Source organism: Haladaptatus rarus (genome assembly GCF_054177585.1).
In genome coordinates this window covers 1-115,343 of record NZ_JBPEHG010000006.1, presented here as the reverse complement: position 1 = coordinate 115,343, position 115,343 = coordinate 1, and the positions used below count along the sequence as shown (strand labels likewise).

Below are 115,343 nucleotides of genomic sequence, written 5' to 3'. Positions count from 1 at the left end.
GATCGGGTGTTTCGTCTCGCCAGCTTTCCAGTTCCCGTTGCCGTCAGTCTGCCCAACTCCGTACGCGAACGCACGCGTGTTGACGGCGTACACCTCGTTGTCGCCGTCGAAATTGGTGTCGAAGCCGTTCATCACCATCACCATCTCGTTGACAGCGTCGTTCTCGGGATACTCGTGGTTCCGGCTCTTTGCCTCTGCGACGAGCTCCGCACGAAGTTCGTCGGTGATCTGTGACCGGTGGAACTCGCAGTACTCCTGTGGTTTCTTTGCGACGCGCTCAGGGTCGGGGTCGATGATGACCGCACCGTACAGTCCCCGATGGATGTGTTCTTTCAGCGGGAGTGAATGGCAGTGATAGAAGTGACAGCCTGCCGGTTGGGCTATCCATTCGTACGTGAACGATTCGCCCGTGTCGAGGACACCCGGCCCGTTCGTCGGGATGCCATCCATCCGCGGGTCGAGATTTCGCAGGTGCGGGTGGATGGTGTGGGCGTGCCGTCCGAAGTTCTCGAACTGTATGCGGATGAGATCTCCCTCGACGGCTCGAATCGTCGGTCCAGGAACCTGCCCGTTGTACGACCACGCCGAGAACTCGATTCCGGGAGCGATGGTGACCGTCGAATCGACCGCCGTGAACGTGAACTCACGAACCGTTCGTCCGTTCTCCTCGTACGTTTGCTGTGGGACGTTCTCCTGCTCGCCGCGCCCAGTATTGAACTGGGACAGGTACTCGTGTGGGTCGAAATCCAGATCACGGTACTCGCCGACAGCCCCGAAGTTTCCGTGAGAATCGCCGCCGTGGCCGCCTGTTTCGTGGGATTCGCCGTCGCTACGACTCATCCCCGCTAGCGCCGCACTGCCAGCCAGACCGATTCCGCCGAGAACCGACCGACGTGTGGTCGTGATGTCCGATTCGAGTGACGCGACTAATCTATGCTCCAGTTCTTCCGAGAGCGCCGTTGCTCGTGAATAATCTATCGATGGCATTCGACACACCCCGCTGAATCGCCGTCGCGGGTGGATGTTCGACCCCTGTTGCAGTCGTAACTGTGGATGACGCAACTCGCACGACGCCATCCTGACTTTCGAAGATCGTCTTCGGAGGTTCTACGACTTCTGGGGTCTCCATGAGTGGAGTTTAGGCTTATCTAATTAAAAGCTTTGTTACTATCTATTCTATTATTTGGTTAGTCAAACCAACTCTGTTTAGCATGCTTTGACTTACCGAGGCCCCTCCTGGTCGCTCCGCCAGATGACCGTCCGCTTTCCGAGTCGTAAAACTGAGTATGGCGCTTATCCTACGAACGACCTACGGTCGGAGGCCGTACCTACCACCTACCGATGATCTCTGTCGATTCCCAGAAAGAGCAGTCTACCGAATGGTATTCCGAACCGATCGAAGCCGTCTTCGAGCGGTTGGATTCGAACGAGCGCGGTTTGACCACCGACGAAGCGACCGACCGGCGAGACGAGTACGGCCCCAACGAGATCCGACAAGAAGAAGAGATCTCGCCGTACGAGATCCTCCTCGCACAGTTTCAAGATTTCCTGATCTATCTGCTAATCTTCGCGGCGCTTCTTTCGCTCGGCGTCGGACTGCTTCCGGGAACCGAACCTAGATACGAGGAAGCGACCCTGATCCTGTTGATATTGCTGGCCAACGGTATCTTCGGATTCGTCCAGGACTATCGCGCCGAGATGTCGATTCAATCCCTCCGGGAACTCTCCACGCCGGACGCGACCGTGCTCCGAGATGGAGAGAAGATGATCGTCGACGCCGCGGATGTCGTACCGGGCGATGTCGTGGTCATTGAGCAGGGCGACGTCGTCCCTGCTGATGCTCGACTCGTGGAAGCGACGTCCATGGAAACCGACGAGGCGGCACTCACTGGCGAAAGTGCCACCGTCACGAAGGAGACGGGAACCGTCGATTCGGAGACGCCCCTGGCCGAGCGAGACAATATGATATTCATGAACACGACGGCGATCAAAGGCCGAGGGCGGGCCGTCGTCGTGGAGACCGGGATGGAGACCGAAGTAGGGGATATCGCAACCGAGATTCAGGCGGCAGAAACGCGGGAAACTCCCTTTCAGAAGGAGATCGACGCTCTCGGGAAACGGATCGGCGTCGGCGTCGTTGGATTGATCTTCGTCATCGCAGCAACCCAGTTCGTCTTCACCGCAGCGGGATGGCTCTCGATCCTGTTGACCGGTATCACGTTGGCTGTTGCAGCGGTACCCGAGGGGCTCCCGGCAGTCGTGACGCTGACGCTTGCGCTGGGGTCACGCAATATCCTCGACCGGAATGCGCTCGTTCGTCGGCTTCCAGTGGTCGAGAGTCTCGGATCGGTCGACGTCATCGTGAGCGACAAGACGGGGACGCTCACCGAGAGTCAGATGACCGTCAAGCAGGTGTATTTCGCCGGAGCCTCCTACGAGGTAACTGGTACGGGTCTTTCGACGGACGGCAAATTCGAACACGAGGGCGAAACCATTGACTCCGAGAAGCTCGAACCGCTTCTCACTTGTGGAGCGTACTGCAACGACGCCGAACGGGCACCGGAATCCGCGGACGAGGAGTACTACGGTGACCCAACCGAAGTTGCCCTTCTCGTCTCGGCAGCGAAACAAAAAATCGATCCCGACCACGACCGTCTCCGCGAGATACCGTTCACGTCTGAGCGCAAGCGGATGACGGTCATCGCCCGCGAAACGTCATCGGTGCTGTCGGAAGCTGCTGCCGCTGAGGCGGAGACAGAAAGTACTGCGTACATGAAAGGAGCACCGGAAGTGGTGCTCGACCGGTGTGACCGTATCCTGGAGGATGGTGCGATTCGAGAACTCACGGAGTCGAAGCGTGAGGAGGTTCTCGAACGGAATCGGCAGTTCGCCTCGGACGCACTTCGAGTGCTCGGTTTCGCCGCCCGGCCAGTTGCAGACCCAGAAGCCGACCCCGAGGAGATCGAACAGAACATGATATTTCTCGGTCTTCAGGGGATGATCGACCCTCCGCGTGACGAGGTTCTGGAGGCGATCGAAGACTGCCGAGACGCTGGAATCCAGGTCATCATGGCGACCGGAGACAACATCGAGACGGCCAAAGCTATCGGCGAGGACATCGGCTTCGATGCGGAAAGGGCGCTCGAAGGAGCAGACATCGAAACACTCTCAGATGGCGAACTACGCGACGTCGTGAAGGACATCGAGATCTTCGCTCGCGTTTCACCCCAGCATAAGGTTCGAATCCTGAAGGCACTGCAAGAGAACGGGCACAACGTCGCGATGACTGGTGATGGGGTCAACGATGCCCCTGCACTCCGGAACGCCGACGTCGGAATCTCGATGGGAATCCGCGGCACCGACGTCGCCCAGCAGGCCTCGGATATGGTACTACTCGACGACAATTTCGTCACCATCCGCGACGCGATCGCAGAGGGACGTGCGATCTTCGACAACATCCGAAAGTTCGTGAACTTGCTGTTGTCCGCGAACGCGGGCGAAGTGCTCACCGTCTTTCTCGGCGTCTTCGTCGGGAGTTTCTTCTTCCCGCAACTGTTCGCGTCCAGATCTGAAGCCCTCATCTTAACCCCCGTGATGCTACTGTGGGTCAACGTCGTGACCGATGGTCTTCCGGCGCTCGCACTCGGAACCGACCCGAAGGCTCCGAACATCCTCGACCGACCGCCACGCTCTAACGATGAAGCAGTCATCGACCGACCGATGATCGGTTCCATCCTCACTATCGGACTAACGATGACGGTCATCGGACTGGTCATCTTCTTCTATGGACTGCAAGCCATCCAGGATATCATCACGGCACAGACCCTCCTATTCACGTTCATCGTCACGGTGGAGATGTTGGTGATCCAGGTCATTCGATCGCGGTTCGACCAACCCTTACTCTCGAATCGCTGGTTGGTCGCCGCCGTCGCGGTGTCGTTCGGTCTCCAACTGGTCGTGCTCTACACGCCACTGAACTCCCTCTTTGACGTCAGCTCCCTTTCGATGACTGGCTGGGGATGGATCGGACTCGGTTCGATCGTGTTCCTCATCGTCACGGTGTTCGCTGAGCGCAATTTAGAATGAACCTCGTTTGGACTGGATTGTAGAGCCCATTCTCGCTATCGCTTATCGAGGTAGACGTCGTACCACACGTATGGGCAAACGAGTCCTCGTTCCGATCGATGGCTCCCCACTGTCGTTGAAGGCGCTGGAGGTCGCACTCTCGGATTATCCGGATGCCGAGGTCACGGTGTTGTACGTCATGGATCCGGTCGGATCCGGATTCAACATCGTCGAGGTGATGCGCCCGAGATTCCAGGACGGTGCCCCACCAGGATCTGTCTCGATAGAATACTGGAAGGAGTGGTACGAATCCGCTCGAGAACAGGCCTCAGAACTGTTCGACGTGGCGCGAGAAGTCGCCGATGAATCCAGGAGCACACTGAAGACCGAGATCGAATTCGGCGAACCCAGACACGTCATCGTCGAATACGCCGAGGAACAGCAGATTGACCGTATCGTTCTCGGGAGTCATGGACGGTCAGGGGCCAGTCGTCTCGTACTCGGAAGTGTTGCTGAAACAGTTACTCGAAGAGCACCAGTACCAGTCTTGGTCGTCAAGTGACCGCTCACTACTCGATACGTCGAAACATCCGGCTGGTCGACGCCATCGATCGATACTACAAGCGAGCAAGCGCCATCGTACTAATCAAGAAGTAGCACCATGTCGTATACTGCCCCATGGGAGATGAGAGGGCGTGGTGGAAGGAAGATGTCGTTTACCAGATATATCCGCGAAGCTTCTACAATTCGGACACCGATGGCATCGGCGATTTGCCCGGCATCTGTGAGAAGGTCGATTACCTCGACGATCTCGGTGTCGACGTAGTCTGGCTGAATCCCGTGTACGATTCACCACTCGTCGATGGCGGCTATGACGTTCGTGATTATCGTTCGATCCACGACGATTACGGGACGATGGAGGACTGGGAGACGCTGCGCGACGAACTCCACGAACGGGACATCCGCCTGATCATGGACATGGTCACCAACCACACGTCCGATGAACACGAGTGGTTTCACAAGTCACGGCGAGAGGAAGGAAAGTATCGAGAGTACTACTGGTGGGTCGACGGAGACCCTGACAGGCCGCCGAACAACTGGGAATCTTTCTTCGGCGGGCCAGCGTGGAGTTACGACGACCGGCGTGGTGCGTGGTATCTCCATCTGTTCGACCAGAAGCAGCCCGACCTCGACTGGCGAAATCCAGCCGTCAGGGAAGACCTCTTCGAGATGATACGCTGGTGGCTCAAAAAGGATTGTGACGGATTCAGGTTCGACGTCATCAACCTCATCTCCAAACCGTCGGCTCTCCCGGACGGCGACCCCGAGTCGAACCAGAGAGGGCGTGAACACTTCATCAACGGCCCACGAGTGCACGAGTACATCCAGGAGATGTACGAGCAGGTGCTCAGCAACTACGACATCGTGACCGTCGGAGAGACGTCCAACATCACCATCGAGGAGGCACGACGGTTCTACGAGGACGGACTCGATATGGTGTTCACGTTTCAGCATCTTCACATCGACAAGGGTGACCAGGGGCCGTGGGATTTCGACGAGTGGGATCTCGACGAACTCCGTGACGCGACGACGACGTGGCAGTGTGACCTGGGCGAACAGGCGTGGAACAGCATCTTCCTCAGCAATCACGACCAACCACGGATGGTCTCTCGATTCGGCGACGACGGCACGTATCGAATCGAATCGGCAAAGATGCTTGCAACCTACCTGTTCACCCTTCGAGGAACGCCGTTCGTCTACCAGGGCGACGAAATCGGGATGACGAATCCGACATTCCACACCCTGGACGAGTACCGGGACGAGGCGACCATCCAGCGAGTCATGCTCGCGTTACAGACTGGCGATATCTCGACCTTCGACAAGATTCGGGATGCGGTCGACTTCTGGAGCAGAGACAACGCTCGCACGCCGATGCAGTGGTCTGCCGACGAGAACGCGGGATTCACGGATGGTGAGCCGTGGCTCAAGATCAACGAGAACTATCCAGAGGTCAACGTCGAACGAGAACGACGTGACGAAGACTCGGTTCTGCACTACTACCGCCGCCTCGTCGAACTCCGCCATTCCCACCCGGTTCTGGTGTACGGCCGCTACGTACAGCTCCTCGACGACCACCCGGAGATCTATGCGTATCTTCGGACGCCGACCGATGCATCGACTCGACTACTGGTCGTCTTGAACTTCTTCGAACGAGAACCGACGTTTCGACTTCCCGATGACGTAACATACGACCGAAGCGAGCGACTCATCGGCAACTACAGCGACTCCGCCACCGATTCGATCGACGATATCGACGGGATCGAACTCCGACCATACGAAGCACTGGTGTATCGATTAGAGTGAGGATGTGCGTGCCACCACGACTTCTAATATCGTCGCTCCCGTCCCCGCGTTATGCGGTTAGTCGAGATCGCCATCCCGGTCGGGGAACAGAAAGCAGTGGTCAACACGCTCGAAGACGAGTCGATCGATTACTACCTGACCGATGAAACGAGCGCCCGGCGGGGGACGGACGATTATGCTGCGATCGTCACGTTTCCACTCCCCCGAAATGCCGTCGAACCGGTCATCGACGACCTTCGTGACGCCGGACTGAGTCGGGATGCACACGTCGTCATCAGCGACGTCGAGGTCGACCTTTCTCGGCGGTTCCAGCAATTGATGAAACGGTACGCCAAAGAGACGAGTTGGCAGGTTCGTATCGCCCGAGAGGAGATCCTCATCCGGGCGCGTGAACTCTCGCCTGGCATCCAGACGTTCCTCGTATTGACGGTGGTCAGTGCTATCGTCGCCACGGCGGGACTGCTCCTCGATTCCGCCGCAGTCGTCGTCGGAGCGATGGTCATCGCCCCACTCGTCGGACCGGCGTTGTCCGCCAGCGTCGGTACCATCCTCGACGACCCTGCGATGTTCCGACGTGGCATCTGGCTGCAGACGGTAGGCGTCGTCCTCTCGATTCTGAGTGCCGCTGCGTTCGCACTACTTGTTCGGTCGATACCGTTGTTTCCACCGGGAACGAACATCACCCAAATCGCGGAGATAAGCGGTCGTATCTCGCCGGATTTCCTCTCACTCATCATCGCACTCGGAGCTGGTGCAGCCGGCATCCTCAGTCTCTCCTCGGGAGTCTCTGCCGCACTGGTCGGCGTGATGATCGCCGCCGCCCTCATCCCACCTGCTGCGGCGGCAGGTATCAGCATCGCGTGGGGAGAACCGTTCGCTGCGATAAGCGCAGGCGTGCTCGTCCTCGTCAACGTGCTTGCGATCAATCTCTCGGCACTCGTGACGCTCCGGTACATCGGCTATCGTCCGAAAAACTGGCTCAAACTCGAACGCTCGCGGAGTGCGACCACCAAGCGTGTCGTCGTGCTTCTCGTCCTGATTGCACTGTTGTCGGTCTTTCTTGGTGGCATCACCCTCTCGTCGGTTCAGGATGCACGGTTCGAGCGAACTGTTCGAAATAATACCGACCAGATACTCGACCAGCCACGGTACGAAGGCAACGAACGCATCGAGATCAACTTCTTCTACGAGGGAACCTCGCTCTTGCTCCCGCAGGAGATTCGTCCGTCGAATTTCCCGGCGCATCGACCGAGCAGTGTCGTCGTTACCGTCGGGACGCCATCCGACCGGACGTATCCGGCCCTCGCCGAACGGCTTCGTACCCGAATTCGGGAGACGACCGGATACGATATCTCAGTAGAGGTTCGATACGTCGAGATCGACGAATCTAGAGCAGGGACGTGAACGCCGCCGGTCTCCATTCACTCGTCGGAATCGGACATTCGAGCCGTCAGAACAGGGACGTCGGCCGTGCGGACGACCTTCTCGGTGACGCTGCCGAGGAGATAGCGGTCGAGTCCCGTCCGACCGTGTGTCCCCATGACGATGATCTCGATATCGTGATCGTCGGCGTAGTCGAGGATCGCTTTGTGCGGGATACCGCGAGCGAAGTACGCCTCGGTCGTCCTGACACCCCCTTCTTCGGCCATCTCGACCACCTCGTCTATCGCGTTCTGTGCGGATTCTTCGAGTGACGAAATCACGGACCCGAACTCGTCTCCCGACGAGAGCGTGTTTGCGTCGATGACGTAGAGCGTGTGCAATGCGGCGTCGTACGTCTTCGCAAGGTCGATGGCCAACTCGATGGCTCGGTCAGAGCCCTCGCTCCCATCGGTCGGCACGAGAACGTTCTCGTACATGCAGGCCACGGTTCGGTCACCTCACATAAATCAGTTCGTCCCAGTTCCATCGTCCGAACCAGCACGATGAAATCGTCCACCTTGCCAGACTACAGCCACGTCGGCAGATGCCCGAACCAGAGTCGGTATCGAAGCCGACCGTTCCCACCCCAAAATCCAATTGTCCACCCCTCGTCTCATCGGTAGATGGCTTCACTACGACGGATCGTCCTCGACTTACTGAAACCGCACGAGCCGACGATTCTCGAATTCGCACGGCTCGTCGGGGAGAGTGATGGTGTGGAAGGCGTCGATGCTACCCTTCTGGAGACCGACAAGAAAGTCGAGAACGTCAAACTCACGATAGAGGGAGATGGCATCGCTTACGACGATGTTAGCGACGTGATCGAAGAACTCGGTGGAACGGTTCACTCGATCGACAAGGTCGCCTACGGGGAGTACATCGTCGAAGAGCGCAAGACACCACAGGATTGAATCGTGCGGCTGAGTCGACTCCGACGACTGTTGAAGAAAGACGATGTTCGCTCCATCTCACGCCGATACTTCATCTCGAACGGTTTCGACGGCACGTTGACGAGCGTCGGTATCGCAATCGGGTCGTTTCTGTCGGGCGTGCCGGATGGAATCACCGTCTTCAAGATCGGTGTCGGGGCTGCGATCGGCCTCGGTACGTCGGGTGTGTGGAGCGTTTGGGAGATCGAACGTGCCGAGAAACGTGCTGAACGACGGCAGATAGAACGGGCCATGCTGACGGAGTTGGACGATACGCGGATGCACCGAGAACAGGAAGGGGCTCGCATCATCAACGCTACACTCAGCGGATTCGGCCCACTCATCGGGATACTCCTCCCGGTGAGCCCATACCTCCTCGTGGGAACGTCACTGACGCTTTTTCTGGCGACCGTGCTGGCGGTGGGGATCGGCGTCGCGTTGCTCTTCGTCTTCGGTGCCTACATGGGGTCGATATCAGATCAACGCTGGTACGTAGCCGGTGTTCGGATGGCGCTCGCTGGGCTCGTCGTCGCGGGGCTGAACATCGTCTTGCCAGGGTAGTTCGTGACGGTCACTCGGCATCGACGCGGGGGTCGAGGCTCGAATACGCGAGATCCTGTACCAGGTTCCCGACGATACCTGCGAAGGCGATGGTCAGTGCGATGCCGATGATGAGCGGCAGGTCGCGTTGTTCCATCGCAAACAGTCCTGCACGTCCGATGCCGGGGATGCGGAGCACGTGTTCGAGGACGAATACGTTCACGATCAACACACCGATGAGATCCGCGAAGAACAGCGAAAGCAGTGGGATCGCGGCATTTCGCAGGATATGTCGAGCGACTCGCAAGTTAGACGCTCCTTTCGCCCGCAGGAGTTTGACGAACTCGCTGTAGACGTACTCGTGCGATTCGGCCCGAGCGTACCGCAGTTGTCCGGCGAGCAGGGACGTGCCCAAGATGGCCGCAGGGAGAACGACGCTCATTATCGTTCCGTTAGAGATGAAAGGGACGACGAGCGTTCTCGCGCCCAGGAACGTGGCGACCGTGGCGAGCCAGTAGTTCGGGATACTGAACCCGAGGTAGGAACCGCCAGTCACCAATCGCTCCATCGCAGTTCCCGGATTCAACGCCGAGTAGACGCCGAGTCCGATCCCTCCGAGAAGCGCGAACATCATCGCCGGAATAACGTAGGCAAGTGTCGTCGGTATCGTTCGACTGAGAACAGCCATCACTGGCGCGCGATGTGAGTACGATGTCCCCCAGTCGAACGTCGTGATGTCGATAAGCCAGCGGGTGTAGCTCTGTAACAGTGGCTCGTCCAGATTGTGTTCTTCCTTGTACTCGTCGATGACTTCCTGTACCATCTGCTTTCGTTCGGTCTCGTTCGCTCGTTCGTTTCTGGCCTGCTGTGCGGCCCCGTGGGCTACACGAGCGACCATCGGGTTGGCAGTCAACATGATGAACCCGAACGTAACCGACATCACGAGATAGAGGGCGAAGATGGTGAACACGATCCGTTTCGTGACGTAAGTGCGGCGACTCATTCCTCAGTCGTTCTATCATCATCCGTCACTCATTTATTATTTTCGGAGCTAGAATTTTTCTCATCCAACAATTTTTAATATGGTAGTGTAAAACAAGGGTGTAGATGATGTTCGCGCCCCGAATACACCTCCTCGCAGCAGTACGCCCTCCCGTTTGCAAGTCGAGGTGACTGGTCGGATGGGTACCGATACGCCTCCAGCAGACCCCCCTCTGGATCCGATCGATTGGGACGTACTCGATAGCAGTGACCGGACGATCCCGAGAAGGATTCTCGTGTTCGTTGCCGGACTCGTCACGCTGGCCATCCTTTACCGGTACACGAACGACCACTCCGTCGGCGTCTTCATCTCGTGGGAGCCGACGCTCCTCACCTGGTTGTATCGGGTGAGCCTTCTCGCGGTCATCTGTTTCGGGTTCCCACCGCTCGTCCGGAACCGAGAACAGGTTCGCCAGTACTGGCGACGATTCCGGTCGAACACACTTGCGACGATCTCTCTGGGCTATCTCGCGGTCGTTTCAGTGCTCGCTATCTTCAGCCCCATGGTATTCGGCCACCCTGAGACGAACATCGGCCACTTCCGTCAGCCACCGCTGTTCTTCTCCGTTCGGCAGGGATTGGTCACGAGTACCTGTGTCGGCCCAGTCATCGATGGGTACTGTCACGGAACGTTACAGCACCTATTGGGTACGAGTACCGTGGGTCAGGACATGGTCGAGCTCGTTCTCTCCGGCCTCCACGTGAGTTTTCAGGTAGCCGTTATCACGACCGTGCTCATGATCCCGCTCGCGACGACGGTCGGTCTCCTTTCGGGATACGTCGGTGGGCTCGTCGACGAAGTCCTTATGCGCTACGTCGATTTCCAGCAGGCAGTCCCCGCGTTCTTCGTCTACATCATCGCCGTCTTCGTCTTCGGGTCGAGTCTCTTTCTCTTCGTCGTCGTCTTCGGCCTGTTGAACTGGGGAAGCACCGCCCGGCTCGTTCGAAGCGAAGTTCTCCAGCGTCGACAGGAACAGTACATCGAGGTGGCGAACAGTGCCGGAGTGAGTCGACTGACGATCCTTCGGCGACACGTCTTACCGAACGTCTCGAACACGGTCATCATCGGTGCAGCACAGAAGATTCCACAACTCGTCCTCCTCGAAACTGCACTCACGTACATCGGTCTCGGTGACATCGGTCGGTGGTCGCAGTCGTTTGGCGATACGATCGCCAGTGGATTCTCTCCCGGCTACACCGTGCCGACCAACCTCTGGTGGATATGGACCATTCCCGTCGTCGTCCTCGCAGTGACCGTCATCGCGATGAGCATCGTCGGCGATACGCTCCGCGACGTGCTCGATCCACGGGGGGACGTGTAGATGGCACCCCTTCTTTCCGTGGACGACCTCCGCGTGACTTTCGATACCGAGCGCGGTCTCGTTCGGGCACTGGACGGCGTCTCGTTCGACATCGACCGTGGTGAAACCGTCTGTCTCGTCGGCGAGAGCGGGTCGGGGAAGACCGTCGCCTGTGAGTCGCTCACACGCTTGCTTCCGCCTCCGTCCACGCGATTGGAGGGCAAAGTTCGATTCGACGGGCACGACCTGCTTTCGGTGGGGCGTCGAACACTCGATTCGATCCGCGGTGATCGCATCGCCTACGTCTTCCAGAATCCACAGGGGGCACTCGACCCCGTCTATACGATCGGTGACCAGATCGTCGAAGCGATCGGACTTCACCGCGACGTGTCACGGACTCGTGCGAGAAAGCGTGCGATAGAACTCCTCGACAGGGTCGGGATTCCAGACCCTGTCGAACGATTCGACGACTATCCACACGAGTTCTCCGGTGGGATGAAACAGCGCGTCGTCATCGCGATGGCGCTCTCCTGTGACCCGGATCTCCTCGTGGCTGACGAACCGACGACGGCACTCGACGTCACCACGCAAGCCAGCATCCTCGAACTGCTGCAAACACTCCAAGAGGAACGCGAGATGGCCGTCCTGTTCGTTACCCACGACCTCGGCGTCGTCGCCCAGATCGCCGACCGCGTCGTCGTCCTCTACGCCGGGAAAGTCATGGAACGAGGGGACGTCTTCGACATCTTCGACCGACCGGCCCATCCCTACACCCGCGCACTGCTCGAAAGCGTTCCCCGGCGGGGACGCGACCCGGAACCCATCGGCGGGTCGCTTCCCGACCCCACCGATCCGCCATCGGGGTGCCGATTCCACCCACGCTGTCCGCACGCGACGACCGACTGTCGGAGGGATGCACAACCTCCCATTCGGGCAGTCACGGACGACGACCATCGAGCATCGTGCGTCTACTACGGCGACGACCACGATGCCACTCGCCTCGACCCAGATACAGCGACCGATTTCGTGGGGGAGAACCGATGAGTCACGATACTGATAAAAGGAGAGAGTCCGTCCTCTCCGTTCGGGAGGTCGAGAAACAGTATCCGATAACGGAGGGATTGTTGCGACGAGAGACAGGTCGTGTTCGTGCAGTCCACGGAATCTCGTTCGATCTGCGACGAGGTGAGACGCTGGGTCTCGTCGGCGAGTCCGGTTGTGGCAAATCGACGGTCGCTCGCATGATACTATCGCTCGAATCGCCGACGGACGGCCAGATACGATTCCGGGGTCGAGACGTGACGACGCTTCAGCGAGACGAGCGCAAACGGTATCGCCGACAGGTGCAGATGGTGTTCCAAGACCCCACGTCCAGTTTCGACCCACGGATGACCATCGGCGAGTCCGTCGCCGAACCGATGGTCACACACGGTCTCACCGACGCGGAACGCCGAACGAAGCGCGTCGAGACGCTGCTCGAACTCGTCGGCCTATCGGCCTCAGACCGGACTCGCTACCCACACGAACTGTCCGGCGGGGAACGACAACGTGCAGCATTGGCACGAGTGCTCTCGTTGAATCCCGATATCCTCGTCCTCGACGAACCGGTAAGCGCACTCGACGTCTCCGTACAGGCGGAGATCCTCGCGCTCATCGGTCGGTTGCAGGATGCGTTCGATCTCTCTATCCTGCTCATCAGTCACGACATGAGCGTCGTCCAGCAGCTCTGTGACCGCGTCATGGTCATGTACCTCGGTGAACTCGTCGAACGCGGTCGAACGAATCACCTGTTCGACGACCCGAAACATCCGTACACACGGGCCCTTCTCGACGCGATTCCACGACCTGACCCGCACGACCGAAGAAAGCCAGCCCCACTTTCCGGCGACGTGCCGGATCCAGCCTCACCGCCACCGGGATGTCGCTTTCACACTCGCTGTCCGAAGGTCATCCAACCGGTCGATCGGTCGCTTCCACGCCCGATGTGGCAGGGTATCGTTTCGCTCCGTATCGCACTCCGTGACGAGGAGTTCGGTCTCGAATCCATCCGAGAGCGACTCACGTCCGATATGGAGCCTGAGGATGGTGCCGAGTCGGTCGACACATCCGCCCTTCGAACGGAGATTCGTCGCGAGTACGGCCTCCCGTCGGAACTCGACGACGCGGATGCAGAGCGCGTTCTCTCGAACATCCTCAAACTCGTCGTCGACGAACAGTTCACCGCCGCCGCGGCCCTGCTCGCCGACACGTTTTCGACGGTCTGTGAGACGAAGAATCCAGAACAGCGGAACGTCGAGGGGCGGTCTGTGGCGTGTCACCTGCACGAGACAGGACGGCAGATGGAGGACTCCGCCGTCGCCGAAACCGGTTCACACGAACGCCCACGTGACCTCGACTGAGTTCTCCCGCCTCGGATATCTGAGTCTCCTTCACCGGATATCGCTGGAATTCACCTCTAGCCATCTCTGGAACTACTCTATAGTATTACAGCAAGAGTGCCTCGGGGCTTGCCCCCGTGGTACTTCACTCCAGGTATAGCTGAGGGCTGATTCACGCTGAGCGATGCGTCGAAAAATACGGTCGAAATCCGCTCGTCCTGAGTTCGTGCCGGTCAGTTCACCCGCTACCGTTCGAACGAGCTTTGTCGGACGGATGAGGTGGGAGCCTGAGTTCGTCGAGGTCCGGCAGGTGTTTGACGTTGTAGACGATCTTCAGTTCGTCCGTCGTCGGAATACCGTTACACGAGAGCCGGATGTTTCGATCCATCATCTCCGGTGGGAGGATGTGGTCGACGGGCATCGACAGCTTGCCTTCCATCACCGCGACAGCACAGTTCGCGCACGCTCCACCGCGACAGGAGTACGGCCAGGTGAATCCTTGCTCTTCTACGGCTTCGAGCAGGCATTCGTGGGGCTGAACCGATATCTGACCGTAATCGGCCGGGTCAAGTCCCTCGGCAGATGCTTTCTCGAACAGGTCGTCGTCGTCGAGATCCCACTGGAAGTCGTCGAGAACCTCGTAGTTGAGATATTCGACCTGCGATGTCTCTGGTTGCGACTGCTCCCCGACGCTTTCAGGCTCGGTTTCCCATTGCTCGCCATCGTAGCCCGCCTGTATCTGTTCGTACGCCAAGCGCACGACCTGAAACTCGCTCATCGAGCCGTCGTGGTCGGGATGGGCCTCCTTGACTCGTTGTCGATAGGCTTGCACGATCTCCGTGTCGTCTGCATCCGAATCGATCCCGAGGATCTCGAACGGGGAATCCACATCACTCGGTAGGGGCATCAGGCCAATAAATCCTCTCCCAACGCTCGAAAATGACTGCTTCCACCACGGAGAGCTGTCTCGATTGCTCTATCGAAATACACCATTCTTCAGATACTTATTCTCGTGGAGCTGCTGTTCACTACAGCTGCGTATCTTTCGTCTATACTTTCCGACTACGGTCACAGCAACCCCGATTTCCATGATAAAAATTGAAGGAAGCACCGATACGGAGAACCCCTGAGTTGTCGCTACTAAGCCACCAGTGACACCTTCCACTCTCGGGCGACGAGAATCATCACGTTTCGGTAGGTCGTCGATGATATCACGTCGGTACGCAACCGAATCGATTCCATCTTCGGGCGTCGTTCTGCGTATTATTCCCAGTATCAAAGAATTGGAGGCGCAAATTACGCTCTTTCCCAACTAATGGTAGTAGTGATGACTAAATTTCCAATGGATGATGTGGACATGGGTTCGATCGTCCCGACGAACCTGTTGGTGGCCGTCCCTACCCTTCTCGATAACAGGAATAGATTCCAGTTAGAGGGTGACCAATCGACGGAGCGGGGTGACCGATGACCCGAAAAGTCGAACGTCGACGACTCGACGCATTCCAGCAGCGTATCGAGATCCCACGTTCCTGGGCGCTCACCATCTCCGCGGTGGTCATTATCGGTGTCTTCGCCGCAACCTGGCTCGCGGGCAGTTCACTCTGGCTCGTCGCGATCTATACGCTCGTGGCGGCACTGGTCACACCTGTCGGGTTGGCTATCCTCGGGACAGCCTTCAGATTCCGCACGTTCGATATCCTCGCACACGTCCTGCTCGGACTGTTCGTATCGGCAGTCGCCCTCATCATCACGTTACTTAGCGTCGCCGAAGGAGCTCTCGGGGCATCACTGTATTCTGTTGTACTCGGTAGCTTCTGGGCTATCGGGATAGCACTGGTAGTTGCCGGTATCTTGGTGTTCGCTGAGGCCCACCGACGACTCCGTCTGGTCGCGATCTTCGGACTCACGGTCGCGGTCATCTGGGGGCTTATGCTTGCCGTGTTCCTCGGGGGACTGGTCATCGACATCGCTCTCGGGGGTATCGGCGATGCACTCGGACACGATCTCCGTGATGACCTGATTCCGTTCCTCGTCATCTTCGGATCTCTCGTCATCTTGCCATCATTCGTCTTCTTCCGAGATCTCCGGGAGACGCGGGGGCAAAGACAGAACGACGACTGAATCACCAACTACCCGACAGCCGACTATGAAATCTGACTCTGCGAACGTGGGGCGTCTGATCGGTCTTCCCGTCGGATGGTACCGATGTCAGAGACGCAGGCACGACTTGCCGTTACGTCAACAGCGAAGCTCCGCCATGTCATAGCATACCATATGGCAGAAGCTCCTCAGGAGACGGAAGCCGAAGAAGGACAGGTCTACGAGTGGGTCGAAGCTCGAATCGATGAACGCGATGACTGGGCGCGGCGGCGACGCAAAGAGATTCCGACGGACAAGCAACTGATGGTCGTCGCCTGCATGGACGAACGCATTCCGGTCGAGTCCGCACTCGGGCTCGACCTCGGCGATGCTCACATCTTTCGGAACGCTGGCGGAAAAGTGACCGCCGACGTGATTCGAAGTGCTGCGTTGAGCACGAACTTCTTCGATACGACGGAGATCATCGTCGTCAATCACACCGACTGCGGGATGATGAGCGCGCCCGATGATGCAGTGGTCGAAGGGCTCGAAACCGCCGCCGGTCAGAGCCTCGACGATGTCGATATCGATCCCGCGCTTCCCGAGTTGGATCTCGGCGATGCGTCGATCGCCGACTGGGTTCGGATGACAGACGACATCGACGAGGCATGCCAGGCGCAGATCGAGTATCTGAAAGCCCACCCGCTCATTCCAGATTCGGTCACCGTTCACGGCTACGTCTACGAAGTCGAAAGCGGCACACTTCGGCGACCCGGCGAGCGCATCGGCGAACGAATCAGCAGGCGAGTTTCTCAGTGAGTTCTCGCTATGGAAGAATCGGTTCGATTCTTACGGCTGTGCTATATCCACTCATCATCCCGGAAAGCATGACAGGAAAAGGGTGGCGCCAGCCTTTTGCGGTCGGTGTCGACAGCACCGACAGTGCACTTCCCCCTTTCCCAGAGCTATATTCACGCTCCTTCGATAAAACTGATTTTGCCGGTCGAGTAGACATATTGCCTCGATTCGAGTTCAAGACACCGAACAACTCGATAAATGGAAATTGCCCGGATGATATGAAAATATTCACAACTTCTCTTCCACTCAAGTAGACAGAGGTGTCTGTCAGACCACGTCCGTTGATGTGCTCCCATCGACCACTACCCGGTGGTAACGCATGACCGGTGACCGATTTATTCGGGGGTTCCCCGAATACAACCACAGCGTTTGAGACTGCAGACGTACAGCTTCTCGATACGACACTCCGAGATGGCGAGCAAGCACCAGGTGTGTCGCTTTCACCCGACGAGAAAGCAGCCGTGGCGACCGCGCTCGACGCAGCGGACGTCTCGGTGATTGAAGCAGGAAGCGCATGCACGAGTGCAGGTGAGCGCGATGCGATTCGCCGAGTGACGGATCTCGGTCTCGACGCTCGTATCACGAGTTTCACACGTGGTATCCAGGCGGATATCGATCGAGCACTCGACTGTAACGTCGATGGCATCAACCTCGTCGTTCCCGCGAGCGACAGGCATATCGAACGAAAAGTCGGGGCGACACGGGACGACATCGTCGAAACGACGGTCGGACTCGTCGAGTACGCGAACGCTCACGGGTTGTGGGTCGAAGTCCTCGGCGAAGACGGAAGCCGCGCAGACGCTGACTTTCTCGAACGACTGCTCGGTACTGCACTGGACGCTGGTGCCGACCGCATCTGCTACTGTGATACGGTCGGCCACGCAGATCCGACCCGAACGAAGGAGATCGTCAGCCGTCTCACGGCCCTCGGGCCGACGAGCACGCACACGCACGACGATATCGGACTGGCCCTCACGAACGTGCTCGCAGGCATCGCCGCCGGTGCGGACTTGGTTCACGCGACGGTCAACGGTGTCGGTGAACGCGCTGGAAACGTCGCATTGGAGGAGGTAGCGATCGCACTCGACCACGCCTACGATATCGAGACCGTCGATATGACCGAACTCTACTCACTCGCACAGACCGTGGAGAGGGCGACCGGAATCCCGCTCTCGCCCAATAAGGCCGTCGTCGGAACCAATGCATTCGCCCACGAGAGCGGGATCCACACGGACGGAACGCTCAAAGACGAGGCGATGTACGAACCGTATCCGCCGGAGAAGGTCGGTCGGGAGCGACGGCTCGTACTCGGCAAGCATTCGGGTCGAGCAGGGGTTCGAGCGGTACTCGATGACCACGATATCGAACTCGACGATGACGATCTCGCGTCCGTCGTCACGCGGATTCAAGAACGCGCTGAGCGAAAGACTCCCATCACCGACACGGACGTCCTCGCGATCACAGCAGACGTGCGAACCGAGTAGGTCACGACGAATTCGTCTGCGAAGACGGAAACATCGTGAAATTTCGTTTCGACCATTGGGTCGTTCCGAATGAGCGGAAAGTCAGACAGGGCGGCGATGGCACGCCATTCCTTGCTGAAAATACAGGAGTGTTCACCGCCAGCGGCGCGGGCTCTCCCGGCCTGCTGACGGTGAGTATGACGGACACACACGAGGACGCACAACGCGTCCTGGTTGGAGCGTCACAGGTCGGTTCCAGGCGGCCGTTCGGTGTGACGCTCCGTCTTCGTCGAGGGGAGCATCGCCCATTGTTATACACTGCCTGGATGTGAAACAAATGTGGTGACTCTAACTCGATGACGATTTCGATCGTATCATCCGACACACGTCAGTAGTTGAGTGATCGAAATCGGCCTCACTAGAACTGGCTATCTCGATCGCTTGGTCAGTTCGAACGTGTAGAGTCCCGTGAACGTATCACTTGCAACGACGAATTCGCGCTCACCTGTTGAAGTGTGTGCCGTCTTCCACGCCATCGGCGGCGAGCCCAGTCGCGCAACTTTGTCGTTCGGTGTCATCGTATCCGCACCGTCATCGGTCTGGTATCGATCTGTCGGCTGCGGCTCTGTCGGGTCGGTGATGTCGTACACCACGACGCCATCGTGCCAGTCGGCGCTGACGATGAGTGTGGTCTTCCCTTGCGGAACGATATTGAAGTGATGACCAGTCCAATCGAAGCGGTCTGCGTAGTCGCCTTTGTCCATTCGCTGTGCATTCGGCGAGACGGTGAACCCGACCGGAATGGGGTTCGACAGTGAACCATCCTCCCATCCGATGTCGAAGACGTGCTTTCCGCCTGGGATTCCTTGCGGACGTTCGTCACCGATGACGAGCAACTCGCGCCGCGGGTCGAAGTGGCCATGATGTGCACTCCCGAACGCTTCTTCGCCGACTCTTGCTTGTGAGTAGGATTTTTGCTCTGAGTAGTCGAAGCGCCCGATTTCGATTGGATCGCGTGGCTCGCTGATGTCGTAGATTATGAAGCCAATGAACTCCCCTGACTGATAGGCACAACAGAGCAACTCTCGTTCGGGATCAACGGAGATATCGTGACCCGCCCCCTGTGGGCCGTGCTCGCTCAGTTTACGGGGGGCCGTCGGGTCGCTGGTGTCGTACACGTCGAAGCCATTCTTCTTCAGGCCGTAATTTACCGTATAGAGGACGGGCTTCCTCGGGTGCGGTGTCACGTTATGCGACTTCCCCTCGGCGACTGTACTCATAACAGTCGGAGAAGTCGGCGTCCCGGTCGCGTAGCCGTAGTCGATGATTTCGAAGTTACCCGGCCATGTCTCTTCTATCGCTCGATAGTACAGCCCGTTCCGATGGTCGAACTTGACGTCCAGGTTCGGTGCGTCGTTCGAACTGTCCAGATAGTGAACCTGCTTCAGAGTATCGGGGTCACTGATATCGACGAGATAGGTGCCGTCGATGCCCCACTTGGTTCCGACGACGGCATAGCGGCCATCGGCTCGGACTGCCACTTCCGAGTAGCCGCCAGTGGGTGAGGACTGCGCTGCGGGTCGTATCTGGCCCAGCTTTCGCAGCGATTGCTGTCCAGAGTCGACCGTCTTCTTGTCGGTGGTCGTCGTTCCTTTCTCGTTGTCTTCATTCGGTGAACTGGAGCAGCCAGCGAGCAGCGTCCCTGCAAGGACGGCGCCGGTACGTCCGATTACCTGTCGGCGGGTCTGTTTTTCACGAGGAGGAGCCATCGATGTTACTCGGGTATCGACACACGAACAGCAGTCCATTTGTTATAGCCTGCCTGAAAAGCTGGAATTCGGTAGTAATCATCAGCTACTCACCTTTCGAGGTGTTTACATTGGGGGTATTCGAACGAGACGAATATGGCTCCCGATCCTCCAACGAGCGTCATTCTCCCCACTGTCGAGTGGACGGTTGCCTGTGATGAGATCGCCGACCAGCTTGCTCCCGAAGACGAACTCCTCATCGTCTGTGACGATGACACCGACCCGGTCACAGAGCACGTCGAAGCGCTCCCTGACGGGGTTCAGATCGTCGTTGCAGGCGAGCCACGAGGGTGCTCGGGGAAGGCGAACGCTATCGTCACTGGGATGGAAGCAGCTCGGCACGACCGTCTCATCTGGACGGACGACGATTTCTACCATCCATCCGATTGGCTCACTGGACTGCACGCCGACTACGACCAGCATGGTCCCGTTTCGGAGCTTCCGTTCTTCGTCGGACGCGACCCGCTTTCGATTCTGTTAGAGCCGGTCTATGCGTTGGGCGGTACGCTCGGTGCCTATACGAGCGAGAAGGCGTGGGGTGGCGCAGTGATGTTCGAACGCGACGACCTCGATTTCGATGCGTTTCTCCGAAACCTTCACCGCACGGTGAGCGACGACGGCCTCCTTTCCGAGTATCTCGACGTGACGCCTCTCAAACGAACGCGGACGGTCGAGGTTGGCGGTACCATCCGTGAGACGGTCGAGCGACACGTCCGATTCACGCAGATTGTCTGGCGACACGAACCACGTGATATCGCAGTCATGAGTGTCGTCGCCTCCGTGATCGCTATCCTCTGCCTCCTCTTTCCCCTTCCCTCATTGGTCGTATCGACACTCTTCATGACCGGACTCTATGCAGCGTTCGGTGTTTATCGGTGGACAGTACTGCTCGCGTACCCGGCACTACTGGTTCAGGTTCCGCTCCTCGGCTACGGACTCGCACGGCGTACCTTCGTCTGGGGCGGTCGACGCTACCGCTGGCGTGCGAAGTTTGACGTGCAGGTCGTCGAGTAACCTTCGAAGTCGTATCCGCGATTACTCGGTTGCCTGTTCTTTGCCCGAATCCATCGCCATCTTCGCATCGAGCCATCCCGCCAACTGATGGCGGAGACCGAAGATACGAAGCCCCATCGTGCGATGTCCTGCTGGATACCGAGTCGAAGAGACGCCCGACCACTCCGCGAGCAGTTCCTCGATCGCATCTGCAGGGGCCTGTCGATCCCACTGCCCGTAGATCACGTGGATATCGGACGAATCCGGAACGGGTGGCCCGAGCAATCGTGGTGTGATCGGTCGTATCGCCGCTCGAATATCCGATTCTTCGAATCCGGCGCGTATCGCTTCCCGTCGGATACCCTTCGCTATCGGTGCTCGCTCTATCGTTTCGAACAAGTCGACTGCTGGAATCGCAAGGACTGCACCATCCACGTTCGTCATCGTGACCGTCTGGGCGGCGATATTCCCACCCAAGCTGATGCCGAAGAGATAGATGGGGTCGTATCCCTCCTCTCGAAGCGTGGCCACGAGCGTTCGGATATCTGCCACTGCCTGGATCATTCCCTCGATGAAACGCGGGACATCACCCGAAAGAAGATACTGCCCGGAGTATTTGGATTCCGGGGGTGCTCGCTCCATGTGATACGGCGTCGCGGGGGCGAAGAGATGGATATCCCGGCGGAGTAATGGAACCGAAAGGAAGCGTTCGGCGGTGAAGTCAGGTGCGAACGCTCCATGAAGCATGATTGCTGCGGCAGATGCGGACTCACGTTCCTCGCCGTGCCATCTGACACCGGTTACGATGTCGTTCGCTATCCGTGAGGACTGAACCGGTGACGGAAACTCGAACGAACGCTCGATTCGAGGAACACGGCTCGGAGGGAGGAAGCCAAACACGGAACGCGACCGTTCTGGTAGTCCGAAAGAAAGACTTGTGGGTTCGACGTTCGGATGGGGTTCTCGTGGCTCGATATTCGTGAACCGTTCGAGATCCTCCATCGTGGAATCGACGGGTGCTTGGTCCTGTCGTGACCGAATCCATCCTTCGAACCCATCGATAATCTCGTGACTATTCATACCGGTACTCCACCCCGACATCTGATAAAATAGCGGGCGACCCCTCGCCATGTCGTCTGGTAGACCGACTACGTCAAGTGTTCACAGAGATGGACAACTCGCGTCCTATTCGGCGTCTTCCGTGATGGTCAGTGTCCCATCACCACCGATTCGAACCGTGTACCCTTCGATCGAAAATTCGACCTGAAGCCCGGCAGATTCCGCCGTCGAATCCGTGAGCAACGCATCGAGTGCATCTGGCTCGGTGTGATCGAAGATTCGAAGTTCCAGTTGCTCTGGCGGCAACGCTGCCACGGTTGCGAGCGCCGTGACGATACTGGTGCTCGGTGGTTCATCGTCGACGAGGGGCCAACGGAAGGCGTAGGAGAACGTCGAGCTTTCTCGTGGTCGTGCGACGCTCTCGCTCATCGGTTTCGACTCCGCGTTCGCCGAGGAACTGGTCATACTGCATATCGCAACTGTAAACCAATAAGTAATGACAAATTATAACCTTAATATGAATGTAAATGAGAGAAGAGATGCGCGCTCTGGGAAGTCCTTCGGTCTTTTCGTAGTGTGAATTCCACCATTTCACTGGTGGTCGATGGCACAAATAGTAATCCTTACTCACGTGGCCGGGAGATTGAAAACTGAACTCAATTCCATTTCAGGATTCGATCGACTCGATTCGAACGCTCGTCACTTTATATGCCGGAATGTAGGAGGTTGGGTCGAGGTCATGGTGTGTGAGTTCGTTCACAGCGCCGTGGATAAAGTGCATCGGGATGAACACTACACCTGGACTAGACGTTTCTTCGATGTTGGCTTTCACCACGATTTCGCCCTGCTTCGACTCGACGCGAACATACTCGTCGTCTTCTACACCGAGCCGATCGGCCATATCCGGGTGAATCGTCACGAAACTTTCCGGCACGTGATCCATTGACGTCCGCCCTCTACGAGTCATCGTTCCAGTATGCCAGTGATAGAGCACTCGCCCAGTGGTGAGCATGAGTGGATGCTCATCATCGGGTAAATCTGGCGGTTCAGCGAAGTCGGCAGGAACAAATCGTGCCAGACCGTCGTCGAAATTGAATTCGTCCTCGTAGAGGTATGACGTACCAGGATCGTCCGTGTCCTCACAGGGCCACTGAAGGCCCTCCGGCGTGGTTTCGAGACGGTCGTAGGTGACACCACCGTAGATGGGAACGAGGTCGTTGATCTCGTCCATTACATCTGCTGGCCCGTCGTAGTCCCAGTCGAACCCAAATCGGCCTGCAAGATCGACGAGAATATCCATATCTGTCCGAGCTTTACCCGGTGGTTCGACGGCCGGGCGAACCATCTGGATACGTCGCTCGGTATTCGTCTGTGTCCCATATTTTTCCGCTCCGGATGCAGCAGGGAGAACCACGTCGGCGAGTTTTGCAGTTTCAGTGAGGAACATATCTTGTACCGCGAGAAAATCGAGTTCGTCAAGGGCTTGCTCAGCATCATTGATATCCGGCTCCGAGAGAACTGGGTTTTCGCCCATGATGAACATTCCCTTGAGATGTCCATCATGGATTGCTGTAAACTGTTCAGGGAGACGAAGCCCGACCTCACCAGGTGGTCTGACACCCCACTTCGATTCGAATTTATCGAGGACGTCGTCATCTTCGGGGTCTTGATATCCTGGCAAATTGTGAGGGGCGGGCCCCATGTCACCACCGCCGCCTTGAACGTTGTTCTGACCCCGGAACGGTGCTAGCCCTGCACGAGGTTTGCCGATATGCCCTGTGACGAGCGCCAAGTTCGACATCGCAAGGACGTTCCGAGTCCCGTGTGCGTGTTGTGAGAGTCCCATCGCCCAACCGAAGATGCAGGTGTCAGCGTTCGCGATCGTTTCGGCAGCATGTGTCAACTCGTCTGGCGCAACGTCCGCGAGTTCTTCGACCTTTTTCGGCGTGAACGGTTCGACTTTCTCTTCGAGTTTGTCGAAGTGTTTCGTCCGCTTTTGGATGAACTCCTTGTCGTGGAGGTCGTTGGCGATGATGTGGCGAATCATGCCGTTTATCCACACGATGTCTTCGCCGGGCTTCGTCTGTGTGTACTGCGTCGCGTGCTCCGATAGTCCAATCTCACGCGGATCGAAGACGAACAGGTCTGCGCCGTCCCGAACGTTCTGCTTGATGCGTGTCGCTAACACCGGATGACTCTCGGTCGTGTTCGAACCGGCGATGAGATAGCAATCCGTCTCACCGATATCTTCGTTGATACGAACGGTTCCGGCACCATACCCGACCGTCTGTTTCAGACCGGACACGGTTGAGGAGTGACACAAGCGAGCACAATTATCTACGTGTGGAGTTTGGAGCACTTGCCGTGCGAACTTTTGATTCAGGAAGTTCTCCTCGTTCGTTGCTTTCGACGAGGACGTAACGGCGACGGCGTCGTTACCGCATTTCTCCTGAACGTCATTTAACTCCTGGGCGATTCGATCCAGTGCTTCGTCCCACGACGCTTCGCGGAACTCGTCACCGTCGCGGATGAGTGGCGTCGTTAGCCGATCGTCGCTATCGACGAAGTCGTAACCGAACTTCCCTTTCACACACGTCGAGAAGTCGTTGGCAGGCGTCGCATCCTCGTCAGCAGGTCGGACACCGAGTATCTCGCCATCTTTTCCGTACAGCTCGAACCGGCAACCGACTGCACAGTAGTTACAAGTCGTGTCCGCTTTCGTAATGCGGCCCAGTCGCGGCGTATTGATGACCTCTGCGACATCGAACATCTGGCCGATAGTGAGCGTCTCTGAGGCTACCGATTCCGAGACGTGTTCAGCCTCTTCCAGGGCACTATCTGTGACCCGCTTTGCAGTATCCTGTGCTTGTGCTTTCGCTTTTGCCATGAACTGTGCGACACCTGACTTCTCAGCGGTGTCAGTTGTCGCTGTGTCGTCCGTCTCGTGTGGGTGGTTCCTGTTCGGTGCCTCCGCTTCTTCCGCCGTTTCTGCGCGGGTTCGGTCGATGACTTTCCCGATGGAGTTCTCCTGATTGAATCCTGGTAACGGAATGGTCGCTGCATCCGTCAAGCCTTGCTCGACGAGCGACCCAGTTGGACAAACCGTCGCACAGTGGCCACAGGAGACACAGGTCGAGTCGTGCATCGTCTCCGCGTCACCCTGAAAGCCGATCCGAGTGTCTTGTCCCTGCCCCTCGACGCGGAGGACACCCTTGACCTGCACGTCGTTGCACGCTTCGACGCACCGATTACAGAGAATACACTTGTTCCGGTCGATCTGGATCGCCGAAGAGGTATCGTCGAGGGGTTCGTACTCGTCGCGGTCTTCGAAAACACCGTATCGTGGTTCTTCGACGTCGTTTTCGATAGACACGTCTTGTAGCTCACAGCGACCATTCTGTCCGCAAGTGGTACACCGAAGGTTGTGATTTGAAAGTACGAGGTCGAGATTCACATCACGCGCTTCGGTCGCGGCTTCCGTCTCAGTGCGAAGCGTCATGCCGTCCTCAACCGGAAAACTGCACGCAGGAACGAGTCCGTGTTCGTCGGTCGTGACCATGCACGTCCGACACTCCGAACGGGGGCCGATCTTCTCACTTTGCTCAGTGTCCCGATCGTAGTAACAGAGTGCGGGGACGTATCCATCCGTCTCGACGGCTTCGATGGCATCGATGAGCGTCGATCCAGATGGGACAGCGATAGCGTGGCCGTCGACGGTCAGATGATACATTCCATCATCGTCACCGCCGACATCCGGGTCGTTTGCTGTTCCCGTTGCGAAATCCTCGGTCAACGGTGTGCTCGGTCGTGGATCTCCGACGTTCGGAACACCAGGGTGAGGTGATGCTGGTGCTGTGTCTTCGACGCCGGATTTCTCGTCGGAACTCATGGATTCGCCTCCTCACAAGTACCGGTCGGACAATGGCCATCAGCGTGTGCACGGAATTCTGGTTCGAACTCATTCATAGCTGTTGTCACAGGTCGTGTTGCAGTTCGCCCGAATTCGCAAATACTCGTTTTACGCATCGTTCGTGCAAGTTCGCGGAGTGACGCGTCATTATACTCACCGTCGTAGAGTTCGCGTAGAAGGTTCGTCGCCTGTTTCGATCCTTCTCGGCACGGTACACAGCGACCACAGTTCTCCTCTTGTGCAAACTTCGACCGTGTGCCGACCGTGGCAACGACACAGCGTTGTTCGTTGAACAGTTCGGCAACCCCCTCGGTTCCGAGCTGTGCCTTCGAGAGTGTTGATGGACGTGGTGAGTAGTCGAGTGACTGCGTTATGCCGCCGAATTGACCACCCACACATGCCATCTTGAAGACACCATCCATCGAAACTGCGTCACGAGCGATCGCCAGCGTTCCTTCCGGTGGGATTTCGATTGTAGCTGATGCTTGAACGTCCCCCGTGACAGTCATGAGGCGAGTTCCAGGATCTGAATCTTGAGGATCAAACGCGTCAGATTCACGCAACGCGCGTCGAACGTGGGCAAGTGTCCGCGGCGTGTGGACGACGGTTGGCCGACCATAGAGACCGTGTGCCGCTGGTGATGGGGGACGCAGGCGGGCTTCTAACCGGTCGTTGCCTTCAATGGCTTCGATAGCCATCGTCGGTTCCCCCGCGATGTACATATCCGGACCAGAGAACACCTGAAGATTTACATCGGAGGCAGCATCGGTTTCGGCGAACGTCTCAATCGCCTCGCGAAGCTGGTGATTGGCGGTCGATTCGTTTGTATAGATGACGATGTCTTCTGCACCGACGACGTACGCAACCGCTGTTGCTGCGTCGAGTATCTCTATCGGGGAACCATCTAAGAGCGTCTGATCCGTGCAATTCCGAGCGTCCGCTTCGTGCGCGTTCACGACGACTACAGGTTCACCATCTGTCTCACGAGCAAGTTGCCATTCTTTGATGATCGGTTCGTCCATTTGGGCATCGCCTCGACCTCGTCCACGAAGCCCAAGAGTAACGATCGTTTCCAGCACCTCATCCGGGTTCTGCTCGCCATCATTGGCAACGAGCGTTTCGTATCCAGAGATACTCGTTGGATCGACCCATCCACATCGTTCGAGAATAGACCGTTGACCGACAGCGAGTGGGCCGTCGTCGGGTAGAGGAACTGTTGCGATTCCGCGCTCATGGTCGACGACGTAGTCGGCCTCCTCTGTCGGATGTTCACCCGATTCCAATGTTTTCACCAGGTTACGAACCGAGTCTGGCGTACAGTTCGCGTGAAACGCTGTCGTCCCATTTTCAGTGAGCAGGGCGAGTGGTTCGAGAACCTCTATCCCGGTCGTGCCAACCGGCACGACCGTTGTTCGCTCGGATACGGCAGTAGCCCGTCTCAGTATCTCGTTCGACCGATCTCCAGTCGATGACGTCGAAATTCGAAGTACCGGTTCACTCGACGTCGATTTGTTAGAGGCTCCCATTCGACTAGTTTCAGCATTCGACTTTTCGAAAGGTTTTTGGCTATTTCTTGATAACCGTTGATGGTAAATATCCCTTTTTCCACAGTAGATGCAGTCTCGGCTACTGAATCGGAGTAACGGTGTCAACCATCCTATCTCTCCGGCACATTCTATAAGAAAAAGGAACTGTAAAACCCCCTCGGAGGGACGGGCGTGAGTCGCGGAGGGTTACTTCTCGGACGAATACTCGATGGTGACGGTCTTGACGGCGTAGATGTCGTCCCAGTCGCTGTCTTCGTCTAGCAGCAACACCATGATCTGAACCTTCCCATCTTCGATGTCCGCCTTCTCGAGCGCTTCAGGGTGGACGTTGATGGTGTACTCGCCGTTCTTCTCCTGCGAGACGTTCAGTCGCTCGCCGAGTGTCCCGTTGGTGTAACTGAATCGCGACCCGTTGTTGAGCGACCCGTTGATGTAGACGAGGAAATACGGCTCACCCACCACGGTGCCGTGACTGGATGGGTCGATGTTCTCCATCTGGGTGTCGGCTGTGATCTGGAGGTCGAAGTCCGAATACCCGCCTCCACTGGCTTTGCTCTTGTTCACGACAGATATGCTCTTGATCCGATCACGATCCTCCGAACCCATCTTGTTCTGTAATGGCGTGTTCGGCGGTGTGGGTTCCGACCAACCCGACGTTCCAGTGGTGGTTTCCGTCGAACTGGTCGTAGCCGTTGTCGTCGTGGCTGCTGCAGTCGTCGTGGCTGCTGCAGTCGTCGTGGCTGCTGCAGTCGTCGTGGCTGCTGCCGTCGTCGTGGTGGCTGCCGTCGTTGTGGCTGTGGTCGACGTCGCGGCTGGCTGTGTAGTCGTGGTAGTCTGGCTGGACGTTTGATTGGTGTCTCCGCCGATCGAGGCACACCCCGATAACACCAAACAAACGACAAGTAGGATCGATAGGCTTGTTCTCGTCATTTAGTTGCAGACGACCTCGAACAGAAGTCCAGAGACGACACCCATAAAACTGCAACATTTGCTGTTTGGAGGCAATATTATTGGAAATGAATATTGAATTTGTAAACGAAATAGTAGGTTTGTGGATAATACCGATTCTCTTTATAAACGAAAAATGAATCGAATCCGTTACTCATACGCTAGTCGGGCGAATAAAAATTGTCGGTCTCTTTGTGAAAATTTTTCGATATTAGTATCTGTTTTACTACTTCGGATCGATCTTCCCGGCAAAGGTCTGAGTGACGATGGTGCCGTCCCGGATGATGAAGGTATCTGTGGCGAACTCGTATTCGTTATCCGGTGTCTCACCTTCCCAGACGATATGTGCGACGTCGTCTTCGATCGCCTGATGATGTAGTTGGATCGTCGACCCGGCCTGGGAAAAATCGGCGAACAGATTCTCGAAGAGGCCCGAGATCTCGTCGCGCCCACGGTACGTCTCCGTATCCGTGATGATGACGGACTCATCGTCGTAATCTTCCAGTATCGCTTCGAGGTCTTGATCGCCAAACGCGGTCACGTGGTGTTCTAACACGCTTCGAGTCGTGCTCATCGGTGTCACCCAACGATCGAATTCGTCGAGAGAGCGTATCAATATTATTTACGGTTCGATACATGAGTCGCAATCGTACCACGAGAACCAGCGTGGAGCGTAGTTGCCGATCGCACAGAAAGCAAAACCGAGATCGCTACTGTCCTACCGATGTACTGCCTGCAGGGGGACTCTGTTTTTTCATTCACACGCCAAAACGTGGTTCTACAGTGATGAGAACCACCATACTGTCCTTTGCAGTTCCGTGACGTAGACCAGTCGATGCTTACAGCGATCGCCAAACGAGTACGTAGTGAACCGACACAGGGCATGCTCATCGACGAACAGTTGCCGACGTACGACGCCACCCAACGTCGCCACATCGTCGTAGATACGCCTCCGGCGGAGACGTATGCTGCGATCGAAGAGCTGGATCTCATGCAGACGGGAGCTATCGTTCGCATACTCACAGAGCTCCGCATGCTCCCTGAGCGCATACAGGCACTCCGGCGTGGTGACGTGCAACCGAAACTCCCCGATTCAGCGAAGCTGACAGACCTCACTGAAAGCGGAATCTGGGTACTGCTCGACGAACAACCCGGTGAGGAACTCGTATTGGGTGCGGTCGGCGCGGTCTGGCAGCCGAATATCGAGTGGGTAGAGATCGACGCGGACGATTTCCGAGCGTTCGATCGTCCCGGCTACGCGAAGTTGGCGATCGGCTTCTCAGTACGGCAATACGGCGCGACCCGGAGTCTCGTCACGTACGAAGCTCGGACGGCGACGACCGACAGGACTGCCCGAACGCGATTCCGCCGTTACTGGCTGTTCATCGGCCCGTTCGCCGGGTATCTGATGGGACGAGCACTCGCCCGAATCAAAGCCGACGTCGAGGAACACCATCGAATCTGATCGTCGAAACACGATTTTATTCGAGAAGTGACACAGATACAGACGTCTGACGGGGTTTTTTATACAATGTCGTTGCGTAATGTGTTGTTCTATCAAGAGAACAATCATGACGTCAGACAACCAGCCACGGATGCCGGAGGTTGCACCGATACGCTCAGGCAAACCGCTACACTGCTCTGCGATACGACCGGGTGAACAGCGTAGTGAGGCAGTCGTGCGAACGGTCGCCACAGCGACAGCGGTAGATCCAACAGAACTCGATCCCCTGTACGAGTCGATCGACCCAGATGCACTGGATGCCCTCTTCTATCCCGACTCACCTGGACGAGCACGGGCCGACAACGTCGTCCAGTTCGACTACTCCGGATTCACCGTCGTCGTCAAAGAAACCGGAATCGTCGAACTACGGTGAGTCTACAGGCGGAGCAGGTCGAATGCCTCTGGGCTCGACCCCGAGGTGGTTCATCGTTTCCCCGTCGTGACAATCTGTTCCGTCCCGTAGTCGTTGCCGTTCATCAGTTTAGAGGTTCTTTGTCATGGTACGACCTCGTTGCAGTTGAAGACTTGAACGTCGCTGGAATGATGTAGTTCGATTCAAATTCACTCAACCGAGCATCCGCCGCGTGGCGGACTTTTCTTCTGATGCTCGAATACAAGTGTGAACGCGAAGGGACGAACTACGTTCCAGTGAACCCACGGGGAACAACTGTCCTCAACGCGCGTAGGCCGGAGTAGTTCACACATGCGAGTAGGTGTAGAACCGTACTGCGTGCCCCAAGAACCGTACTGCGCGTCCCATCGTGTTCCCAACTACCGTCGCTGCGTTCGAATCATTCGGAACCGAACAGTTCGGTGACGAGTCGCGATTCGGCCCGTCGAAGGAGTTCGGATGCCGTACTCGGTGAACAGTCGAATTCTCTCGCGATATCCGCTGCTGATGACTCACGCGGTATCCGGTAGTAACCGACATCGATCGCCGTCTCGACCGCTTCGCGCTGTCGGTCGGTGAGAACGGCAGTGACACCCGCAGGACGACCATCGAACGTACTGAGTCGGGTGACGGTGGGTTTCAGACCCGATGGGACGTCATCGAGTGCTGCTCGAAGTTCGTCATCGGTACCGACGATGCGACACGCGACGACACCGTCTCTGTATTCGAGCGGTGGGACGAGCACCGACCGGCGTTGGTTGAACGCTCGCCAGAGTTGCCGTTCTATCTCGACGGTCTCCGTGTAGATTGCGGCATAGAACTCGTCGTGTTCCTCGGACGTAATGTCGTATTCGAGGACGACCGGTTCAGCGTCGAGAGCGCGTACGAGTCGATCGGAATCACCTCGCACCCTGAAAAGTGCCATCGTCGTATCTCCGCGTGTAACGTTCCAATCGAGCATCCACGCAGTTTCGACGAACTCGGATTCGGCCATCACCGGGAACAGCGGGTGTATCGATCGCTGCCCTGCCGAGAGGGTGAGTTCGAGAACCCGCATCGATGCCGTATTCGGCACGCTCCCGCTTTGTGTCCGAGATATCGGATTCATCCAGCGGCTAAAGCCGCAGGTATTCTCCTTAAATCCCTATAAGTATTCCCAGATATGGGGAGTAATCGTCATCGAACGATCTCTCCTATTCCCGTTTGCGATGAAGATCTTTGTCACCGGTGCGACAGGGGTACTGGGCTCGAAACTGGTCGACGAACTCACCGATCGTGATCATACGGTCGTGGGACTAGCACGTGACGACGAGGATGAACAGACCATCCGCGAGCGCGATGGGATTCCACATCGAGGCGATGTCTTCGACCGAGAGTCACTCGTCGCGGGTGCTGACGGCGCGGATGGAGTCGTCCATGCGGCAACTTGCCTTCCGACGAAAACGAAGACCACGGAAGAGGACTGGCGACAGAACGACCGCGTTCGAGTTGATGGTGGGAAGAACGCCATCGAAGCGGCGGCGACTGTGGGTGCATCCCGATTTCTCACCCACAGCGTGGTGTGGGCGTATCGAAATGCGGATGGATCAAAGTTCGACGAAACCGCAACACCGAACACGGATCGGACGACCGAATCCGCGGTCGACGTCGAACGGCTGGTTCGTCGTGCGAGCGACGACTACGGGATCGATGCATCGATTCTCCGATTCGGATGGTTCTATGGCCCTGCATCGGGGCAAACGGAACAGATAGCGAAGAATCTCCTTAGCGGAGACCTCCCCATCATCGGGCGGGGATTCCTGGGACGTGGTGACACCGTCATCTCCTGCATCCACTCGCGTGACGCCGCACGAGCGATGGCCGATGCGGTCGAAGCCGAAGCGAGCGGGACGTGGCACGTCGTCGATGACAAGCCAGTGAGAACCGCCGACTTCTTCAGCGAGTTCGCAACACGACTACAAGCCGACGACCCACGTCGTGTCCCGCGATGGCTCGCGAGATTCGTCGCGGGTAGCGATATGGTTCGATTTCTCACGTCCTCGTTTCCGACGTCGAATGAGCGGTTCAAAGCCGAGGTCGGCTGGGAACCCGAGTTCTCGACGTATCGTGACGGCGTGGCGGCCACCGTCCAGACGTGGTTGGATGACGGAACGCTCGTCGTCGGGTCGGATGGCTATCGATGGGGATCGGAGGTGTCGACGCGATACGAGTGCCGGAGTTGTGGTCGACAGTTCGAAGCGAATACCCGAACCTGTCCGCACTGTCAGACGCCGAATCACCGACCGGTTTCGACATCGTGAGTGCCCACCGAAAACCACCGCGAAATCATAACTATCGGTGGGTCGCATCGCAGTTGGAGTGAACGCAGACGAGACGAACTACCGAAGGGAGTAATCATAACTATCATGAATCAGTACCGTTTTGCACTGAATGATGGTGTCGAGATCGCGAACGCTCTCGGGCGTCGATGGGCAGAAGATCATCGTCGCACTCGGTGGTCTGTACGTCGCCGTTGCTGCCGGATGGCCACTCACACCGGTCGTCGGGGAGCGGACACTCAACGAAGTCCTACTCATCTCACTCTTGACCGCCGCTTCTGGAATCGTCCTCCTCTATGGCGGGTATCGACTGACCCGCACCGAAATCCGACCTGCTCTCTTTTCGACCATCGCCAAGTGGTGTCTCGGTGGTCTCGCCACGATGCTCAGCATCCTTTCGCTCGTGGCGCTCGTCGCCTATCTTAGTGACCCAGTTGCGAACCTCTTCATCCTCACGTCCCTCGCCAGCGTCGCCGGTTTCGGGATGGGCTTCCACGAAGCGAAAGCCAAAACGCGGGCACTCAACGCCGAAGAACGACGGCGGGAAGCGGAACGCTACAGTCAAGAACTCGAACGCTACGAGACCATCGTCGAAACCGTCAACGATGGAATCTACGTCGTCGACGAAGACAATCACTTCACACTGGTCAACGAGGCGTACGTCGACATGGTCGGCTACGACCGTGAGGAACTTCTCGGCTCGCACACGTCGCTCGTCGTGGAATCGAATGCAGAGACCTTGGCCGACGAGATTCAACGCGACCTCAGCGTAGGGGCCGAGGAGAAAACGTACGCCGGTACGTTGAAAACCGAGTCTGGGGAGCAGGTCGAGGTCGAAGCAACCGGTGCGCTCCTGCCCGAGCAGGGGGATGGCAACCACAACCGTGTTGGTGTCGTCCGCGACGTCACCGAACGCAACGAACGCGAGCACCAACTCGAACAGCAGAACAAGCGACTGGATAGCTTCGCACGGATGGTCGCTCACGAACTCCGGAATCCCCTCATGATCGGCCAGATGTACTGCCACGAACTTCCGACGGATTCGGCTCCCGTCGCAGTCGACTACATCACGGAGTCGTTCGACCGTATCGAGGACATAATCGACGTCATGTTGGTTGTGACACAGAGTAACAAGGCAGTTCCCGAGAGGGAGCCGGTGGAGCTCGCAGATGCAGCACACGTTGCTTGGGAAAAGTAGACACACCCGATGCGGTACTCGAAGTACTGACAGACCACACGGTTCAGGCCGACGAGACGTACGTCGAGCATCTGTTTCGGAACCTCTTCGAGAACGCTGTCGAACATGGGGGAACAGACGCCACCATTACGGTGGGCGAACTTCCGACTGGGTTTTACGTCGCCGACGACGGAACTGGTATTCCAGCCAACGACCAGGAAGTGGTGTTCGATCTGGGATACACGACAGCAGCCAGTCACGGAGGAATGGGATTGGGTCTAGCATTCGTCTCCGAACTCGCCGAGGTGTACGGATGGACGTGTTCGGTGACGGAGAGTGCCGCAGGAGGGGCGCGATTCGAGTTCACGAACGTAACCGAGGGCGCCGGTAACATCGAATGAGATCCTAAGGGGAGGATTCGGTGAAGCGATCGATGTCTAAAATATAGCGTCCGTCGTCTGGCGCTGCGATGACCGGTTCGACAACGAAGTGACTGTTTTTGAGATTCCATCTGTAGCGGCCGACTGATTCAGGATGGACGAAGGCGTGGTCGCCTGTCGTCCCGACGTGCGTTCGCTCGTTGTACTGGACAGCCAAACTGCTTGCAAAGAGGGACTGAGTGACCCACTAGAGATAGTACTAGACTGTCACTAACTATCAGGTAATCTAACTGCGGTGGTGTGGCTTCGTCGCCGCAGGGAAACGATGTCAAAAGACAATACGCCCGGCACGGCAGATAGACGAGCGTTCCTCAAGGCGGTCGGAGCAGGGACAGCGACGAGTATGACGATCTCAGGAACTGTTGGAGCCCACGACAAGGACTCGCTTGATGACCAAGTGACGAAGGTGAAAGACGCGACCAGCAAGTATACGAACCCACAGAAAGCACTGGACGACGGCTACCAGGTGATGGGGCCGTACGTAACCGGTATGGGCTGGCATTTCATGCATCATGGTCGCGTCCAAGCTGCTGCGAAGAATGGACTCACGCTGACCGAACCGCAATTACTCACCTACGGGGATACTGGCGAGGGAATAAAAGGGTTAGTGTTAGGAGCAGTCGAATACGCGATTCCGGTCGGAGCAGGCGACTTCTCCGAGGAGAATCCGCCGGACCTGTTCGACGACGAGGATAGCGCGGAAACGTGGCATACCCATCACAGCGCAGAACACGTGTTTGCGATGCGGGGCGACCCGAGGAGTGAGAAGTTTCCGGAATCGATAACGGACGTTCCACCGGCCGAGCGCGTCCGTTCGACGCGGTGGCTGGAAATATCGCCGGGCGGCAAACCGGGCGAGCCGATGCTCGAACCGAAAACCGCGCTGGTGGGCGACCTCCGTGGTGACGAGGTGACGAATGCACGAATGGTCGTTAGCTCTTCCGTCCATCCTGACTTACTGACGTTACACGCGTGGGTTCACCAAAATAACCCGGAGGGAGTGTTCGCGGAGATCAATCCCGAACTGCCGAACCAGCCGATGCCGTAACGAGGATATTTTTCTCGATGGCGGTCAGTCAATTTTCAGTCGATGGGGTTGAACACACGCCACACGATATGAGGATGCAACAGGGCAGTTGGTGGCTGTTGCATCGTAAGTACTCGGGCGAACGCATCGGCCAGTACGCCATCAGTGTGAGCCCTTCGAACCAACCGGGAGAGATATCGATCGAAGAGGTCGGCCCCCCGAGGCGTAGGGCCTTCCGTTTGCGAAAACTGGCAGTCGGCACCGACTGCCATCATCCACGCCGTGTCGACGACCGTTTCAGCTCGGTCGGAAAAGCGGAGCGCGAGATCTTCGTCGTGACCTGCCAGTGTGTGATGAAGCTGTAGGGCTTCGAGTGCGGCCACCGACATCCCCTGTCCGTAGATTGGATTGAAGCTCGCGATCGCATCGCCGATCACGAGAAGACCCTCGGGAAACCGATCGAGTGTTTCGTAACGACACCGACGGTTGGACGGGAAAGGGTAGTGGTCGACGTCGTTCGATACCCACGAGTGAGTGTCGAGGAGCCGTTTCAGATGAGGGACTGGTAGACTCGCGGCGAATTCCGCAAAGGCCTCGGCTTCCGTCGGCGGGTGGTCACCGTGCATCCCGTGGACGTTCACCTGCCAGTGACCGCCTTTGACAGGAAATGCTGCGCCCCCTCGGGTACGGGGCGGATCAGGCGCGACGAAAAATGCTCGCCGGTCATCAGAAGGTCGTTCGATGAGCCCGCTGCTGTAAGCCACATCGATATGCACCTCGTCGACCGGCGGTGGCGTATCACCGTGTGCTTCGAGCCAGGTTGGAGTTCGGGATGCCCGACCCATCGCATCGACGACCAGATCGGCAGTGACCTCTGATTTCTTGGCACCGCCGTCCCGAACTACAACGCCTTCCACGCTCGTCGCACTGTCGTTGACGAGATAGTCGACGAACTGGCAGTCGGGTTGGACGTCGATTCCATCCAACTCGAAAACGCACCGTCGTACTATCTGCTCGAACAACGGACGGCTCGCAGAGTACAGGGGCAGCCGTTTTGGCCCCTCGGCGAAAAAGCCCCCTTGGTCGTATGCGTGGAAGTCCCGTCCGAGATCGAACATCAACCCGCCTTCCGAGAGCAGTTCCTCGCCAAACCCTGGGAAGAGATCCTCTAACGTGGTTCGACCGGCTTCCCAAAGGATGTGGGGATGGCTGGCCTGGGGGACGCCACGGCGTGCGACTGGCTCATCGGGAAGCGAATCGCGTTCGACGATAGTAACCTGCTCGTACCTATCGGCCAAGACGCGGGCAGCAAGCAACCCGGACATGCTCGCTCCCACTACCACTGCAGTCCCCCGACCCCCAGAGAGCTGATCGTCGTCGTATCTCGGAACATTTGCGAGAGTCATAACAACCGTTCACCCCACCGTTCGCTTCGCGGAAATAGTCGTCCTAGAGCTATGCCTAGTGGATATTGAAGGAAGAGTGTGAGATAGTAACATTCCGGGGGTGAACCATGGCGACGCCACACGAGAACAAAGAACACGTCCAGCGCGTCGAATCCGCGGTCAACGAGCAGGATCAGGCAATCTTATCCGAGATATTCGCCGAAGATTTCATCGTGCATTTCCATGGGGGGCGCGAGGAACTGCACGGTCTCGACGAGTACCTGGACTATCTAGAAGAGTTCTACGAAGCGTTTCCGGACCTCACTATCAACTTCGAAGAGATGGTCGCTGAGGACGATATGGTCACAGTCCGATACACTGGCTCGGGGACACACGAAGGGGAGTACCAGGGCATCGAACCGACGGGCAGAACTGTCGACGTTTCGGGAATGAGAATCGTCAGAGTCGCCGACGGTGAGATCGTAGAAGTGTGGGGGCAACGGGACGATCTCGGTATGCTCGACCAACTCGGCATCGTCGAGCCACCGACTGCGTGAACGGAATCGACATCGACCATTCGAAGTTCGTCGAAACGCAGGGATTGGAAGTCCGTGTGATGTGCAGAGTCGCCCACTCTATTTGACGTTCCCACATCTTTAGAACTGTCACTTAGTTATACGTTCCTCGAGACAGAGATACCAACTGTGGAGGTGCCAACGTTGTCAACCCACACCCGAGAACTCGATGCGGAACTGTTCGGCAAGAAGACGCAGTTCGAGTATTCCGAGAACTGGATCGGCTACGCCATCATCACCCTTCGGGTGGTCATGGGGTGGACGTTGTTCCAGGGAGGCCTGACGAAGCTCATCACGTACCTCGACGAAACACCCGAGAACGACTGGACTGCTGCGGGATTCCTCGCCAATGCTATCCCCGAGGGTAACCCGTTCATGGGTACGTGGAGTGCCATGGCCGGTGATCCGCTGATCGATATCCTGGTCATGTGGGGGCTGACGCTCACCGGACTCGGGCTCATCCTCGGCGCACTGGTACGCTGGAACGCCTTCTGGGGCGCGATCATGATGCTGTTCTTCTGGGCGGCGAGCCTGGAGGGCGGCCTCATGGCGGGACTCCCACTAGCTCACGGTTGGGTTATTGACGATCACATCGTGTATGCGGCGCTGCTGTTCGGTCTCGGTGCGATCGGTGCTGGCCGACTCCTCGGCCTCGATGCCTACCTCGAACGGCTCGACGTCGTGAAGAACAATGGCTGGCTCCGATACATCCTCGGCTGAGTGTGAGGACGATCGTCCCGCTTTTCCTCCCGCCCCTGTCTATCGAACGTTTCGCTGGGAAGGGGTCGACGACGAAATGCAGACTGACGACGCAGATGCTGGCGCGGCACTAATCTTGATAAAGAGTAGCATGGTAAACCCTGTATGGCCGAGTCAGCACATCCATCGCTCGGGTGGCGCGACATAGCGGCGACATCGATAGACGGTGTGGGGGTAATCGAGGATGGCGAGTACGTCTTCGCGAACGACGCACTCGCCGAGATCCATGGCTACGCCGATTCTGATGCGATCACCGGGAGCGCGTGGAATACACTGTATCGACTCGATGAGCCGATGGACGGTGACGATGAGTTACTGGCGCGAGTGCGAGCGGCGGACGAGTGGCAGGGGGAGGCCAGCGCATATCACGACGATAGTGGGACCGTTCCAGTCGAACTATCGACGCGGCAGGTCGAAGCGGGAATCGTCTGCGTCGTCCGCGACGGACACGACAAGAACCGACAGGATCGTGTCGAACGTACGGTCGAACTCGAACGCTACGAGACGATCGTCGAAACGGTCGGGGATGGCGTGTATGTCCTCGACGAGAACCTCGAATTCTCGTTCGTCAACGATGCACTCTGCGAGATGCTCGGTCGCTCCCGCGATGAACTCCAGGGAACGTCCGTCATGGATTTCTTCATCTTCGACGACCAGCGCGCGTTCGCCGACGAGATGCGTGAACGTGTCATGAGTGGTGATATCAGCACTGGAGTGGTCGAGGGGACGACCACGACGTCCGATGGCGAGACGCTCCACCTCGAAGCGCGGTATCGCCTCCACCCCGAACCCGACGGTGAGTTTCAGGGGAGTGTCGGTATACTCCGCGATATCACCGAGCGCAAAGACCACGAGCGAGAACTCCAGCGCCAACGCGATGAGTTGGAGACGCTGAACAGGATCAACAAACTTCTCCTCGAAGTCACTCAGGATCTGGTCGAGACGCCAACCCGCGACGCGATCGAACAGACGGTCTGTGAACGACTTGCCGAGTCCGAACTGTACCAGTTCGCCTGGATCGGCGAGCCGGAGACGAACGGTGACCACATCCTCCCCCGAGCCAGTGCCGGAATCGACGACGGCTACGTCGAGTCGGTGACGATAACGACGGCGGATGCCGAAACCGGTCGCGGCCCCGGTGGCCGTGCACTCAGAACCGGTGAGGTACAGGTCAGTCAAGATATTCGCACGGACTCGTCGTTCGAACCGTGGCGTGACGCGGCACTCGACCGGGGAATCCAGTCGGCTGCCGCGGTGCCACTGATTCACGGCGACACGACCTACGGTCTCCTCGCCGTGTATGCGACTCGTCCGCTGGCGTTCAGTCAGCGCGAGCAAGAGGGGTTCGAAACCCTCGGGAAGGCGGTCGGATTTGCTATCAACGCCATCGAGAATCGCAACTTACTGTTCGCCGACACCGTCGTCGAACTCGAATTCGAGGTGACCGACCCCGGACTTGTATTCGTTCGAGCCTCCGAGCAACTCGATTGCGAACTCACCGTGACGGGATACGTCGCGTCGGAAACCGGCGACTGGAGCGTCTACCTCAGTGTCGAAGACGCATCACCGACTGCGGTTCAGGAGATCACGTCTGATGATCATGACGTCGAGCGTGTACGAGTGATTGCCGACGATGACGACGAAGGGTTGGTCGAGTTCGTGATGAATGGGCCAGCATTGAACGAGATTACAAATCACGGTGCGATGATCACGTCGGGTCACGTCGATTCGGGACAGGGATGGTTCCGAATCGAGGTTCCCCAAACCACGGATATTCGCCGATTGGTCGATCGTCTACAGGCGACGTATCCAGAATCGAGGCTCGTCGCGCAGCGCAGATTCGATCGTCCCGTGCAGAAAGCGAGGGAGCTTCGTCAGTCGTTCGACGACCGGTTGACAGAACGCCAGAAGGAAGCACTCTATCGCGCCTATCACGCTGGCTATTTCGAATGGCCGCGAACGAGTACGGCTGGAGAAATCGCCGAGTCGATGGACATCGCTGGAACCACCCTGCATTACCATCTACGCAACGCCCTCGACGAACTTCTGACCGTGTTTGCCGAATTCGAAGGCCGATGATAACTGTATTTATTTATAATAAATCTGATCTTATTTTCTAAAATCGGTATTGATTGCCCAAATCCGAACGGATGATGGTCGTTTCGAATTAGTTAGCATCGGTGATTTCCGATCTTGCCTGGGTACAAACGACGATCTCCATGATGTACACGATGCCGATAACCCTTACAAAGCTATATCCAATGCGAAGTCAATCTTGAGAGGCCCACAAAGGCAGAAATCACCTTACTACCATCGGCTATCATCGTAAGTGGCCTTAGTTCCAAAGTCAATTTGGGTTTTTACTGTAGTTTTTGTAAGAGAAAGTGCCTAATAAGATACCTTCATTGGTTTATGGTGAATGGCAACAAATCTCATTGTTGATGGAATGACCTGCGGTGGTTGTGAACAGAACGTCGTTGATGCACTCGAAGCGGTAGATGGCGTCTCGAACGCTAACGCGGACAGGGAAACAAACTCTGTGACCGTAGAGGGAACTGCCGAAACGAATGATCTCATCGATGCTGTTGAGAATGCCGGCTACGACGCGAGCACGTAACGATCCGAACAAACAACGATACAAAAACTGAAACTGAATATGTCAGATCACGATATTTCACGTCGAAGAGCACTACAAACGGTCGGTGCAGGTAGCCTAATCGGACTTGCGGGCTGTTCAGGTTCATCGAACCCGGACGACTCGTCTGACCCGTACGGGTCGTCCACCACGACGACGAAAACGGACGACAAATCTGGTGGCAATACGAAAAAGGCGACGGTCGCACTCTCGACCGATCTTACCGCAGGGACGTGGGGGGTGTACGGTGGCGTGATGCCATACTACACGAACACCTTAGAGCCCCTCATCTGGGTCACCAAGGATATGGAACTCGAACCATGGCTCGCCACGGAGTGGAAAGCGACTGGTGAAACGACGTGGGAGTTCACGCTCCGAGAGGACGTGACGTTCCATAACGGCGAACCCCTTACTGCCGAGGCGGTCGTCTTCTCGTTCAAACAGATTCTCGATGAATGGTCATGGGCACCCGGCTGGCTTCATGTGAAAAAGAACGGCGTGAAGGCACTCGACGAAACGACGGTCGAATTTACTACGACCGATCCCTTCCCGACGTTCCCTGGAACTATCGCGCACAACATGGTCGCGATCCAGCATCCTGACCGTGATCGGAAAGCAGGTGAAGTGATCGGAACTGGCCCGTTCAAAGTCGAGAAAGTGAAGAAAGAGCAGTTCGTGGAAACGACCGCGTTCGAAGACTACTGGAACGAATCGCCGAAACTCTCTGAACTGAAGTTTCGGGTCATCACTGACGCAAATACACGAGCGCTCTCTCTGTCGGCACACGAAACAGACGTTGCCTATCAGCCACCGCGCAACAAGATAAAATCGCTCGAAAAGGCGTCGAAGACGAACGTCGAAACGCAAGGGTCACCGTCTGCTGGTTACATCGGCATCAACCTCTACAAGTCGCCGACTGACGACGCGAAGCTTCGTAAAGCGTTGAACTACGCAGTCAACCAGAAAGCCATCGTCGAGTCCATTCTCAGCGGTATCGGCAAACCGGCGAGAGGGTCGATCGCCCCGAGTATCTACTGGTCGGCTCACGACCAGCTTTCGGAGTATGGGCCGAACAAGTCCAAAGCGAAGTCGCTGGTCGAGGCGTCGAACTATAACGGCGAGGCACTCAAATTGCTCGTCAGTACCGATATGACCGACGGAAAACTCCTTGCGCAAGCCGTCTCACAGCAGATGGAAGCGGTCGGTGTTACCATCGACATCCAGGTATTGGAGGACGCTGCGTTCAACGACGCTGAGCGCAACGGCAAGGGACACCTCGCTCTCAGCGAGAAAGGGACGAACAGCGGAGCAGCCGACTACGTCATCTACGAGAGTTTCCACTCCGAAGGCGACATGAACGAGCGACTGTATGGAGACGAGGGAACTGGTCTCTACAATCTTGGTTCGAAAGTTGACTCCCTCCTGGAGAAAGGGTTCCAAACCGGCAAGAAGGAGAAAAAGAAATCGGCCTATCGGGAAGTCCAACGGTTGGTCGCCGAAAAGGCGGTCATCGTTCCCCTCTACTACAGCGAGTACGTCGTTGCGTCGTTCCGTGACGTGAAGAATCTCGACCTTCGGCCCATCCCCGAGATGGTTCGTTGGGATAGCTTGACGCACGGAAACTGAGGGAACCAACATATGTGGAAATTCATCGTCCGTCGGTCTGCGACTGCAATACTTGTCCTCATCGGCGTGTCGATTCTCACCTACGCCCTGATGTTCTTTACACCCGGCGACCCGGCGACGACCATCCTTCGAAAGCAGATGGGTGGTCGAACGCCGTCAGACCTGGCTGTCCAGCAGTTCCGTATCCAGCACGGGCTCGATGAACCAATACCGATACAGTACGGAAACTGGGTCTGGGACATCCTTCACGGCAATCTCCGGCAGTCCTACTACGAAAACACGCCAGTGTCCGCGATGATCATGAATCGTGTCTGGCCGACCCTCGAACTTGCCGTTGCAGCGATGGCAGTGTCACTGGCGATCTCGTTGCCTGCTGGCGTCCTCAGCGCGGTTCACAAAGGGAAGATGCCCGACTATCTCAGCCAGTTCGCCGCACTGCTTGGTGTGTCGATGCCCAACTTCTGGCTGGGCTATCTGCTCATTATCATCTTCTCGCTCGAACTCGGGGTTCTTCCGGTGTCTGGCGTCGGGAGTTTCGATCGGTTGATCCTCCCAGCCGTGACGCTCGGAACCGGGATGGCTGCGATCGTGACCAGACTCGTGCGGTCATCGATGCTTGAAGTATTGGACGACGAGTACATTCGAACCGCTCGCTCGAAAGGACTCACTGAGCGAATCGTCGTCTATAAACACGCGCTCCGCAACGCGCTCATCCCTGTCGTGACCATCGTCGGCCTCCAGTTCGGCTATCTACTCAACGGAGCCGTCGTCGTGGAGATCGTCTTCCAGCGACCGGGTCTCGGGAGTTTGCTCATCAACGCCATCTTCGCTCGAGACTACCCTGTCGTACAAGGACTGGTGTTGCTCATCGCCACCATCTTCGTATTGACGAATTTCGCGGTAGATATCGTCTATCGCTACATCGACCCACGAATCTCGTTCGAGGGGGCGAACGCATGACCGAGTCCGAATCAGAATCCATGACGGATGGCGGCGTTGCCGAAGAGACACGGTTCCCACGGTATCGGTCTGCGGTCGAATCGCGAGCATTCCGCCAATTCACCGAGAATAAACTGAACGTCATCGGGCTCGTAATCGTAATGACGGTACTATTCGGAGCAGTGTTCGCGCCGGTTCTGACCACGTACAATCCGGAGAAGGGCGACCTGTTCGACCGGTTGGAACCACCCTCGGAGGAGCATCTCCTGGGAACAGACCAACTCGGTCGTGACATCTTCGCACGACTCCTCTATGGCGCACGTATCTCACTCGGCATCGCTATCGCGGTAGTCGCCATCACACTGACTATCGGGACTGCTGTCGGGGTGACTGCAGGATACGCAGGTGGCTACGTCGACGAGGCGCTTATGCGGTTCGTCGATATCTTGCTCGCGTTCCCCGGCATCCTACTCGCGCTCGTCATTGCAGGAATCCTCGGGCCAAGTCTCACGAATATCATGATCGCGCTCGCCGTCGTCGGCTGGACACAGTATGCCCGAGTGGTTCGGGGAAGCGTGCTCTCAGTCAAGGAAACGGAGTACGTCCGAGCAGCGCAGCTGATGGGCGTCTCACGAACCCGTATCGTTCTCAGACACATCATTCCGAACGTCATCGCACCTGTCGTCGTTCTCGGAACGATGGATATGGCATACGTCATCCTCGGAACTGCCGGACTGTCGTTTCTCGGTCTCGGTGCACAACCACCGACGCCCGAGTGGGGGACGATGCTGGCCTCCGGGCGGAACTACTTGCAGAATGCCTGGTGGGTCGTTAATTTCCCTGGACTAGCGATCATGCTCGTCGTGCTCGGGTTCAACCTGCTCGGTGACGGTCTTCGTGATATTCTCGACCCGAAAGACATGGGCAACATGGAGGACAAAGGCCTATGAGTGAATCTATTCTCGAGATTAGCGACCTCCATACACGATTCAGTACACACGAGGGTACCGTCCATGCGGTCAATGGCGTCTCGTTCTCTATAGAACAGGGTGAGATCGTCGGAATCGTCGGTGAGAGTGGTAGCGGTAAATCCGTGACCGCGCTCTCGATCATGCGGCTCGAAGACCCCGGTCGAATCGTTCAGGGCTCGATACAGTTCCAGGGAACCGAATTGACGGCAGCATCCGAACGAGAGATCCGACGCCTCCGCGGCGGTGGGATATCGATGGTCTTCCAAGATCCGATGCTGACGCTGAATCCGGTCTTCAAAGTGAGTGATCAGATCGTCGAATCGCTCAAGGTACACGAGAAACCGGATTCTCAGCGCTTACTCGACTTCCTCAACGCGCCACTCTTCAGCAGTCGGTCGGAACGAAAACGAAAGCAGGAACGCGCAGTCGAGTTGATGGAACAGGTCGGCATCCCACATCCGGCAGAACGTGCTGATGCGTATCCCCACGAGTTCAGCGGTGGAATGCGCCAGCGCGCGATGCTCGCCATCGCACTGGCAAGCGAACCAGACCTCCTCATCGCAGACGAGCCGACCACGGCACTGGACGTGACCATCCAGGCGCAGATCCTCCGTGAGCTGAAAGCACTCAACGAATCTCATGGGATGAGTATCCTGATGGTGACTCACGACATCGGTGTCGTCGCTGAGTTATGCGATCGTATCGTCGTCATGTATGGCGGTGAGGTGATGGAAACTGGCCCGACGGACGAGGTACTCGCAGATCCACAGCATCCCTACACAAAGGCACTCCTCGAGTGCATGCCACAGAATACCGACTGTAAGGAACCGCTCAACGTCATCGACGGGCAGGTGCCGGACATGATCGGTGGTATCACGGGCTGTCCGTTCGCGAATCGCTGTTCCCACACGACCACTGCCTGTACGGACGGGCCGATTCCGGAACTCGATATCGACTCCGACCGTGTCGTGAAGTGCGGAGAGATCGAGCCAGCCGGTAGAGTGGGTCTGACGAACGAAGGTGATACCGAATGAGTCACCAACATCCGACTATGGAATCGTCACCCGTCTTCAAGATCGATGCCGTCTCGAAACGATTCGCACTTTCGGATTCGTTACTCGATCGATTCGCCGGGACACGAGAGTTCGTCACCGCCGTCGATGAAGTCTCGCTGACTATCCAGGAGGGTGAAACGGTCGGACTCGTCGGTGAGAGTGGTAGTGGGAAATCGACGCTCGCAAACCTGATCACTGGATTGCACGAACCGACCGATGGAACGATCTCTTTCGATGGTGTGCCAGTTGGTCACGTGTCGACGCGGCCGAGTGACGTGCGCAAGGAGATCGGGATGGTCTTCCAGAATCCGAAGGCGAGCATCGACCCTCGAATGTCGATTCGAGACGCCATCGAGGAGCCGATGAAAGCACAGGGATGGTCGCGCTCCCGCCGAGAGGAGCGGCTCGAAGAGTTGCTCACCTTGGTCAACCTTTCAGAGCACCACGCAGACCGCCACACTCACGAACTCTCGGGTGGGCAAGCACAGCGAGTCGCCATCGCACGAGCCGTCGCACTCAATCCGCGTGTACTGGTTCTCGACGAACCGACCTCTGCACTCGACGTAAGCGTGCAAGCGAAGATCATCAATCTGCTGGTCGAACTCCAGGAGAGCCTTGGACTCACGATGCTGTTCATCGCACACGACCTCAGTGTCGTCGAACACATCGCCGATCGCGTCGCTGTCATGTATCTCGGCCAACTTATGGAGGTCGCACCCACCGACCAACTGTTCGAACAGCCGACACACCCCTATACGAGTGCTCTCCTCTCTGCGATTCCGGAGGTCGGCCCGGACGACGGCGAAACTGTCGTGCTAGAAGGGGACATCCCCAGTCCGGTGAATCCGCCAAGTGGTTGTGTCTTCCACACCCGTTGTCCAATTGCGAAACGAGAGTGTTCGATGACCGACCCCGATTACGAAGAGTTCGACCACGGACGAACGAAGTGTCTGTATCCGTTGGAGAACGGCCTCGAATCGGAGATGGAGCAATGACCGAGGACAACGACACATCCGCTGGGAACGATGCAACGACCGTCGAATCGAAGCAAAACACTGATTCGACCGATATCGAACCGATCGTACCCAGTGAGAACGCACTTCCAACGGACGATCTCCAGTATCCGGAGTTTTCGTTTGAGGAAGGAACCATCTCTCCGATCGGTGCGTTCGACCTAGAACGAGAACTGGATCGAGAGGAAGCCACGAAGTGGCTCCGCGAACTGGCTGGCGGACTCACTAGCCACGATGTCGCAGTCGAATCGCCAGACCGTCACGTCACGTTTGGCGTCCGCCCCGATACCGTGTCGATGGCGTTCGACCCAAACGAAGACCATCGTGGGACACTCGAAGTGACGTTCCAATTGGATGCGAAGATCATGCTCGAACAGGATGCTGATCGCCCAAAACTTGGTGCGCGCGGCGGTCGAGGGTTCATCCCGGTGGAGATGCTGACCACCGACCGCAAGCCGGAGCATTTTCGGTGTTACAACTGGATCGAAGACCCGATAAAACGTGAGTAACGCTCTCTGCGAACACGTGTGACAGCATCAGACGTTGTTGTGTAGCATCAAAAATGTCAACGCTACCGTCGCTGGTCGACCTGGCTCGTCACCTGCCAAAACAGGTTTCCTGAGGTCGGGTGAATCGACTATACATGGCCGAACTCGACAGTACGGATCGCGAGATTCTACAGTTATTGTTAGAAGACGCCAAACGGTCGTATCGCGATATCGGAGACCAGGTTGGACTCTCACCGCCAACGATTTCGGATCGAATCGAGCGTCTCGAAGAACTGGGTGTCATCCGTGGATTCACACTCAATCTCGATCGCTCAAAGCTAACAGATGGAGAGGCTCTATTCATCCACCTTCGCGTCAATCCTGGTTATGCAGACGAGGTCGTTTCTGCACTCCACGAATTCGATTCAGTCGAGCACGTCGTACAGACCATCGACGATCGCGTGTACGTACAGACACACATGGACGACACTGAACTGCAACGTCTCGTTTCGGAGGTGGTCGGCCCAGATGTCGTCGAAGAGTTCGACGTCAGAAAGGTGCTCGAATCGAGTTGGCGTCCGGACATCGGAGAGGGTGACCTGGTCACCGAATGCGACGAGTGTGGAAAACCGATCGAGGGTGAGGGAGTGTCGGTGACCCTTGAAGACCGACAGTACTTCCTGTGCTGTCCATCATGTGAATCGTTATTGCGTGACCGGTATGAGAAGTTTCGAGAAGAATCAACGTGATTTCTGTGTTGGAATTGAGATTCAGTAGCACATATAGAAATGCGCCAGAAGCACTATACTACTACCAAACGAAATCTCTCTCATGGGTTATAGAGTTGCAGGCGAGAAAACCCACGACTTCAGTCGTGGGATGAATCGCCGTCATCGGTTTCAAACACTGAAACCAATAGATTTGAGTGCCCTCACCACGCATCTGGGTTTGTCGATTCGATGGTTTCCCATCGGATTCTGACAGTCCGAAAACTGGCAGTTGACTCGGTGTTTGCCTTACCAAATAAGTAAGCCCTCGGACACGCAGACCGACACAAAACAAGCAGGTACCTCCGAGTCTTTCCCAGGATAGGAGTAACGGGGGCGTGGCACTCCCATCGGCGTGTCGGGTCGGAAACCCGAGGTTCCCAAACCAACGCAACCGGGCGTGGGAAGCCCACGACTTCAGTCGTGGGGGGGATGTCACACACTGACACGCCATGTAGATGGTCGATTTCAGGAAGTCGTCGATTCCGTTACTGAAACTCTTCAAGATGAAGGATTCGGCATTCTAAACGATATCAACCTCCAGGCAAAGTTCGAAGAAAAGCTCGGTCTCGAATGATATCCAGAGTATCGGATCCTCGGTGCGTGTAATCCACCGCTTGCCGAGGAAGGGCTCGATGCGGAATCCGATCTCGGCGCCCTTCTTCCGTGTAATGTCGTCGTTTACGAGGCTGATGATGGTGATATCGTAGTCAGCGCCGTCGACCCAGAAACGTTACTCGGAATCGTCGAAAGTCCAGCTCTCGACGACATCGCGTATGACGTTCACAATCGATCCGAACGCGTGCTCGATGAGGTCGCCGAACGGTAGAGCGACGGGAGAGTCATCATTCGGGCTGTCGATCCGTGGCCACGAGTCAGACACTTCAGAAACACATTGTGAGTGTCTCAAAGCCTGGTGCCAAGGTAGGTTACTAATTCTTTGCTCTCTCCATCATGCGTGAGTGGGGCTGTAAGAGGTGTTCGCGCTCCCCCCAATACTGCACTTTATCCGTGTCCATCACGTACGACCTGACGATGACCGACCCCGTATCGAACCCCTCCAGGCGTGCCTACATCCGTGGACTCGGGGCTATCGGACTCGGTAGTATCGCTGGTTGTACATCGGATACACTCCAATCAGGCGACGACGAGAACACTGTCACACCGCGACCGACGGTGTCGAAAACGGCAGACAAACGAACGAAATTGACGACCGCTCCTGCGACGGTTACGCCAGAAGATACATCGACACGAAATTGGCTCTACAACGGCTCGTTCCCCGGCAACGAACTCCGCCTTACAGAGGGGGATGTCGCTCGCGTCGACCTCCAGAATCAACTTCCCGAGGAAACGACGATCCACTGGCACGGCGTCCCGGTCTCGAATCCGATGGACGGGGTTCCGAATGTTACGCAAAAGCCGATTCAACCGAACTCAACGTACTCGTACAAGTTTCGTGCCGAACCGGCAGGAACGTACTTCTACCACAGTCACGTCGGGCTTCAACTCGACCGTGGACTGTACGCTCCCTTCATCATCGAAGAGAAGAATTCCCATGTCGATTACGACCGAGAGTACACCCTCCTCTTCGACGATTACCTGACCCAACCACCGGAGTTACCGAGCGGGTCGTCCGGTGGCGGGATGATGGGTGGTATGGGAGGCGGTCAAGATGGTGGAGGAATGGGAAGCGGTCAGGGTGGTCAAGACGGTCAAAGTGGTGGCGGTGGTGGACGTGGTGGTGGCATGATGGGTGACCAGCGACCACCGTATGAAGGGCTATTGATCAATGGCCAGCTTCCGGAACAACCAGCGACGTTCGACGTTACCGATGGAGAGCGAGTACGTTTGCGTTTTATCAATGCGAGCAGCGCAACGGCATTTCGAGTTGGCGCCGCTGGTCACCAGTTGACGATATCGCACACCGACGGTCGCCCCGTCGAGCCGGTAAAGGTCGATTCGTTCGTCTTCGGTGCCGGTGAGCGATACGATGCGATTCTCGAAGCGACGAATCCCGGGACGTGGGAGATACAAGGCCGAGCCGTCGATGGCAACGAACGGCCAGCGAGTGCCGTCATTCAGTATAAAGGACAGAAAGGTTCACAATCACCGGAGCAACCCGATTTTGGTGGTCGAACCCTTCGTTACGGCGATCTCCGTGCGAAGAACCTTCCGTCCAACCTGAACGGGAGTCCGGACCGGACGTTCGACTTGACACTGTCACGGGGAAGAGGTCAGTCATACAAGTGGTTGATCGACGGTCAGGCATATCCGGAAGCCGATCCACTCCAGATACAGAAGGGAGACCACGTACGCGTTCGCCTGTCGAATCGAAGTCCAGTGTTGCATCCGATGCATCTCCACGGTCACTTCTTCCGAGTCGGGGATGCGATGAAAGACACGGTAATCGTGCCTGGGCATATGGGGTCCGTGACGTTTGATTTCTTCGCTGACAATCCTGGTGACTGGCTATTCCACTGTCACAACCTCTATCACCTCGATTCAGGCATGGCTCGCGTCGTACGATACGTATAACATAATTACTATTTACTTTCTCAATTATTTATATATTATCTATACAGCTTAAAACATGAGGAGTGGTTAAATCCTGTGAAAAAGGTCTATCTACCTTTTGTTCGTCCACTGCGTCTGCCGACTTACGCAATGTCCCCGCAAAAATCGCGTAATCGAAGAGAGATGCTGAAACTCACGAGTATCGCGGTCTTCTCAGGGGTGGGTGTAACAAGCGTGGCTGCCCATGGTGATGAGACGACAACGACCACGCAGGAAAGCCACGGTCACGACGAGACCGAGACGGGCCATCATAGTGGAACGACGACAAGTGGTCACGGTAGTACGACCACTGATGGAGGTCACGGTCATGGGTCGGACGGAGGTCATGATGATGGACATGGCCACGATGACGGTGGTGGCCACGATGAAGGAACTGACCACGAAGACGGGCACGGTGATAGTCACAGCAGTATCGGAAAGGCTACTGACCATGCCACAGTGACGATGGCAACCAATGGCAGTATCATCGATGTGCTCACGGGTGAGTTGGGGCTCTCGAAGTACTTGACCGAAAATCGCAACCACTTCCATCCGCACGTCGTCCACGTCAAAAAGGGTGGGACGGTGACGTGGAAATCCAAGTCTGGACGACACGCTGTCGTCGCGTACCACCCGGATATCCAGGGAAAGCCAAAACGGATTCCTAAGGGTGCAAAACCATGGGATAGTGGCGCAATGACGAGTGGAACGTTTTCGAGGACGTTCGAAATCGAGGGGATCTACGATTATTACTGCCCACCACACGAACAGATGGGGATGATCGGAAGCATCGTTGTCGGGAATCCTGATATCCACGACCAACCAGGGCTGAGATCACCTTCGAACCATCTCCCATCGCGTGTCCGAACGAAGTTGCAGGAACTCAATGTGGTGACGAAGACCGCCCTTCGAAACGGAGGTGAGCACTGATGGCGACAGCAGCTAAGCAATCGTTGAGTGGGAACAGAGTTGATGCTATCCAGTGGTTCGCGCTCATACTCGCCGCGATCACCGGTGCAATACACGTCTATAAAGGATTGGGGTATGGCGGTGCACCATTGCTGCTCGCAGGTGTCGGATTTTTCGGTGGTATCGCGTTGTACGTTGTCGGTGTGAAGCGGCGCTGGCTGTACGTGTTGGGGATTCCCTACACTCTCGCTCAGATGATTCTCTGGGTAGAGATGGGATTGCCATATCTCCGACTCGGACTGTTCGACAAGGCTATCCAACTGTTGTTCATCTCCGTTCTTGGGTACCTCTACGTTTCGAGATAGAGAGACGAGAGGCGGCTAAGACTTGCTTGGTCGAGAGAACTTCTACATGATCAGCCGCTGTTTGTCGGTTTGCGGTCTCACCCTGACCCTCCGAGTTGCTCTCGGCGACGTTCGAACTCCTCGTCAGAGAGGTCGCCACGGGCGTAGCGCTCACGGAGTGCCGAGAGAGAATCGTCCTTTCTTCGCGTGGTATGCGTCACGAGCGTATAGACAAGGAAGATCGGAATACCGAACAGGAGGCCCATCCATAGGATTCCCCAGAGACCCATCGCCCCGCCGAAAAGTCCCCACCCGCCATCCATCATTCCCCCACCATAACTTCCCCCGGGGTTGGCGGCAGCCGTCCCGGTCGCTCCGGCGAGCAAGGGGATTACGAGTAACGTCGTTCGTCGGGCGGTGCGTGCCAGAGTGTTGGTGATCTGTAACATGGTCAGTGTGGATTCGTATTCGTGTGCAGTTTGGCGCGAGTGAGTGATTCTGAGTCGGGCGACAGAGGTTGGTTAGGGAGGTTAGCACCCCCGCCCTTGACCGTACATCCCGCCGTTGTTGTGGCCGCCGTTAGCCATGTCCTGAGCCATCTCGTCGATGGTCATACCCATGTGGGCTTCCATCCACTCGACGGCTCCTGACCCCATGTGGTTGGTCATTTGGCCTTCCATCCAGGCAGCCCAGTGGTCGGCGGTTCCGTCGTACGGGGGCGCGTTGTCTGCAGTCGTTTCGTTGTCGTGTGCGCTGACGGCAGGACTGGCGAGCGCGAGTCCGACGAGTGCGAGCGCCACGAGCAGCCAGCGTCCGATTGTGAAGTTAGTCATTGTCCTTCTCCTCAATTACTCGTAGGACGGCTCACGAGTTATCCCCATGGGTGTGAATCCACGTAGGAGACCGTCCGAGAACGTGTATAGGCCGTTCTAAACGTTTCTCTCGGACGAGAACGTTCATCGCTGACGAATTCGTCGAGACATTCGACTCCTTTTGTGGCGACGGAGAAAACTGAGTTTAAGTACTGAAATACGCCGCACTACAACTACTTACGTTCACTCCGATTCACTGGGTCTGTAATAATCCTTAAGCCACGTCGCAATACCATCGAGATCGGGGAATAGCGTACGGTGATTGATGTTCGCCTGATCCAACTTATCCCGAAACTCCCGTTTGCGCTCAGAGGGGATGACGACCTTCCAGTAGAGTTCCGGATGGTGTTCGAGCCACTCCTCCATGGACGTCCGGGGATTAGCCATACTTGAGAATAGTGCTGTCTGATTGACGATTCGTTGGTCGATTGACGGTGGCTGGAAGAAGATGATGTAGTCATCTCCTCGTTGCTTCGAAAATTCCTCGATGATGTCTCTGACATCGAGCATCGGAAGCGTCCGTCGGTCGGCCAACTGACTGTCGTCTTCCGCTGACCGCTCGATAACTTGTGTCATGAGGTCGTAGAGCATCGCCGCATTGAACATATTCGTTCCCAACTCAACGAGAAACTCGCGGAAGTGGTCGGGGAGTTTTTCGTGGGCTGCTTCGTAATTGACTGCCCATATCACACCGTCAGAATCGGGCGGGTCGTCAGTCGCGAAGTACGCCGCAACTGCTGGAGAGTAAGTCCAGTCAAGGAGCCGGGTCGGTAATCCGTGATGTTGCGCGAGTGCCATGAGGTGGAACGGCGATTTGGGCTGGTCGATTTCTTGGCGTGCATACTGTCGGAAATTTCGAAGCAGGTGAACCTCAAGATCCCACTTTCCGGAATCACCAACGAACCTTTGGAGTGACGTCTTGAGGTTGTGATTCGTGTCAGTCATGCCGCGAAACACGTACGGGGACCGATGGCGTCCAATTTCCTCGTTCCAAGAATCGCGGTACAGTAGACGCTGTAGCGTCGCCCAGTCCTCGGCCACAAACTCGTTTTTGCCAGTTTCGGTCATGGGTATTACTCGCCTGCAGAGCGTATATCTGGTTGGATCGATCGGATACCAGACTGGAGACGTACGCTTTGGATTCAGGCCTAGTCATCGTGTCGCACGGATCCGACTTTGCGCTTCCGTCGTTTGGAACCATTAAACGACATCAAAATAGACAGTCAAGTTTCAAAACCGATAAGACGTGGGCTAAGCGAACAACAATCATGCTCTTCGTAGGAACCGACGACGGTGTCTACAAGGTCACTGGCATCGATGAACCGGGGGGAACAACTGCTGAGAAGGTGCTCGACGCTGAACAGGTGTTTCGCGTCCGTCAGTTCGACGCGCTGGAGGGGTTGTTCGTGACCGCGAAATCGGGACTGTATTACTCGCCTGATGGGAATGAGTGCTCAAGGCTCTCGCTCCCAGAAGAGCAGGTGTACGCAGTCACTGCCAGCCCGTCGGGCGACAGGCTATACGCTGGGACGCGACCTGCCCGACTCTTCGTCGCCGAGTACGATCCAGTCCTTCCGTCCATCAAGCAGGCTTGGGAAGAGGTCGCTGGATTCCAGGCGTTGCGAGAGCGAATCGACTGGGGTCTCCCCCGCCACGACGGCCTGGCCCAGATCCGGAGCCTCTGTACGCATCAGGGAGCGCCAGATCGAATCATCGCCGGTGTCGAGGTGGGCGGAATCCACGTCAGCGACGACAGTGGGGAGACCTGGACGACCAGGTGTATCGATGGGTTCGACGCACCGCACACGGACGACATTCATCACATCACGATGGCGGACAGCGAGACCATGGTTGCCTCGACCGGCAGCGGGTTGTATCGCTCCACTGACGTCGGTCGAACGTGGGTTCGGCTGGACAGAAACCACCGCCAGCGGTACTTCCGCGAGGCATTCGCCCACGACGGCATTATCTACGCTGGCGGTGCACCTGGCTCCTCTTCGTCCTGGGAAGAAGCCGATCACGCATTATTCGAGTGCCACGATGGCCGAACCCTCGAACGAGTGGAGTCGCCGACCCCCGATGAAGTTGCGATCGGATGGTGTGCGATCGACGACGATGTTCTGGCCGCGACACACCGAGGGACGTTGCTTCAGCGACGGTCCGAGGGTTGGAAAGAGGTCGGGACGGTTCCGACCCCTGAAAGCGTACAGGGCCGGTATCTTCCTCTGTCGTGGTTCGAGCCCTGACCATTGTCGCAGAGGTTTCTGAAGAAACGCATTCTATCGGACGTTCCGACGATGAGCATCATAGAGCGCGGGAATGCCGAGAGGAAACGCGAATATTCCGAATATCGCCAGCGCGTGTTTCGCGTATGACGAATCCCGATAGGCAAGGTACGTTGCACCCACCCCGAAGAATGCGATCGCGTAAGCCAGATTACTCCAAATCGGTTCGTACGTCGAGCAGTAGCCCCAGCAGACCAGGGTGTACGAGGGAGCGTTCCACGTTGACGGATGCAGTTTAGGCCAGAAGAATCGACAGTAGGTGGTGAACCCGAGCATCGTTGTGGCGGGAAGCGCAGCGAGCCACGTACTTGAGCGAAGCGATAGCCGCTGTCTATACCGGTGATAGGCGTTCAACAGCACGAATGGAAGGGTGAAGACGATTAGCCACAAACCGATGGTGTACGTGACCGGCCAGTGTTCGATTCTCGGTTGCGTGTACGCAAGTAGAAGTGACTCTGGGAGCGTCGCCCACGGAAAAGACGGGTCAGGAACCGAATTCGTTAGAAATGAAAAACCCATGAGGACGATGCCAGTGATGAGCGCGTAGAGGCCCCAGTCCGTAATCCGAGCGAGCTGTTCCGGTAACGGGTGTTGCTGTGAACCGTTATTGCCGTGGTCAAGCAACTTGAATGAGAGGACATCAACCACCATGGATTCTACTACGTCGTTGTGATTTATTGCACTTTTTCTTTCAAATCATAAGTCAGAATTTCTGTGTGAAGGACTTTGCCGCTGAAGTGGTATGAAATGGATTACAACACACCCTCGTGCCAGATTTGACACCGCTGCTCGAGACGATGGCAGGATGTCCGATGGGGAAGACGCCGGGATGTATCGCTCAATGATGTTCGTGACTTTGAGAGGTTCCCGTCCTTGCAGCCTGCTGGTGTGTCTGCGAAAATTCGGCCGGGTTACTCTCGAACGACTCCTTGCACCGGTCAGTGCAGAAGTAATAGGTCTCGCCGTCATGGGTAATGCTCGGGCCGCTGTCGTCAGTCCGCATTCCACAGACGGGGTCGCGGTACTGCCCAGGTGCACCGAGTCCACGTCGGTAGACGTACAAGAAGAATCCCGAGAGGGCGAACGCTATCATGTTGAGATAAAAGGTATAGTTGAGTTCGAAATACGTCTGTTCGGTGGCCGTCTCCCCACCAGCGAGGTTCGGAACGATGCCGAGCGCATCGAATAATACCTCCATGAGAAAGCCGGTGAAGGCCATCGTAACGAAAAAAACACCGAGGATGTACAGCATCACCTTCCAGCCGTAGTACTTGCGGTAGACGTTCAGCACTGGTATCGTGATGAGGTCGGCGTAGACGAATGCGATGACACCTGCGAAACTGATTCCGCCACTCCAGAGTGCGACGGCGAACGGAACGTTCCCGATGCTACCGACGAAGCTGATGACGGCAATCGTCACACCCATGACCGCATTCTCGGCACTGACGAGCAAACTATCTCCCTGAAGGAAGAGCCCGTTCCAGACCCACTGTGGGACGAAGACGATGACGAATCCGGATATGAGAAATCCTGCGACGACATCTTTCCAGATCATCGACCACTCCTTGCGGTACTGATTCCCGAGCTTATACCAGCCACCCCACGTCAGCAGTTCGTCGCGCCAACTACCACTACTGGCAATCTCCCGCTGGTAGGTCTCCATGCATCCAGCAGAACAAAATGTTACTGTTTCACCACCGTCAGTCACAAGCGAGTATTCGTCTTTGCCCTCCATCCCACACGTTGGATCCTCGGTTATACCGTGATCGTGGTCTCGTTGATCGAGTTCGTCACGAACCTGATCGAAGAGAGTCTCGGGAAGCGTCACGTGGACGATGAGCGCCATCACCCCGATGAGAATGAGTCCCCCGAGGAGTTCCGCGACGAGAAACTCCCAGCCCAGGAAGATCAAAATCATCAATCCGAGTTCAATGATAAGATTCGTCGAGGCGAACATAAACGCGAGCACGTTGACCGCGTGTGCTCCCTTCTTGAAGAGCCCCTTGGCGATAGCGACGGCACCGAAGCTACAGCCACTGCTGGCGGCACCGAACACGGTCGCCTTCGCGAGTCCGGCGAGGTCGTCGTCCCCGAGAAGCCGTGCCATCCGCTCTTTCGAGACGTAGACCTGCACAAGGCTCGTGATCATCAGACCCATGGTGATCGCCCACGCGGCAGTCCAGAGGAAACCGACCCCTATCCGTACTGATTCGAGGATACCATCGACGAGAGTGGTTTCCATATCTGAATAATCACTGGCATCGGTTTTGCCAGTTCCCCTTAAGGATATGAAACAACAGGCGTTTTACACCCACATATCGAAAGACGATTTCCAGCTTCTGTGTTGATTTCTTCGAGTAAGTTCCATATTCTCTTCCAATTGCGAACCGATGCTAATAAACTGGTCCCCTCATCTTCATTCATCTATATATTATTAAATCTGAGCTTTTCCCTGGAATTGCGAGCCGCCATCTCGTTTTGCTTCAGGATGGTTCTACCACGAATCGACATGACGACCAATGCTTTCGATTATGAGTAGAAATCTGATTGAACGAGCCCAACGTATCTTCAACCATGAGCACCACAACCACCAACCGCGGAGAGTACGAAACTGAGATTGCCCACGAATCGATGAAGCTTGATGCGCTGGCACTCGGTGGCGCCGCGGCGATGGTCTCTGCGGTCGTCATGCTCCTCCTCGGTGTGTTCGGCGCAATCGGCGTCTATGGGGGTGCGGTCGAGATGATGGCGCAGTGGCACCTGTTCTTCGAACCAACCGTTGTCGGGACGGTGGCAGGCATGGTCGAGGCAGCTGTGATCAGTTCCATCCTCGCGTACGCTTTCGCATGGTTGTACAATGCATTCGCCCGATAAGACAAAGAAGGGACAATCTCATGTATGTAACCGACAAAGCAGAGGTCGTCATCGATGCTGCTCCCGAAGCGGTCTGGGAGTACGTGACCGACCCGGTTCACTGGACGGCGTCGAATCCCGAGGAACATTACGGACTCGAATACGACACGCCCGACAATCGCCCGCATGAGGGAGCGACATTCCACCAGCGTGAGGAGGTCGCTGGGATGTACGCCGATCTGTATGGTCGTTTCCCCTACATCGATCATCCGAACGTTGCGGTCTGGGCAGGAACAGCATATTATCCAGTTCTCAGTGGTCTCATCACTGCTCGGATTCCTGAAGGCGGGACGATTCGTCTCGAGGAAACGGATGATGGAACCCGGATGTCACACGCTGTCTGGATGGATTTCCCGAACAATCGCCAAGGGCGTGCGTTGAAGTGGCTGTTCACCACCGTCCTCGACGGGAAGGAAAAGCTCTACGACCACACCAACAAGGAACTCCTCTTCTTCAAAAGAAGAATCGAGTCGAATACCCTATCGTTTGAACATTGAACACCGTTCACATCCCGGAGTTACCGTCGCGCTGGTTTGTCATGATGATACCACTTATTAGCATCAATACTGCGAGAGCAACCATCCCCAGATCCCAACCCATTCCGGTGGTCATACTCGAATCCATTCCACCGTCCATCCCGGTTCCCATTCCTCCACCCATCCCCCAGTTCATGCTTCCGGTGGTTCCGACGAGAATCTGATTGAGCAACATCAGCAGCGAGTAGCCGACCATCAGTGGACCGCTCGCATTTCCGAGACGACTGGCGTAGGGCGTCAGCAAGACGACGCCGTGTATCACGACAAAAATGCCGAGAATGGTCATGAGAAGTCCACTGTTCGACCCCATCATCCCACTGCCATTGGTTGCGGCAACGAGCGAGTACAAGCCAGAAACGAGTGCGATCGCGGCTCCGTATTGTCGGGTTGTCGAATCGTTCGTATTTATCGTGTTCATCGTCATTCTCTGAGCATCATCTGAGTGGCTCTCTGACGTCCATCCATGTCTACCGTTAGCGAGTGACATAAATATAGGCACCCGTCTTCACTTTGTTAGAACACGAGAGATGTACTACCGAGAAATAGCCGTAAAACCTTACCTTACAAGACGGGGAGAAGGTCGAGTGGTCCCATGGATACAGGAATCCCAATAGACAGTATGTGATACAGCCAAAAGAACAATTCTTCGTGAATAGTAACAGGACATCGAGACATGGATTCCTCAGTTAGATCTTGTGAGACGCGGACGAAGATGGCAGTATATCGTTTATCTCTAAGGACGGGATAACATGAGTCTCGTGTATTTTACTCTGGGTGTCGTCTTTCTTGGTACTGTCGTCGTCGATCTTCTGTGGACGACAGTCTGGGTCGAAGGAGGTGCTGGTCCACTCACCTCTCGATTGATGGCATGGATGTGGCGTTTGCTACGGAAAATAGGTGATGAAAACTCACTGTTACTCAGTCTCGCAGGTCCCATCATCTTTATTACTGGTCTTTCAATGTGGATACTACTGCTCTGGGGTGGTTGGACACTGATCTTCGCCGGTGCGGAAGGTGCTCTCATTGACACCCTTAACCGGGGTTCCATCTCGTGGATCGATAGAATCTATTTCACGGGATATACACTATTCACGCTCGGAACAGGGGATTTCGTTCCTCAAGATGGCGTCTGGCAGCTTGCCACTGCGCTCACGACGGGTAGTGGGCTTCTTTTCGTGACACTGAGCGTCACATACATTCTCTCAGTTCTCGATGCTGTCACCCAGAAACGTGCATTCGCTAGTGATGTAACCGGACTCGGCATGCAGAGCGAAGAGATTATTCGAACAAGCTGGAACGGCGAAGGATTCCGCGGGCTCGAATTATCTCTGAATACATTTGTTTCGCAGCTCAACACTCTCACATCGAATCATAAGGCGTATCCGATTCTCCATTACTTTTACAGCAGGCAACCCGAACAGGCGCCAGTGGTCGGTGTCGCAATCCTCGACGATACCTTGACGGTGCTAAAATTTGGAATCCCTGAACGATCACAGCCTAGTAGTGTGATTCTCAAAAATGCACGCTCAAGCGTCGAGAGTTACCTTGATACGCTTCATACTTCGTTCATCGAGCCTGCAGAACGTTCCCCGCCCTCCCCTGATCTTGCTTCCCTCCGTGATGTCGGAATTTCGACCGTCTCTGACGAGGAATTCACAACATCGCTCGACGATCTCGACGAGCGACGGCGGACGCTCCTTGGGCTCGTCGAGTCTGATGCACGACAATGGCCATCTCAGGACGATGATTATTGAAGAACACCCATAGAAGCTGATTGGTTCGACAGTGAAATCGTATCCGGTATTTTTGAAGCTTCTCCTCCCCGACGAGTATGTCGAGAGTTTTCGCTCGTACAGCGTTCTCGAAGACGTTTGCTTTCATTTTTGTCTATCGTCACGGCCTTCCGGATCGGCTCATTGGGTTCGAACAGAATCATCCGACGGACGAGGGGTTCGACAACAGAAAAAAGAACAAACGAAGCCGACTTTGAGCTGAGATAATCGATAGCGCCACTCTACCTGTGATAATGGTTATGGGCGTCGCACGACAACGCAAAATCGGGATGGGGACGACGCAGAACCAGTTCAACGTCGGCGGCATGACCTGTTCGTTCTGCGCAGAGAGCATCGAAAAGGCATACCATCGTACCGAAGGCGTCGAGGAGGTGAACGTGAGCCTCGCCCACGAAGAAGTACTCGTGCGGTACGACGACGAGCAGTTGAGCGAGGTCGAATTGAAAAACACGCTTCGAGATCTGGGTTACACGATCCGCGACCCGGACAAGCAGAAACGATTCGAGGAACAGCAGGCGGAACTCACTAATGGAGAGCGACGACTCCTCCTTGCTGGTGGCGCCTCAATCCTCACCGCCGTACTGATGCTGTGGATGATCTTCGTCCGGGGCTCGTTCGAATCACAGAGCCGCTGGATGGATTTGCTCACGCTCGTACTCGCACTGGGCACGATGTTCGGCCCAGGTCACTACATCGTCGAGAAAGCCTACAACAGCCTGCGTCGCGGTATTCTCAACCAACACGTCCTTCTCGAGGCAGGTGCGTTTGCAGGCTTGTTCGGCGGTTTCCTCGGTCTGTTCGTCTTTCCTTCGTTCCCGACCGTTCACTTTTTTGCCGTCTCTGTCTTCATCACCACCTATCATATCCTCTCCGAGTACACAAGCCTCCTCGTTCGAACCCGTGCATCTCAAGCAGTACAGAGTTTACTAGATCTGCAACCAGATACGGCTCGTCGCGTGACGAAGAATGGTGATATCGAGGAAGTTGCCGTCAGTGACCTCGTGGCAGGTGACCAAGTGCGGGTCAAACCCGGGGAGAAAATCCCAGGCGACGGTAAGATAGTCAATGGTGAATCGACGGTCGACGAGTCGGTAGCCACCGGCGAGCCCCTCCCCAAAGAAATGCACCCAGGTGACGAGGTGATCGGCGGGAGTATCAATCAGACTGGGACACTCCTCCTCGAAGTAACCACCATCGGGGAGGACGCCTTCTTGAATCAGGTCGCCCGAGAAATAGAGGAAGCGCGAGCGATGAAACCAGGAATCATCCAGCTCGCGGATCAGATTCTCACGTATTTCGTCCCAGGCGTCCTCACGATCGCCGTGTTCGCCTTCTTATTTTGGCTCGTCGTGCCTGTGCTCTGGACGAAGGGACCGTTTGGAGTCGCCTCGAACATACAGCGAGGCACGTTCGCGATGCTTGCTGTGCTCGTCCTGGGGTATCCCTGTGCGCTCGGGATGGCGACGCCGCTCGCTTTGATTCGAGGTGGCGGAAAGGCCGCAGCTCGTGGCATCTTGATGCGGAGCGGCGATGCCTTCCAGATATTCAAGGACATCGACTACCTCGTTCTCGACAAGACCGGTACCATCACCGTCGGTGAACCCGCCGTCAACGAGGTCATTGCTTTCGAGGATGACAAGAATGAGGTATTACGTCTGGCAGCGAGTGCAGATGAATTCAGCGAACACCCACTCGCCGATGCGATTATCGACCACACGAGGAAACGTGGTGTCGACTATTCCGACCTAGAGGAGTTCGACAGCGTGACCGGGAAGGGTGTGATGGCGACACTCGACGGCAACGATATACTTGTCGGAAAGCCGGCCTGGCTCGAAGACGAAGGGATCGACATTTCTATCGCAGCGGACGAAATCGAGCGACTTCAGCGGCAAGGATGTACAGTTTCTGGCGTGACTCAGAATGAAACGCTAGTCGGGGTGATAGGTATCGGTGATACGATCAAGGATGATGCCGACGAGACGATTGAACGAACCAGGGACGCTGGAATCATACCTGTGATGATCACCGGTGATGACGAACGAACCGCAAAGGCGGTTGCCGACGGTGTCGGTATCGAGCGCGTGATGGCGGGCGTCCTCCCCGATGAAAAGCGTGACGAGATAGCTCAGCTACAAGATGCGGGAAGTAGGGTGGTAATGGTTGGCGACGGCATCAACGACGCCCCTGCACTCACGCAGGCAGATATCGGTATCGCCACCGGTGCGGGAACGGACGTTGTCATCGAGTCAGCAGATATCGTACTGATAGGTGACCGGATCGACGGTGTGATGGATGCCTACGAGATCGGAACGGAGAGCTACCGGAAGACGAAACAGAATCTCATCGCCGCGTTTTCGCTCAACGGAATCGGTGTTACGGCAGCGACGACCGGACTCGTCCATCCGGTGTTTGCGATGATCGCGATGGTGGTGTCGGTCTCCGCTGTACTCGCCAACAGCTTCGCTGGGCAACTGCTCTCCGATACAATCCAGCGTATATAAATGGCACAACGAGGCGATACAATCCAGCGTATATAAATGGCACAACGAGGCGATACAGGGACTTTGGATTTGAGTCTACTGCCTCCAATAGTTGTGAACGGTCAGAGTTCCGGCACCGCCGTGAACAATAGGACAAAGGCGTTGACGGTCAGCAACACTAAAACGACCCACTGGAAGATACGCTCTGGAATATTGTCGAAGATGTACACACCGACCCACGCCCCGACGAACACCATCGGAATGGCGAATGCAGCCTCGATCATGAGTGATGTCGTCACCGCGCCCGTATACGTGAGGCTCCCGAGTCGGTACAGCATGAGTGTCCCGAAGAAGGCGGTGAACACCGATTTCATCTCTTCGTCACTCCAAAATCCACTGGCGGACATAAAGGCCCCGTAGATAATCATCGGTGGGCCGGGGACGGCGACGGCACCGCCGAAGATCCCTGCGAATAGTCCCGCTGTCGCACCAACGAAGTTTCCTGGCCGGTAGTCCCGTGCCTCGATCCAGTCCGTCACGACATCGAGTTGTTGGGTCGCGCCGACGATGATGACGGCTAGTACGAGAACGACACCGATGGCGACGCGCATCTGTGCCTTGTTGAACTGGTCGAACACGTAGATTCCCAGCGGCATCCCAACGGCGAGACCGGCGACGGGGACGATCCACTTTCGCCAGTCGAAGGCATCGCGAACGCTCCACCAGACACGACCGTTGCTCACGACTGCGGTCGCCGTGAAGATGATCGATGCACTCGAAGGCGACCGAAACAGTGGCATCAATCCCATCGACACCTGGGCGAAGCCGAACCCAGCGATGCCGTGAACGACGGATGCAAACAGTATGACGACCGTAGAGAGCCCGGTCATTATCCAGTTGTTCGTCATCGATACATCACCAACTCATGAGACATATGCACCATTAGTCTGGTTATCCGTACGCACTCCCGACACACGTTTGTTGTTGTTCAGAACAGAACGCACTGTCGCTATAGAATCCTAGTAATCGAAACGAGACCACCTCTCGAATTTGTCTTTTAATCCAGCCACGTGCATCTCCCCTCGATCACCCACTCCTTCGTCGGTATATGCGCTCGCAATTTGTCCTGAACGGTATTTCGAATACTGCCCACAATCTTTGAAGGGATAGACCTCGAATTATGACTCGCGTCAGTATGAACCGGGATGAGTCACACATGGCCGAGTGGCGACACCTCGATGGTAGTCGCAGTGGGCCCGAGAACGGCGAACCTGACCTCGTGTTCGCACACGTTAGCGACTTGCATGGTCAGTTGACGCCACGATACCAGGTCTACTACGATAATCCAACGTCGAGACCAAATTTCGATTTCGGAGCTGACGACCGAGTTATCAAGCGTGGTGGTGGTATCCCGGTGCTTGCAACCAAACTCGACGAACTCCGCGACGGAAACGAGATGTGTACCCTGATGAGCGGTGATACGTTCCACGGGTCTGCTGTCACGACGTATACTGATGGGCGGGCAATGCTCGACCCGATCAACGAGCACATTGACCCCGACGTCTACGTTCCCGGCAACTGGGACTACTCGAACGAGGCCGCAGAAGACGGGAATTTCGTAGAGCTGATGGACGGACTCGACGCATCCGTCCTCGCCAACAATCTCTACGATCGGGAGACGAACGACCGACTATACGATCCATACAAAATTCTCGATATCGGTGGCCTTTCGGTGGGCGTCGTCGGGATGACGAACGTCTACGTCGACCGAATGGCTCCCGCCTTCTACGAGGGGAAATACCGATTCGGCAAGCATCCAGCCCTCCTCGAAGAGTCCGCACAGGCTGCCCGCGACGATGGGGCAGACGTCGTCGTTGCAGTTACCGAGATCGGTCTTCCCTGGATGGTGCAAGCCGCAAAGGATTGTTCGAGTGTGGATGTGATGTTCAGCGCCCACACGCACGAGTACACGTACGAACCGATCGTCGTCGAGGAAACGGAGACAGTCGTCGTTGAATCTGGAATGGGAGAAGCCCTCGGACGCGTAGACCTCCGAATCCAAGACGGAGAGGTGCAGTTCCGTCATCACCTCTACTGTCTGACCGAGAACAACGACCGTACCCCAGAACCGGACCCGAATGCGATGGAGATGGTCGAAAGCGTCCGTGCGCCGTTCTTCGAGGACGATCCGCAGTTCGAGCGAGGAGCCGGAACCCTCGACCGTCCCCTAGATACAGTCGTCGGGCGCACGGAGAACCCACTCTATCGGCAGTCGTTCCTGGAGAGTGCCTGGAATACGCTATTCAACGACGCGCTTCGGGAGCACTTCGACACCGACCTGGCAGTCTCGCATGGGTTTCGGTACGGAACCGCCATCCCACCAGGGGAGATTACCCTCGGACAGGTGTACACGTTCTTCCCGATGGCGACACCCGTCGCACGCGGTGTCGCCTACGGTCAACAACTTACGAGCCACATGGAAGACTTCCTCGTGGACAACTTCACGCCGTACCCCTACGACCAGGAAGACGGTCGCGTCCGGAACTACTCCTCGAACGTCGAGGTAACCATCGATCCGACTGCCAAGCGTGACCGCAGACTCGTCGAGATGCGGATCGACGGCGATCCGATCGACCCCGAAGAGACGTATTCGGTGGCAACATTCCGTCGCCCCGGCGACCCGGAGCGAGACCTCGGCAACTGCGGTTTCCCGTTTCAGGATGTGGACGTCGACGATGAGACGATTCCGGTGGACGTTATCGCCGAGTACCTCGAAGAACACTCACCAGTCGATTACGAGGTTGCCGGGCTGGTCGAGACAGCCGATGACGGCGGCCACGCACAGAACACACCCGCCGACGGTCCGTATCCGTTCATCCAGCCAGGTGTCGACTACGATAACGGGGACGCGTACTGTGAGACGGCCATGATTCCACGAGGAGATGTCTTTCCCGAAGAGGGCCGAAACCGCTACCGATGATGGTCACGAAGCACAGACGGACACAGAAAACCAACGCGGACGACACCAGACGCGAACACTACAGGTGAGATACGATGGTCAAAAACATCACTGCGGAGCAACTCGCAGACAAGATCGACGCAGACGAAGAGTTCACACTCATCGACACGCGCCCGGAGGATAGCTACGAGGCGTGGCACGTCCGGGACGCTGAGAACGTTCCATACGACCCGGAAGAGGGGTTGAACGACGATCAGTTGAACGAGGTGAACGGCCTCGTCGATGGTCGACCGGTCATCGCCATTTGCGGGAAGGGATTGACCTCGACACCATTCGGGTTCGAACTCGACGAACGCGGCTATGACGACGTCGAGGTCGTTACCGGGGGAATGGAAGAGTGGAGTAAAATCTACGAGGTCGTCCCCATCGAGACGAGCAACGACGATCTCGTCGTCCGACAGATCCAGCGGCGGGCGAAGGGCTGTCTCGGCTACGTCATCGGCTCGAAGGAGGCAGAAGAAGCCGTAGTCGTCGACGCGACCAGACAGACCGACCAGTTCAAGGTCGCTGCCCAAGATGCGGGACTGGCTGTCGAACGAGTACTCGATACGCACGTTCACGCGGACCACATCTCCGGGAGTCCGGCACTCGCCGAAGAGACCGGTGTTCCGTACCACCTCGGTGAGACAGCGCGCGAACGCGGCGTCCAATACGAATACAACCCGTTGTCGGACGGTGAAGTCATCGAAGTCGGCGGCGTAGAGATCAAAGCACTCCACACCCCCGGTCACACGTCGGAGATGATGAACTACCTCGTAGACGGCGAAGTACTCCTGACGGGTGATACGTTGTTCGTCGATTCGGTAGGGCGAACTGAACTCCAGTTCGGAGAGGCTGACGCATCGCGTGGAGCCGAGATGCTGTACGATTCCCTCCACGAAACCATCCTCGACTTGCCGGACGACACTACGATACTGCCAGGACACCTCACTGTCACGAGCGACGGTCGGTACGAGAATAGTTCACCGGGAGAACCACTCACGGCCCGCCTCGGTGATCTGCGCGAGGAACTCGACCTCCTGCAACTCGATAAAGACGCGTTCGTCCAGCGACTGACCGAAAACGCTCCGGAGAAACCACCGAACTACGAATCAGTCATCGCGATCAACACCGGAAAAGAATCCGTCGACGACGAGGGCGAAGCGACCGAACTCGAACTCGGCCCGAACAACTGCGCTGCGTGAGCAAGGGTGCGTACCACATCACTCCCATCTTTTAGTCATCTGATGACGATCGCGCCGTCGAGATCCATATAGGCGTGCCCGTAGCCACAGTTGGTCATACAGCTAAGCGTATAGTCGCCTCGCCGAGAGGCCGTCATAGTAGCTGCTCGCGGTCGCGTCGCATTACGCGGAAGTGCAAGTGGATGCATCATCATTCCGTCCCACATTCCTCCACCCATGTGGTTCCCTCCAGACGGCATCACGGCGATGCTGTGATTCGGGTACCGCTCATTTGCCTCGTCCAGTAACTCGTGCATATCACCGTTCTGGGGGTGCGGTATTCGATCTTCGTTGCGTTCCTCTAGTTCGTGGTGTTCTGGCATCGCGTTCTGCACAGACGGGGGCAGTTTTTCGAGTGCTTGCTCCGCGTTGGTATTGAACGCGACGAGACGGATCGTGGTACCGCGGTCGAGAACTAACTGATCGTGTTCGTTACCATCGGCGTCGAGAAGAACGAATCCCCAATGATAGGCACCGATATAGAGCGTCTGGTCTACGTTTCTCCCACTTCCCGGAAGCCCACCTGAAAGACATCCGGAAAGACATGTAATGCCTGTCGTCGTACTGATGGCAGCCAGAAACTCCCGACGGCTCGACGGGGATGTCATCGTGAACCTATTCCCCGAGTTCAAGTCGCTCGCGGCGCTCTTCGTACTCTTGCTCTGAGAGTTCACCACGAGCGTATGCCAGCCGAAGTTCTTCGAGTGCTGGATCGGTAATGCGCCCTCTGTCGCCTCCTCCAACGAGGCCGCGGTAGAGGAAGTAGCCGATGCCCACGAACACGATCAGCCAGACGAGCATCATACCGATTCCCCATAGCGGTGAGAACCCGCCTCCGAACATGCCACCGCCCCACCAGCCCATCATCCCCATGATGGGCATGGTGAACATCATGAGCATCGGAACCAGAACGATGACAGCGAGAACGATGAGTACGGTGCGAAGAAGACCGTCCTCTGTATCTGTGGTAGCCATACTATATCTCTAGCGGGCCAGATTTAATCCGATTGTGCCTTTCCAACGTCGGTCTTATAGTGAATTTTCCTATTTTGTTCGCTATAGATATCACTTCTGCCTTATTTTCAAAACTGATTTGTTCCAGCAGATTACCCAACAATGGCAATCTGCACTACCACGTACCCAAAGCACCCTGTAAAAACCAAATGATAATTCAATTATAAGTATTAACGAACCAGACGGATATTCTACCCCAGATTTTGGTTTGTCAACCTCTCCCCGAGCAATCTACTTGATGAGAGACAAGGAGCGAAAGCACCGCTTTAGCGAAAATCCTCGTGTTTCCTGGATGTCGCCGCTTAGCGACTGATTCGAGTAAATCCAGTATCGAGGGCACTTCTGTGGAGATAGGGAAACCGTAAGCTATCGTCCATTACAATCCCAGCCACAACCCAGGAAAACGAGCCTCTCGTAGACTGATTTGCAATGTCCCTTGCCGAAACCATTTCCAAGATCGACCATCTGAGCGAGGAAGAGCGAGAGTGTATCGAGATCTGCAACGAAACCGCTGAAGTGTGTGAGTGGTGCGCCGACGAGTGTCTTGGCGACGAAGAGATGGAGGAGTGTGCCCGCCTCTGCCGGGACGTTGCGGACATCGCGTCCCTGCACGCCCGCTTCATGGCTCGTGACTCCAACTACAGTCCGCAACTCGCCGAGGCCTGCGCGGGTGCGTGCGAAGAGTGCGCTGAAGAGTGTGAGCGCCACGATGCCGAGCACTGTCAGGTCTGTGCCGATGTCCTCAGCGAGTGTGCAGAATCCTGTCGGGACATGATCTCGGCGTAACGTCGGCAGCGCATGACTGTCTCACACTGAGTCAGGCGTCTTTTTTGCATACGGGAGCTGTCGTCGAAAGCCGAGTGTCCTTGAGAGTGAACGCAGAACAACCATCACACTTGGGAACGTACAGCACATATTGATGCCATGGACGACCACCATCACTCGACCGACGACCACAGCGGACATGATCACCATGGCGTGAGTGACGAAAGCCAAGAAGCGAGACCCACTGACGAGCAAGCAGATTCACAAAGCGAACAGTCACTCCTCGAAGAGGAAGCTGGTGCTAACGACGCCGAGCGAGAGGTCGAACGCCATTTCGACCATCACGAAAACCACGATGGAAACGGACACGGCGACCACGGAGGGATGCACGAGGGGCACGAGGAGATGTTCCGACGACGGTTTTTCATCTCGACACTGCTGTCGATACCGGTTCTTCTCTACAGCGAAACACTCCAGGAGTGGCTCGGCTTCTCGGTGCCATCGTTCCCCGGCAGCGAATGGATTAGCCCGGTGTTCGCGGTGATCGTCTTCGGGTACGGTGGCGTGCCGTTCCTCCGAATGGCAGTCCCTGAACTCCGAGAGCGTGCACCGGGGATGATGACGCTTATCTCGATGGCAATCACCGTCGCGTTCGTCTACAGCCTGGCGAGCGTGGTTGTCCCGACGACGGCGGCGTTCTTCTGGGAACTTGTGACGCTTATCGACATCATGCTCCTCGGTCATTGGATCGAGATGCGAAGTGTTCGCCGGGCGTCCAGTGCGCTCGACGAACTCGCGCGGTTGATTCCCGATACCGCTGAGCGTATCACCACCGACGGTGAGACCGAGGAGGTACCGGTAAGCGACCTCACGGAAGGAGATCGCGTCCTCGTACGCCCTGGAGCGAACGTACCTGCAGATGGCGTGGTCGAGGAAGGGGATTCCGACGTGAACGAGGCGATGATTACGGGCGAATCCCGTGCGGTCTCGAAAGAGCCGGGAGACGAAGTCATCGGCGGCACCGTCAACGGCGATGGGAGCCTTCGCGTCCGCGTCACTGCCACCGGTGACGAAACGGCGCTTGCTGGCATCATGCGCCTCGTCGAAGAAGCGCAGCAGAGTCAATCTCGAACCCAGGTGCTCGCCGACCGTGCCGCAGGATGGCTGTTCTACGTTGCAGTGGCGTCAGCTGCAGTGACCGCCGTCGCGTGGACGGTTGCTACATCGTTCGGCGCGGCAGTCATCGAACGCGCGGTGACCGTGCTCGTCATTTCGTGTCCACACGCGCTCGGACTTGCCATTCCCCTCGTCGTCGCCATCAATACGTCACTCGCGGCACGCAATGGGATGCTCGTGAGAGACCGGATCGCCATGGAGCAGGCCCGCAATATCGATACGGTAGTCTTCGACAAGACGGGAACGCTTACGGAGGGCGAACAGGGTGTCGTCAACGTCGTCACTATCGACGGAGTCACCGAGGAAAAAGCGGTCGCACTCGCTGCCGCCGTCGAGGGTGACTCCGAGCACATGATCGCGGAGGCCATCCGAGAGGAAGCTGATGAACGCGGTGTTTCAGTCCGACCGGCGTCCGGTTTCGAGGCGCTCAAAGGTCGCGGCGTTCGGGCGACCGTGGATGGCGAAACGGTGTACGTCGGCGGGCCGAACCTCCTCTCGCAGTTCGAAAGTGATGTGCCAACCCGACTCACCGACTTCGCCGAGCGTGCCGGGGACAATGCACAAACAGTCGTGTATCTCGTGCGTGATGACGAGGTGATCGCCGCGTTCGCTCTCGCCGATGTCATTCGGGAGTCGAGCTATCGCGTCGTCGATGCGCTCCACGAACTCGGAATCGAGGTGGCGATGTTGACTGGTGACAGTGAAGACGTTGCAACCGCCGTCGCGAGTGAACTTGGTATCGACACCGTCTTCGCCGAAGTGTTGCCTGAAGACAAGGACAGAAAGGTTGCTGAACTGCAGGCACAGGAGAAGTTCGTTGCGATGGTCGGTGATGGGGTCAACGACGCTCCGGCGCTCACACGGGCGGATATCGGAATCGCGATTGGGAGTGGGACGGACGTTGCAGTACAGTCGGCAGATATCATCCTCGTGCAAAACAACCCACTTGACGTAGTTCGACTTATCACACTCAGTCGCGCGAGCTACCGGAAGATGAAACAGAATCTGGTCTGGGCGGCGGGCTACAACGTGGTCGCAATCCCGCTGGCGGCAGGCGTGCTTGCACCGGTCGGTATCCTCCTGTCGCCAGCGGTCGGCGCACTCCTGATGTCGCTGAGTACGGTCATCGTCGCGATCAACGCACAGTTCCTCCGCCGGATCGATCTCGACCTCCCCTCGCTTCCAGGGGTCTCTCCACATGGGAGCCCGAAGCCAGCGGACTAACCACAGTACTGCTCCCGTGAACGACGTGGCATACGCGGTGGACGGCGTTCCGATAGTAACCTGTTGGCGTTGTAATCTGATATAATTCTTCAGTGTATGGTTTATATAAATCCAATTTAAGGCTATTGAATCTGTAATCTCCAGGATGATGACGGACGATACTAATCCCCGAGACAAACGTGGTGGGCAACACCAATCAGGGAGAGCCACGCAGCAGTCGGTCGCTCGTCGAACGATACTGAAAGCAGGAGTACTGGGTTTCGGTAGTACGGCACTCGGTGTTCGGACTGGACAAGCACGTACTTCGCGCTCGACGAGTGATCCGGCGAAATCAGCCGTCTCCAGTATCGAAGAACCAGCGGGATGGGAACAGATTGGAGAATTGAACACAAACGATCTTACCGGGAACGATCAACTCACAAGTACGGTCGAAGTCGACTGCACAACCGTCGTCGTCGGTGCATATGAGATGGATTCCGAGGCTGGCGCGCTGTACGTTTTCGAATACGACGATGGTGACTGGAACCAGACAAAAGTCATCGCTGCCGACGCTGATCCCGACGAACAACTGGGGTATTCCATCGCGGTCGACGGTGATACCATCGTCTCTAGTACATCGACTAACGACCCAAGCCGCACAGGTACTGTATACGTTTTCCAGCGAGCAGGTGATGAATGGGAGCAGACCAGATTAGCCATCGAGAATGACAATTCCTGGAATTCATTCGGGATCTCGGTCGCCATGGACGATGACCGAATCGTCGTCGGTAACCCTGGTTCGGCGTACATCTTCGAACGAGTCTGTGACGGCTGGGAACGTACCAAATTAGTTCCATCCGACTCCAACTGGAGTCGATCATACGGACGGGCCGTGGATATCGATAGTGATAGAATCGTCGTTAGCGATCAAGATTAACGACATACGAACGATAGGGGATATGGTGCAGTGTATATCTTCGAACAAATCGATTCCACATGGAAAGAAACCAAATTGACCGAACGGGGAGACGCTCTGAGAGACGGCTATACAGATGACGGATTCGGTCTCTCGGTCGGCGTGGACGACGAGACCATTGTCGTCGGCGCATACGACGAAGAACCGTACGGCTTGTTCGGCGACACGAGTCATTCGGGTTCTGCGTACGTATTCGAACAAACAGGGACCGGTTGGGAACAAACGAAGCTTCGAAACAGATACAGCGACTATGGTGACAGATTTGGAGGATACAATGCGGTCGGAATCGACGACGGCACGGTCGTCATCGGGGCACGCAGTGGCGGCAGTTGGGCATCTGGGTTAGCGTCCGTGTACGAGCGACACGATGGCGAGTGGACACAGCAACTACTCCACCCCGTTGGCCTCGGCTATTTCGATGCCTTCGGTTCTACAGTTGCCATCGATGATGGAACCATCGCCGTCAGTGCACCTCGGCATAAAGACCCGGACGGGGAGAGGAGAAGTACAGTGTACGTCTTCAGGCGGGCTGGATGACGAGTTTTTGACCAACCAAATGCAGAAGCCGAAGTAACGATACCCACTTCACCGAACCGATATGGGTCGTGTGTTGTCGCCCCCAACGCCCGTGTAGCTGCACGCCGTGCATGCAGTATGCCACCGATGACAGAATCCGTGACCGTCGACGACGCAACCATCCCGTCTCTCGGCCTCGGAACCGCGCCGATGACAGGCAGAGAATGCCGTCAGGCTGTCGAGCAGGCGTTGAAATTGGACTACCGACACGTTGACACCGCGCAGATGTACGACAACGAAGACGCTGTCGGCGAGGGAATCGCCGCTTCTGACGTCGACCGTTCGGACGTCTTCGTGACGACGAAGCTCAACCGCGGGAACTTATCCTCCGAGAAGGTGTTGTCATCGGTTGATGCAAGTCTCGACCGGCTCGACACGACGTATGTCGACCTCCTGTTGATCCACGCGCCGAGTAGCCGCATTCCCATCGCGGAGACCATCGAAGCGATGAACGAATTGCAAGAACAGGGGCTCGTACACCACATCGGCGTCAGCAATTTCTCGACCGACCAGATGCAGGCCGCGATCGACACGTCTGAAACGCCGATCGTCACGAATCAGGTGAAGTACAATCCGTATCATCGCCAGGACGATCTACTCGAGTTCTGTATCGAGCAGGACGTGACTCTCACGGCGTATACACCGCTGGCAAAGGGCCGGGTCGCAGACGACGAGACACTCGTCAGGATCGGCGAGCGGTACGGCAAAACCGGCGCACAGGTCGCATTACGGTGGCTGCTTCAGCAGACGAACGTCATCGCGATCCCCAAAGCTTCCCGTGGCGAGCATTTGCGGGAGAATCTCGACGTCTTCGACTTCGAACTCACCGATGGGGAGATGGATGCGGTCTTCGCTGTCGAAGGAGGACTGGTCGATCGTCTTCGGAGTTTGTTCCGACGGTGATGAGAACGAGGTTTCACTAGCTGTCTGTAGTCGTTGGGCCCTCGCGATCGAAACCACACTGGAAACGTAGAGTTACTTCGTGAACGATTTGGCCGCTATATCTACTTGTGAAGGTCGTAGAGTACACCATGGCAGATCGAGATATCCCGCCATCTACGCTTTCCAGGCGATCCATGCTCCAGACTGTCGGCGGCGGCATGGTAGGTGCGATGGTCGTCGGTGGCGTCGGTGCAGCGAAGCAAGCAAGCGGAACGTGGCGAACCGGGCCATCGATGCCCAACGAGCGTACCGAGGTCGCCGCAACCACGCTCGACACAGAACTATACGTGGTCGGAGGATTCACCCCTGATGCTGTCACCGCCGAGGTTGTCGCCCTCGACCCAGCGAGCGGAACGTGGCGCACCGTCGCTCCGTTGCCAGAACCCGACACCACACTGCGGCGGTGGCGCTCGATGGAAACATTTACGTCGTCGGTGGCTTCCGCAGCCGAAGGTTCGACCCCGTGGACACAGTCTGGCGGTACGACGGCAATCAGTGGGACAGACGCGCACCGCTCCCGGCCCCGGGTGGTGCACTTACAGCCGAAGTCATCGACGGGAAGATCTACTCCGTAGGAGGTCAGCGTGACGAGTCGCTGAGGACAGTGACTGTCTACGATCCCGACACCGACGAGTGGAACGAGCGGACGCCGATGCCGACAGCCAGAAACCACCTCGCATCCGGGACGGTCAGCGGAAATCTCTACGCCGTCGGAGGGCGGACGAGCTTCTCGAACGTACTCGGTGCGACCGAGGTGTACGATGCAGCTAGCGACGAATGGACGACAGCGAGTTCGATGCCGACAGCCCGTGGTGGTCTCGCAGGGACGAGCCTGAATGGACGCGTCTTCGCTGTCGGTGGCGAGGGGCCCGACGGAACGTTCGAGAATGTCGAAGCCTACGACCCGACGACCGACGAGTGGGAGCAGATGCCGCCGCTTCCGACGCCACGACACGGACTGGGTGCGGAGGCTCTCGACAAAGAGTTATACGCCGCGGCAGGTAGGACGAATCCAGGATTTTCGTTCTCGGACGTGTTGGAGATATTTTCCCTGGATAACTCCGGATGATAATCTCCGTCCTGATCGGTGTGCTCCGAATCGATGACCGCCGCCGTTCTCTCCCGAACCGCTCGTACCAACAATTCAGTTGGCTTTCCCCACCTGACGGAAAACACGATTCCTGTCGTGTGAGTCGAGAATCGAAACATCGAACCACCCTCGAACGGGTTCGTTGCGAGGAACGTCCAGTTCGCGAGCACGAACGCGACGAACGACGCCAGACACATTGTCGATTGGTGACCATCTGTCTCGACTCGGTCGTCTTTGCCCTTCATCATCGACCTGTTCTGCCAGCTGACTGAAGCAATTCTGTATTCCCGAGTTCAGATGTCGTCGCGCTCGGTAAGTGAAGGAAAATTCGGTTGCGAAGTCTGTACGTCACCCCGTCCGCACGGGTGACTGATTCTAGAATCCAAATAACTTCCTGACGTGAAGAGATGATAGCAGCCAAAATCCCGATAGAAATATACGAAACAGTCACTAATTGAGTCAGATTCAACCCATTTGTACTCACAAACCTTTACTAATTGGCGAACCATAGTATACATCAATGTCAAAGAATACATCTTCCCATTCTAGGTATTACGAATGCCGGGACTGCAGGGAGAGGATGACGGCGGCTTCATATCGAGCGGCCTGCCCCGGATGTGACGGGAAGCTTCAGAATATCGCTGTGCCACGGGAGTGACTCCAGTGAACTACCCTACCCCACTTACTCGCCGCTGACGGGGGTCGTTCCTTGAGGGAAGGGCTTCCTGCTTCCACGACGCGCTTTGCAGGAACTGTGGTGGTTCCCGGAGGGAGCGCAGTCTCCATAGGCGTTGATTCGGGGTGTCCCACTCCCACATCTTCGAGACCGCGAGAAAGAATGTTCTACGCCGCATTCAATCCCTGTCGGTGGTGAACTCTTACGACGGGCAGGAGTGTTCGCGAACCCACAACGTTTTCTCCGACGAGACACCGCACGCCGTACACTCCTTGGTCGTCCCCGCTGGTTAGACCGCTACGAAGTGCGTCCCCTCTCGTTCGCACCTGTATTACCATCTCGAAACAATACGTATGCTCGACGGAGAGTGCATGGTTGTTCGACATCCTTGTCGAGACGGTGCATCCCATCGACTAAGTGCGACGACTTCGATGCCGAAATCGACCAAATTCATGCGGTTTTTGTCATTTTCGGATGATAGAATATGGGAGAATCAAAGATGGCACCAAACACAAGAGACTGTGTCTGCCACCCAGGAACACTTCAAAAAACCTGCCGGCTAATGAGGGGCAGTCGACGATTTGGGAATGAGTTGAGCTAGAGTCTGGTGAGATTCTAAAGACTTTCAAGTAAGATATTGAAAAATGCCTATTACCATAGTTAGCGGCCCCTCACTTGAGTCGATAGATGTTCGGGGTGGAGACTCCCCGGATAGCTGATTGGCTTGGAGTACAACAGTGACACAATCGAACCAACGAAAACAGAGCTTCACGGGAACGAATCGCCGGAGGTTTCTTGGAGCACTAGGAGTCGGACTCGCTTCCCTCAGCATGTCGGGGAGCACTCGGGCCATAGCGACCGAGACCTCCTCCCAGAATCAAGATGGGATTCCAGCAGAACTCCCAAGTGCCATCGAAATCGATGCCGAGAATAAGACAGTCACGCTTCCTGTCTATCGTGGCCGTGGGCCCGATAATGAGGAGGTATACTATGTGCTTACGGAGTCTTCGCGGATCGAACAGGCACTCGGCTTAGGCCTCAACTGGGCGCCGAAACTCAAAAACGCGCTCGGGACAGCGGCAGTCCAAGAGGTGAGAACGGGGGAAAGCAGTCAGTTCAACCCCCGTAATTCCCGGGTACGCTTCGAGGGGACCGTCGATTTCTCACAAGAACGTACAGTCGCACCGGGACCGGATATGTTCCCGCTCGATGTCGAGAACACCCAGCCTGGGTCAGTGGGCGACGAATCGTACAGTCCCTTCGTGACGACACCGAATCAGGACGTCGTCTTAAACGCACCGCACGTCGAGAATTCCACGGGCATGCACGATGGTCTCGTCGAGATCGACAAAGAATCGATGACTGTGACTCTTCGACTCGTCGAGGGGTTCTATGAGGAACGCGTCGTCCTCTATCTGACCACTGATGCATACCCGGCCGATGTGGCAGCCCTCGAGGGGGGTACCTTTGCCCAGAACCTGAGAGCGGCACCAGCAGCGGGTGATCGTGACCTCGAGAGCTCCGTCCGCGAGCCGATATTCCCGATCGTGAACGGGCCGATGGGCGACGACAACGCAGAACGTCAAGGACTCCGGTCAGCGGTCGCGGGCGAGGGTGACCCGCTTAATATCACCCGATCTGAGCAAGTGTGCCACGCCCCGCGAGACCCGACCGATTGTTCGCTCTTCTATAGTCCCCTGTGGGACGTCCATCCAATCGTGTGGACCGATGAAGCAATCGATGGCGGGCGTCGTCGTCGGCTGACTGACCACGAGGAAATAATCGATTTGGTTCTGGCGGGAGACCTCGCCAGCGGAGCAGATGGCCCCATCAATACACTTCTCGGGAACATTCGTGCCGCCGACGCGGCGGTCAACTGTCCGATCATCTCCGTAGAAGAAGAGGAGGGTGCCTGAATCGGATACCGGCCGATTTTCCAGATAGGTAGTCATCAATCTGCCTTCTCATTTGTCTGGTGAAAAACTAAAGAAGAGAATAACACCTCGGAAGCCATCTATCGCGGGATCAGGCCGAAGACGAAGATGTTCTCCTCTTCCAGAAGGTCTGGATATAGTCATCTAGAGATACTCAAACAACGACTGTTGCTATGCTCGAATTTTTGTTCTGTTGGCTACATGAGTACAGTATGAACCGGCGCAATTTGCTGGCACTTTCGGGTGCACTCGTCGCCTCAGCCATCGCTGGTTGTATGGGTGGGAGCCAGAAGCCGGCGGACACCACCACAGACCCCTCCACTGACGATCCATCGAAATCGCCGACAACATCACCGATAGAGGAACCAGTGACCGGCGAGCCGAACGTCGACGACGATCGATTGGCTGCGCTGGCTGCCGGTAACGCCGCATTCGCACTCGACCTTTACAACCACCTCGCGACTGAAACGGGGGGTAACCAGTTTCTTTCACCGTACAGCATCTCGACTGCGCTAGCGATGACCTACGCTGGTGCGCAGGGAGGGACAGAGACGCAGATGCGTGAGACGCTGCACTATACGCTCGGGGAGGATGTCCATCCGGTATTTGCCGACGTCCAGACTGCACTCGATACTCGCAAGACCACCAAAGATCCGATTGACGGCGGGGAGGTCGATGCCTTCCAGCTCGCGGTCGCAAACGCGTTGTGGGGCAAAGCAGATTACCCCTTCGCCGAGAACTATCTCTCTCTGGTGGAAGATCACTACGGTGCCGGGCTCCAGCACGCCGATTTCGCCAACGACCCCGATGGCGAGCGCCAACGAATCAACGAGTGGGTCGCCAATGCGACTAATGACCGCATCGAGAAGTTGCTCCCGCCGGGTTCGATCGATCCCTCAACGGTTCTGGTGCTCACCAACGCGATCTACTTCATGGCGACCTGGCAGTTCAAGTTCGATCCTGCGGACACCGAAGACAGGACGTTCACCGCACTGGACGGCACCGAATCGACCGTCCCACTGATGTCCCAGAACCTTCGGACGAACTATGCATCCACCAGCGATGCAGAAGTGATCGAACTCCCATACATCGGCGAGAAGGTATCGATGGTACTGATCCTCCCTGAGAAGGGTGAATTCACGGAGTTCGAGCGTTCCCTCGATGCCGACCAATTGTTTGGACTCTTCGAGGAACTCGGTGATGCGAGCGGAGATCTCCGACTGCCCCGCTTCGAGTTCGAAACAGAAGTTCAGCTCTCGGAGGTGCTGGCGGAACTCGGCATGCCCGTCGCCTTCGGAACTGGCGCTAACTTCAGCGGGATGGTCGACGGCGACGGTGGCAACCTTCACATCGACGAAGTGTACCACAAGGCGTTCGTGAGCGTCGACGAAGAAGGTACCGAGGCGGCAGCATCGACAGCAGTCGTCATGGTGGAATCGATGCCGTCCCGGTCCTTCGACCTGACGTTCGACCGACCGTTCATCTTCTGCATTCGCGACCGGCCGACCGACGCCGTCCTGTTCTTTGGCCGGGTCGTCGACGCTGGCCAGGAGCCGACGGTGTGACAAACGGGTATCGATCGACGGATGCGGTGAGAAATGTGGTGTATATCTGCGGGTTCGCAACTCGGTCGAAGGGTACGAACAGGCTGACTAGCTTTCGTTCGTGGGATGCCACCGATCCATGTGAGTGCTGTGCGTCTCTAAGTAGCTCTCTGGGCCCAATCGCGTATCGTAGTAGTCCGTATCGAGATGGTGGGCCTGCACTAACGGTCGCATGAAGATCGTGGGAACCGTGGCTGGGAACTTCCCGTATGTATCGAGAACATACTGTGCCATCTCCCCGATCGCCGCTACCAGTTCGTCCGAATATTCGTCCGCTGTCGCTTTGACCTCGCTGGAATACGGCCCCGGAGATGCAGGATCGTAGGCACCGCGCTCTCCGAATTTCTTCTCGACGAATGCTTCGACGGCAGCATGCATGTCCGGATAGTATGGCGGACAGAATCCTTCGTAGTGTCCGTCTAATCCAACGGGATTCGGAACAGTCCAGTCATCTCGCTGTTGGAACTGGAAGTCGAGACCGGTGATGCCGTCTTCCTTGTACGCGCCCATGATGGTCAGCGGATTCATCCCGGTGAACAACCAGCCACCTAATCCCATCGCCTGAAGGGCAAGCACCATGTTGTGGCCCATTATCCCGAGTTCGGTCGCAGTGGTCGAGAAGACGTACCGATCGAGGTATGTGAGTGGGATAGGCTTGTCCCGGTCTAATAACCCAGACTCGAAATACGGCTCCAGTTCGCCAGCGAACCGAGTCGCTCGATCATCGTAGAGTGCCATTCCCAACTGTGCCCATGGACTCAAGAACCCGAGGAACTGTTGTGCCACGTCAGCCACCGGAAAGAACACCGTAGAACCTTCCACGTTGGCATTCCAGCGATTGTGTGGACTCATGTGTGGGGTCTCCCTCGGAATCGAGAGTCGTTTCTCCTGAAGTTTGGTGGTGTAGTTGCGCTTGATCGTGAGAAACGACTCCACGTCCTCGTACGTGTTCCCCTTCCCAAGTGAGGCGGACTCGGAGTCACGGGTACTCACGAAGTAGACGCCGTCGTCGTCCGTGTAGAACAGTTCCACGGTGCCGATTCCGGCGGCAGTGGGAGTCGGTCGACCGGTAAACCGAGGTGAATAGGTACAGAGACCGGATTCGGTCACCGTATACGGGACTCCAAAATGCCAACCAGAAATGCCAACGGCGGAGGCCACGAGTATCGACTGTTCCACCTCATTCAGCGGGAAAGGATCCTTCTCAGACGAATATTGCAACGGCCCGTCCGGAATCTCGGCACCGAAAGCGAATCGCCGCGCCCGTCTCCCGAACAGGGCCTTGAACAGCGGGAATCCCCACACACCTTCTATCGCTTCGGTCGTGAGATGGTCGTTTTCGACTGGTTCGGACTCCGACTCGTCCCCGGACATGAGGCGTTATAAATCGTGATGATAGATGATAGCTGTTTGGGCAATTGGAGAGTTTTCAAGCGATGATTGGTAACTATTCACACGCCAACCATACGACTCGTGAGGAAGTAGGGGTACACAGGATGACAGACGACGAGCGTGTCGAGTGGAGGTGTGTGGAATGTCGGGAGCTATTCGAAGCGCCCGATGCACAGACCGCAACGTGCCCCCACTGTGGAGTCGTGTTGAAAATCCCCGACGAGGCATGGGAATACTACCGATCGAAGAAGAACTCGGAGTGACAGCCACCACACCCTCCTCACTCACGGAATACAGATCATCGACATCCTCCCCGCCCTGAAGGGCGAGGATTCCCCGACGAGAGTTCACGCTTGCATGTTTCTTCAAGAGAGACGTGATCAGTCGTCGGCTGGGACGGCTTCGGTTGTGGTGAGGATTTCGGGAGCCACTTCGTCGAGCCACTCGTCGGCGTCGATGGCGGCCATCGCTCCAAGACCTGCTGCAGTGACCGCTTGCTGGTAGTGGTCGTCGGTCACGTCCCCGGCGGCGAAGACACCTTCGACCGCCGTTTCCGTGGTTCGACCGGACTCGGTCTGGAGGTAGCCGTATTCGTCGAGTTCGAGTCGTGTCTCTTCGAGGAAGCCAGTGTTCGGTGTATGGCCGATGGCGTAAAAGACGCCACCGACGTCCAGCTCGAACTCCTCGACCGTGGAATCGTTGTCCTCGTACCGATCTTTCGGGTAGCCCTCCGGGTGGCGAACGAGCCGAGTACCTGTGACACCGGTCTCCGGAGTACCCTGGAGTTCGAGTAATTCTGTGTTCCAGAGGAACTCGATGTCGTCGTTCTCCATGGCACGCTGGGTCATGATCTCCGATGCGCGCAGTTCGTCGCGGCGGTGGGCGACGAAGACCTTTTCGGCGAACTTCGTGAGGAAGATAGCCTCTTCCATCGCCGAGTCGCCACCGCCAACGATCAACACTTCGTCGCCTCGATGAAATGCACCGTCACAGGTCGCACAGGTCGAGAGCCCGTGACCCATGAGTTCGTTTTCGTTCTTGGCATCGACCCAACGGGCACTCGCGCCCGTCGCGACCACGAGGGACATCGTTCGTAACGTTTCGCCGTCCGAGAGCGTCAACTCGAACGGACGCTCATCGAGGTCTGCGTCGATGATGCTCCCGGATCGGAACGTCGTTCCGAACTGCGCGGCTTGCTCTTTGATCTGGTCGACGAGCTCGAAGCCACCCACACCATCCGGGAAGCCAGGGAAGTTCTCCACATCGGTGGTTAGCGTGAGTTGCCCACCGGGTTCGTCCCCCATAAGGACGATGGGGCTCCGATTCGCTCGGGCTGCGTAGATGGCAGCCGTTTGACCTGCGATTCCTGCGCCTGCGATGACGATATCGTGAACGTCCGTATCTGTTTCTATAGTACTCATTTGTTGGATCTGCTGAAAGCCGGTTTACTGCGTTGCGTGCGTTTCGAGGAGGTCGACGAGCGTCTCAGCACTCTGGAAACCGTCGTCGAGGCGAGCGACTTCCTCGCCTTCCTTCAGGACGACGAGCGTCGGGACGCTCCGAATACCGAACTCGGCTGAGAGCTCCGGGACGAGTCCGGCGTTCACCATCGCCACCACGCCCGGTGCGACGCGAGCGGCCGTGCCGAGGACTGGCTCCATCGAAGCGCAGATTCCACAGTTCGACGTGAAGAACTCGAGAAGCACGAGGTCGTGCTCCGAACGGAGTTCGTCGTAATCGGCCATGGTGTTCAGTCGGGTGGGCTTTGTCGGCACGGATCCATCGTCGGGCGTGTTCGAGCGTATCGTTTCGGTCATCGTCGGTTTGTCGTTGGGTGGTATCTGTTTGGTTTAATGGCGATAGCGCAATACTGCAGTACTCCGTCTCACATCGATCGCTATGTGAAGAGAACGGAGATTCGTTCGTCAGTTTGCGACGCGGTCGATAAGATCGACGTACTGTTCTTTCCCGCGGACGCCCACCATGGTTTCCGCCACGTCACCGTCCACGAACAGAACAGTCGTGGGGACACCACGAACCTGGAACTGTCCGGCGAGTTTCTGATGCTGGTCGACGTCGACCTTCAGCACAGACGCGGGGGTCTCGGCGGCGAGATCCTCCACGATGGGTTCGAGCATATTGCAGGGGCCACACCAGTCGGCGTAGAAGTCGACGAAGACAATCTCGTTCTCGTCGATCTTCTGCTGGAAATCGTCGACACTTTCGACGTACTGAGGCTCGGTCGGAACCACTTCAGTTTCTGTCATCGACCAATCCTATGAAGCGGGAGGGTATAAGAGTTTTGTATTATACTCACAATACTACACAATAGTACCGTGGTGCTCGTACGCACGAAAAATGAGCCAGTGAGTCGATCTGTCGAGATAGTCGGCGCTCAAAGTCTCTCTTCGCTATCGTCTGCGTCATAACTCACGCGAAACTCCCCGATCAGTTCATCCATCTTCGCGTACCAATCGTTGAGCATTCGTTGCATCTCTCCTGCGATTTCGGTTGTCTCCTTCGGCTTATAGAGGTAGTAGTAACTTCCTTGTTCGTAGTTCACCTGCTCTTTTTCGATCAGTCCGTGCTCCAAGAGTCGTTGGACCGAACGATACGCAGTCGTGCGTTCTCGCTGGACGTGCTCTGCGATCTCGTCGACCGTCAACCCTTCCCTGGTTTCGGTCAGCAAGAGGAAACACTCCACATCGAGGCTCTTCAGCCCGTGCAGACACTCCAGGAGTCGCTCACACTCTATGTCCTGTTGCATATACTGGTGCATCGAATCGCCTATCGAGATAACACTACGATCCGAGCCCACAAAAGTAGTGTGTATATGGTGCAATGCTATAATAACCAGTTATTCGCGACGTTCGTCATTCTTCTACGGCAGGATAGCGTCATTCATCCGTGGCTAGCCAGAACGATACCCGACCGTTCAGATATTGCAGACAAAATCGGCGATCGGTCGAGGACCGACAGTTCCACTGGGTCGTTCATCTCTGTACCGAGTCGAGGGATACCAGGGAGGAATCGAGACCAGTGAGGAGTCGAGAGGGATACTCCGGCTTCGATGACCATTTTCGATGCGTACCGTCCAGGTCAAGGAAGCCGAGCCCCGATGATCGCAGTGAGTGTGGTGAACGCACAGCGACGCAGCGGTTGATTCGGGTTGGAGCGTCGCGCACATGGTGGGTGCTTCGGTACGACGCTCCGTTTCTACCCATGGCCGTTCCATACATTGTTATACGCCGCCTGAATGTGAAACGAATGTGGTGACTCACAGTGAGTGACAGGCTAGTCGAGCTGCCTGAACCAGGGAGGAGTGATCCTTACCTCGGCGAGCGATGCACCATGCGAATCGTCGCAATCGCGCTAGATGTCAGATTTCAGACCACCCACTATGGCCGGAACCAACAGTAGCCATACGGAGATAGCGAGACGTGCAGGTCGTCACCATCGACCCCGAACCGGGCGTCACCGAAGACTGGTATCGGATCGGCGTTCAGTGACAAAGTGTCTGTCGCCGTCTCGTCACCGAGATTGTGAACCGCGACTAAGGTATCGCCATCGAGCGAACTCGCGTGGGCGAACATAGCGGGATGGTTCGTGTCGAGGAGGGTGCAGTCCCCTCGAGCAAGTTCGGGGAACTCGTCGTGGGTTCGAATGAGGCGACTCGTCCAATTGAGCATGGAGTCCGGGTCGGCTCGCTGGTCGGCAACGTTCACTGCTTCGGGACCGAATTCCTCGTCCGAGACGAGTGGGCGAACGAGGTCGTCGGGGTCGGCGGTCGAAAAACCGGCGTTCTGTTCGTCGGACCACTGCATCGGCGTTCGAACCGCAAAGCGACCGGGTTGATCCAGATCCTCGCCCATCCCGATCTCGTCGCCGTAGACGACGATGGGAGTTCCTGGCAACGAGAACAGCAGACTGTAAGCGAGTTCGATTCGGTCGCGGTCGCCATCGAGGATGGGAGCGAGTCGACGACGGATGCCTCGATCGTAGATACGCATGTCCTCGTCGGGGCCGCACGCCTCGTACACGTCCACCTGCTCTGCCTCCGTGAGCGCCCCGATATTGAGTTCGTCCAGGTTCCGCAGGAAGTTCGCCCATCCAGCACCGTCGGGCGGGTCTGGGAGTTTTTCGAGCACCGAAGACAGTGGGGCGGACTCGCCGCGAGCCAGTGCGAGCACCAGGTGTGCATTGAGTTGGAAGTTCAGCAGGAGATGCATCTCGTCGCTGTCGCCGAAGTACTCCCCTAACTCGGCGGGAGGTCTATCGGCCTCCGCGAGGAGGACGGCGTCACTGCGCCGCTTGGAAACGAACTCGCGCATCTCCCGCAGGAAGCCGTGAGGGTCGTCCAGATGTCCCTCTTCCATACCCTTCGTCTGTGTGAGCAACCCTGCGGCATCGATGCGGAAGCCAGCGACACCAAGTTCCAGCCAGAACCCGAGTATCTTCTTGACTTCCTCGCGCACTGCGGGGTTGGCGACGTTCAGATCGGGCTGGAAGTTGTAGAACCGATGGTAGTAGTACGCGTCCGCCTGCTCGTCGTACGACCAGACGTGATCTTCCTCTCCTGGGAAGATAGGCCCGCGGTCGGGATGGAGATCGGGCTTTTCGTCCGCCCAGAGGTAGTAATCCCGGTACTTCGAGTCGGAGTCCTCTCGGGCTGCCTGAAACCACGGGTGCTGGTCGGACGTGTGGTTCACCACGAAGTCGACGACCACCCTAATACCACGTGACTCTGCCTCATGCACGAACTCCACGAAGTCACCGAGGGTTCCGAGTCGAGGATCCACCCCGTAGTAATCCATCACGTCGTAGCCGTTGTCACGACCAGGAGACGGATAGAACGGCAACAGCCAGATGCAGTTTACTCCCAGTCTGGAGAAGTAGTCGAGGCGCTCGGTGAGACCTTCGAAATCACCGATGCCGTCCCCGTCCATGTCCTGGAACGCCTTCAGATCCACCGAGTAGATGGTACCATCTTGGTACCACGAATGCTCTTTCTGTTGCACTTTTGCAACCAAGAAGAGTAAATAATAAAATCATGTGGCCAGAATACTACATTATATTTCGTGAGATACGTGGATCTATATCGAATAGTATCGATGAAATCCTCGGCGAGAGAGATTCGAGGAGTCGTGCAAGGTTGCAGGCGCTAGAATCCCGTCGTCTGTGCCAGTTCACCGTGGATAGAGAGTGTCCGACATCGCAGATCGTTGGTACCGTGATGATTCGATTTTGACCTCTTGGCAACAACGATTATATGGTTCGACCTCCTGTGCATGTTTCAAACAAACACTTTTCCTCAGTTCAGATACTGGACCAGCAGGAATCTCATCCATCATGTCCCAAACCGCACCAGAAGGCACGTTACTCGAAGAAACGAAACTAGACGCCTCGACCGAGGTGGAGGCGCTACTGGCCTGTCTCTCCGAAACATCCAGACTCGCCATCGTCTGTCACGACAACCCCGACCCGGATTGCTTGGCGAGTGCCCTCGCGCTCGAACGGTTCGCGAACGACGCAGACGTGGACGACGTCACGTTGGTGTACAGTGGCGATGTCTCTCACCAGCAGAACCGCGTATTCGTAAACAGCCTCGACATCGACCTAAAAACGTTCGACGAAGTCAACTTGGACGACTGCGACACCATCGCTCTCGTCGACAGTTCGATTCCAGGAGAGAACAACGGCTTACCCTCGGACGCGAACGTCGACATCGTCATCGACCACCATCCAGGGGAAGAACCCGACGCGGATTTCGTCACGAAACGAGAGGAAGCCAGCAGTACGACCACCATCCTCGTCGAATACCTCTACACGCTCGGTGTCAACCTCGACACCGACCTCGCGACTGCCATGTTGTTCGCGATTCGTCGAGAAACTCTCGACTTCATCCGCAATGTGACCGAGAAGGAGTATCTCGCAGGGCACTATCTGCATTCATCCGTGGATACAGACCTCCTGCGGAAGATGGACAATCCACCGCTTTCAGAGATAACGCTCGACGCCATCGGCACGGCAGTGCAGACTCGGACGGTACAGTCGGCGTATCTCGTCGCAAACGTCGGTCGAACCACCGAACGCGATGCACTCCCACAGGCGGCAGATTACCTGTTGAACCTGGAGGGTGTCGAAACCGTCCTCGTATTCGGCATCAACGAGGGCGAAATCGAGGTCAGCGCGCGCTCGACCGATTCGCGTGTCGATCTCGGAACGATCCTCGAAGACGTGTTCGGTGATCTCGGCGAGGCGGGCGGACACGACGATATGGCGGCGGCGAAGATTCCGATGGGTCTCTACGCGGACGCTTGCAATGGCGACAACGAAGAAGACCTCATCAAGATCACCGAGAATCTCATCGAACGACGATTCTTCGAGTATGCAGGATACGATGACGGAGACATCTCGAATGGGAAGTGAATCGGAATCCATCGTCGAGCAGCGAGGGAATCCCGGCCGTTAGGGCAGGCGGGATTCGCGTCCGCTCACCAACACAGTCCGTCGTGGAAGCAGGAACCCCCGTCTTCAAGGAGCGAACGGCGAAAACCACGACCGAGTAGGGTGGGGTAGTTCACCGAGTATAGCTATCACACTGGAGAGCGAACCGAGAAACCGAGTGGCAACCATGTTCAACCTACTGGAAGCGACGGTCGACGACGTTCATGAGGCCTACCAAACCGGCGAACTCACGTGTCGAGAACTCGTCGAGGCATACCTCGACCGTATCGAGGCGTACGACGAGAATGGACCTGAGATCAACGCGATAATCACCGTCAATCCCAACGCCACGGAGCGTGCGGACGAACTCGACGAGGCGTTCGAGGACGGTGGGTTCGTTGGCCCACTGCACGGTATCCCGTTCGTCGTGAAAGACCAGGTCGAGACGGCCGATATCACGACGACGTTCGGTTCGGAAGCCTTCGAGAACTACCAACCGGAACAGGATGCGACGCTCGTCGAACGTCTTCGAGATGCGGGTGCCGTCGTTTTGGCGAAGACGAACCTGCCGGATTGGGCGACCTCGTGGTTCGGCTACTCGTCTGTGAACGGCCGGACGAAGAACCCATACGCACCCGACCGCGACCCCGGTGGTTCGTCGAGTGGAACTGGAGCGGCAGTCGCGGCGAACTTCGGGACGGTCGGTATCGGCGAGGACACCGGTGGGTCGATTCGACTCCCTGCCGCGTACAACAACCTCTTCGGTATCCGGGTGACTCCCGGACTCATCAGTCGGGCGGGCATGTCACCACTCGTGGCGTCACAGGACACGCCCGGTCCGATGGCACGATCGGCGAAAGAACTCGCGACGGTTCTCGACGTTGCAGTCGGATACGACCCCGAGGACGAGTACACGACGGCGACGGAGCTCACAGACGACGCTGGAACGTACGTCGAAAATCTCGACGAAGATGCACTCGACGGGGCTCGAATCGGCGTCCTGCGGGATGCTTTCGGTTCCGAAGACGACCCGGAAAGCGAACCAGTAACGCGACTGGTCGACGCGGCGGTCGAGACGATGGCCGCGGCTGGAGCCGAAATCGTCGATCCGGTCAGCATCCACCATCTGGAGGAGCACCTCGATGCGACGTCGCTATACATCCTGCAGTCCAAGCGGGATCTGACCGACTTTTTAGCGTCTCGCCAGGGCGCACCGGTCGATTCCGTCGACGAGCTATATGACGCGGGTCAGTATCACGAGCTACTCGATCTATTTGTCGGTATCGCAGAAGAGGGCCCTGACGACCCGGAGGACGCCCCCGACTACTGGAAAAGTGTCGCGGCACAATCGGCGTTCCAGCGCGACGTTCTGAGCGTCTACGCCGAACACGATCTCGACGTACTCCTTTGTCCCGACGCACAAGTCCTCCCACCGACCGCGGAAGCCATCGAAGGCGGCGAACTCGATACGTTGACGTTTCCGACGAACACGGTCATCGCCTCACAGTCGGGTCTCTGTGCCATCTCTGTCCCGGCGGGATTGACGGACGACGGCCTTCCCGTCGGAGTCGAACTCCTCGGAAAACCGTACGATGAAACGACGCTGCTGACGTTGGCATACGCATTCGAGCAGAAAGCCGACCCGCGGGAGCCGCCCGAGACCACCCCGTCCCTCGAGGAGTGACTGACCGGCGGCCGATCGACTCGGCGATACTCCGTTTCCTCGTGGCTGGATTCGGTACGCCTCACCCCGGCGAGACACGACTCGACGTCTGATAACGAACGGCGTCCTGTGTCCGAAATCAGGCGACTGACGCGCGTTCGTTGGTCTCTGCCTCGATAGCGTCGACGACGATGTCCATGCCAACCTCGGCCTGTGTTTCGGTGAGGACGAGCGGCGGCAGGAGACGCAAGACGTTCCCGTACTGGCCGGCTTTCCAGACGAGAACGCCGTTCTCGTAACACCGCCGTTGGACGCCTTTTACGATGTCGCCTGCGTTCTGGACGTTACCGTCGTCGTCGACGAACTCAGCGCCGACAAAGAGACCTTCCCCGCGCACGTCGGCGAGATGCGAATTGGCAGTGCCGACCTCGCTGAGTCGACGCTGGATGTACTCGCCCAGTTCGCAGGCGTGGGCGAGCAGATCGTGAGACTCGATGTACTCGATAGAACGGAGGCCTGCCGTCATCGCGGGGACGTGTCCGCGGTACGTCCCCGCGTGGTCTCCCGACCCCCACGTGTCGAGGTCCTCGTGGTAGATGGTCGCCGAGAGCGGGAGACCGATACCGCCGAGCGCTTTGGCCGTGGTGACGACGTCGGGCGTGACGTCAAAGTGGTTGCTTCCCCACCACTCGCCGGTGCGACCGAGACCCGCCTGGATCTCGTCGACGACGAGCGGAATCTCTGCTTCGTCGGCGATATCACGAAGGCCGGAGAAGAATCCCTGTGGCGGGACGACGATACCACCCTCGCCCTGGATGGGTTCGACGAAGATACCAGCCGGATTCGGAAGGCCACCGTACGGTTCCAACACGGTCGCACGAACTTCTGCGAGCGCGTCTTCGACGGCTTCCTCGGGGTCTTTCTGCTGCTGGAAGGGGTATGGATAAGGGGCGTGAACGACGTCTGGGAGGAGCGGCGTGTACGCTTCCTTGAATTTCTTGTTGGCCGTGAGGCTCATCGCGCCGCTCGTCGCGCCGTGGTAGGCATTCCGGAACGCGACCAACCCGTTACCGTCGGTGTTGTATTTGGCGAGTTTGATGGCAGCCTCGATGGCGTCACTGCCTGTCGGCCCGCCAAAGACGACCTTGCTGTTGCCAGCGAGGTTCCCTGGCGCTATCTCGTCGAGTTTCTCGATGAGTTCGAGACGGGCCTCGGTGGGAAAATCCACAGTGTGAACCAGTTTGTCCGCTTGCTCGTGCATCGCTTCCATCACGTAAGGGTTCGAGTGGCCGACGTTGAGGACACCGATGCCTGCGAAGAAGTCGAGGTAGGTGTTGCCATCGACGTCGCGGATGGTTGCACCTTTCGCCTCTTCGAAGGCGATGGGGATGTTCTCCGGATAGGCGACGGCAGCACTGTCTATCTCGCGCTGTTTCTGCAGCATCCTTCTCGTCTTCGGCCCGGGTATGCTCCCGACGTCCGGCGCGCCGTCGAAGTGAATTTCGTGAATGGTCGGCCCAACCATACGTGGCTACAGGGAATCGAACAGTAAATAGCTTCACTCGATGAAAGTAGAACGTAGTACAAGAATTTGGTATTGAATTAAATTAAATTCGTGAAATTGATATTCGCCCGAGCGGCCAACACACAATCTCTTTGGTTGCACGCGTAGGGAGGTATTCCGAAACAGTGTGGATTCCAGATATCGGTCGATCTGACGGACGCGCCAGTCCTATCGACGATAGTCGGATCGACCGCCGCTAGAAAGAGAAAGCGGAGATAGAATCACTCGACTTCGAGTTCGACGAGGTCATCGCCAGTGTCGACTTCTGCTTCGTTCTCTGCAAGAAAATTCGTCACGGTTCCGGCTTCATCCGCCTCGATGTCGTGAAAGTTCTTCATCACGCCAACGAGGCCGACGACCTCACCTGCTTCGACCGAGTCGCCTTCCTCCACGAACGGCGGGTCCTCTGGGTCAGATCGTCGGTAGAAGACGCCCGGCATCGGGGACGTAATGGTGGTTTTTTCTGCCATTGTCTCACTCGTTGGTAGCACCGGGAACTTGTATATAGTTTTCCCATAGCATTGTATCAGAGTCAATATATTCGGGGATTTCCCGATTCGAATACTATTTTTTGATTCGCTTTCGACTAGTGTTTGAGAACGTCGAGAAGGATGTCACGCTCGGCAGCGGTCGAAAATGGGCTCGATTCGAAGCCGACTGCTACCCCGAAAGCGACGTCCGAATCTTCTCGAGAGTGTCGTCGCTCTCCGCACGGGCCTCGACTGCCTCGTCGACGTCGACTGCCTCGAAGGTGATGGTCTGGTGGGTTCGAATCTGAGCCAGTGACCCCCGGTCGATGCTGATAACCGTCCCCACGGTCGCGTAGCCGCCACCAGTGACGGCATCACGCATGAGAACGATCGGTTGACCAGCCATCTGGATGGAGCCAACGGGATAGCCCAGGTCGACCACGTTCGTGGGGTCGGGTCCCGCACCGAAGGGCTGTTCGCGCTCCTCGAACATCGGTTCGATTTCCTCCCCTTCCAGGCGGTAGCCGACACGGTTCGCTTCGTCGCTAACCTTCCATTCGGAACCGAGGAACCGTTCTCTGCCCTCGTCGGTCAGCCGATAGTCACACAGTCCCATCACGACACGAATCGTGTCGTTGTTGGCGTAGTCTGGAACGTACTCGTCATCGACCTGTGCGCCCAACAGATCAGTTCCATCGTCGGAACTTCCGATCGGTAGCTCGTCGCCCGCTTCCAATTCTCTCCCCTCGTGTCCGCCGATGCCGATGAGGGTGTATGTCGACCGACTGCCCATTATTTTCGACACATCGATGCCACCAGCGACTGCGAGATACGAACGGACGCCTTCGGTAGCGAACTCGCAAGAGAGAACAGTTCCAGCCTCGACCTGTACGGTCGACCACTGAGGCATGGGGTCGCCGTTCAGTTTCGGGGACATGTCGGCACCGGTGATGGCGACGACGGCGTCCTCAGTGAACTCTACGTCCGTCCCGCCGTAGGTCATTTCCAGCGTGGCCGCCTCCTCGTCGTTGCCGACCAGGTAGTTGGCGACCTTGTGTGAGTACTGGTCCATCGCGCCAGACGGCGGCATCCCGATGTGATAGTTTCCGTATCGGCCGGTATCCTGAACCGTCGTCGAAAGCCCCGGTTCGAGTACTTGTATCATCAGTGTAGCACCCCCACGATCTCCTCATTGTACTGTCGGGGATGTTCGAAAAACTCCTCGGGTTTGAAGTCGATGTGGCCGATGTCGTACACGTAGGTTCCATCTTCGACCTCGTTGCGAATCTCGTCGTACTCGCCCCGGTCTATCTTTCGGAAGTTGAGAATGTCACCAGGGTTCGGCAACACCATCGACTCCTCGAAGTCCGCGAGTTCCTGTTCGACGTCGAGTACCTCGATGGGCGTCCGACCGAACAACTGGTAGCCCCCTGCACCTTTGACGGGGTAGATCGCCGTGAACGCACCGCCATATCCGACCGCCCGACTCGGCGTGGCAGTTCGAGGTTGGACGTACTTCGGCACCTCTATCTGCTCGTCCCGAGGCACCATCTGGAACGTCCACGGCAGACCGGGGACGAACCCGACCATCGTGACCATGTGTGGGGCACCGGCGTGGGCGCTGATGAAGTCCTCGGTAGATTCGAAGTCGTTGATGCGTGCAGAGTACTCCAGATCGGTCGCGTCGGGGTCTTGGTGTCGGTCGCGGAACTGCATCAGGGTCTCGTGTGTCCACGGGTCGTCGTAGAGGACGGGCACATCGATGACACGAGCTTCCCACGTGTACTCGGTGAGGTCGATTTCGTCTTCGAGCTGTTTGAGGTCGTCGATGAGGTCGTCGGGGTTCAGTTCGGACGGGTCGAAATGGAGCATGTAGGACGCGTTTGCCGGTGCGATCTCGATGATTCCAGCTGGGTCTCGTTTCCGAAGCTCCTGCGTGATGGCCTGGGCTTTGAAGTTGGCGTCGAAGCTCATCTCCTCGGAGAGTTCGACGAACACGTAGTCGTCTCCTCCGTACCCGTATCGAGGCGAAGATAGCTCCTGTCGTTCTATGACAATGTTGGACATGGTGGGCGTATTCACGGTTTCACATTCAGCGATTTATAGATGCCGGTGATTCACTAGGTTCATCCGCGTTAAATGGGATAATATACGAATACACCATAATTACTAGAACTCAGTTCGAATTCATACCTGCCGTTCGAAGTGACTTCGCCACTCATGGGAGAACTACCGGGGCACGTCAGTCCGAGTTCTGACGACCGGCTGATGTGTTCGTCTATCGTTCCAGTTCTTCGCCTCTATTGGAATTGCATTCGACATTTCCGTGCACCGCAAGAGTATTATCCTAAATAGTTCCATACCTTGACTGTGTTTGACAAAGTACTGGTCGCCAACCGCGGTGAGATCGCCGTTCGCGTCGTTCAGGCGTGTCGGGAACTCGGCATCGACACCGTCGCTATCTACAGTGACACGGACGAGAACGCCAAGCACGTCCGCCTCGCGGACGAGGCCTATCACGTCGGAGAGTCGGTCGCACGCAAGAGTTACCTCAATCAGGAGGCTATCATCGACGCCGCACGTGAGGCTTCTGTCGACGCCATCCATCCCGGCTACGGCTTCCTCGCAGAGAGTGCTGAGTTCGCGGCGAACGTCGAGGCGAGTGATTTCGCGTGGGTCGGCCCGCCGAGCGACATCATGAGCGATTTTGGCGAAAAGACTCGAGCACGAAAGATAATGCGACAGGCCGACGTCCCTCTCGTCCCCGGGACGACCGACCCGGTCGAAAGCACCGACGAGATACGCGAGTTTGCTGCAGAACACGGCTACCCGGTCGCTATCAAGGCCGACGGTGGCGGCGGGGGACGCGGACTCAAGGTCGTCCAAAACGAAGACCAGGTCGAAGAGCAGTTTCAGAATGCTCAGCGTGAGGGCGAGGCGTACTTCGACAATTCGAACGTCTACGTCGAGCGATTTCTCGAGAACCCACGTCATATCGAGGTACAGATACTCGCCGACCGCCACGGAAACGTCAGGCACCTCACCGAGCGCGACTGCTCGACCCAGCGCCGACAGCAGAAGCTCATCGAGGAGACGCCCAGCCCGGTTCTCGACGAGGAAACGCGCATCGAGGTGTGGGACGCGGCCCGGCGGGGAGTTGCAGAGGCGGACTACGTCAACGCCGGGACGGTAGAGTTCCTCTACGAGGACGGCGCATTCTACTTCCTCGAAGTGAACGCACGCATTCAGGTCGAACACACGATCACGGAGGTCGTCACTGGCATCGATCTCGTAAAGTGGCAACTCCGTATCGCCGCAGGCGAGGAGATCTCGTTCGCACAGGATGACGTCGAACCCAGAGGATCGGCCATCGAGTTCCGTATCAACGCCGAGGATCCGAGCGATGACTTCTCGCCGATGCCGGGCGAGGTCACGACGTACCGACCACCACGAGGAATCGGAACGCGAATCGACGATGGCGTGGACGAGGGTGACCGAATCGCTCCCTTCTACGACTCGATGTTCGCGAAGTTCGTCGTGCACGGCGAGAACCGGGAGGAGGCGATTCGTCGGGGGCGACGCGCTCTCGAAGAGGCCGACGTTCGGGGCGTTCCTACTACCATCCCCTTCCACAAACAAGTACTCACCGACGAGACGTTCGTCGACGCCGAACATACCACCAAGTACGTCGACGAAGCGTTGACCATCGAATAGTGACCCCCACTTCGAACGGTACCATCGGAGTGGAACCCACAGAACTTCACGGCGAACCCTTCAGGATCATTCGGAAGACGCCCAGTCTTCCGTGCTGACGCCCTTAGCGTCACGAACAACGTGACTCCGATGCGGTTCATCTCATGTCGTTTCTGCAGGGGGGCCGTTCACACTCCGTCGTCGGTGCCGATGTCGATGAGCGTCTCGAGTTCGAAATCCCGGAGGGGTGCAAACTCGTTTTTGATGGTGGAGATAACGAATCGGGAACTCGTTCGTTCGACTTCGTCGATGCGTTCGTACTCCCGAATCAACGCTTCGACCATCTCTCGTTCTGCCACGTGTGCGATGACGATGAAGTCTGTGTCCCCCATGGTGAAATACACCTGATTCACGCCCTCGATGTCGCTTAGCTTCTCACCGACGGTTTCCTGATATCCTTCGTCGTAGCGAGCCGTTACCTCCGAAATGACCGTCAGGTTCAGGCCCACCGCTTCGAGATCGATGTTGTACAGGTCGTCTTCGATGACTCCCTGTTCCCGAAGCTTTTCCACGCGATAGTGGACGGTCGATTTCGGGATTCCCGTCTCCGAAGTGATCGACTTTGGACTCGGTTCACCCAGGTCGGAGATTGCTTTTAAAATCTCGATGTCTCGTCTGTCCATTGTTGGATTAGATCCAATGGATTGGTATAAAGTCCAGTGCTACGAGACTCAGCAATACGTCGGGACGCCTCGAAACACTCTGGTGGGTTGCAGGCCACACGGTGGGAGGCTAGATCGGCAACGACACCACGCCCACACAGGTCTTCGACGAACAGAATGTCTCACCGACCATCGATAACGACGATATCGAGTTCCTCGGTCGGTGGCACCTACCGGGTCGTTCGATTTCGAACACCAGACGAGGGGGAAGAGAATCAGGCGATTTCGTCGAGTGGTGCGAGCTCGATGTCGTGTTCTTCGACCCGTTCGTGGATGGCCTCCAACATCTCGACAGCGTTCGGACTGTCCCCGTGGATGCAGATACTCTCTGCAGGGACGTCTATCGTTTCACCGTTTGCCGCCTCGACTTCGCCATCGGTCGCGATGCTGACGAACCGGCTGGCGACGAGTTCCGGGTCGGGTGCTTCCTTCTCCTGTTCGACGATGAGGCTTCGATCCGAGCGATAGTCGAGGTCGACGTACCCCTCGAAGACGGCGCGCAGGTCGTCGTACTCTTCGGTGATCTCGTAGATATTCATATCCGTCGCGAGGTAGATTAGATCATCGTCGACGTCGAGGATGCCCTCCATGACCGCACGAGCGTGGTCGCTGCTCTCCGAGAGCATCGAGTACATCGCACCGTGGGGTTTCACGTGCTGGAGCGTAACTCCGTGCTGGTCTGCGAACGCCCGGAGCGCCCCAAGCTGGTAGACGACGTAATCTCTGACCTCCTCTGGCGAGGCGGCCATCGTTCGCCGTCCGAACCCCATCTTGTCCGGGAGGCCAGGATGGATACCGACACCGACGTCGTGTTCGGCCGCGAGCGCCACCGTTTCACGCATCACGTGCGGATCACCCGCGTGATACCCACCGGCGATGTTCGCAGAGGTGATGTAGGGCATTACCGCTTCGTCGTTGCCCATGCTCCAGTTGCCGAAACTCTCCCCCATATCACAGTTGATATCGATCGATACCATTCGTCTCGACGATTGGTGGGAGCCGAATTATAGGTTGTGGGGAGGGCAGACCGGCGGACGGATAACCTCGGGATTCTGCTTCTATCTCGTGGCGACGTCGAATCCGGTTCCAGGGTCGAGTCCGTCGAGTGCCGCAACCGCCGACGAGTTATCGATTGCCGGTCAAGACGAGAATCAGACCGAAAACGACGCCGATTCCGATGAGGATGGCACCGCTCATACCGTAGAGCTTTGCTGGGCTGTACTGGAACTGGTCGCCATACTTGACGATAGCCGCAGATAGCAGGAGTGTGAGCCCCGAACCGGTCAGTACTGTTGCAGGATCGAATCCAGCTGGACTACTAAAATCAGTCACAAATTCGATATTCACAGAACCCGGATAGAACTGGTGCTTGCAAACGAAGGTCTTCTTGCCACGGCTGAATCTTCGAACGTCACTGTTCTGGTGGGAGTGCTGTAGGAGGAGAACGAAGAAGATGACGGTACTCTTTCAAACCTGGTAAATTAGCTCACGATCGAATGAAAAAGAGGGTGTGCGATAGGAAGCATTAGACGGGCGCACCCTCGGATGGGGTCTGGGCGGTGGGCTTGAATCGCATCAGAGCCACACCGAACCAGAGAGTCCACAGACCCATTACGATCGTCGACACCACCCAGACGATTCCAGCCAGCGCGAACCCGAGCCCCAACCCGAGAACGAACCCGGCGATGGCGACGATTCCTGCTCCGGCACCGACCCACGATGCCCACGTAGGCATCGCCTCAGAGGCGCTTCGGGCCTCGTTACCTGCGATTATGGCGATCGCCAGTGCCAGGAAGACGAACGCTGCGCCATGTGCGTCAGCGAAGGGCTCCCACATTTCGAACGTTGCCGTGTCCCCCGCCACGGCAGCCGTAGTGATCACGGTAGCCTCGGCCACAGCAGCAGTCGTGACCCACAGTGCACCGACGACTAGCACGGCCCACGCAGAAAGTAGCCACCAGTTCTGGGTGAGACGTGATTCAGTCGTCAGCATGATCAACCCCGCTATCGTGAACACGGCGAGACCGATCGCTGTTGCCCAGTGTGCTGCCATCCACCGAGTTGGCTCTTCAGCGATGGTCGCGATAAACTCGCCCTGGTCAGGGGACGGTGGCGGATGCAGAACGATTCCCACTACCAAAAGAAAGGAGCCGACTGCAAGCCAGGCTCCACCAAGCCGCATCCTCGTGTCGATGTCTGACCTCGATCGGCTAACTGTCTTTTCATCTATCGTTGCCATAGTGTCCTCTGTCGCGTCCATCTCGACGTTCCCCGTCTACCCCCAGTGCCTCGCAGTGAACGCTAGTTGATGCTTGAATGCGCTCCTTGTTAACTGTTATCACACTACAGGTGATGGAGGACGAATCACCCACGAAGACCATCAAGATTGCACATTGCCGGAACGGTTTTGCTGACAGTGGTTGTGAACGAGACACATGGGGGAGAGTAATCGATCCGATACACGGAGGGCGGAGATAGAGGCCATCCTCGAACACAAGCCTGGAACACGAGAGGTTCGTGACGAGGACGACCGATACACCGTGGTGGGAGCGGCGAGCAGGCAGACGTTCGCTGATTGGCTGACGCCGGTCGAGGAACACTTCGTCTGTCACCGAAACGACATCCCGGACACTGACGCAGAGACGTGGCAGATTCAGATCACGGGATTCGACGACGACGCGACCATCTCGATGGACACGTTGCGGGAGTCATACCCGACGGTCGCTGTCGCACATACCATGGAGTGTGCTGGAAACAACCGTGGTCAACACGACCCGGAAACCGGGAGTGTCCAGTGGGGGTGGGACGCGGTTGCGACAGCGGTCTGGACCGGAACCCCGGTGCGGGCGGTGCTCGATGACTGTGGTCTCGACGTGAACGACGACTCGAACCGTTGGCTCACTATCGTCGGTGGTGACCCACCTGCCGATGGCGATGTGTACGTGAAATCCATTCCACTGGCGAAGGCGCTCGATGACTGCATCCTCGCCTACGAGATGAATGGTCAGCCACTTCCACCAGAGCACGGTTTCCCGGTCAGACTCGTCGTCCCCGGCTGGTACGGGACGAACAGCGTCAAATGGGTCGACGAACTTCGAATCACGGAGACGATGGTCACGGACGCGACGTTCGAAGACGACGACGAGGGACGAACCTACACCTACTGGCAGCACACTGCCTACCGTATCCATCCAACGGATGTCGAGCCGGACGTCGAGGAGACGGTCTCGACGGCGGATACGTGGGAGCAGATCGTCGGCGACGTCGCGTATCCGTACACGTTCGACGAGAACGTTATGTCACTCATCGGCGATCCTGACGGCGAATCTCCAGTCACGCCCGACGAGAACGGACAGATCGAGATTCAGGGTGTCGCATGGGCGGGGGACGACCGCGTCACTCGCGTCGAGGTATCGACTGACGATGGTGATTCGTGGGACGACGCCGACCTCTATGGGCCAGATTACGATGGTGCATGGCGCTTGTTCACGTACACGTGGGAGGTAGACCGGATTCCCGAGGACACGGTCACACTACACTCACGAGCGACTGACGAGAACGGTCGAACCCAGCCCGCCCGTATCGCAGTCCTCGATGACTGGAACGATGTTCCCGATGACGTCTATCCGTGGAACGAAGGCGGATATTCGGCGAACGCCTACCGACCGAACGGGGTTCAGATACAGATCAACTTGTAGGTTAGATGGATGAAAATTCACGCTTTTGAAGCGCCTGCGTATACAATCCAACTGGCTAAGGAAGGTGGCGTCTGAGTCATAGAGGACTGTGAACGAACCAGCGAACGCTACTTTCGGCCAGTCACGAGAAACGGTCGATGGGGTAACTCGGCGCGCACTCCTCGCAATGGGGATTTTCGGGTTCGGGTTCAGTGGACTCATCGACGTTCTGGTACTACACCACGTCCTCCAGTGGCACCACCTTCTCTCCGGAATCTATCCGATGAGTTCACTCGATGGACTCAGGACGAATATTCGTGCAGACGGTCTGTTTTCGATCACGATGCTGACTATCATGTGCGTCGGCGGGGGTCTCTTGTGGCAATCCGAGCGGCGTACCGACGTTCCACTCGCCATGCGGCCATTGGTTGGGAGCGCAATAATCGGACTCGGCGTCTTCGACCTCTACGATGTCATCGTCGACCACGTAATCCTCGGCCTACATCAACCACTGTCGCAGGGTGGGTACTATAACTTACACTGGGCCGTGGTGAGCCTGCTCATCGTCGTCGCTGGCATCTACATCTATCAGACAGCGACACACGCTCGGAATGACGAGACGGGTGAAATCTGGTAGATGTTCCAGTTCGTCCCGCTTCACGGGGTCGCGTCGACCCCGGTACCACACTGGCTAATACTGATCGTCGCCGTCCTCGGTATGTGGCTCGTTATCGGTCTGGGCGTTGCGGTGGGAGATAGACTACTCGAACGAATTTGAGTGACGAAAGACACGAAATACCGTTCACCCCTGTACGGTCACGGAAACGCCGAATGGAACGTAGGCATTGTTGCCATATCCTTTCTGATTCCATGGATACTCCGTTCCTTCTATCCCGCGAAGTCCTGCTTCAGGATCCGAGATCGTCGCGGGCTGACTCCGTCCGCATTCGTCTGTTGCCCGCGACAAGAGCGTTTTTTCACCCGGTTCGGCATCCCAGACGTATCGAAACTTCCGAACGGCGTGCTGACCGAGATCGGGGCCGACGAACTCCGCTTCGTGCCACGTCTGCCCACCGTCGACCGAGATCTCGACGCGTTCGACGTCATCCTCACCAGCCCACGCAATCCCCGTGATTTCCAGCCGCTCGTCCGAGGACAGAGCGAGTTCGGCATCGTCCGTCGGCGAAGTAATGAGTGATTTGACGAGCTGATCGAAGAGATACGCGTTCCGAATCTCGTCTGGCGACTGCATCTGGTCGTCGGTGCCAAAGATATCGACCGACGCGTACCGTTCCGGTTCGTCGTCCTGTGCTGGAAGGATTCGATAAGAAGATTGCTGATACGTCGTATAATCACGACCGTTTTTCGATGTCCATTCGTCACCAAACACCATCGTGTCCATCACGTGCATTCGTTCGACCCACTTGACGCTGTTATTCCCGAACCAACCAGGGACGAGCAGTCGAACGGGATGGCCGTGTTCCGCAGTTAGCGGTTCCCCGTTCATCTCGTAGGCTAACAAACAGTCGTTCAGAATCTTCGACATCGGAATCGACCGGCAGAACACGTCTTCGTCGTCGATCGCTTCGCCACCCATCACAGACAACCAGAGCCCGTCGTCGGTAGCGGCATCGTACTCGTCGAGAATCTCTCGCACGGGTGTCCCCGTCCAGATTGCATTGCCGATTGCCCCGTCCGTCCATTGGTCGCCTTCGGCTTCTGGAGTGAAGAACGCACGTCCGTTCCCCGAACACTCCATCATGTGGACGACGGATTCGGTGTCGTAGTCGTGTTCGATCTCGTCCATCGCCAGTTCGACCTCGTCAGCCACCATCCCTGTGAGCGACACTGACCACTCTCGCTCGTCTATTTCGGGAGTTCGATGGTGGTTCCGAATGTAATGCTCCTCACGCGGCGTCAGATACGTTTCGAGGTGGCTTCGAGACGCAGTCTGCGCGTTTTTCGGATCGGAAGACAACAATTCCAAACCCGGATACCGGTCGCTGAACGGAGCATCCCGATTTTTGGGCGTGTCAGTCTCGTTTTGCTCAGGTGATGTCATCGGTGGGCACTACCTTTCGGGGCTGTCGACTCCTTTCCTGTGGCTGAGAATGCAACGTCGATCGTCTGGAATCGATTAACCGGCTCCGGTGAAATTAGTCTGCTACCCCCTATCTTCAGACATTGTGGAGACTACTGATTCCACGGTGCATCGTAGGGGTCGACGATGCGTTCTTCACGCTCGATACTATCTATCGTCGCCACATCCTCGTTGTCCAGTTCTATCTTCCGTGCTTCGAAGTTGTCCTGCAGGTGTTCTTCGCTCGCCGTCTTCGGGATGGCGGCGACGTTCTCCTTCGCGGCAAACCACGCAAGCGACACCTGGTAGGGTGTCGCGTCGTGCTTCTCTGCTACCTCTCGAATCTCGTCTACGTCGGTCACTTTACCCCTCGCGACCGGTGAATAGGCGACCAACCAGTGGTCGTGGTTGCGGGCGTACTCCTGTAACTCCGCTTGCTGGAGCAGCGGATGCATCTCGACCTGATGCGCGAAGATCGGTGCATCGAGGGTTTCACGAGCCGTATCGAGCTGGCTTGGTGTGAAATTACTCAAGCCGACGTGGTCTATCGTCCCGTCGTCGGACAGTTCGTCGAACGCCGCTAGTGTATCCTCGGCGTCGTAGGTGTCTCGCGGCCAATGGACGTAGAGCAGCTCCAAATTATCGACACCGAGTTTGTCGAGACTCTCCTCAGTGCTGGAGAGCACGTCGTCGTACGCGAGATTATCGTCCCAGACCTTCGTCGCCAGGAATACGTCCTCCCGGTCGACGTCGGCCTGTTCGATTCCGTCACCGACGTACGCCTCGTTGTCATACTCCTGGGCGGTGTCGACGTGACGGTACCCCATCTCCAGTGCGGTGGCGACGATGTCTGCACAGTGTTCCGGGTCGGTGTTGTCGTAGGTGCCGAGACCGATTCGCGGAAGGTCGTCCATACTGGTGTGTGTGCTGGGGCACTTGTGAAAGATGTGGCCGCCACGTTGTCATTCGAATTTTCGTGATGAACGAACCAGCCGTTCACTATTTTTCGAGTGAGCGGACTCTCCTCTATATCGATACCGACACGAACGGTTCGATTCCGGTTTTTTACCGGTGTGAACCACAGTCGGCATGATCGTGTATATTCCGGATGATCAGGCTACCCATTCGATGTATCTGTCGTGGCGCTCTCTGAAAGTCGGTCTTTTTCAAAAGGAGTGACAGTACGGAGGTGATGGTCGTCACTCCTGACGGAGGCGGTTGTACAACCATGCGAAGAGGTACCCGCCGGTCAGCGCATCAAAAAACGCCCAAATGGCCCCGATAGTGAGTCCCGGGAGGGTTGTGTAACTGCAACGAAAATACGAAGTATTAAGTAGTAAACGGCAGTGAATAGCAGTAATGACAACGGTGTACTCCATCGGCGAGTTCGCAGATGAACTTGGAGTCCACCCCGAAACCGTCAAAAAGTGGTGTCGGGAAGACAAACTTTCGTACTCCCGAACACCCGGTGGCCACCGACGGATTCCCCACACAGAACTCCAACGACTCACTGGTAAACCTTCACGGAGAACTGATAAAGTCGCCATCTACGCCCGCGTCTCAGGCCACGCCCAGAAGCAAGACGGCGACCTCGACCGCCAACTCGAATCACTCACCGAATATGCTCATGACCACGGGTGGAGTATCGAAAACAAATACTCTGACGTGGGAAGTGGCCTCAACGAAAACCGCCGCGGACTCAATAAATTGTTAGATGACGTCGAGAATGCCGGCTACGGGCGCGTTCTCGTTACGTATCAAGACCGACTCACACGATTCGGATTCTCATACCTTGAACGTCTCCTTGACCAGTACGGTGTCGAAATCACCGTCATCGACGAAGAAACCGACAAGACCGCCCAGGAGGAACTCGTTGACGATCTCTTGCAACTCGTCGCCAGTTTCGCAGGCAAACTGTACGGGATGCGTTCCTCGAAACGAAAACGCATAGTCGAAACCGTCGAATCAGAGGTGGAAACCGATGAGTAGTCATTTATCACTCCCGGTTCGACTTCCTGTTGAAGACCGAGAACGACACGCTCGATTAGACGCACTCACTACTCGAGTAGCCAACCAACTCATCGAGCGATACTGGACGCCGGAACACCTCACCGGGTTGGACGATTACTCGTATCAAGCGTGGAAATACTTTGATGAGACCAAAGCGTTCAGCGGTTTTGGCCTGTATCTCCCGAGCCGATACAAGCGGTGTCTGATGCAGAAAATCGGTGAGACACTGCGGAGTCATGCCGACAAACGAAAAGCGTTCCAATCCATCCAACCTGTTCTTCCTGACCACAAGATTCGCCGCATTCATACCCGTCGAATCAAGGAAACGCTCTGGGACGCTGAAGAATACATCAAATCGGGGTATATTGACTTGCTTATCGAGCAACTGAACGCCTATTACGACTGCCACGGGCACTTCCCTGGTTCGTATTTTAATCTGCAAGAGTGCCCCTCGTACTCGAAAGGAGTGTTGCCGTACTCGGCGGATGACGGCCCGAAGAGCGGGCAGGCAGTAAAATATGCGTACGACGAGGGTACGCAGACACTCACAGTCAAGCTCAAAACGCCGGATACGCTCGAACCCGAAACGAGAGGTGATTGGACGTGGACAAAACATGTCCTCGAAGGTTATCGAGCATTTCACGAACTTGTCGAACACGGGAATCTCTCCGCGCCCTCGTTTCAACCCACTCGAATGAAAACAGGTGATGAATACTACGAGCTTTCGTTTCCTGTGGAGGTCGAACACGCCGAGAAAGCAGACGACGTGGAAACTGTTTTAGCAATTGACGGGGGGATCCGAAAAGACGCTACCGCTGTCGTTGTGAACACCGACGGTGAGCAACTCTCCACACCGTATTTCATTCAAAACACGGAGCGAGGACGGATGCAGAATCTCGCTCGTGAACGCAACCGCCTCAACTCGAAACTCGCGTATCTACGTCGGCAAGGACGCGACCACACAGACAATTTCAGACACGTTCACGCAGAGTACGAGCGTGTGAACAACAAGATTGTGAACAAGCGTGAGCAGTTGGTTCACGATGTCGCCAACCAAGTCCTTGCGCTCGCTCTCGTGTACGACGTTGACGCAATTGTTCACGAAGACCTTCGTTCCCTCTCACCGCCTCGCGGTGCAGGCCGCCTCTCGTGGGAGTTATCGTCGTGGGCACGGCGGGACATCATCTCGAAAATCGAGTATCGGGCAGACATCGCCGGACTGCACGTGCGAAAAGTGCGTCCGGGCAACACGTCACGATCGTGTCCTCGGTGCGGTTCCACAGGATACACCACCAAGTCCCCCGACCATTATCACGAAGTGTGGTGGGGTGGTCACTTCCGCTGTGACAACACTCGGTGTGGGTATCAGGCCGACCGAGACTATGTTGGCGCTGTCAACGTGGCGCGCGTGTTCTTCAGCGAGTCGGCGTCGCTACACCACGAGTTCACGTCCTCGTATATCGGGGATGCTGAAATCGTGCTAGCAAGCCGTTCCGCTGGCATGCGTCTCACGTTTGGGACTGCGCCAATTGCGTACACTGAACAGTCGGAACAAGCTGTGACTGCTGGTGGCGGGTCGTGTGTCATACAGCCCGCTGTCACCCCGACAGAGACGAAAATCGAGAGCAGTAACCAGGCCGTGTCAAGCCCAGCGACACACAGCACCTCTCAATTCGTGAAGAGGAGTGCTGTTTACTGCTGAAAATTGGAACGGTTTCGTTATAACCACGGTACACATCGGCGAGTAGTCGCTCCCACCGTTTTCCCCACCCGATCCGAGCGGTCAGACCGAGAACAGCAACTGCACCAGCCCAGAGCAGTCCACACGCCAGTCCGAACGCCCACGGGTCGAGTCGAGACGTTTCTGAAGCCATCGATTCGGGTACGGTGATGAGTGACAAAAAATTGGGGGATTGGTCGATTCGATTCAGCGAGAGTTGTACGTACGCCAGCAGGTACTGGATGATGGAGTTTCGTGTTCGGTCGGAGTCGGGACTGGAACATGCATCGTTCATCGACTCGTGGGCAGAAGGCACGTCGACAGTTCCGACGACTGCCTACTGACCGCTGATCGCAATCCTGTCGAGCTTCGATGACGCACGTTCCGCCGTCGACTCGTCCGTCTCTGGGCCAAGTGCGCGCTCGATAGCGGAATCGTACGAACCCAGTTCTATCGGTACGAGGCGTCGGATGGGCTCGTCCTCTGCGGTGACCTCGTTTCTGAGACCATGAATCAACGGTCGAACGAGGTCGTCGGGGACATCGGTCACGAGTTCGACCCAGTACGACGATAACCGTGGGGTCAGCACCGGAACGGGAATGATCAACGAAGGTCGACCTGCGACGTTCGCCGTCAGATTCATGAACTCCTCGTAGGTGAGCACTCCCGGACCGCCGATATCGTAGGAGGTTCCCGCGGTTTCCGGTATCTCGATGACTCCGACGAGATACGCGATGACGTCGTCAATCGCGATCGGTTGACAGTCCTCTCGAATCCAGCGCGGCGTTATCATCACGGGAAGGCGCTTCGCGAGTTGTTTCGCGATTTGGAAACTATCGTTGCTGTCACCGATGATAACCGCGGCACGTAACGTCGTTAGGTCGAACCGACCCTTCGCAAGTATATCCTCGACCTCTCGACGTGACTGGAGATGCTTCGAAAGATCTTCGTCCTCGTCACCGAGGCCGCTGAGGTAGACGACCCGATCCACACCGGCATCGTCGGCTGCTTCCCGGAAGTTGCGGGCACCACGACGGTCTTTTTCCGCGAAATCGTCATCGGTTCCCATCGAATGAATGAGATAGTACGCGGCATCGACGTTCGTTAGCGCATGCTCGAAACTACCTGTTTCGAGGACATCGCCCTCGTAAACAGCGTCAGCGTCACCGTCGTACCCGTCGGCATTACGAGTCAACACGACGACTTCGTGGCCCCTTGCTGCAAGCGTGGGCACCAGTCGACTTCCGATGAAGCCCGTAGCACCGGTAACTAATATTCGCACAATCGTGATACATCGCGTAGTTGTTTACGTCTTCAGCATGAATGTTCAAACCTGAATCCGAAGAGGGGCAATTCAAGCGTTTTGAAAACGGTAGCGGAGGAATACTCAGGGGTGGCAAGAAAACTCACCCGAAGGCACAAGACGTGAAGAGGTGAACCACCTCGGGGTCAAGCCCCGGGGCATTCGCCTCGACCGCCTGTAAATGAGAACCGACAACGTGTACGCGCAGCATCACGACAAGGCTTATGCGGCTATTATCTGTTCGTTAGTGTATGCGACGTCGCGCCCTCCTCGCGTCCGGAACCGGTGTTCTTGCTGCAGCTATGGCCGGCTGTGCTGGCCTTGGGCTGAACTCGTCGGCTGGCTCTTCGAACTTGGTCGGCAAAGCACCTGCCGCTCGGCTTTCGATGACTTCGGTGACCAACCCCGAACTCCCTAGAAAAGTCCTTTACACTGTCGAAGCGAACGACGATCACAACGGGAGAACTCAACTCTTCGAAAGAATTCTCGATGGGGAAACGACTGTTGAGGGAACCCGGCCACCGCTTCCAGCGGATCGCCATCTCCTCTACGACGACGCGGTTTATCGACTCTCCCGCGACGTACTCGAACAGACGCCAGCAACTCGATATTCGGTGAAAGTGGACATCGTCGAGGGATCCGTGGACGAATCCGAGACGATTCGATTCTCTGACCTGCCGACGGTCGACCGTGAAGCGTTTGGCGAAAAGGGACTTGCGAGCGGAGAGACCATCGGCATCGGGACGACGTTTCTCTACACGAACGCGGAACGGAACCGGTCAGTACTGGTTCCCGAGTCGGAGTATTCGGTTATCACCTGGAAGGATGGTTCACAAGCGGAGTGGGTCGTCGATGACGCATATCAAACGACGGTCAACACCTACCGATATTCTGCCGAACGAGTTGCATCTGGCGAAGAGTACGGTAGGCAATTGCGCGAGCGGTTTGCATTCGAACTCGAAAACTTACCGGACCCGCAGCGAGAGATCGTCGAAACCGCCATCGAAGAGTCACACTATCTCGTCGATTCGGACGAGACACCATCATCCGCGTTGCTCTCGTTGGCACGCCGGTTTCGGAAGCACGAACACCCGACTGCGCTCGATGAAGACGGAGTCGGGGATCGAAATGGATCGTATCTCGTTCAGTTCGACGAAACTGTGTATTGGACGGTTCTGATGGTTCATGACGACGGGGTACGGACGGCAACCCGAACCGCGTAGTTATCGATCAGATTCCAGTATCGAACTCCCCTGTGGAATATTCCAGTAGCAAGGAGGTTGCGATAGTCACGGTGCAGATGATACCTCTGTGAAGGAGTTTTTAGCCGTCGAGGTGGCGAAACCGAGGTGAATGTGCCTGCGTCTCGATGATCGCGACCTGCTTGCCGTCGATGGTGACTGTGAGCGTCTCCGCAGATGTCGGGAGGGCAACCGACGCGTCCATTGTCGTACGCGGTTGGCAATCATCGGATGGTTGCTTCTCACTGTTGCCCGGCGAAGTGGTCACTGCAAGTACCCATTCTCCCGGTGCAGATTCGTTGAGGTCGGCACGAACTTCGATATCGGGTTCGTCGTGAACGAAACTATAGTTCATCAGATAGACCGACCGGTGGTCACCGTTCGGGACCTGACCGATCCAGGCACGCGGGTCGTCTTCGTCGACACAGCCAGTGGCGGTCGAAAGACCGTGGGATGGAACGCTCGTTCCGGAGAGCGGAGGTGTTACAAACTGCATCACCACGACACCCAGGACGAGACCGATGATGATTCCAGATACGAGAGACCACGTTCGAGAGTCCATAGTCAAAAAAGGGTGGCTCAAACGATAAACGCAGATATCGATTCTTCTACGGTGAGAACAACGATGGGAGTGGAGCGGGCGAATCAGTTCGCCCTGAGACAAAACCGAACGATCTACGAATTCTGTTCCAACTCTCGAAAGTTCGATCGTCGTGCTACCCGGTTCAGAGTTCTGGATTTATTCCGGATATCACTATCTGATTCTCGCGGTTTGAGAAGCAGACTCTCGTCTTTTTACGATTTCCACCGAATAAATATATATGAATAGAACTGTTACAAACTGTTTGGAATTACATCGCATTGCCGCAGTTTTCTTGCCAACGGAACCGACCGGCTTCAGTCTCACTAACTCTCGGGGTGTTCTCGCATGAACCTTCGTCGTGTCCTCGCGGTCAGTTTCGCCGTCTTTCTCGTGGTCATCGCCGCAGCAGCCAGCGGATTGTTCCTCTACTCCCAATATCTCTACCGTGACAGCTACGGGAGTGAGTACCACTACGACGTCCGTCTCTCTCCGTCGGCACCAGTCACCAACGTCACTGTCCTGGTACCCCTTCCGAGTCACGACGGTGAACCACTCGTGGACGCCGACACTGTAAGCCATCCGTTCACTCCCGATGATTGGGCGTACGACATCGTCGAGACGGAGTACGGCTCGATGCTCCGGATACGGGCCAACGAGATTCCAACCGAACCGACATATCATTACAACGTCATCGAAGACAACCGCCTCGTTCGTTGGGAGTCTATCTCGGCGACGGAGTACGACTCCAACAACAGCAGTCATCTTCGCGTCACACACGACGATGTCGATATCAGCACCGGTGTGGAGAGCGACCGAACTATCGACACCAGATCGCCGATCGAGAGCGAATCTCTGCTCCATCCGCACGAGAATCGCACGGAGACGGCGTGTTTCTCCTCGCAGGATGAAGACGAGACCTGCTACACCTACGACGGTCGTATCTTCGTCTCTTACGAGGCTGCTCCCGATACAGCCGTATCCATCTCCATCGAACTATGGGGATCGAACAGTTGGTGGGTGTTCGGCTGGAACTACAACGAGTACATCGACCGCCAGTCCGTCGAGATCGTCGGGCCGCAGGACGGGTGGGTCATCACCGACGGCAACCTCGAGACAGGACAGGGGAATTATCGACCGCCACCGAAGTGAATCTATGCAGATTCAACGAAGATAGGATTGGTGAGGGCGATCATCTCCCCTTCTGGTTGTCGAATCTCGACTCGAACGAACGCTGATGCTTCTGGCGATGTCTCGTACGTCAATCGTGCAGACGAGTTCGTCACTGAGGCTCGCTTCACGGTGCCGTCTTGTGTATGGAACGTGATCTTTGCTTCCGGCACGCCGCTGATTCGAAGTTCAACATCGATCGGGGCCCCTGGCGGTCGTTCCAGTTGTTCACCAGGTATCGCATCATCACCGTTCGAAGTGGCTATCATGTCGATGGTGACCTCATCCGATGCGGCCAGGTAGGAGTTCCCGGACGAGAGTCCGGAGAGGATCGCATCTCGACCCAGACGCCCAGCATGAACGACGGTCTGTGGTAATCCGATTTCGTCTTCGTCGTCGTGTGCGTCACTGCCGCCGACAGCCGGGAGATACTGCCCTTTTCGGAGCATTCGATCCCATGCCCGGATCGTTTCCTCGTCGTCGAACGACCACGGGCCGTTCCACACCTCGATCGCGTCTATCGTCTCGTAGCCGAACCGCCATCCACAGCCCTCGTATGGACAGAACGGGTGATTCGCAACCGCGATTCCACCGACGTCGTGCACCTGCTGGACGAAACCAGCGAGTTCGTCGTCTTCGGGCGTGTACCGCCAATCGATCCACTGGTCCGGTTCGAGTCCCAGTGCATTGTAGTGGCCAGCCCGCGTTGTGACCTCTTCCCCGTTCACGATGAGCAGATCAGAGCGTGCGTACTTTCCCCATTCCAAGTTCGCCGTCGTCGTACTGTGATCCGTCGAGACGAAGAAATCCAGTCCAGCATCGACGACACCTGCGACGAGATCCTCGGGAGTGTACGATCCATCAGAGTGGACGGTATGTAAGTGCAAATCACCCCGAAACCAACCTGCGGTCTCTGTCACGGGGTCACTTGGTGTTGGCTGAGGCTCGAACGCTGGCCCCGGATCCGTCGAGTGCATCGTCACGTCGATCGCATAATCGATTCCTTCGGCACTAATACTGTATGGCCCGAGGACGATAGACCACGTTCCAGCACTGATGTCACCCGGATAGTATCCCGGCGTCGCTTGCGACCGTGACAGCATGAATTCGTCTTTCGTGCCAGCCGACCAACCTCGGAAGCCCTCCGCATTGCCGAGGTCGTGTCCGTCTGGATCGAAGATTCCGATTTCGAGGAGATTCTCTTCGGATTCGTTGTAGTCGTAGCTGACGTGGAGTTCGGTAACGTCGTCGGGAACCTCGAATGGGACGTACACCCAATCGGGGGAATCGGGTTCCAAATGGCCTCGAATCCGTTTGCCGTGCTCACCACGGGACCCTACTCTCACGTCCGTGATCCCTGGCGTAGCAATCCCCATCGCGCCAAGTGCGCGTATCGATTTGAGGACGCTTCGCCGGGTAGGTTGTCTCTCGTCAGGCATCGTCTCCTCGGTGGATTTCTGCAACGTCGTGTCGAACAGGAACGTCTCGTCGTTCGTGTTCCGCACCGAAGCCAGTCTCAGTTGCCGCAGACTACTTCTCTCCGAAGGATGCGACCGTTGTCCATGGCAGAAACGTGGTCCAAGTTAATGAGCGCGTCGGCGTCAGGCCCGTCGGGAATCTTCTGGCACGCGAGGTTCGCACTAAGGATGCACAAGGCAATATGGGAGAAAAGACAAGCAAGCCACGTAGTATCCCAATATCTCCTGCGTGCGATACTACCGGTGATCGTCACTCGACAGCATCGATATTTCGTAATCTATCGATTTCACTGTCACTGTAGCCGTACTCCAGTAGGATCTCCTCGGTGTGCTCTCCAAGTCTGGGTGGATATCGACGAATCGACGTCGGCGTGTCTGAGAAGTGCATCGGGCTTCCAGGCATCTCGATGGTACCTGCAGTCGGATGGTCGATGGTCTGATACATATCACGCGCCTCGACCTGAGGATTTTCGAAGACCGCTTCGATGTCTTTCACTGCTGAGGCAGGAACGTTGTGGGCGTCGAAGAGGGATTCGAGCTCGTCAGTTGTGTACGTCTGAAGTTCCGATGTGAGAATCGTATCTAACTCTTCGCGGTTATTGACGCGGTCGGCGTTCGTCGCGAACCGATCATCGTCAGTCAGGTCTTCACGGTCGATCGCCTGACAAAATCGAGGCCAGATCTCTTCTGATGCCACCGCCACGACGATGTATCCATCCTCGGTCGGAAGCGCTTGATACGGTGAGATCGTCGGATGTTTGCTCCCCATCCGTCCTGGCGGGTCTCCAGTTGCGAAGTAGTAGGAGGCCATGTAGGTCATCCACGCAACCTGACCATCGAGAAGACTCACGTCGATCTTTTGGCCTCCAGCATCTCCAACTTCGCGCTCGAAGAGAGCGGCTAAGATCGCTTGGGCAGCGTACATTCCAGCGCCGATGTCAGCAATCGCGACACCGACTCTGACCGGGGGGCCATCTTCCGTGCCCGTGATACTCATCATCCCACCTTCCGCCTGCATGATGATGTCGTACGCTGGTCGATCTCGATCTGGCCCCCATTCACCGTATCCGGTGAGCGAACAATAGATGAGGTCTGGATTGTCTGCCTGTAGGTCTTCGTAGTCGATCCCCCACTCTTCCATCTTTCCGACACGGAAGTTTTCGACGACGATGTCCGCATCTGCTGCCAACTCACGGAACACATCTCGGCCTTCTGCAGACGCCAGATCGAGCGCGATCGAACGTTTGTTCCGATTGACACTCATATAGTAGGCACTTTCGTCGCTATCGCCGTACCTCGGTGGATGCCATCCGCGCGTTTGATCACCAGTGTCTGGCCGCTCGACCTTGATCACGTCAGCCCCGAGGTCACCGAGTTGCATCGTACAGAATGGCCCCACCAAAACACGCGAGGCGTCTAATACGGTGATACCATTTAGCGGGCCAGAATCACCGGTGGAATCTTGCGCTTCTCCTGTCATCACCTCGTCTCTAATGCAGAGACCCCTGTTATGTCTTCCTCGAATCGCCAGATTTTCACTCGTCTTCGATGGGTTCGACATCGGAATCGCCAGCCCCCCACCATCGAACTTACCAAGTGACTGTGGACGAGTCCAGTTTGCTCGCCAACTCGGAACCAAGAAAAGAGGTGGTGATACGGTTTTGGAGGAGAATATCGCTCGTCCTGAGTCGTCGTCAATCGTATCAAAAATCCAAATAGTTCCAGCGAATGTATGAATCCCCTCCCCGTAGAATCAGATAGTGACACTCTACGATCGCATCGCCGACCTTCCACTCACAATCGAGACTAACGAGCGAACCAGTCGCCAACGGGAGACCTCGGGAACGTTCACCCGTGTTTCCTCTACGTTCGTCATGTTGGCGGGCGATAAATTCGGAGCTGGCGAGGACGTCACCTACGATGCCGTCGACCACGAGATATTGCCCGATCCGCCAGTGTTCGATTTCGCTGGCGAGTACACGTTCGACGAGTTCTCGCGGTCGCTCGATGATGTCGATCTCTTTCCGACGAAGCCGCCCGAGCGCGAGATATCCCGAAACTATCGACGCTGGGCGGTGGAGAGTGCTGCGCTCGATCTAGCGCTCAAACAGAGTGACACGACACTCGGGTCGCTTCTCGGTCGCGAACGATCACCGGTTCGGTTCGTTGCCAGCGTCCCAGTATCGGATGGCGACCCCGAACGGGTAAAAAAGACACTTGCGATCAACCCCACGTGTGAGTTCAAGCTCGACCCGACTACCGAGTGGACCGAGGAAACGTTCGCGACGCTGGCAGAGACTGGGGCGGTTCGCATTCTCGACCTGAAGGGTCAATACAACGGGACGGAAGTCCATCAGGAATCGAAACCAGCGCTCTATCAGCAGGTTTTCGAGACGTTCCCCGATGCTATCGTGGAAGACCCTGCTATCTCCGACGATGTTCGAGACCTCCTCGTGTCGAATACAGACCGTCTCTCGTGGGATGCACCCATCCATGGCGTCGACGATATTCGCGAACGACCATTCCCACCGAACTGGTGTAACATCAAACCGTCACGATTTGGAACAGTCCGTTCGCTGTTCGAAACCATCGAGTACTGTCAGGACAACGGCATCGAAATGTATGGCGGCGGGCAGTTCGAACTCTGTGTCGGGCGAGGGCACATACACCTTCTCGCGTCGCTGTTTTACCCCGACGCCCCGAACGACGTGGCGCCGCGAATGTACAACGAACCGGAACCCAGAACCGAACTGTGCAGAAGTCCACTCGAACCGCCTGAAGACCCAGTTGGCATGGAGTGGCAACAACCCCAGTGAGCGACGACGAGGTCGTACTCCCGGGGGGATTCTCAAAAACTGGACGGTGCCAACGCTTCGATGGTTCGCTCGGCCATCTTCTCGTCAGCGTTGCTCGGGATGGTCACCATCGGTCTGGTGATGCAGTCGATATCGCTGATGGCCTGGAACTGCGTGCGTGCCTGTTCGGGCGTCCCTGCAACCCCGAGCGCCTCGACCATCTCGTCGGTGACGTTCTCGGCGGCGGTCTCACGGTCACCGCTACGCCAGGCCTCGGCGACGGTGGTGGCATCGTTCGGGAATCGCTGGGCAACCGCCTGCTCGTATCCGCGACCGTTACCGACGTAGTAGGCGATGTGGCCCCGGATGGCATCCTTGGCCTTTTCGGCATCGTCACTGACCGCTGCAGGGACATACGGCGCGACATCGATAGTCGTGTCGCGGCCAGCCTTCTTCGCCTGATCGGAGATGTACGCAAAGTTATCTTCGAGATCCGGGAACGGGATATTATGGGGAATCCAGCCATCGCATAGCCGGGCGACGACGCGCCGATTTGCCTCGCCAAGTGCTGCGTGGTAGATAGGCACGTCAGCGTCCAATGATGGGAAATCCCGGACATCGAAGACATCTCCCTCGTAGTCGACACGGCCTCCATCGTCGAGAAATGCCGAGATCAATTCGATGGTTTCGTGAGCGCGCCGAACCGGATTCGGGTCGTCCCAGTCCATGCCGTGGAGATCTTCGATGGCTTTCTTCGTCGACGTCCCGACGCCAAGTCGGAACCTACCGTCGGAGACCTGGTCAAGGCTGGCAGCGGTCATCGCCAACACGGCAGGCGTCCGCGAGAAGACGTTGAGGATCGCCGTGCCAAGCTCGACGGTGTTCGTATGGGCGGCGATGTCGGTGAGTTGGACGACGGAACTCGTCCCCCAGAGTTCGCCGAGCCAGAGGCCATCGTAGCCGAGTGCCTCGGCCCGGACGCTGAGCTCGGTGTGGTCGAGGTTCGTCACCTGTGGCAACAGCAGGTCGGTTGGCATGGTCTATCCCACGCAATGGGGGGTGAAAAAACCGGGGCGATAGCCGCAGCCGACGGCGTCTCATTTCGGGTAAAGATCATAACGACGAAGATTTCGACGGCCGTCAGCCCGACGACAGAATCGTCGTTCGCATCGTGGACACGAAGCTAGAAGGCCATAATTTCGGCTGTTACGGTAATGGCTGAGTCGAATTATATTGACGGCGATCAGTGTGCTTGTTTCCATCTAGATTATATCTGTCCAACCATTAGCCGTTGACATATGATGCCGATCACTGACCTCATAGCGAGAGCACCTTCGATGGCACTCGACCCTGCGGTCGAATGAGCGCTTGCAGACCCACTGCTATCGGCTTCCCTATGGGGATTGATCGCCCTGATGGGATTCTCATTGATCCTGTTCGTGTACATGGGTCGGAACGTCACAGACGATCGAGTGAAACTCATCTTCGTGGCGACCATCGGTATCCCGGCCGTTTCGATCGCGAGTTATCTCGGCCTCGTTTCGGGACTGACCGTCAGCGTCATCGATATCCCGGGTCGGGGAGAGAGCGTCACGCTGTGGGGACGATACCTCACGTGGACGTTTTCCACGCCACTCATCCTGTTCGCATTGGGTCTGCTAGCAGGGACGAGCCGAGCGAAATTGTTCACTGCCATCATCTTCGATATGGCGATGTGCATCACTGGTCTCGCAGCTGCGTTGACCGTTCAGGCCGTCTGGCTTCGGTGGATGTGGTTCGTGTTGAGTTCGGCATTCTTCGTCGTCGTCCTCTACATCCTTCTCGTCGAGTGGCCACGTGATGTCGCTGACAAGAGTCCAGACATCCAGAACCTATTCAACCGTCTGAAATACCTTACTGTCGTCCTCTGGATCGGCTATCCCATCGTCTGGGCGATCGGTACCGAAGGAATTGCGCTCCTCGGAACTGGCGTCTCGGGGCTCGCGCTCACCTCGTGGGGCTACAGTCTCCTCGATATCGGCGCGAAGTTCGTGTTCGCGTTCCTCCTCTTGCGGTTCCTCGCCGACGAACCTGCCGGAGTTACCGAAAGCGCACACGCAGAACCGACCGTTGCCGTCGACGATGACTAAGAGAGTTACTGACGAGAGGATCGACTGGTCCCGGAATCGATAGCCTCGGGACTGAGTTTTCTTTTCGCGAGGAGAGGACCCCACCGGTCACAGCAGGATCGACGTCGCCAGAGGTAAGGGCTGGTTCTGTCGTCGCTTCTCGAAGTCAATCCACGGCTTCGACCTCAACCCAGGCGTGGCCTCTCATCGATAGTCTGTCAGGGACTGCCTCACCACGGTCTGTATTGTCGAAGATGACCGCATACTTGCCTGCGGGAACACCACTGTCCTCAGTCCACCCTCCAGAGACGGTCAGTCCGCTCGTGTAGCGATACTCGAACTCGCCGCCTGCCGTATAGGCTGCGAGTTGGTCCTGAGAGAGAAAGAATACGTCGACATTCGGCCCCTCGACGACGTCGATCCCGAACTTCACGCTGCGTTTTTCCTTTAGCTGGCTCTGGTGAATCGCCATACAGCGGTTGATTTGGCTATGTTGCGGCACGCTTGATGTTATGAACGACACATTTCACGACGAGTTCACGAAATTCTCGGTACCAGGTTCGCGCACGCAC

General features: G+C 56.8%; 106 protein-coding genes and 5 pseudogenes (1 of these 111 running past the window's edge). 66 read left to right on the top strand and 45 right to left on the bottom strand.

The window, feature by feature from the left end; all coding sequences use genetic code 11:
- Positions 1-987, bottom strand: partial view of a multicopper oxidase domain-containing protein gene (locus ACR3FE_RS14990; RefSeq protein ID WP_458207975.1) — the 5' portion only. It extends 282 nt beyond the left edge of the window; 987 of the gene's 1,269 nt are visible here — the first part of the coding sequence; its start codon is at positions 985-987; its stop codon lies off the left edge, out of view.
- Between the two features lie 354 nt (positions 988-1,341).
- Here ACR3FE_RS14990 and ACR3FE_RS14985 point away from each other — a divergent pair, with 354 nt between their 5' ends.
- The 4 genes from ACR3FE_RS14985 to ACR3FE_RS14970 all read left to right on the top strand — a co-directional run bounded on the left by ACR3FE_RS14985 (position 1,342) and on the right by ACR3FE_RS14970 (position 7,833).
- Positions 1,342-4,086, top strand: a complete 2,745-nt coding sequence (locus ACR3FE_RS14985; protein ID WP_458207973.1) for a cation-translocating P-type ATPase — start codon at positions 1,342-1,344, stop codon at positions 4,084-4,086.
- A 70-nt stretch (positions 4,087-4,156) separates the two neighbouring features.
- A complete protein-coding gene (locus ACR3FE_RS14980) occupies positions 4,157-4,627 on the top strand; it encodes a universal stress protein (protein WP_458207971.1) in 471 nt (156 codons plus the stop codon).
- Between the two features lie 116 nt (positions 4,628-4,743).
- A complete protein-coding gene (locus ACR3FE_RS14975) occupies positions 4,744-6,429 on the top strand; it encodes a glycoside hydrolase family 13 protein (protein WP_458207970.1) in 1,686 nt (561 codons plus the stop codon).
- 51 nt (positions 6,430-6,480) lie between these two features.
- Positions 6,481-7,833, top strand: a complete 1,353-nt coding sequence (locus ACR3FE_RS14970; RefSeq protein WP_458207969.1) for a TIGR00341 family protein — start codon at positions 6,481-6,483, stop codon at positions 7,831-7,833.
- A gap of 17 nt (positions 7,834-7,850) precedes the next feature.
- On the opposite strand, the gene ACR3FE_RS14965 is transcribed toward ACR3FE_RS14970, so the two are convergent.
- A complete protein-coding gene (locus ACR3FE_RS14965) occupies positions 7,851-8,288 on the bottom strand; it encodes a universal stress protein (protein ID WP_458207968.1) in 438 nt (145 codons plus the stop codon).
- Between the two features lie 186 nt (positions 8,289-8,474).
- Between ACR3FE_RS14965 and ACR3FE_RS14960 the strand changes: the two genes are divergently transcribed.
- Both ACR3FE_RS14960 and ACR3FE_RS14955 read left to right on the top strand, forming a co-directional pair.
- The gene (locus ACR3FE_RS14960; RefSeq protein WP_458207966.1) at positions 8,475-8,762 is read left to right on the top strand and encodes a DUF211 domain-containing protein; all 288 of its coding nucleotides are present in this window, start codon (positions 8,475-8,477) and stop codon (positions 8,760-8,762) included.
- Positions 8,763-9,341, top strand: a complete 579-nt coding sequence (locus ACR3FE_RS14955; RefSeq protein ID WP_458208191.1) for a VIT1/CCC1 transporter family protein — start codon at positions 8,763-8,765, stop codon at positions 9,339-9,341. It begins immediately after the preceding gene.
- 10 nt (positions 9,342-9,351) lie between these two features.
- Here ACR3FE_RS14955 and ACR3FE_RS14950 read toward each other — a convergent pair whose 3' ends face one another.
- A complete protein-coding gene (locus ACR3FE_RS14950; RefSeq protein ID WP_458207964.1) occupies positions 9,352-10,323 on the bottom strand; it encodes an ABC transporter permease in 972 nt (323 codons plus the stop codon).
- A 178-nt stretch (positions 10,324-10,501) separates the two neighbouring features.
- On the opposite strand from ACR3FE_RS14950, the gene ACR3FE_RS14945 reads away from it, so the two are divergent.
- The 3 genes from ACR3FE_RS14945 to ACR3FE_RS14935 are packed head-to-tail and all read left to right on the top strand — an operon-like array spanning position 10,502 to position 14,061.
- Positions 10,502-11,683: an ABC transporter permease gene (locus ACR3FE_RS14945; RefSeq protein ID WP_458207962.1), complete on the top strand. Its 1,182-nt coding sequence runs from the start codon at positions 10,502-10,504 to the stop codon at positions 11,681-11,683.
- Positions 11,684-12,706, top strand: a complete 1,023-nt coding sequence (locus ACR3FE_RS14940) for an ABC transporter ATP-binding protein (RefSeq protein ID WP_458207960.1) — start codon at positions 11,684-11,686, stop codon at positions 12,704-12,706.
- Entirely contained in the window at positions 12,703-14,061 is a 1,359-nt protein-coding gene (locus tag ACR3FE_RS14935) for an ABC transporter ATP-binding protein (RefSeq protein ID WP_458207958.1), read from the top strand. Before ACR3FE_RS14940 ends, ACR3FE_RS14935 begins: the two co-directional genes overlap by 4 nt.
- A 217-nt stretch (positions 14,062-14,278) precedes the next feature.
- Here the strand turns inward: ACR3FE_RS14935 and fer are convergent, their stop codons facing one another.
- On the bottom strand, positions 14,279-14,929 hold the full coding sequence (gene fer, locus ACR3FE_RS14930) for a ferredoxin Fer (protein WP_458207957.1): 651 nt from the start codon (positions 14,927-14,929) through the stop codon (positions 14,279-14,281).
- 575 nt (positions 14,930-15,504) lie between these two features.
- Here fer and ACR3FE_RS14925 point away from each other — a divergent pair.
- From ACR3FE_RS14925 to ACR3FE_RS14915, 3 genes and pseudogenes are all read left to right on the top strand, one after another.
- Positions 15,505-16,161, top strand: a complete 657-nt coding sequence (locus tag ACR3FE_RS14925; protein WP_458207956.1) for a hypothetical protein — start codon at positions 15,505-15,507, stop codon at positions 16,159-16,161.
- Between the two features lie 153 nt (positions 16,162-16,314).
- Positions 16,315-16,938, top strand: a complete 624-nt coding sequence (locus tag ACR3FE_RS14920) for a beta-class carbonic anhydrase (protein WP_458207955.1) — start codon at positions 16,315-16,317, stop codon at positions 16,936-16,938.
- A gap of 365 nt (positions 16,939-17,303) precedes the next feature.
- Positions 17,304-18,452 (top strand): annotated as a pseudogene (locus ACR3FE_RS14915) (homocitrate synthase/isopropylmalate synthase family protein); the annotation flags it as partial.
- A gap of 416 nt (positions 18,453-18,868) precedes the next feature.
- Here the strand turns inward: ACR3FE_RS14915 and ACR3FE_RS14910 are convergent.
- A complete protein-coding gene (locus tag ACR3FE_RS14910; RefSeq protein ID WP_458207954.1) occupies positions 18,869-20,209 on the bottom strand; it encodes an LVIVD repeat-containing protein in 1,341 nt (446 codons plus the stop codon).
- A gap of 135 nt (positions 20,210-20,344) precedes the next feature.
- Here ACR3FE_RS14910 and ACR3FE_RS14905 point away from each other — a divergent pair, with 135 nt between their 5' ends.
- Entirely contained in the window at positions 20,345-21,262 is a 918-nt protein-coding gene (locus ACR3FE_RS14905) for a glycosyltransferase family 2 protein (RefSeq protein WP_458207953.1), read from the top strand.
- Between the two features lie 21 nt (positions 21,263-21,283).
- On the opposite strand, the gene ACR3FE_RS14900 is transcribed toward ACR3FE_RS14905, so the two are convergent.
- The 5 genes from ACR3FE_RS14900 to ACR3FE_RS14880 form a co-directional block, all read right to left on the bottom strand.
- Positions 21,284-22,321: an alpha/beta fold hydrolase gene (locus ACR3FE_RS14900; protein ID WP_458207952.1), complete on the bottom strand. Its 1,038-nt coding sequence runs from the start codon at positions 22,319-22,321 to the stop codon at positions 21,284-21,286.
- Between the two features lie 105 nt (positions 22,322-22,426).
- Positions 22,427-22,765, bottom strand: coding sequence for a HalOD1 output domain-containing protein (locus ACR3FE_RS14895; RefSeq protein WP_458207951.1), 339 nt, complete (start codon positions 22,763-22,765; stop codon positions 22,427-22,429).
- A gap of 202 nt (positions 22,766-22,967) precedes the next feature.
- Entirely contained in the window at positions 22,968-26,189 is a 3,222-nt protein-coding gene (gene fdhF / locus ACR3FE_RS14890) for a formate dehydrogenase subunit alpha (protein WP_458207949.1), read from the bottom strand.
- The gene (locus ACR3FE_RS14885) at positions 26,186-27,613 is read right to left on the bottom strand and encodes an NADH-ubiquinone oxidoreductase-F iron-sulfur binding region domain-containing protein (protein WP_458207947.1); all 1,428 of its coding nucleotides are present in this window, start codon (positions 27,611-27,613) and stop codon (positions 26,186-26,188) included. Before ACR3FE_RS14885 ends, fdhF begins: the two co-directional genes overlap by 4 nt.
- Before the next feature lie 330 nt (positions 27,614-27,943).
- Positions 27,944-28,363, bottom strand: a complete 420-nt coding sequence (locus ACR3FE_RS14880) for a hypothetical protein (protein ID WP_458207945.1) — start codon at positions 28,361-28,363, stop codon at positions 27,944-27,946.
- Between the two features lie 28 nt (positions 28,364-28,391).
- On the opposite strand from ACR3FE_RS14880, the gene ACR3FE_RS14875 reads away from it, so the two are divergent.
- A complete protein-coding gene (locus tag ACR3FE_RS14875) occupies positions 28,392-28,607 on the top strand; it encodes a hypothetical protein (RefSeq protein ID WP_458207943.1) in 216 nt (71 codons plus the stop codon).
- A 324-nt stretch (positions 28,608-28,931) separates the two neighbouring features.
- On the opposite strand, the gene ACR3FE_RS14870 is transcribed toward ACR3FE_RS14875, so the two are convergent.
- The gene (locus tag ACR3FE_RS14870) at positions 28,932-29,279 is read right to left on the bottom strand and encodes a nuclear transport factor 2 family protein (protein WP_458207941.1); all 348 of its coding nucleotides are present in this window, start codon (positions 29,277-29,279) and stop codon (positions 28,932-28,934) included.
- Between the two features lie 261 nt (positions 29,280-29,540).
- On the opposite strand from ACR3FE_RS14870, the gene ACR3FE_RS14865 reads away from it, so the two are divergent.
- The 3 genes and pseudogenes from ACR3FE_RS14865 to ACR3FE_RS14855 form a co-directional block, all read left to right on the top strand.
- Positions 29,541-30,170 carry a hypothetical protein gene (locus tag ACR3FE_RS14865; RefSeq protein WP_458207939.1) on the top strand — a complete coding sequence of 210 codons (630 nt, stop codon included), beginning with the start codon at positions 29,541-29,543 and terminating at the stop codon, positions 30,168-30,170.
- Between the two features lie 106 nt (positions 30,171-30,276).
- Positions 30,277-30,582 (top strand): HalOD1 output domain-containing protein, encoded by a 306-nt coding sequence (locus tag ACR3FE_RS14860; protein ID WP_458207937.1) that lies wholly within the window; start codon positions 30,277-30,279, stop codon positions 30,580-30,582.
- A gap of 128 nt (positions 30,583-30,710) precedes the next feature.
- Positions 30,711-30,878: pseudogene (locus ACR3FE_RS14855) on the top strand (RNA-guided endonuclease TnpB family protein); the annotation flags it as partial.
- Between the two features lie 122 nt (positions 30,879-31,000).
- Here the strand turns inward: ACR3FE_RS14855 and ACR3FE_RS14850 are convergent.
- Entirely contained in the window at positions 31,001-31,708 is a 708-nt protein-coding gene (locus ACR3FE_RS14850) for a helix-turn-helix domain-containing protein (protein WP_458207935.1), read from the bottom strand.
- Positions 31,709-31,808: 100 nt separating this feature from the next.
- Between ACR3FE_RS14850 and ACR3FE_RS14845 the strand changes: the two genes are divergently transcribed.
- The 4 genes from ACR3FE_RS14845 (at position 31,809) to ACR3FE_RS14830 (ending at position 35,583) form a co-directional block, all read left to right on the top strand.
- On the top strand, positions 31,809-32,900 hold the full coding sequence (locus ACR3FE_RS14845) for an NAD-dependent epimerase/dehydratase family protein (RefSeq protein WP_458207934.1): 1,092 nt from the start codon (positions 31,809-31,811) through the stop codon (positions 32,898-32,900).
- Positions 32,901-33,033: 133 nt separating this feature from the next.
- Complete coding sequence (locus ACR3FE_RS14840) at positions 33,034-34,116, top strand: PAS domain S-box protein (protein WP_458207933.1); 1,083 nt, start codon at positions 33,034-33,036, stop codon at positions 34,114-34,116.
- Complete coding sequence (locus ACR3FE_RS14835) at positions 34,104-34,496, top strand: sensor histidine kinase (protein ID WP_458207932.1); 393 nt, start codon at positions 34,104-34,106, stop codon at positions 34,494-34,496. Before ACR3FE_RS14840 ends, ACR3FE_RS14835 begins: the two co-directional genes overlap by 13 nt.
- A gap of 304 nt (positions 34,497-34,800) precedes the next feature.
- A complete protein-coding gene (locus tag ACR3FE_RS14830) occupies positions 34,801-35,583 on the top strand; it encodes a hypothetical protein (RefSeq protein ID WP_458207931.1) in 783 nt (260 codons plus the stop codon).
- A gap of 35 nt (positions 35,584-35,618) precedes the next feature.
- Here the strand turns inward: ACR3FE_RS14830 and ACR3FE_RS14825 are convergent, their stop codons facing one another.
- Complete coding sequence (locus ACR3FE_RS14825; RefSeq protein ID WP_458207930.1) at positions 35,619-36,968, bottom strand: FAD-dependent oxidoreductase; 1,350 nt, start codon at positions 36,966-36,968, stop codon at positions 35,619-35,621.
- A gap of 107 nt (positions 36,969-37,075) precedes the next feature.
- Between ACR3FE_RS14825 and ACR3FE_RS14820 the strand changes: the two genes are divergently transcribed.
- From ACR3FE_RS14820 to ACR3FE_RS14750, 15 genes and pseudogenes are all read left to right on the top strand, one after another.
- Positions 37,076-37,504, top strand: coding sequence for an ester cyclase (locus tag ACR3FE_RS14820; RefSeq protein ID WP_458207929.1), 429 nt, complete (start codon positions 37,076-37,078; stop codon positions 37,502-37,504).
- Positions 37,505-37,699: 195 nt separating this feature from the next.
- Positions 37,700-38,242, top strand: coding sequence for a DoxX family membrane protein (locus tag ACR3FE_RS14815; RefSeq protein ID WP_458208189.1), 543 nt, complete (start codon positions 37,700-37,702; stop codon positions 38,240-38,242).
- A 144-nt stretch (positions 38,243-38,386) separates the two neighbouring features.
- Complete coding sequence (locus ACR3FE_RS14810) at positions 38,387-40,360, top strand: bacterio-opsin activator domain-containing protein (RefSeq protein ID WP_458207928.1); 1,974 nt, start codon at positions 38,387-38,389, stop codon at positions 40,358-40,360.
- A gap of 340 nt (positions 40,361-40,700) precedes the next feature.
- Positions 40,701-40,898 (top strand): heavy-metal-associated domain-containing protein, encoded by a 198-nt coding sequence (locus ACR3FE_RS14805; RefSeq protein ID WP_458207926.1) that lies wholly within the window; start codon positions 40,701-40,703, stop codon positions 40,896-40,898.
- Positions 40,899-40,937: 39 nt separating this feature from the next.
- Entirely contained in the window at positions 40,938-42,542 is a 1,605-nt protein-coding gene (locus ACR3FE_RS14800; protein ID WP_458207925.1) for an ABC transporter substrate-binding protein, read from the top strand.
- Between the two features lie 12 nt (positions 42,543-42,554).
- Positions 42,555-43,502: a nickel ABC transporter permease gene (gene nikB, locus ACR3FE_RS14795; protein ID WP_458207924.1), complete on the top strand. Its 948-nt coding sequence runs from the start codon at positions 42,555-42,557 to the stop codon at positions 43,500-43,502.
- A 20-nt stretch (positions 43,503-43,522) separates the two neighbouring features.
- Positions 43,523-44,431: a nickel transporter permease gene (gene nikC, locus ACR3FE_RS14790; protein ID WP_458208187.1), complete on the top strand. Its 909-nt coding sequence runs from the start codon at positions 43,523-43,525 to the stop codon at positions 44,429-44,431.
- Positions 44,428-45,486, top strand: coding sequence for an ABC transporter ATP-binding protein (locus ACR3FE_RS14785; protein ID WP_458207923.1), 1,059 nt, complete (start codon positions 44,428-44,430; stop codon positions 45,484-45,486). Before nikC ends, ACR3FE_RS14785 begins: the two co-directional genes overlap by 4 nt.
- A 17-nt stretch (positions 45,487-45,503) precedes the next feature.
- Positions 45,504-46,502 carry an ABC transporter ATP-binding protein gene (locus ACR3FE_RS14780; RefSeq protein WP_458207922.1) on the top strand — a complete coding sequence of 333 codons (999 nt, stop codon included), beginning with the start codon at positions 45,504-45,506 and terminating at the stop codon, positions 46,500-46,502.
- Entirely contained in the window at positions 46,499-47,029 is a 531-nt protein-coding gene (locus tag ACR3FE_RS14775; protein ID WP_458207921.1) for a hypothetical protein, read from the top strand. The genes ACR3FE_RS14780 and ACR3FE_RS14775 overlap by 4 nt, the downstream gene beginning before the upstream one ends.
- 134 nt (positions 47,030-47,163) lie before the next feature.
- Positions 47,164-47,757, top strand: coding sequence for an AsnC family transcriptional regulator (locus ACR3FE_RS14770; RefSeq protein ID WP_458207920.1), 594 nt, complete (start codon positions 47,164-47,166; stop codon positions 47,755-47,757).
- A 418-nt stretch (positions 47,758-48,175) separates the two neighbouring features.
- A pseudogene (locus ACR3FE_RS14765) lies at positions 48,176-48,604 on the top strand (DUF302 domain-containing protein).
- Positions 48,605-48,810: 206 nt separating this feature from the next.
- Complete coding sequence (locus ACR3FE_RS14760; protein WP_458207919.1) at positions 48,811-50,310, top strand: multicopper oxidase family protein; 1,500 nt, start codon at positions 48,811-48,813, stop codon at positions 50,308-50,310.
- A 162-nt stretch (positions 50,311-50,472) separates the two neighbouring features.
- Complete coding sequence (locus ACR3FE_RS14755) at positions 50,473-51,258, top strand: plastocyanin/azurin family copper-binding protein (protein ID WP_458207918.1); 786 nt, start codon at positions 50,473-50,475, stop codon at positions 51,256-51,258.
- Entirely contained in the window at positions 51,258-51,602 is a 345-nt protein-coding gene (locus ACR3FE_RS14750) for a DUF7475 family protein (RefSeq protein ID WP_458207917.1), read from the top strand. Before ACR3FE_RS14755 ends, ACR3FE_RS14750 begins: the two co-directional genes overlap by 1 nt.
- A 77-nt stretch (positions 51,603-51,679) precedes the next feature.
- Here the strand turns inward: ACR3FE_RS14750 and ACR3FE_RS14745 are convergent, their stop codons facing one another.
- The 3 genes from ACR3FE_RS14745 to ACR3FE_RS14735 all read right to left on the bottom strand — a co-directional run bounded on the left by ACR3FE_RS14745 (position 51,680) and on the right by ACR3FE_RS14735 (position 53,521).
- A complete protein-coding gene (locus ACR3FE_RS14745; RefSeq protein ID WP_458207916.1) occupies positions 51,680-52,030 on the bottom strand; it encodes an SHOCT domain-containing protein in 351 nt (116 codons plus the stop codon).
- 81 nt (positions 52,031-52,111) lie between these two features.
- On the bottom strand, positions 52,112-52,414 hold the full coding sequence (locus ACR3FE_RS14740; protein ID WP_458207915.1) for a hypothetical protein: 303 nt from the start codon (positions 52,412-52,414) through the stop codon (positions 52,112-52,114).
- Positions 52,415-52,636: 222 nt separating this feature from the next.
- Positions 52,637-53,521, bottom strand: a complete 885-nt coding sequence (locus ACR3FE_RS14735; RefSeq protein WP_458207914.1) for an FRG domain-containing protein — start codon at positions 53,519-53,521, stop codon at positions 52,637-52,639.
- 200 nt (positions 53,522-53,721) lie between these two features.
- Between ACR3FE_RS14735 and ACR3FE_RS14730 the strand changes: the two genes are divergently transcribed.
- Positions 53,722-54,699: a WD40/YVTN/BNR-like repeat-containing protein gene (locus ACR3FE_RS14730; protein WP_458207913.1), complete on the top strand. Its 978-nt coding sequence runs from the start codon at positions 53,722-53,724 to the stop codon at positions 54,697-54,699.
- Between the two features lie 33 nt (positions 54,700-54,732).
- On the opposite strand, the gene ACR3FE_RS14725 is transcribed toward ACR3FE_RS14730, so the two are convergent.
- Both ACR3FE_RS14725 and ACR3FE_RS14720 read right to left on the bottom strand, forming a co-directional pair.
- Entirely contained in the window at positions 54,733-55,389 is a 657-nt protein-coding gene (locus ACR3FE_RS14725; RefSeq protein ID WP_458207912.1) for a hypothetical protein, read from the bottom strand.
- 187 nt (positions 55,390-55,576) lie between these two features.
- The gene (locus ACR3FE_RS14720) at positions 55,577-56,980 is read right to left on the bottom strand and encodes a permease (protein ID WP_458207911.1); all 1,404 of its coding nucleotides are present in this window, start codon (positions 56,978-56,980) and stop codon (positions 55,577-55,579) included.
- A gap of 332 nt (positions 56,981-57,312) precedes the next feature.
- Here ACR3FE_RS14720 and ACR3FE_RS14715 point away from each other — a divergent pair, with 332 nt between their 5' ends.
- Entirely contained in the window at positions 57,313-57,612 is a 300-nt protein-coding gene (locus tag ACR3FE_RS14715) for a hypothetical protein (protein WP_458207910.1), read from the top strand.
- A gap of 20 nt (positions 57,613-57,632) precedes the next feature.
- Positions 57,633-58,148 carry an SRPBCC family protein gene (locus ACR3FE_RS14710; RefSeq protein ID WP_458207909.1) on the top strand — a complete coding sequence of 172 codons (516 nt, stop codon included), beginning with the start codon at positions 57,633-57,635 and terminating at the stop codon, positions 58,146-58,148.
- A gap of 7 nt (positions 58,149-58,155) precedes the next feature.
- On the opposite strand, the gene ACR3FE_RS14705 is transcribed toward ACR3FE_RS14710, so the two are convergent.
- Positions 58,156-58,605 carry a hypothetical protein gene (locus tag ACR3FE_RS14705; RefSeq protein ID WP_458207908.1) on the bottom strand — a complete coding sequence of 150 codons (450 nt, stop codon included), beginning with the start codon at positions 58,603-58,605 and terminating at the stop codon, positions 58,156-58,158.
- Between the two features lie 331 nt (positions 58,606-58,936).
- On the opposite strand from ACR3FE_RS14705, the gene ACR3FE_RS14700 reads away from it, so the two are divergent.
- Together ACR3FE_RS14700 and ACR3FE_RS14695 are read left to right on the top strand one after the other, a co-directional pair.
- Positions 58,937-59,941, top strand: coding sequence for a potassium channel family protein (locus tag ACR3FE_RS14700; protein WP_458207907.1), 1,005 nt, complete (start codon positions 58,937-58,939; stop codon positions 59,939-59,941).
- Positions 59,942-60,249: 308 nt separating this feature from the next.
- Positions 60,250-62,481, top strand: coding sequence for a heavy metal translocating P-type ATPase (locus tag ACR3FE_RS14695; protein WP_458208185.1), 2,232 nt, complete (start codon positions 60,250-60,252; stop codon positions 62,479-62,481).
- A 101-nt stretch (positions 62,482-62,582) separates the two neighbouring features.
- Here ACR3FE_RS14695 and ACR3FE_RS14690 read toward each other — a convergent pair whose 3' ends face one another.
- Positions 62,583-63,368 (bottom strand): sulfite exporter TauE/SafE family protein, encoded by a 786-nt coding sequence (locus ACR3FE_RS14690; protein WP_458207906.1) that lies wholly within the window; start codon positions 63,366-63,368, stop codon positions 62,583-62,585.
- Between the two features lie 287 nt (positions 63,369-63,655).
- Between ACR3FE_RS14690 and ACR3FE_RS14685 the strand changes: the two genes are divergently transcribed.
- On the top strand, positions 63,656-65,440 hold the full coding sequence (locus tag ACR3FE_RS14685) for a bifunctional metallophosphatase/5'-nucleotidase (RefSeq protein WP_458207905.1): 1,785 nt from the start codon (positions 63,656-63,658) through the stop codon (positions 65,438-65,440).
- A 74-nt stretch (positions 65,441-65,514) separates the two neighbouring features.
- Positions 65,515-66,663: an MBL fold metallo-hydrolase gene (locus ACR3FE_RS14680; protein ID WP_458207904.1), complete on the top strand. Its 1,149-nt coding sequence runs from the start codon at positions 65,515-65,517 to the stop codon at positions 66,661-66,663.
- 35 nt (positions 66,664-66,698) lie between these two features.
- Here the strand turns inward: ACR3FE_RS14680 and ACR3FE_RS14675 are convergent, their stop codons facing one another.
- On the bottom strand, positions 66,699-67,310 hold the full coding sequence (locus tag ACR3FE_RS14675; protein ID WP_458207903.1) for a hypothetical protein: 612 nt from the start codon (positions 67,308-67,310) through the stop codon (positions 66,699-66,701).
- Positions 67,311-67,317: 7 nt separating this feature from the next.
- Positions 67,318-67,677, bottom strand: coding sequence for an SHOCT domain-containing protein (locus ACR3FE_RS14670; RefSeq protein WP_458207902.1), 360 nt, complete (start codon positions 67,675-67,677; stop codon positions 67,318-67,320).
- A 468-nt stretch (positions 67,678-68,145) separates the two neighbouring features.
- On the opposite strand from ACR3FE_RS14670, the gene ACR3FE_RS14665 reads away from it, so the two are divergent.
- The 8 genes and pseudogenes from ACR3FE_RS14665 to ACR3FE_RS14630 all read left to right on the top strand — a co-directional run bounded on the left by ACR3FE_RS14665 (position 68,146) and on the right by ACR3FE_RS14630 (position 75,102).
- Positions 68,146-68,502 carry a four-helix bundle copper-binding protein gene (locus tag ACR3FE_RS14665; RefSeq protein WP_458207901.1) on the top strand — a complete coding sequence of 119 codons (357 nt, stop codon included), beginning with the start codon at positions 68,146-68,148 and terminating at the stop codon, positions 68,500-68,502.
- A gap of 138 nt (positions 68,503-68,640) precedes the next feature.
- A complete protein-coding gene (locus tag ACR3FE_RS14660) occupies positions 68,641-70,881 on the top strand; it encodes a copper-translocating P-type ATPase (protein ID WP_458207900.1) in 2,241 nt (746 codons plus the stop codon).
- A gap of 148 nt (positions 70,882-71,029) precedes the next feature.
- Positions 71,030-71,797: an FG-GAP repeat protein gene (locus ACR3FE_RS14655; protein WP_458207899.1), complete on the top strand. Its 768-nt coding sequence runs from the start codon at positions 71,030-71,032 to the stop codon at positions 71,795-71,797.
- Positions 71,798-71,872: 75 nt separating this feature from the next.
- A complete protein-coding gene (locus ACR3FE_RS14650; RefSeq protein WP_458207898.1) occupies positions 71,873-72,373 on the top strand; it encodes an FG-GAP repeat protein in 501 nt (166 codons plus the stop codon).
- Between the two features lie 117 nt (positions 72,374-72,490).
- The gene (locus tag ACR3FE_RS14645) at positions 72,491-73,315 is read left to right on the top strand and encodes an aldo/keto reductase (RefSeq protein ID WP_458207897.1); all 825 of its coding nucleotides are present in this window, start codon (positions 72,491-72,493) and stop codon (positions 73,313-73,315) included.
- A 128-nt stretch (positions 73,316-73,443) separates the two neighbouring features.
- Positions 73,444-73,722, top strand: a pseudogene (locus ACR3FE_RS14640) (hypothetical protein); the annotation flags it as partial.
- On the top strand, positions 73,710-74,423 hold the full coding sequence (locus ACR3FE_RS14635) for a Kelch repeat-containing protein (RefSeq protein WP_458207896.1): 714 nt from the start codon (positions 73,710-73,712) through the stop codon (positions 74,421-74,423). The pseudogene ACR3FE_RS14640 and the gene ACR3FE_RS14635, both read left to right, overlap by 13 nt.
- 541 nt (positions 74,424-74,964) lie before the next feature.
- Positions 74,965-75,102, top strand: a complete 138-nt coding sequence (locus ACR3FE_RS14630) for a rubrerythrin-like domain-containing protein (RefSeq protein WP_458207895.1) — start codon at positions 74,965-74,967, stop codon at positions 75,100-75,102.
- Here the strand turns inward: ACR3FE_RS14630 and ACR3FE_RS14625 are convergent.
- Positions 75,075-75,451, bottom strand: a pseudogene (locus ACR3FE_RS14625) (zinc ribbon domain-containing protein); the annotation flags it as partial. The gene ACR3FE_RS14630 and the pseudogene ACR3FE_RS14625 overlap by 28 nt on opposite strands.
- Before the next feature lie 661 nt (positions 75,452-76,112).
- Here ACR3FE_RS14625 and ACR3FE_RS14620 point away from each other — a divergent pair.
- Together ACR3FE_RS14620 and ACR3FE_RS14615 are read left to right on the top strand one after the other, a co-directional pair.
- A complete protein-coding gene (locus ACR3FE_RS14620) occupies positions 76,113-77,036 on the top strand; it encodes a hypothetical protein (protein ID WP_458207894.1) in 924 nt (307 codons plus the stop codon).
- Positions 77,037-77,266: 230 nt separating this feature from the next.
- On the top strand, positions 77,267-78,619 hold the full coding sequence (locus tag ACR3FE_RS14615) for a serpin family protein (RefSeq protein ID WP_458207893.1): 1,353 nt from the start codon (positions 77,267-77,269) through the stop codon (positions 78,617-78,619).
- Between the two features lie 87 nt (positions 78,620-78,706).
- Here ACR3FE_RS14615 and ACR3FE_RS14610 read toward each other — a convergent pair whose 3' ends face one another.
- Positions 78,707-80,032 carry a hypothetical protein gene (locus tag ACR3FE_RS14610; RefSeq protein ID WP_458207892.1) on the bottom strand — a complete coding sequence of 442 codons (1,326 nt, stop codon included), beginning with the start codon at positions 80,030-80,032 and terminating at the stop codon, positions 78,707-78,709.
- Between the two features lie 122 nt (positions 80,033-80,154).
- On the opposite strand from ACR3FE_RS14610, the gene ACR3FE_RS14605 reads away from it, so the two are divergent.
- Positions 80,155-80,313, top strand: a complete 159-nt coding sequence (locus tag ACR3FE_RS14605) for a hypothetical protein (protein WP_458207891.1) — start codon at positions 80,155-80,157, stop codon at positions 80,311-80,313.
- A gap of 117 nt (positions 80,314-80,430) precedes the next feature.
- On the opposite strand, the gene ACR3FE_RS14600 is transcribed toward ACR3FE_RS14605, so the two are convergent.
- The 5 genes from ACR3FE_RS14600 to ACR3FE_RS14580 form a co-directional block, all read right to left on the bottom strand.
- On the bottom strand, positions 80,431-81,471 hold the full coding sequence (locus ACR3FE_RS14600) for an NAD(P)/FAD-dependent oxidoreductase (protein ID WP_458207890.1): 1,041 nt from the start codon (positions 81,469-81,471) through the stop codon (positions 80,431-80,433).
- Between the two features lie 24 nt (positions 81,472-81,495).
- Positions 81,496-81,867, bottom strand: a complete 372-nt coding sequence (locus ACR3FE_RS14595; RefSeq protein WP_458207889.1) for a thioredoxin family protein — start codon at positions 81,865-81,867, stop codon at positions 81,496-81,498.
- A gap of 108 nt (positions 81,868-81,975) precedes the next feature.
- Positions 81,976-82,317 (bottom strand): thioredoxin, encoded by a 342-nt coding sequence (gene trxA / locus ACR3FE_RS14590; protein ID WP_458207888.1) that lies wholly within the window; start codon positions 82,315-82,317, stop codon positions 81,976-81,978.
- Positions 82,318-82,445: 128 nt separating this feature from the next.
- Entirely contained in the window at positions 82,446-82,841 is a 396-nt protein-coding gene (locus ACR3FE_RS14585) for a helix-turn-helix domain-containing protein (protein ID WP_458208183.1), read from the bottom strand.
- A gap of 607 nt (positions 82,842-83,448) precedes the next feature.
- Positions 83,449-85,068, bottom strand: a complete 1,620-nt coding sequence (locus tag ACR3FE_RS14580) for an alpha-amylase family protein (protein ID WP_458207887.1) — start codon at positions 85,066-85,068, stop codon at positions 83,449-83,451.
- A gap of 331 nt (positions 85,069-85,399) precedes the next feature.
- Here ACR3FE_RS14580 and ACR3FE_RS14575 point away from each other — a divergent pair, with 331 nt between their 5' ends.
- Positions 85,400-86,479, top strand: a complete 1,080-nt coding sequence (locus tag ACR3FE_RS14575; RefSeq protein WP_458207886.1) for a DHH family phosphoesterase — start codon at positions 85,400-85,402, stop codon at positions 86,477-86,479.
- A 205-nt stretch (positions 86,480-86,684) separates the two neighbouring features.
- A complete protein-coding gene (locus ACR3FE_RS14570) occupies positions 86,685-88,181 on the top strand; it encodes an amidase (protein WP_458207885.1) in 1,497 nt (498 codons plus the stop codon).
- 118 nt (positions 88,182-88,299) lie between these two features.
- On the opposite strand, the gene ACR3FE_RS14565 is transcribed toward ACR3FE_RS14570, so the two are convergent.
- The 4 genes from ACR3FE_RS14565 to ACR3FE_RS14550 form a co-directional block, all read right to left on the bottom strand.
- Entirely contained in the window at positions 88,300-89,685 is a 1,386-nt protein-coding gene (locus tag ACR3FE_RS14565) for an aspartate aminotransferase family protein (protein WP_458207884.1), read from the bottom strand.
- 260 nt (positions 89,686-89,945) lie between these two features.
- Positions 89,946-90,194: an acetyl-CoA carboxylase gene (locus ACR3FE_RS14560; protein WP_458207883.1), complete on the bottom strand. Its 249-nt coding sequence runs from the start codon at positions 90,192-90,194 to the stop codon at positions 89,946-89,948.
- Positions 90,195-90,384: 190 nt separating this feature from the next.
- Positions 90,385-91,359 (bottom strand): 5-oxoprolinase subunit C family protein, encoded by a 975-nt coding sequence (locus ACR3FE_RS14555; protein WP_458207882.1) that lies wholly within the window; start codon positions 91,357-91,359, stop codon positions 90,385-90,387.
- Positions 91,359-92,261: a 5-oxoprolinase subunit B family protein gene (locus tag ACR3FE_RS14550; RefSeq protein ID WP_458207881.1), complete on the bottom strand. Its 903-nt coding sequence runs from the start codon at positions 92,259-92,261 to the stop codon at positions 91,359-91,361. The genes ACR3FE_RS14555 and ACR3FE_RS14550 overlap by 1 nt, the downstream gene beginning before the upstream one ends.
- 303 nt (positions 92,262-92,564) lie before the next feature.
- Between ACR3FE_RS14550 and ACR3FE_RS14545 the strand changes: the two genes are divergently transcribed.
- Positions 92,565-93,908, top strand: a complete 1,344-nt coding sequence (locus tag ACR3FE_RS14545; protein WP_458207880.1) for an acetyl-CoA carboxylase biotin carboxylase subunit — start codon at positions 92,565-92,567, stop codon at positions 93,906-93,908.
- 167 nt (positions 93,909-94,075) lie between these two features.
- On the opposite strand, the gene ACR3FE_RS14540 is transcribed toward ACR3FE_RS14545, so the two are convergent.
- From ACR3FE_RS14540 to ACR3FE_RS14525, 4 genes are all read right to left on the bottom strand, one after another.
- Entirely contained in the window at positions 94,076-94,570 is a 495-nt protein-coding gene (locus tag ACR3FE_RS14540; protein WP_458207879.1) for an Lrp/AsnC family transcriptional regulator, read from the bottom strand.
- 254 nt (positions 94,571-94,824) lie between these two features.
- Positions 94,825-95,586, bottom strand: a complete 762-nt coding sequence (locus ACR3FE_RS14535) for a LamB/YcsF family protein (RefSeq protein ID WP_458207878.1) — start codon at positions 95,584-95,586, stop codon at positions 94,825-94,827.
- 148 nt (positions 95,587-95,734) lie between these two features.
- The gene (locus ACR3FE_RS14530; RefSeq protein ID WP_458207877.1) at positions 95,735-95,941 is read right to left on the bottom strand and encodes a hypothetical protein; all 207 of its coding nucleotides are present in this window, start codon (positions 95,939-95,941) and stop codon (positions 95,735-95,737) included.
- Positions 95,942-96,134: 193 nt separating this feature from the next.
- The gene (locus tag ACR3FE_RS14525; RefSeq protein WP_458207876.1) at positions 96,135-96,791 is read right to left on the bottom strand and encodes a hypothetical protein; all 657 of its coding nucleotides are present in this window, start codon (positions 96,789-96,791) and stop codon (positions 96,135-96,137) included.
- 253 nt (positions 96,792-97,044) lie between these two features.
- Between ACR3FE_RS14525 and ACR3FE_RS14520 the strand changes: the two genes are divergently transcribed.
- The gene (locus ACR3FE_RS14520; protein ID WP_458207875.1) at positions 97,045-98,307 is read left to right on the top strand and encodes a molybdopterin-dependent oxidoreductase; all 1,263 of its coding nucleotides are present in this window, start codon (positions 97,045-97,047) and stop codon (positions 98,305-98,307) included.
- A 166-nt stretch (positions 98,308-98,473) separates the two neighbouring features.
- Positions 98,474-98,923, top strand: coding sequence for a DUF2243 domain-containing protein (locus ACR3FE_RS14515; protein ID WP_458208181.1), 450 nt, complete (start codon positions 98,474-98,476; stop codon positions 98,921-98,923).
- Between the two features lie 165 nt (positions 98,924-99,088).
- Here the strand turns inward: ACR3FE_RS14515 and ACR3FE_RS14510 are convergent, their stop codons facing one another.
- Together ACR3FE_RS14510 and ACR3FE_RS14505 are read right to left on the bottom strand one after the other, a co-directional pair.
- Positions 99,089-100,348 carry a sulfite oxidase gene (locus ACR3FE_RS14510; protein ID WP_458207874.1) on the bottom strand — a complete coding sequence of 420 codons (1,260 nt, stop codon included), beginning with the start codon at positions 100,346-100,348 and terminating at the stop codon, positions 99,089-99,091.
- Positions 100,349-100,479: 131 nt separating this feature from the next.
- Positions 100,480-101,280, bottom strand: coding sequence for an aldo/keto reductase (locus tag ACR3FE_RS14505; protein ID WP_458207873.1), 801 nt, complete (start codon positions 101,278-101,280; stop codon positions 100,480-100,482).
- Between the two features lie 445 nt (positions 101,281-101,725).
- Between ACR3FE_RS14505 and ACR3FE_RS14500 the strand changes: the two genes are divergently transcribed.
- The 3 genes from ACR3FE_RS14500 to ACR3FE_RS14490 all read left to right on the top strand — a co-directional run bounded on the left by ACR3FE_RS14500 (position 101,726) and on the right by ACR3FE_RS14490 (position 104,440).
- Complete coding sequence (locus tag ACR3FE_RS14500; RefSeq protein ID WP_458207872.1) at positions 101,726-102,355, top strand: IS607 family transposase; 630 nt, start codon at positions 101,726-101,728, stop codon at positions 102,353-102,355.
- A complete protein-coding gene (locus ACR3FE_RS14495) occupies positions 102,348-104,078 on the top strand; it encodes a zinc ribbon domain-containing protein (protein WP_458207871.1) in 1,731 nt (576 codons plus the stop codon). Before ACR3FE_RS14500 ends, ACR3FE_RS14495 begins: the two co-directional genes overlap by 8 nt.
- 188 nt (positions 104,079-104,266) lie before the next feature.
- A complete protein-coding gene (locus ACR3FE_RS14490; protein ID WP_458207870.1) occupies positions 104,267-104,440 on the top strand; it encodes a hypothetical protein in 174 nt (57 codons plus the stop codon).
- Here the strand turns inward: ACR3FE_RS14490 and ACR3FE_RS14485 are convergent.
- On the bottom strand, positions 104,434-105,378 hold the full coding sequence (locus ACR3FE_RS14485) for an NAD(P)H-binding protein (RefSeq protein WP_458207869.1): 945 nt from the start codon (positions 105,376-105,378) through the stop codon (positions 104,434-104,436). The genes ACR3FE_RS14490 and ACR3FE_RS14485 overlap by 7 nt on opposite strands.
- Positions 105,379-105,650: 272 nt before the next feature.
- Between ACR3FE_RS14485 and ACR3FE_RS14480 the strand changes: the two genes are divergently transcribed.
- Positions 105,651-106,622 (top strand): hypothetical protein, encoded by a 972-nt coding sequence (locus tag ACR3FE_RS14480; protein WP_458207868.1) that lies wholly within the window; start codon positions 105,651-105,653, stop codon positions 106,620-106,622.
- 100 nt (positions 106,623-106,722) lie between these two features.
- Here the strand turns inward: ACR3FE_RS14480 and ACR3FE_RS14475 are convergent, their stop codons facing one another.
- Positions 106,723-107,202 (bottom strand): hypothetical protein, encoded by a 480-nt coding sequence (locus tag ACR3FE_RS14475; protein WP_458207867.1) that lies wholly within the window; start codon positions 107,200-107,202, stop codon positions 106,723-106,725.
- A gap of 366 nt (positions 107,203-107,568) precedes the next feature.
- Between ACR3FE_RS14475 and ACR3FE_RS14470 the strand changes: the two genes are divergently transcribed.
- Positions 107,569-108,372, top strand: coding sequence for a hypothetical protein (locus ACR3FE_RS14470; protein ID WP_458207866.1), 804 nt, complete (start codon positions 107,569-107,571; stop codon positions 108,370-108,372).
- A gap of 2 nt (positions 108,373-108,374) precedes the next feature.
- Here ACR3FE_RS14470 and ACR3FE_RS14465 read toward each other — a convergent pair whose 3' ends face one another.
- Together ACR3FE_RS14465 and ACR3FE_RS14460 are read right to left on the bottom strand one after the other, a co-directional pair.
- Positions 108,375-109,895, bottom strand: coding sequence for a CehA/McbA family metallohydrolase (locus tag ACR3FE_RS14465; RefSeq protein ID WP_458207865.1), 1,521 nt, complete (start codon positions 109,893-109,895; stop codon positions 108,375-108,377).
- A gap of 223 nt (positions 109,896-110,118) precedes the next feature.
- Positions 110,119-111,348, bottom strand: coding sequence for a CaiB/BaiF CoA transferase family protein (locus ACR3FE_RS14460; protein WP_458207864.1), 1,230 nt, complete (start codon positions 111,346-111,348; stop codon positions 110,119-110,121).
- Positions 111,349-111,628: 280 nt separating this feature from the next.
- On the opposite strand from ACR3FE_RS14460, the gene ACR3FE_RS14455 reads away from it, so the two are divergent.
- Positions 111,629-112,684: an enolase-like domain-containing protein gene (locus ACR3FE_RS14455; protein WP_458207863.1), complete on the top strand. Its 1,056-nt coding sequence runs from the start codon at positions 111,629-111,631 to the stop codon at positions 112,682-112,684.
- 32 nt (positions 112,685-112,716) lie between these two features.
- On the opposite strand, the gene ACR3FE_RS14450 is transcribed toward ACR3FE_RS14455, so the two are convergent.
- Complete coding sequence (locus tag ACR3FE_RS14450) at positions 112,717-113,700, bottom strand: LLM class flavin-dependent oxidoreductase (protein ID WP_458207862.1); 984 nt, start codon at positions 113,698-113,700, stop codon at positions 112,717-112,719.
- 342 nt (positions 113,701-114,042) lie between these two features.
- Between ACR3FE_RS14450 and ACR3FE_RS14445 the strand changes: the two genes are divergently transcribed.
- Positions 114,043-114,792 (top strand): bacteriorhodopsin, encoded by a 750-nt coding sequence (locus tag ACR3FE_RS14445; protein WP_458208179.1) that lies wholly within the window; start codon positions 114,043-114,045, stop codon positions 114,790-114,792.
- Between the two features lie 145 nt (positions 114,793-114,937).
- On the opposite strand, the gene ACR3FE_RS14440 is transcribed toward ACR3FE_RS14445, so the two are convergent.
- A complete protein-coding gene (locus ACR3FE_RS14440; protein ID WP_458207861.1) occupies positions 114,938-115,243 on the bottom strand; it encodes a hypothetical protein in 306 nt (101 codons plus the stop codon).
- Positions 115,244-115,343: the final 100 nt, after the last annotated feature.

Excerpts from the sequence above, each read along its gene's own strand:
- ACR3FE_RS14985 (WP_458207973.1), top strand. The coding sequence starts at position 1,342 with ATGATCTCTGTCGATTCCCAGAAAGAGCAGTCTACCGAATGGTATTCC.
- ACR3FE_RS14980 (WP_458207971.1), top strand. The coding sequence starts at position 4,157 with ATGGGCAAACGAGTCCTCGTTCCGATCGATGGCTCCCCACTGTCGTTG.
- ACR3FE_RS14975 (WP_458207970.1), top strand. The coding sequence starts at position 4,744 with ATGGGAGATGAGAGGGCGTGGTGGAAGGAAGATGTCGTTTACCAGATA.
- ACR3FE_RS14970 (WP_458207969.1), top strand. The coding sequence starts at position 6,481 with ATGCGGTTAGTCGAGATCGCCATCCCGGTCGGGGAACAGAAAGCAGTG.
- ACR3FE_RS14965 (WP_458207968.1), bottom strand. The coding sequence starts at position 8,288 with ATGTACGAGAACGTTCTCGTGCCGACCGATGGGAGCGAGGGCTCTGAC.
- ACR3FE_RS14960 (WP_458207966.1), top strand. The coding sequence starts at position 8,475 with ATGGCTTCACTACGACGGATCGTCCTCGACTTACTGAAACCGCACGAG.
- ACR3FE_RS14950 (WP_458207964.1), bottom strand. The coding sequence starts at position 10,323 with ATGAGTCGCCGCACTTACGTCACGAAACGGATCGTGTTCACCATCTTC.
- ACR3FE_RS14945 (WP_458207962.1), top strand. The coding sequence starts at position 10,502 with ATGGGTACCGATACGCCTCCAGCAGACCCCCCTCTGGATCCGATCGAT.
- ACR3FE_RS14940 (WP_458207960.1), top strand. The coding sequence starts at position 11,684 with ATGGCACCCCTTCTTTCCGTGGACGACCTCCGCGTGACTTTCGATACC.
- ACR3FE_RS14935 (WP_458207958.1), top strand. The coding sequence starts at position 12,703 with ATGAGTCACGATACTGATAAAAGGAGAGAGTCCGTCCTCTCCGTTCGG.
- ACR3FE_RS14925 (WP_458207956.1), top strand. The coding sequence starts at position 15,505 with ATGACCCGAAAAGTCGAACGTCGACGACTCGACGCATTCCAGCAGCGT.
- ACR3FE_RS14920 (WP_458207955.1), top strand. The coding sequence starts at position 16,315 with ATGGCAGAAGCTCCTCAGGAGACGGAAGCCGAAGAAGGACAGGTCTAC.
- ACR3FE_RS14910 (WP_458207954.1), bottom strand. The coding sequence starts at position 20,209 with ATGGCTCCTCCTCGTGAAAAACAGACCCGCCGACAGGTAATCGGACGT.
- ACR3FE_RS14905 (WP_458207953.1), top strand. The coding sequence starts at position 20,345 with ATGGCTCCCGATCCTCCAACGAGCGTCATTCTCCCCACTGTCGAGTGG.
- ACR3FE_RS14900 (WP_458207952.1), bottom strand. The coding sequence starts at position 22,321 with ATGAATAGTCACGAGATTATCGATGGGTTCGAAGGATGGATTCGGTCA.
- ACR3FE_RS14895 (WP_458207951.1), bottom strand. The coding sequence starts at position 22,765 with ATGACCAGTTCCTCGGCGAACGCGGAGTCGAAACCGATGAGCGAGAGC.
- fdhF (WP_458207949.1), bottom strand. The coding sequence starts at position 26,189 with ATGAGTTCCGACGAGAAATCCGGCGTCGAAGACACAGCACCAGCATCA.
- ACR3FE_RS14880 (WP_458207945.1), bottom strand. The coding sequence starts at position 28,363 with ATGGGTTCGGAGGATCGTGATCGGATCAAGAGCATATCTGTCGTGAAC.
- ACR3FE_RS14870 (WP_458207941.1), bottom strand. The coding sequence starts at position 29,279 with ATGAGCACGACTCGAAGCGTGTTAGAACACCACGTGACCGCGTTTGGC.
- ACR3FE_RS14865 (WP_458207939.1), top strand. The coding sequence starts at position 29,541 with ATGCTTACAGCGATCGCCAAACGAGTACGTAGTGAACCGACACAGGGC.
- ACR3FE_RS14860 (WP_458207937.1), top strand. The coding sequence starts at position 30,277 with ATGACGTCAGACAACCAGCCACGGATGCCGGAGGTTGCACCGATACGC.
- ACR3FE_RS14850 (WP_458207935.1), bottom strand. The coding sequence starts at position 31,708 with ATGAATCCGATATCTCGGACACAAAGCGGGAGCGTGCCGAATACGGCA.
- ACR3FE_RS14845 (WP_458207934.1), top strand. The coding sequence starts at position 31,809 with ATGAAGATCTTTGTCACCGGTGCGACAGGGGTACTGGGCTCGAAACTG.
- ACR3FE_RS14840 (WP_458207933.1), top strand. The coding sequence starts at position 33,034 with ATGGTGTCGAGATCGCGAACGCTCTCGGGCGTCGATGGGCAGAAGATC.
- ACR3FE_RS14830 (WP_458207931.1), top strand. The coding sequence starts at position 34,801 with ATGTCAAAAGACAATACGCCCGGCACGGCAGATAGACGAGCGTTCCTC.
- ACR3FE_RS14825 (WP_458207930.1), bottom strand. The coding sequence starts at position 36,968 with ATGACTCTCGCAAATGTTCCGAGATACGACGACGATCAGCTCTCTGGG.
- ACR3FE_RS14820 (WP_458207929.1), top strand. The coding sequence starts at position 37,076 with ATGGCGACGCCACACGAGAACAAAGAACACGTCCAGCGCGTCGAATCC.
- ACR3FE_RS14810 (WP_458207928.1), top strand. The coding sequence starts at position 38,387 with ATGGCCGAGTCAGCACATCCATCGCTCGGGTGGCGCGACATAGCGGCG.
- ACR3FE_RS14805 (WP_458207926.1), top strand. The coding sequence starts at position 40,701 with ATGGCAACAAATCTCATTGTTGATGGAATGACCTGCGGTGGTTGTGAA.
- ACR3FE_RS14800 (WP_458207925.1), top strand. The coding sequence starts at position 40,938 with ATGTCAGATCACGATATTTCACGTCGAAGAGCACTACAAACGGTCGGT.
- nikB (WP_458207924.1), top strand. The coding sequence starts at position 42,555 with ATGTGGAAATTCATCGTCCGTCGGTCTGCGACTGCAATACTTGTCCTC.
- nikC (WP_458208187.1), top strand. The coding sequence starts at position 43,523 with ATGACGGATGGCGGCGTTGCCGAAGAGACACGGTTCCCACGGTATCGG.
- ACR3FE_RS14785 (WP_458207923.1), top strand. The coding sequence starts at position 44,428 with ATGAGTGAATCTATTCTCGAGATTAGCGACCTCCATACACGATTCAGT.
- ACR3FE_RS14780 (WP_458207922.1), top strand. The coding sequence starts at position 45,504 with ATGGAATCGTCACCCGTCTTCAAGATCGATGCCGTCTCGAAACGATTC.
- ACR3FE_RS14775 (WP_458207921.1), top strand. The coding sequence starts at position 46,499 with ATGACCGAGGACAACGACACATCCGCTGGGAACGATGCAACGACCGTC.
- ACR3FE_RS14770 (WP_458207920.1), top strand. The coding sequence starts at position 47,164 with ATGGCCGAACTCGACAGTACGGATCGCGAGATTCTACAGTTATTGTTA.
- ACR3FE_RS14760 (WP_458207919.1), top strand. The coding sequence starts at position 48,811 with ATGACCGACCCCGTATCGAACCCCTCCAGGCGTGCCTACATCCGTGGA.
- ACR3FE_RS14755 (WP_458207918.1), top strand. The coding sequence starts at position 50,473 with ATGCTGAAACTCACGAGTATCGCGGTCTTCTCAGGGGTGGGTGTAACA.
- ACR3FE_RS14750 (WP_458207917.1), top strand. The coding sequence starts at position 51,258 with ATGGCGACAGCAGCTAAGCAATCGTTGAGTGGGAACAGAGTTGATGCT.
- ACR3FE_RS14745 (WP_458207916.1), bottom strand. The coding sequence starts at position 52,030 with ATGTTACAGATCACCAACACTCTGGCACGCACCGCCCGACGAACGACG.
- ACR3FE_RS14740 (WP_458207915.1), bottom strand. The coding sequence starts at position 52,414 with ATGACTAACTTCACAATCGGACGCTGGCTGCTCGTGGCGCTCGCACTC.
- ACR3FE_RS14735 (WP_458207914.1), bottom strand. The coding sequence starts at position 53,521 with ATGACCGAAACTGGCAAAAACGAGTTTGTGGCCGAGGACTGGGCGACG.
- ACR3FE_RS14730 (WP_458207913.1), top strand. The coding sequence starts at position 53,722 with ATGCTCTTCGTAGGAACCGACGACGGTGTCTACAAGGTCACTGGCATC.
- ACR3FE_RS14725 (WP_458207912.1), bottom strand. The coding sequence starts at position 55,389 with ATGGTGGTTGATGTCCTCTCATTCAAGTTGCTTGACCACGGCAATAAC.
- ACR3FE_RS14720 (WP_458207911.1), bottom strand. The coding sequence starts at position 56,980 with ATGGAAACCACTCTCGTCGATGGTATCCTCGAATCAGTACGGATAGGG.
- ACR3FE_RS14715 (WP_458207910.1), top strand. The coding sequence starts at position 57,313 with ATGAGCACCACAACCACCAACCGCGGAGAGTACGAAACTGAGATTGCC.
- ACR3FE_RS14710 (WP_458207909.1), top strand. The coding sequence starts at position 57,633 with ATGTATGTAACCGACAAAGCAGAGGTCGTCATCGATGCTGCTCCCGAA.
- ACR3FE_RS14705 (WP_458207908.1), bottom strand. The coding sequence starts at position 58,605 with ATGAACACGATAAATACGAACGATTCGACAACCCGACAATACGGAGCC.
- ACR3FE_RS14700 (WP_458207907.1), top strand. The coding sequence starts at position 58,937 with ATGAGTCTCGTGTATTTTACTCTGGGTGTCGTCTTTCTTGGTACTGTC.
- ACR3FE_RS14695 (WP_458208185.1), top strand. The coding sequence starts at position 60,250 with ATGGGGACGACGCAGAACCAGTTCAACGTCGGCGGCATGACCTGTTCG.
- ACR3FE_RS14690 (WP_458207906.1), bottom strand. The coding sequence starts at position 63,368 with ATGACGAACAACTGGATAATGACCGGGCTCTCTACGGTCGTCATACTG.
- ACR3FE_RS14685 (WP_458207905.1), top strand. The coding sequence starts at position 63,656 with ATGAACCGGGATGAGTCACACATGGCCGAGTGGCGACACCTCGATGGT.
- ACR3FE_RS14680 (WP_458207904.1), top strand. The coding sequence starts at position 65,515 with ATGGTCAAAAACATCACTGCGGAGCAACTCGCAGACAAGATCGACGCA.
- ACR3FE_RS14675 (WP_458207903.1), bottom strand. The coding sequence starts at position 67,310 with ATGACATCCCCGTCGAGCCGTCGGGAGTTTCTGGCTGCCATCAGTACG.
- ACR3FE_RS14670 (WP_458207902.1), bottom strand. The coding sequence starts at position 67,677 with ATGGCTACCACAGATACAGAGGACGGTCTTCTTCGCACCGTACTCATC.
- ACR3FE_RS14665 (WP_458207901.1), top strand. The coding sequence starts at position 68,146 with ATGTCCCTTGCCGAAACCATTTCCAAGATCGACCATCTGAGCGAGGAA.
- ACR3FE_RS14660 (WP_458207900.1), top strand. The coding sequence starts at position 68,641 with ATGGACGACCACCATCACTCGACCGACGACCACAGCGGACATGATCAC.
- ACR3FE_RS14655 (WP_458207899.1), top strand. The coding sequence starts at position 71,030 with ATGACGGACGATACTAATCCCCGAGACAAACGTGGTGGGCAACACCAA.
- ACR3FE_RS14645 (WP_458207897.1), top strand. The coding sequence starts at position 72,491 with ATGCCACCGATGACAGAATCCGTGACCGTCGACGACGCAACCATCCCG.
- ACR3FE_RS14630 (WP_458207895.1), top strand. The coding sequence starts at position 74,965 with ATGTCAAAGAATACATCTTCCCATTCTAGGTATTACGAATGCCGGGAC.
- ACR3FE_RS14615 (WP_458207893.1), top strand. The coding sequence starts at position 77,267 with ATGAACCGGCGCAATTTGCTGGCACTTTCGGGTGCACTCGTCGCCTCA.
- ACR3FE_RS14610 (WP_458207892.1), bottom strand. The coding sequence starts at position 80,032 with ATGTCCGGGGACGAGTCGGAGTCCGAACCAGTCGAAAACGACCATCTC.
- ACR3FE_RS14605 (WP_458207891.1), top strand. The coding sequence starts at position 80,155 with ATGACAGACGACGAGCGTGTCGAGTGGAGGTGTGTGGAATGTCGGGAG.
- ACR3FE_RS14600 (WP_458207890.1), bottom strand. The coding sequence starts at position 81,471 with ATGAGTACTATAGAAACAGATACGGACGTTCACGATATCGTCATCGCA.
- ACR3FE_RS14595 (WP_458207889.1), bottom strand. The coding sequence starts at position 81,867 with ATGACCGAAACGATACGCTCGAACACGCCCGACGATGGATCCGTGCCG.
- trxA (WP_458207888.1), bottom strand. The coding sequence starts at position 82,317 with ATGACAGAAACTGAAGTGGTTCCGACCGAGCCTCAGTACGTCGAAAGT.
- ACR3FE_RS14575 (WP_458207886.1), top strand. The coding sequence starts at position 85,400 with ATGTCCCAAACCGCACCAGAAGGCACGTTACTCGAAGAAACGAAACTA.
- ACR3FE_RS14570 (WP_458207885.1), top strand. The coding sequence starts at position 86,685 with ATGTTCAACCTACTGGAAGCGACGGTCGACGACGTTCATGAGGCCTAC.
- ACR3FE_RS14565 (WP_458207884.1), bottom strand. The coding sequence starts at position 89,685 with ATGGTTGGGCCGACCATTCACGAAATTCACTTCGACGGCGCGCCGGAC.
- ACR3FE_RS14560 (WP_458207883.1), bottom strand. The coding sequence starts at position 90,194 with ATGGCAGAAAAAACCACCATTACGTCCCCGATGCCGGGCGTCTTCTAC.
- ACR3FE_RS14555 (WP_458207882.1), bottom strand. The coding sequence starts at position 91,359 with ATGATACAAGTACTCGAACCGGGGCTTTCGACGACGGTTCAGGATACC.
- ACR3FE_RS14550 (WP_458207881.1), bottom strand. The coding sequence starts at position 92,261 with ATGTCCAACATTGTCATAGAACGACAGGAGCTATCTTCGCCTCGATAC.
- ACR3FE_RS14540 (WP_458207879.1), bottom strand. The coding sequence starts at position 94,570 with ATGGACAGACGAGACATCGAGATTTTAAAAGCAATCTCCGACCTGGGT.
- ACR3FE_RS14535 (WP_458207878.1), bottom strand. The coding sequence starts at position 95,586 with ATGGTATCGATCGATATCAACTGTGATATGGGGGAGAGTTTCGGCAAC.
- ACR3FE_RS14525 (WP_458207876.1), bottom strand. The coding sequence starts at position 96,791 with ATGCGGCTTGGTGGAGCCTGGCTTGCAGTCGGCTCCTTTCTTTTGGTA.
- ACR3FE_RS14520 (WP_458207875.1), top strand. The coding sequence starts at position 97,045 with ATGGGGGAGAGTAATCGATCCGATACACGGAGGGCGGAGATAGAGGCC.
- ACR3FE_RS14515 (WP_458208181.1), top strand. The coding sequence starts at position 98,474 with ATGGGGATTTTCGGGTTCGGGTTCAGTGGACTCATCGACGTTCTGGTA.
- ACR3FE_RS14510 (WP_458207874.1), bottom strand. The coding sequence starts at position 100,348 with ATGACATCACCTGAGCAAAACGAGACTGACACGCCCAAAAATCGGGAT.
- ACR3FE_RS14505 (WP_458207873.1), bottom strand. The coding sequence starts at position 101,280 with ATGGACGACCTTCCGCGAATCGGTCTCGGCACCTACGACAACACCGAC.
- ACR3FE_RS14500 (WP_458207872.1), top strand. The coding sequence starts at position 101,726 with ATGACAACGGTGTACTCCATCGGCGAGTTCGCAGATGAACTTGGAGTC.
- ACR3FE_RS14495 (WP_458207871.1), top strand. The coding sequence starts at position 102,348 with ATGAGTAGTCATTTATCACTCCCGGTTCGACTTCCTGTTGAAGACCGA.
- ACR3FE_RS14490 (WP_458207870.1), top strand. The coding sequence starts at position 104,267 with ATGAGTGACAAAAAATTGGGGGATTGGTCGATTCGATTCAGCGAGAGT.
- ACR3FE_RS14480 (WP_458207868.1), top strand. The coding sequence starts at position 105,651 with ATGCGACGTCGCGCCCTCCTCGCGTCCGGAACCGGTGTTCTTGCTGCA.
- ACR3FE_RS14475 (WP_458207867.1), bottom strand. The coding sequence starts at position 107,202 with ATGGACTCTCGAACGTGGTCTCTCGTATCTGGAATCATCATCGGTCTC.
- ACR3FE_RS14470 (WP_458207866.1), top strand. The coding sequence starts at position 107,569 with ATGAACCTTCGTCGTGTCCTCGCGGTCAGTTTCGCCGTCTTTCTCGTG.
- ACR3FE_RS14460 (WP_458207864.1), bottom strand. The coding sequence starts at position 111,348 with ATGACAGGAGAAGCGCAAGATTCCACCGGTGATTCTGGCCCGCTAAAT.
- ACR3FE_RS14450 (WP_458207862.1), bottom strand. The coding sequence starts at position 113,700 with ATGCCAACCGACCTGCTGTTGCCACAGGTGACGAACCTCGACCACACC.
- ACR3FE_RS14440 (WP_458207861.1), bottom strand. The coding sequence starts at position 115,243 with ATGGCGATTCACCAGAGCCAGCTAAAGGAAAAACGCAGCGTGAAGTTC.